General features: G+C 50.1%; 98 protein-coding genes, 2 pseudogenes and 1 CRISPR repeat array. Of the genes and pseudogenes, 37 read left to right on the top strand and 63 right to left on the bottom strand.

Going from position 1 to position 103,792, the window contains the following annotated elements; genetic code table 11:
- Positions 1-736 (bottom strand): annotated as a pseudogene (locus EDC14_RS27815) (IS3 family transposase); the annotation flags it as partial.
- Between the two features lie 143 nt (positions 737-879).
- Between EDC14_RS27815 and EDC14_RS16530 the strand changes: the two are divergent.
- Positions 880-1,275, top strand: a complete 396-nt coding sequence (locus EDC14_RS16530; RefSeq protein WP_132015410.1) for a heavy metal-binding domain-containing protein — start codon at positions 880-882, stop codon at positions 1,273-1,275.
- A 95-nt stretch (positions 1,276-1,370) separates the two neighbouring features.
- Here the strand turns inward: EDC14_RS16530 and EDC14_RS16525 are convergent, their stop codons facing one another.
- Positions 1,371-1,733: an ASCH domain-containing protein gene (locus tag EDC14_RS16525; protein ID WP_132015409.1), complete on the bottom strand. Its 363-nt coding sequence runs from the start codon at positions 1,731-1,733 to the stop codon at positions 1,371-1,373.
- A 224-nt stretch (positions 1,734-1,957) separates the two neighbouring features.
- Entirely contained in the window at positions 1,958-3,085 is a 1,128-nt protein-coding gene (locus EDC14_RS16520; protein WP_165908076.1) for a serine hydrolase, read from the bottom strand.
- A gap of 98 nt (positions 3,086-3,183) precedes the next feature.
- Positions 3,184-3,478: direct repeats of the CRISPR family, unit length 32 nt; unit sequence GTTTCAATCCACGCACCTGCGCGAGGTGCGAC.
- A gap of 1,276 nt (positions 3,479-4,754) precedes the next feature.
- On the opposite strand from EDC14_RS16520, the gene EDC14_RS16515 reads away from it, so the two are divergent.
- The 13 genes from EDC14_RS16515 (at position 4,755) to EDC14_RS16455 (ending at position 19,741) form a co-directional block, all read left to right on the top strand.
- Positions 4,755-6,014: a right-handed parallel beta-helix repeat-containing protein gene (locus EDC14_RS16515; protein WP_341540165.1), complete on the top strand. Its 1,260-nt coding sequence runs from the start codon at positions 4,755-4,757 to the stop codon at positions 6,012-6,014.
- A gap of 342 nt (positions 6,015-6,356) precedes the next feature.
- A complete protein-coding gene (locus EDC14_RS16510; protein WP_132015406.1) occupies positions 6,357-6,830 on the top strand; it encodes an Lrp/AsnC family transcriptional regulator in 474 nt (157 codons plus the stop codon).
- Positions 6,808-7,551, top strand: a complete 744-nt coding sequence (gene azlC / locus EDC14_RS16505; protein WP_207930754.1) for an azaleucine resistance protein AzlC — start codon at positions 6,808-6,810, stop codon at positions 7,549-7,551. Before EDC14_RS16510 ends, azlC begins: the two co-directional genes overlap by 23 nt.
- Entirely contained in the window at positions 7,548-7,883 is a 336-nt protein-coding gene (locus EDC14_RS16500; RefSeq protein ID WP_132015405.1) for a branched-chain amino acid transporter permease, read from the top strand. The genes azlC and EDC14_RS16500 overlap by 4 nt, the downstream gene beginning before the upstream one ends.
- A 240-nt stretch (positions 7,884-8,123) precedes the next feature.
- Positions 8,124-8,858, top strand: coding sequence for a TetR/AcrR family transcriptional regulator (locus EDC14_RS16495; protein WP_243662966.1), 735 nt, complete (start codon positions 8,124-8,126; stop codon positions 8,856-8,858).
- A 205-nt stretch (positions 8,859-9,063) separates the two neighbouring features.
- Positions 9,064-10,179: an MFS transporter gene (locus EDC14_RS16490; protein ID WP_243662965.1), complete on the top strand. Its 1,116-nt coding sequence runs from the start codon at positions 9,064-9,066 to the stop codon at positions 10,177-10,179.
- A gap of 245 nt (positions 10,180-10,424) precedes the next feature.
- Complete coding sequence (locus EDC14_RS16485) at positions 10,425-11,117, top strand: AraC family transcriptional regulator (RefSeq protein WP_165908075.1); 693 nt, start codon at positions 10,425-10,427, stop codon at positions 11,115-11,117.
- 63 nt (positions 11,118-11,180) lie between these two features.
- Positions 11,181-12,113: a hypothetical protein gene (locus EDC14_RS16480; protein ID WP_132015403.1), complete on the top strand. Its 933-nt coding sequence runs from the start codon at positions 11,181-11,183 to the stop codon at positions 12,111-12,113.
- A gap of 503 nt (positions 12,114-12,616) precedes the next feature.
- Positions 12,617-15,595: a LamG-like jellyroll fold domain-containing protein gene (locus tag EDC14_RS16475; protein WP_132015402.1), complete on the top strand. Its 2,979-nt coding sequence runs from the start codon at positions 12,617-12,619 to the stop codon at positions 15,593-15,595.
- Positions 15,592-16,251 carry a phospholipase D-like domain-containing protein gene (locus EDC14_RS16470; protein ID WP_132015401.1) on the top strand — a complete coding sequence of 220 codons (660 nt, stop codon included), beginning with the start codon at positions 15,592-15,594 and terminating at the stop codon, positions 16,249-16,251. The genes EDC14_RS16475 and EDC14_RS16470 overlap by 4 nt, the downstream gene beginning before the upstream one ends.
- Before the next feature lie 77 nt (positions 16,252-16,328).
- Positions 16,329-16,850: a hypothetical protein gene (locus EDC14_RS16465; RefSeq protein WP_132015400.1), complete on the top strand. Its 522-nt coding sequence runs from the start codon at positions 16,329-16,331 to the stop codon at positions 16,848-16,850.
- Between the two features lie 372 nt (positions 16,851-17,222).
- A complete protein-coding gene (locus EDC14_RS16460) occupies positions 17,223-18,041 on the top strand; it encodes a TIM barrel protein (protein WP_132015399.1) in 819 nt (272 codons plus the stop codon).
- Positions 18,042-18,322: 281 nt separating this feature from the next.
- On the top strand, positions 18,323-19,741 hold the full coding sequence (locus EDC14_RS16455; RefSeq protein WP_132015398.1) for a CDP-glycerol glycerophosphotransferase family protein: 1,419 nt from the start codon (positions 18,323-18,325) through the stop codon (positions 19,739-19,741).
- A 16-nt stretch (positions 19,742-19,757) separates the two neighbouring features.
- Here the strand turns inward: EDC14_RS16455 and EDC14_RS16450 are convergent, their stop codons facing one another.
- Complete coding sequence (locus EDC14_RS16450) at positions 19,758-20,663, bottom strand: methyltransferase domain-containing protein (RefSeq protein WP_132015397.1); 906 nt, start codon at positions 20,661-20,663, stop codon at positions 19,758-19,760.
- 576 nt (positions 20,664-21,239) lie between these two features.
- On the opposite strand from EDC14_RS16450, the gene EDC14_RS16445 reads away from it, so the two are divergent.
- From EDC14_RS16445 to EDC14_RS16430, 4 genes are all read left to right on the top strand, one after another.
- Positions 21,240-21,929, top strand: coding sequence for a CPBP family intramembrane glutamic endopeptidase (locus EDC14_RS16445; protein WP_165908074.1), 690 nt, complete (start codon positions 21,240-21,242; stop codon positions 21,927-21,929).
- A 245-nt stretch (positions 21,930-22,174) separates the two neighbouring features.
- Positions 22,175-23,152 carry an ABC transporter ATP-binding protein gene (locus tag EDC14_RS16440; protein ID WP_132015395.1) on the top strand — a complete coding sequence of 326 codons (978 nt, stop codon included), beginning with the start codon at positions 22,175-22,177 and terminating at the stop codon, positions 23,150-23,152.
- Positions 23,149-23,952: an ABC transporter permease gene (locus EDC14_RS16435; RefSeq protein ID WP_132015394.1), complete on the top strand. Its 804-nt coding sequence runs from the start codon at positions 23,149-23,151 to the stop codon at positions 23,950-23,952. Before EDC14_RS16440 ends, EDC14_RS16435 begins: the two co-directional genes overlap by 4 nt.
- A 4-nt stretch (positions 23,953-23,956) precedes the next feature.
- Positions 23,957-24,742: an ABC transporter permease gene (locus EDC14_RS16430; protein WP_207930753.1), complete on the top strand. Its 786-nt coding sequence runs from the start codon at positions 23,957-23,959 to the stop codon at positions 24,740-24,742.
- A gap of 79 nt (positions 24,743-24,821) precedes the next feature.
- Here EDC14_RS16430 and EDC14_RS16425 read toward each other — a convergent pair whose 3' ends face one another.
- From EDC14_RS16425 to EDC14_RS16385, 9 genes are all read right to left on the bottom strand, one after another.
- Positions 24,822-25,730: a sulfite exporter TauE/SafE family protein gene (locus tag EDC14_RS16425; RefSeq protein WP_132015393.1), complete on the bottom strand. Its 909-nt coding sequence runs from the start codon at positions 25,728-25,730 to the stop codon at positions 24,822-24,824.
- 70 nt (positions 25,731-25,800) lie between these two features.
- The gene (locus EDC14_RS16420) at positions 25,801-27,270 is read right to left on the bottom strand and encodes a sulfatase (protein ID WP_132015392.1); all 1,470 of its coding nucleotides are present in this window, start codon (positions 27,268-27,270) and stop codon (positions 25,801-25,803) included.
- Between the two features lie 81 nt (positions 27,271-27,351).
- Complete coding sequence (locus EDC14_RS16415) at positions 27,352-28,062, bottom strand: ABC transporter ATP-binding protein (RefSeq protein ID WP_424337417.1); 711 nt, start codon at positions 28,060-28,062, stop codon at positions 27,352-27,354.
- 60 nt (positions 28,063-28,122) lie between these two features.
- The gene (locus EDC14_RS16410) at positions 28,123-28,923 is read right to left on the bottom strand and encodes an ABC transporter ATP-binding protein (protein WP_132015391.1); all 801 of its coding nucleotides are present in this window, start codon (positions 28,921-28,923) and stop codon (positions 28,123-28,125) included.
- The gene (locus EDC14_RS16405) at positions 28,896-29,696 is read right to left on the bottom strand and encodes an ABC transporter permease (RefSeq protein ID WP_243662964.1); all 801 of its coding nucleotides are present in this window, start codon (positions 29,694-29,696) and stop codon (positions 28,896-28,898) included. Before EDC14_RS16405 ends, EDC14_RS16410 begins: the two co-directional genes overlap by 28 nt.
- Position 29,697: 1 nt before the next feature.
- Positions 29,698-30,471, bottom strand: coding sequence for an ABC transporter permease (locus EDC14_RS16400; protein WP_243662963.1), 774 nt, complete (start codon positions 30,469-30,471; stop codon positions 29,698-29,700).
- An 81-nt stretch (positions 30,472-30,552) separates the two neighbouring features.
- Complete coding sequence (locus EDC14_RS16395; RefSeq protein WP_132015389.1) at positions 30,553-31,584, bottom strand: ABC transporter substrate-binding protein; 1,032 nt, start codon at positions 31,582-31,584, stop codon at positions 30,553-30,555.
- A 371-nt stretch (positions 31,585-31,955) separates the two neighbouring features.
- On the bottom strand, positions 31,956-33,497 hold the full coding sequence (locus EDC14_RS16390; RefSeq protein WP_165908073.1) for a response regulator transcription factor: 1,542 nt from the start codon (positions 33,495-33,497) through the stop codon (positions 31,956-31,958).
- A 39-nt stretch (positions 33,498-33,536) separates the two neighbouring features.
- The gene (locus EDC14_RS16385) at positions 33,537-35,342 is read right to left on the bottom strand and encodes a sensor histidine kinase (RefSeq protein ID WP_132015387.1); all 1,806 of its coding nucleotides are present in this window, start codon (positions 35,340-35,342) and stop codon (positions 33,537-33,539) included.
- A 669-nt stretch (positions 35,343-36,011) separates the two neighbouring features.
- Here EDC14_RS16385 and EDC14_RS16380 point away from each other — a divergent pair.
- The 4 genes from EDC14_RS16380 to EDC14_RS27810 all read left to right on the top strand — a co-directional run bounded on the left by EDC14_RS16380 (position 36,012) and on the right by EDC14_RS27810 (position 38,245).
- Positions 36,012-36,368: a GntR family transcriptional regulator gene (locus EDC14_RS16380; protein ID WP_243662962.1), complete on the top strand. Its 357-nt coding sequence runs from the start codon at positions 36,012-36,014 to the stop codon at positions 36,366-36,368.
- The gene (locus tag EDC14_RS16375; RefSeq protein ID WP_132015386.1) at positions 36,365-37,066 is read left to right on the top strand and encodes an ABC transporter ATP-binding protein; all 702 of its coding nucleotides are present in this window, start codon (positions 36,365-36,367) and stop codon (positions 37,064-37,066) included. The genes EDC14_RS16380 and EDC14_RS16375 overlap by 4 nt, the downstream gene beginning before the upstream one ends.
- Positions 37,059-37,793 carry a hypothetical protein gene (locus EDC14_RS16370; protein ID WP_132015385.1) on the top strand — a complete coding sequence of 245 codons (735 nt, stop codon included), beginning with the start codon at positions 37,059-37,061 and terminating at the stop codon, positions 37,791-37,793. The genes EDC14_RS16375 and EDC14_RS16370 overlap by 8 nt, the downstream gene beginning before the upstream one ends.
- A gap of 356 nt (positions 37,794-38,149) precedes the next feature.
- Positions 38,150-38,245 (top strand): helix-turn-helix domain-containing protein, encoded by a 96-nt coding sequence (locus tag EDC14_RS27810; protein WP_243662968.1) that lies wholly within the window; start codon positions 38,150-38,152, stop codon positions 38,243-38,245.
- A gap of 100 nt (positions 38,246-38,345) precedes the next feature.
- Here the strand turns inward: EDC14_RS27810 and EDC14_RS16360 are convergent, their stop codons facing one another.
- The 3 genes from EDC14_RS16360 to EDC14_RS16350 all read right to left on the bottom strand — a co-directional run bounded on the left by EDC14_RS16360 (position 38,346) and on the right by EDC14_RS16350 (position 39,817).
- Positions 38,346-38,570 carry a DUF5348 domain-containing protein gene (locus EDC14_RS16360; RefSeq protein ID WP_132015384.1) on the bottom strand — a complete coding sequence of 75 codons (225 nt, stop codon included), beginning with the start codon at positions 38,568-38,570 and terminating at the stop codon, positions 38,346-38,348.
- A gap of 313 nt (positions 38,571-38,883) precedes the next feature.
- Complete coding sequence (locus EDC14_RS16355) at positions 38,884-39,363, bottom strand: flavodoxin family protein (RefSeq protein ID WP_341540164.1); 480 nt, start codon at positions 39,361-39,363, stop codon at positions 38,884-38,886.
- Positions 39,364-39,499: 136 nt separating this feature from the next.
- On the bottom strand, positions 39,500-39,817 hold the full coding sequence (locus tag EDC14_RS16350) for a four helix bundle protein (RefSeq protein WP_341540163.1): 318 nt from the start codon (positions 39,815-39,817) through the stop codon (positions 39,500-39,502).
- Positions 39,818-40,076: 259 nt separating this feature from the next.
- Between EDC14_RS16350 and EDC14_RS16345 the strand changes: the two genes are divergently transcribed.
- Entirely contained in the window at positions 40,077-40,910 is an 834-nt protein-coding gene (locus EDC14_RS16345; RefSeq protein WP_132015383.1) for a glucosaminidase domain-containing protein, read from the top strand.
- 15 nt (positions 40,911-40,925) lie between these two features.
- On the opposite strand, the gene EDC14_RS16340 is transcribed toward EDC14_RS16345, so the two are convergent.
- The 6 genes from EDC14_RS16340 to EDC14_RS16320 form a co-directional block, all read right to left on the bottom strand.
- On the bottom strand, positions 40,926-41,492 hold the full coding sequence (locus tag EDC14_RS16340; protein WP_132015382.1) for a hypothetical protein: 567 nt from the start codon (positions 41,490-41,492) through the stop codon (positions 40,926-40,928).
- A 171-nt stretch (positions 41,493-41,663) separates the two neighbouring features.
- Positions 41,664-42,143 (bottom strand): GNAT family N-acetyltransferase, encoded by a 480-nt coding sequence (locus EDC14_RS16335; protein WP_165908072.1) that lies wholly within the window; start codon positions 42,141-42,143, stop codon positions 41,664-41,666.
- A 98-nt stretch (positions 42,144-42,241) separates the two neighbouring features.
- A complete protein-coding gene (locus tag EDC14_RS16330) occupies positions 42,242-43,579 on the bottom strand; it encodes an MATE family efflux transporter (protein ID WP_132015380.1) in 1,338 nt (445 codons plus the stop codon).
- Between the two features lie 647 nt (positions 43,580-44,226).
- Positions 44,227-44,403 carry a hypothetical protein gene (locus EDC14_RS26845; RefSeq protein WP_165908071.1) on the bottom strand — a complete coding sequence of 59 codons (177 nt, stop codon included), beginning with the start codon at positions 44,401-44,403 and terminating at the stop codon, positions 44,227-44,229.
- Positions 44,404-44,425: 22 nt separating this feature from the next.
- Positions 44,426-45,562: a cysteine desulfurase family protein gene (locus tag EDC14_RS16325; protein ID WP_132015379.1), complete on the bottom strand. Its 1,137-nt coding sequence runs from the start codon at positions 45,560-45,562 to the stop codon at positions 44,426-44,428.
- A gap of 191 nt (positions 45,563-45,753) precedes the next feature.
- Positions 45,754-46,305, bottom strand: coding sequence for a TetR/AcrR family transcriptional regulator (locus EDC14_RS16320; protein ID WP_132015378.1), 552 nt, complete (start codon positions 46,303-46,305; stop codon positions 45,754-45,756).
- Positions 46,306-47,009: 704 nt separating this feature from the next.
- Here EDC14_RS16320 and EDC14_RS16315 point away from each other — a divergent pair.
- Complete coding sequence (locus EDC14_RS16315) at positions 47,010-47,342, top strand: CGGC domain-containing protein (RefSeq protein WP_132015377.1); 333 nt, start codon at positions 47,010-47,012, stop codon at positions 47,340-47,342.
- A gap of 505 nt (positions 47,343-47,847) precedes the next feature.
- Here EDC14_RS16315 and EDC14_RS16310 read toward each other — a convergent pair.
- The 10 genes from EDC14_RS16310 to EDC14_RS16265 form a co-directional block, all read right to left on the bottom strand.
- Positions 47,848-48,234, bottom strand: coding sequence for a hypothetical protein (locus EDC14_RS16310; RefSeq protein WP_132015376.1), 387 nt, complete (start codon positions 48,232-48,234; stop codon positions 47,848-47,850).
- A gap of 1,097 nt (positions 48,235-49,331) precedes the next feature.
- Positions 49,332-50,645, bottom strand: a complete 1,314-nt coding sequence (locus tag EDC14_RS16305; RefSeq protein WP_132015375.1) for a nickel-dependent lactate racemase family protein — start codon at positions 50,643-50,645, stop codon at positions 49,332-49,334.
- A 94-nt stretch (positions 50,646-50,739) separates the two neighbouring features.
- Positions 50,740-51,984, bottom strand: coding sequence for an extracellular solute-binding protein (locus tag EDC14_RS16300; protein WP_132015374.1), 1,245 nt, complete (start codon positions 51,982-51,984; stop codon positions 50,740-50,742).
- Positions 51,985-52,030: 46 nt separating this feature from the next.
- Positions 52,031-52,852 carry a carbohydrate ABC transporter permease gene (locus EDC14_RS16295; RefSeq protein ID WP_132015373.1) on the bottom strand — a complete coding sequence of 274 codons (822 nt, stop codon included), beginning with the start codon at positions 52,850-52,852 and terminating at the stop codon, positions 52,031-52,033.
- Positions 52,845-53,723 carry a carbohydrate ABC transporter permease gene (locus tag EDC14_RS16290; RefSeq protein WP_165908070.1) on the bottom strand — a complete coding sequence of 293 codons (879 nt, stop codon included), beginning with the start codon at positions 53,721-53,723 and terminating at the stop codon, positions 52,845-52,847. The genes EDC14_RS16295 and EDC14_RS16290 overlap by 8 nt, the downstream gene beginning before the upstream one ends.
- Positions 53,724-53,763: 40 nt before the next feature.
- Positions 53,764-54,672: a 4-hydroxy-tetrahydrodipicolinate synthase gene (dapA, locus tag EDC14_RS16285; RefSeq protein ID WP_132015371.1), complete on the bottom strand. Its 909-nt coding sequence runs from the start codon at positions 54,670-54,672 to the stop codon at positions 53,764-53,766.
- A 197-nt stretch (positions 54,673-54,869) separates the two neighbouring features.
- Positions 54,870-55,640: an IclR family transcriptional regulator gene (locus tag EDC14_RS16280; RefSeq protein ID WP_132015370.1), complete on the bottom strand. Its 771-nt coding sequence runs from the start codon at positions 55,638-55,640 to the stop codon at positions 54,870-54,872.
- Between the two features lie 224 nt (positions 55,641-55,864).
- Entirely contained in the window at positions 55,865-57,493 is a 1,629-nt protein-coding gene (locus EDC14_RS16275; protein WP_132015369.1) for a ribulokinase, read from the bottom strand.
- A gap of 163 nt (positions 57,494-57,656) precedes the next feature.
- Positions 57,657-58,574 (bottom strand): 4-hydroxy-tetrahydrodipicolinate synthase, encoded by a 918-nt coding sequence (gene dapA, locus EDC14_RS16270; protein WP_165908069.1) that lies wholly within the window; start codon positions 58,572-58,574, stop codon positions 57,657-57,659.
- Between the two features lie 1,468 nt (positions 58,575-60,042).
- The gene (locus EDC14_RS16265) at positions 60,043-60,492 is read right to left on the bottom strand and encodes a SymE family type I addiction module toxin (protein WP_132015367.1); all 450 of its coding nucleotides are present in this window, start codon (positions 60,490-60,492) and stop codon (positions 60,043-60,045) included.
- A 234-nt stretch (positions 60,493-60,726) separates the two neighbouring features.
- On the opposite strand from EDC14_RS16265, the gene EDC14_RS16260 reads away from it, so the two are divergent.
- Together EDC14_RS16260 and EDC14_RS16255 are read left to right on the top strand one after the other, a co-directional pair.
- Positions 60,727-61,068, top strand: a complete 342-nt coding sequence (locus EDC14_RS16260) for a helix-turn-helix domain-containing protein (RefSeq protein WP_132015366.1) — start codon at positions 60,727-60,729, stop codon at positions 61,066-61,068.
- A gap of 126 nt (positions 61,069-61,194) precedes the next feature.
- Positions 61,195-62,277 (top strand): DUF4365 domain-containing protein, encoded by a 1,083-nt coding sequence (locus EDC14_RS16255; protein WP_132015365.1) that lies wholly within the window; start codon positions 61,195-61,197, stop codon positions 62,275-62,277.
- Between the two features lie 131 nt (positions 62,278-62,408).
- Here EDC14_RS16255 and EDC14_RS16250 read toward each other — a convergent pair whose 3' ends face one another.
- The 30 genes and pseudogenes from EDC14_RS16250 to EDC14_RS16105 form a co-directional block, all read right to left on the bottom strand.
- Positions 62,409-63,113: a hypothetical protein gene (locus EDC14_RS16250; RefSeq protein ID WP_132015364.1), complete on the bottom strand. Its 705-nt coding sequence runs from the start codon at positions 63,111-63,113 to the stop codon at positions 62,409-62,411.
- Between the two features lie 487 nt (positions 63,114-63,600).
- The gene (locus tag EDC14_RS16245) at positions 63,601-63,888 is read right to left on the bottom strand and encodes a phage holin family protein (protein ID WP_279388772.1); all 288 of its coding nucleotides are present in this window, start codon (positions 63,886-63,888) and stop codon (positions 63,601-63,603) included.
- 47 nt (positions 63,889-63,935) lie between these two features.
- Positions 63,936-64,991 carry an FAD:protein FMN transferase gene (locus EDC14_RS16240; protein ID WP_132015362.1) on the bottom strand — a complete coding sequence of 352 codons (1,056 nt, stop codon included), beginning with the start codon at positions 64,989-64,991 and terminating at the stop codon, positions 63,936-63,938.
- 385 nt (positions 64,992-65,376) lie between these two features.
- The gene (locus tag EDC14_RS16235) at positions 65,377-66,366 is read right to left on the bottom strand and encodes a hypothetical protein (protein ID WP_132015361.1); all 990 of its coding nucleotides are present in this window, start codon (positions 66,364-66,366) and stop codon (positions 65,377-65,379) included.
- 136 nt (positions 66,367-66,502) lie between these two features.
- The gene (locus tag EDC14_RS16230) at positions 66,503-66,880 is read right to left on the bottom strand and encodes a NusG domain II-containing protein (protein ID WP_243662967.1); all 378 of its coding nucleotides are present in this window, start codon (positions 66,878-66,880) and stop codon (positions 66,503-66,505) included.
- Positions 66,881-66,885: 5 nt separating this feature from the next.
- Complete coding sequence (locus tag EDC14_RS16225; protein WP_243662961.1) at positions 66,886-67,848, bottom strand: UbiA family prenyltransferase; 963 nt, start codon at positions 67,846-67,848, stop codon at positions 66,886-66,888.
- A gap of 34 nt (positions 67,849-67,882) precedes the next feature.
- Positions 67,883-68,878, bottom strand: a complete 996-nt coding sequence (locus EDC14_RS16220; protein WP_132015359.1) for a polyprenyl synthetase family protein — start codon at positions 68,876-68,878, stop codon at positions 67,883-67,885.
- On the bottom strand, positions 68,871-70,856 hold the full coding sequence (locus tag EDC14_RS16215; protein ID WP_132015415.1) for an NAD(P)/FAD-dependent oxidoreductase: 1,986 nt from the start codon (positions 70,854-70,856) through the stop codon (positions 68,871-68,873). The genes EDC14_RS16220 and EDC14_RS16215 overlap by 8 nt, the downstream gene beginning before the upstream one ends.
- Positions 70,857-71,473: 617 nt before the next feature.
- The gene (locus EDC14_RS16210; protein WP_132015358.1) at positions 71,474-72,274 is read right to left on the bottom strand and encodes an energy-coupling factor transporter transmembrane component T family protein; all 801 of its coding nucleotides are present in this window, start codon (positions 72,272-72,274) and stop codon (positions 71,474-71,476) included.
- Positions 72,275-72,277: 3 nt separating this feature from the next.
- Entirely contained in the window at positions 72,278-72,793 is a 516-nt protein-coding gene (locus EDC14_RS16205; protein WP_132015357.1) for a Gx transporter family protein, read from the bottom strand.
- A 10-nt stretch (positions 72,794-72,803) separates the two neighbouring features.
- Positions 72,804-72,986, bottom strand: a complete 183-nt coding sequence (locus tag EDC14_RS27805) for a NusG domain II-containing protein (protein ID WP_132015356.1) — start codon at positions 72,984-72,986, stop codon at positions 72,804-72,806.
- A gap of 759 nt (positions 72,987-73,745) precedes the next feature.
- A complete protein-coding gene (locus tag EDC14_RS16195) occupies positions 73,746-74,111 on the bottom strand; it encodes a phage holin family protein (protein WP_132015355.1) in 366 nt (121 codons plus the stop codon).
- A 593-nt stretch (positions 74,112-74,704) separates the two neighbouring features.
- Entirely contained in the window at positions 74,705-75,124 is a 420-nt protein-coding gene (locus EDC14_RS16190; RefSeq protein WP_132015354.1) for an SHOCT-like domain-containing protein, read from the bottom strand.
- A gap of 149 nt (positions 75,125-75,273) precedes the next feature.
- A complete protein-coding gene (locus EDC14_RS16185) occupies positions 75,274-75,654 on the bottom strand; it encodes a DUF2089 domain-containing protein (protein WP_165908078.1) in 381 nt (126 codons plus the stop codon).
- A gap of 538 nt (positions 75,655-76,192) precedes the next feature.
- Complete coding sequence (locus EDC14_RS16180) at positions 76,193-77,200, bottom strand: class I SAM-dependent methyltransferase (protein WP_243662960.1); 1,008 nt, start codon at positions 77,198-77,200, stop codon at positions 76,193-76,195.
- A gap of 38 nt (positions 77,201-77,238) precedes the next feature.
- Positions 77,239-77,829: a TetR/AcrR family transcriptional regulator gene (locus EDC14_RS16175; RefSeq protein WP_132015352.1), complete on the bottom strand. Its 591-nt coding sequence runs from the start codon at positions 77,827-77,829 to the stop codon at positions 77,239-77,241.
- Positions 77,830-78,347: 518 nt separating this feature from the next.
- A pseudogene (locus tag EDC14_RS16170) lies at positions 78,348-78,904 on the bottom strand (DUF1697 domain-containing protein).
- Between the two features lies 1 nt (position 78,905).
- Positions 78,906-79,178, bottom strand: a complete 273-nt coding sequence (locus EDC14_RS16165) for a DUF1905 domain-containing protein (RefSeq protein ID WP_132015351.1) — start codon at positions 79,176-79,178, stop codon at positions 78,906-78,908.
- A gap of 45 nt (positions 79,179-79,223) precedes the next feature.
- A complete protein-coding gene (locus tag EDC14_RS16160) occupies positions 79,224-79,658 on the bottom strand; it encodes a VOC family protein (protein WP_132015350.1) in 435 nt (144 codons plus the stop codon).
- 334 nt (positions 79,659-79,992) lie between these two features.
- Positions 79,993-81,012, bottom strand: coding sequence for a MupG family TIM beta-alpha barrel fold protein (locus EDC14_RS16155; RefSeq protein ID WP_132015349.1), 1,020 nt, complete (start codon positions 81,010-81,012; stop codon positions 79,993-79,995).
- A complete protein-coding gene (locus tag EDC14_RS16150; protein ID WP_132015348.1) occupies positions 81,009-82,370 on the bottom strand; it encodes a PTS transporter subunit EIIC in 1,362 nt (453 codons plus the stop codon). Before EDC14_RS16150 ends, EDC14_RS16155 begins: the two co-directional genes overlap by 4 nt.
- A gap of 67 nt (positions 82,371-82,437) precedes the next feature.
- Positions 82,438-83,289 (bottom strand): MurR/RpiR family transcriptional regulator, encoded by an 852-nt coding sequence (locus EDC14_RS16145; protein WP_132015347.1) that lies wholly within the window; start codon positions 83,287-83,289, stop codon positions 82,438-82,440.
- A gap of 9 nt (positions 83,290-83,298) precedes the next feature.
- Positions 83,299-84,222, bottom strand: coding sequence for an N-acetylmuramic acid 6-phosphate etherase (gene murQ, locus EDC14_RS16140; RefSeq protein ID WP_132015346.1), 924 nt, complete (start codon positions 84,220-84,222; stop codon positions 83,299-83,301).
- A gap of 111 nt (positions 84,223-84,333) precedes the next feature.
- Entirely contained in the window at positions 84,334-85,200 is an 867-nt protein-coding gene (locus EDC14_RS16135) for a Cof-type HAD-IIB family hydrolase (RefSeq protein ID WP_165908067.1), read from the bottom strand.
- A gap of 869 nt (positions 85,201-86,069) precedes the next feature.
- The gene (gene argH / locus EDC14_RS16130; RefSeq protein ID WP_132015344.1) at positions 86,070-87,578 is read right to left on the bottom strand and encodes an argininosuccinate lyase; all 1,509 of its coding nucleotides are present in this window, start codon (positions 87,576-87,578) and stop codon (positions 86,070-86,072) included.
- A gap of 182 nt (positions 87,579-87,760) precedes the next feature.
- Positions 87,761-88,993 (bottom strand): L-serine ammonia-lyase, iron-sulfur-dependent, subunit alpha, encoded by a 1,233-nt coding sequence (locus tag EDC14_RS16125; protein ID WP_132015343.1) that lies wholly within the window; start codon positions 88,991-88,993, stop codon positions 87,761-87,763.
- 9 nt (positions 88,994-89,002) lie between these two features.
- Positions 89,003-89,935, bottom strand: coding sequence for an amidohydrolase family protein (locus EDC14_RS16120; RefSeq protein WP_132015342.1), 933 nt, complete (start codon positions 89,933-89,935; stop codon positions 89,003-89,005).
- A 12-nt stretch (positions 89,936-89,947) separates the two neighbouring features.
- Positions 89,948-90,760, bottom strand: coding sequence for a carbohydrate ABC transporter permease (locus tag EDC14_RS16115; RefSeq protein WP_132015341.1), 813 nt, complete (start codon positions 90,758-90,760; stop codon positions 89,948-89,950).
- Between the two features lie 13 nt (positions 90,761-90,773).
- Complete coding sequence (locus EDC14_RS16110; protein WP_132015340.1) at positions 90,774-91,673, bottom strand: carbohydrate ABC transporter permease; 900 nt, start codon at positions 91,671-91,673, stop codon at positions 90,774-90,776.
- Between the two features lie 216 nt (positions 91,674-91,889).
- The gene (locus EDC14_RS16105) at positions 91,890-93,173 is read right to left on the bottom strand and encodes an extracellular solute-binding protein (protein ID WP_132015339.1); all 1,284 of its coding nucleotides are present in this window, start codon (positions 93,171-93,173) and stop codon (positions 91,890-91,892) included.
- Positions 93,174-93,827: 654 nt separating this feature from the next.
- Here EDC14_RS16105 and EDC14_RS16100 point away from each other — a divergent pair.
- The 11 genes from EDC14_RS16100 (at position 93,828) to EDC14_RS27800 (ending at position 103,145) form a co-directional block, all read left to right on the top strand.
- Positions 93,828-94,676, top strand: coding sequence for a methyltransferase domain-containing protein (locus tag EDC14_RS16100; RefSeq protein WP_165908066.1), 849 nt, complete (start codon positions 93,828-93,830; stop codon positions 94,674-94,676).
- Between the two features lie 75 nt (positions 94,677-94,751).
- Positions 94,752-96,020, top strand: a complete 1,269-nt coding sequence (leuC, locus tag EDC14_RS16095; protein ID WP_132015337.1) for a 3-isopropylmalate dehydratase large subunit — start codon at positions 94,752-94,754, stop codon at positions 96,018-96,020.
- The gene (gene leuD, locus EDC14_RS16090) at positions 96,017-96,526 is read left to right on the top strand and encodes a 3-isopropylmalate dehydratase small subunit (protein ID WP_132015336.1); all 510 of its coding nucleotides are present in this window, start codon (positions 96,017-96,019) and stop codon (positions 96,524-96,526) included. The genes leuC and leuD overlap by 4 nt, the downstream gene beginning before the upstream one ends.
- A gap of 15 nt (positions 96,527-96,541) precedes the next feature.
- Positions 96,542-97,612: a 3-isopropylmalate dehydrogenase gene (gene leuB / locus EDC14_RS16085; RefSeq protein WP_132015335.1), complete on the top strand. Its 1,071-nt coding sequence runs from the start codon at positions 96,542-96,544 to the stop codon at positions 97,610-97,612.
- Between the two features lie 376 nt (positions 97,613-97,988).
- Positions 97,989-98,975, top strand: a complete 987-nt coding sequence (locus EDC14_RS16080) for a TRAP transporter substrate-binding protein (RefSeq protein ID WP_165908065.1) — start codon at positions 97,989-97,991, stop codon at positions 98,973-98,975.
- A gap of 66 nt (positions 98,976-99,041) precedes the next feature.
- A complete protein-coding gene (locus tag EDC14_RS16075; protein WP_132015333.1) occupies positions 99,042-99,551 on the top strand; it encodes a TRAP transporter small permease in 510 nt (169 codons plus the stop codon).
- Positions 99,538-100,830 carry a TRAP transporter large permease gene (locus tag EDC14_RS16070; protein WP_132015332.1) on the top strand — a complete coding sequence of 431 codons (1,293 nt, stop codon included), beginning with the start codon at positions 99,538-99,540 and terminating at the stop codon, positions 100,828-100,830. Before EDC14_RS16075 ends, EDC14_RS16070 begins: the two co-directional genes overlap by 14 nt.
- 141 nt (positions 100,831-100,971) lie before the next feature.
- Positions 100,972-101,592, top strand: a complete 621-nt coding sequence (locus tag EDC14_RS16065) for a hypothetical protein (RefSeq protein ID WP_132015331.1) — start codon at positions 100,972-100,974, stop codon at positions 101,590-101,592.
- A gap of 412 nt (positions 101,593-102,004) precedes the next feature.
- Positions 102,005-102,256 carry a hypothetical protein gene (locus EDC14_RS16060; RefSeq protein WP_132015330.1) on the top strand — a complete coding sequence of 84 codons (252 nt, stop codon included), beginning with the start codon at positions 102,005-102,007 and terminating at the stop codon, positions 102,254-102,256.
- Positions 102,257-102,514: 258 nt separating this feature from the next.
- The gene (locus EDC14_RS16055; protein WP_132015329.1) at positions 102,515-102,964 is read left to right on the top strand and encodes a hypothetical protein; all 450 of its coding nucleotides are present in this window, start codon (positions 102,515-102,517) and stop codon (positions 102,962-102,964) included.
- A gap of 70 nt (positions 102,965-103,034) precedes the next feature.
- Entirely contained in the window at positions 103,035-103,145 is a 111-nt protein-coding gene (locus tag EDC14_RS27800) for a hypothetical protein (RefSeq protein ID WP_424337416.1), read from the top strand.
- 131 nt (positions 103,146-103,276) lie between these two features.
- On the opposite strand, the gene EDC14_RS16050 is transcribed toward EDC14_RS27800, so the two are convergent.
- Complete coding sequence (locus EDC14_RS16050; protein ID WP_243662959.1) at positions 103,277-103,417, bottom strand: GNAT family N-acetyltransferase; 141 nt, start codon at positions 103,415-103,417, stop codon at positions 103,277-103,279.
- Positions 103,418-103,792 lie beyond the last annotated feature (375 nt).

The raw sequence follows: 103,792 nt of genomic DNA, 5'->3' as shown, positions 1-103,792 counted from the left end.
TCCAATGTGCGAATGTAGGTAATATCAGCAGCCCAGACTTGATTGGGAGCATCCGTTTGAAACTGCCGGTTCAGCGAATTCGGAGCCACCGGATGGTTGTGCCTAGAGTTAGTGGTTTCCTTGAATTTTCGTTTGTGGCGAGCCTTTAATCCCATTTCCCGCATGAGTCGTGCGACACGCTTCCGGCTACATCGAATCCCTTGGTCGCGTAATTCTTCAAAGATGCGGGGGCTGCCATATCGCCCCTTACTTTGCTCAAAAATCATTCGAATCTTTTCAGAAAGCTCCCGGTCTTTCTTTTTGCGAAGGCTTTCGTCCCGTTTGACCCATTCATGATAACCACTCCGCGAGACTTCGAGGAATTGGCACATCTTCGTAATGCTATACTTTCCCTTGTATTCTTTAGCAGTCTCGAGGATAACCCCATATTTCATTTCTGGGGTTGTGAGAAGATGGCCACCGCTTTTTTTAGGATGTCACGCTCCATCTGGACAAGATGTAGCTCCTGTTTTAAGCGACGGATCTCTTCTTCGAGGTCGCTCCCGGCCTGCCGGTTACCGTTACCCGGGAAGCTGTTGGCTCCAGCCAGACGTTTCTCCTTTTTCCAACGCCAAAGCAGATTTTCCCGGATCCCGAGATCTTCGGCTATCTTACTCACTGCTTTTCCGCTTGTCTCACTGAGTATTACTGCTTGTTCCTTGAATTCTTTACTATACACTTTCCGTTCTTTGACCACTACACTCAGCTCCTTAGTTCTTTATTCTACCCTTTAACTGAGTGTCTGGCAATTCGGGTAAAAGTCAGCCGTCTTGTCAGAAAGAGAGGGGGACCGAGGGGGTGAGTTTGGTTTTCAATGAAGGATATAACAGGAGGTTCATTATGACCAGTTTCAATGAGATCATTGTGACAACGGTAGATTTAAAACAGGAATATGAGGTTATTGGGCCGGTATATTTTCAGGTTTCCAATAAAGGATTGTTTTCCAGCGCACTGTCCAAATTGATTAAGGAATATAAAGAAGAGATTGAAATCATGAAATCTACCGGTAGTTTTTCGGTGGAAAAGATGGACTGGGGATTCCTCTATGGTGAATGGTCTGTCGGTCAAAATAACTTTGACAAAGCGTTTTATATAGCGGTGCAGGAATTGAAGAAGCGGGCTGCTTTTTTGGGAGCAGATGCGATTGTGGGTATGCGGCAAGATATCGATTTGGATACGACGGATTTTCAATTCTTTTATCTGCAGATGTATGGAACGGCGGTGAAATTTAGATAAAACAGTTTGAAATCCATCTAAAAATTAACCTATCATATTCAGATTCATCATGTATTCCCCACTCTATTTCCCATACTAATAGTCTATATGGCTGTTCACACATATGCAAAAAACTGCGGAGCCATTTTTAACCCATAGTCTTTCAATTCTCGTTCCTCTTCGTATTTCTTAACATTTTTGATTGCTAATGCGAAAGCTTGCTCGGAGTCTCTAAAATATTCAAAATAGGCCTCTTTACCAATCCCTCCAATACGTGAAGTTCGTTCCCACAACTCTTCCGGATTGGCGGTAAGAATCTCCGCTACTTCAAATTCACCCAAAACCTTACCCACCGGTTTCGTCACATAAACGATTACTTTTTCAACGTTCTTAATCGACTTTCTTCTATACTCAACCAGTTTCTCTCCAGCAAAAATTTTAGCAGCATACTCCGGTTTAATCGATAAAACAACCGTCATCTACACGCGCCTCCCTGAGTATCAATCGATAAGCATCATTAGATATGGGAAGGAAACTCCAATATCCGGTTTCAGGAATGATTTCATTTTCACGTCGAAGGCGAGATAACAGAGATGGATATCAGCCGAACAGAAAAGATAGAATGAACTGTATTAACCCAAAAAAACATAATTTCTATACGATTCTAAAAAAAACTTCATCGTATCCGAATGAATCAAGCTCCCTAATCTTTCCACTCTTTAATCAGATTGATCAACCTTACGGTCAATTCCGTCACTTTCGCTTCATCAATCGGATTCCGGGCATCATTCACCGTGACCGACAGGGCGTATAAATCCTTCGAATCCTTTTTCCGCAACAAATGAGTATATTGCAGCACCCCGGGTTCGGAGCCGCCCTTGTAACCGGCGAGCGACCAATCCGCTTTCGCGGCCAGACCGGAGTTGATGCGGATTTCATCGCTGTTCCTCAGATCATGAATCGTCTGACAAAGTTCCCTGGCGCTGAAAAACCATTCGATTTCGTCGCTGAACACCGGCGCGGGCGGGGTCCGGAGCCCCGCTAAATCCATATGGGCCAGATCTTTGAGGATTTCCCGCTTCCGCGCCGCGCCGGCCGCGATATATTTTTGGGGGAGCGACGGGTCGGCGCCGAATTTCAATTTGAACATTTCGGCCGTCTTCAAAAAAGGCCGGTTGAGCGGAGAAACATACTTTTCAATGGTCTCCCGCCCGAGATAATCGATCAGTAGATCCGCGGCCGTATTGTCGCTGATGGAAATCATCAAATTCGTCAGGGTCTTAAGAGTAACCGGAGTCTTGTCGGGCCATTCCTGCAATATCCCCGAGGGGAGCGATTGGTTTTGGCCGTTCAAGGGGATGACGGTGTCCCAGGCAATTTTACCGGTTTGAACCTGGTCATATACGGCCTTCAAGACATAGAGTTTGAAGGTCGACCCGGCCGCCAGCGGAGTATTCTCGTTCAGCGCCAGCAACACTTGTTCATTGTTCTTCATGACACAGACCGCGACTTTTCCGGGGAGCTTTTGAAACTCGGCCATGATTTTTTCCTTGGAGTCCTCGTTCAAGGCCCAATGGCCGAACCATAGGCCGATTATTTTTTGGTTCCCGTTCAAGGTGATGCTCGCGGGCGCGGTCCCCTTCTCAAATACCAGCGTGTACTGGCCGTCCCTGCCGGTGACATTCACCAACGGGCCCAGCTGCTGCTGATAAAGATTGAGGATTGCGATGACTTTCTCCGGCGGCACTTGGGCCAAAAAAGAGTCGTCGAATAGAGCGAGCGCCGCTTTTTCCTGACCCCGGAACAAATCGAAAAGCGTCTTGACATTCATGTCCTGCTCCCCGAAAGCAACCGCGCCGCATAGTAAAAGGATACAACATGCGAACCGTAGTATCGTTCTCCGCAATTCCGTACTCCTTTTTCCCATTGGTTTCAATCCACGCACCTGCGCGAGGTGCGACATGACCTTTCAACCACCGTTTACATCCCAGTTGAGTTTCAATCCACGCACCTGCGCGAGGTGCGACCAGGCCATCAAACGGTCAAGAGTTTTCGAAACTGTTTCAATCCACGCACCTGCGCGAGGTGCGACGTAACCGCTTTTCCTTGTTGGGTATACTTCAGCGGTTTCAATCCACGCACCTGCGCGAGGTGCGACTATTTGACCTTATGAATATAATATACATCTTCGCGTTTCAATCCACGCACCTGCGCGAGGTGCGACAGCGTATCCTGCGAACCCTTTGTCTTCAAAGGATTCGACGAGCGTTTCCGCGAACCTCTTTTTTTCTTCCAAAAAAAGCCACCCATTTGACGAGCCGTTCGCTAAAACCCGCGCCAAACGGGAACCGCGAATCTCCCGATGGAACCGGGTCCGCTTCCGGTTAGCGGCCGAAACACAGCTTCATCGTTGAAGAATGAATCAGCCATAACGATTTTTACTGTAGGATATGAAGCTCCCCGCCATTCCACGAAGTTCGAAACTCATGGACCATCGCTCCGTCCCCCATCCCGGCCCACCTAATATATCAGTAGATTCCCCCTCATGTAAGGTATGGTCTTTGGTCCAACTAGGATATTCTTCATCCTTGTTAGGATGAAAGCCATCCTTGTAAGGGATGTCTCGATCCTTTCAGAGGATCTTTCGCTCCTTGTAAGGTATGCCTCCATCCGTGTAAGGTATGGTCTTCATCCTTGTAAGGGATGCTATGATCCTTTCAGAGGATCCTGCGATCCTTTCTTCCCGAAGGTTCATCCTAGCATCCCGGAGCCTTCGGGAACCATCCCGGGGAGTCCGGGATCAAGGACCGAAGCTTCGGGATGCTTCCCCAAACCTTCGGGAAAGCGGACGGAGGCTTCGGGAAACATCGACAACTCTTCGGGAAGCATCCCCGGGGTTCCGGGAAGCTTCCCCAAGGGCCATCCTCGCCGCGGCAAGACCGATCCGTTGTCAAGCCCCCAACCGGAAACCGCTGCGAACTCGCGGGCTTCACCGAAAATGCCGGCAAGAGAAATGCCGGCCCGAACATCAAGACGAGGACGTTTGGATTTTTTATATCCGTCTGCCCTATTTGATGAAAGAATTGAGATTCTTCTCCGGAAAAAGGAAAATTTTCCGATACAAGAAAAGAGCAATAAGCCGCCAGGTCCTTTGGCGGCATTTATTTCAACCTAATATCTCAGCATCACGCCAAAAAAACTAGCATATCGGAGGGTGTTTCTTGAAAAGAATGGGGATTTACTTGATGCTTTTTTTAACTTTCATGACGATCCAAGGCTGCGGGGGAGGAAGATCTTCAAGGGATAACACCACGCCAAACAATGGCGTTGTTTTTTATGTTGATCCCGCGGGGAGTAATGAAACCGGAGACGGAAGCCTGTCAAAACCTTGGAAAACTCTGAATTATGCCTGCCAACAGGTTAAGCCGGAGCTCCGCAGTACGATTCATTTAAATGCGGGTAAGTTTATCGAAAATGAAGGATGCCCGCTACCGGCCGGCGTGAATCTGGAAGGAGCGGGGATTGGCAGGACCATCCTTCAGGGTTCCTGCAATGAATTTCTGATTCAACTTGAATCTGATTTCAAAGTCAACGGCGACCAGACAATTAGCGGTTTTACCATCGACGGTCAGGGAAGAAGGCTATACGGCGGGATATCCGTAAACCGGCGCAACAATGTTACGATAAGGGATATTGCTTTCAACGGCACCGACATTACCGGCTTGCAAATCCATGCCGGAGGTACGCCGGACAGCACGATCCCGCCCCGGGAATACCTGACCGGGATCAAAGTCTATCAGTGTCACTTCACCAATTGTTCAAAAGATTTTGCGAATGACGAGAATGATATTGGTTGGGGAAAAGGTTGGAGTAGCGGCGCGCTCCAGATTGGACAGCTTGACGGGGCGGAAATTCATGATATTACAATCAATGAGAATAGGGGCGGCGGGATCAAATTTTGCGGGAATGGCTGGCTTAAAAATTTAGAGTTATATCAATGCAATATCAGAGTTCCGGACCGGGATCCGTTCTGGGGAGCCGATTTTGCCATTGAGCTCTGGAATATCTATGATAATTGCAAGGTTTATCGTAATACCGTCAACAACTGGGTATCCTTCGTCCGCGGGAATAAAGGAAACGGCACCCATAGCCTCCAATTCTTTGAGAATCGAATCGTCTTCCCCGACACCGGGAACCCCCAGGTTGCCATTGAAGCCTCCGCTTCCGATATGGAGATTTACAACAATTACATCGAGAAGGCCGGGCTGGGGGTGAGTTTATGGTATGACAAAAGCCAGGCGAATGTCCTGATTCATCATAATGTTTTTTATGATTTTTACCATCCGTCGGATTATACCGCCGGATTGGAGATTCACTTAAACAAGGGTACGGTTTTATCCAATATTAGGGTTTTTCATAATGTTTTTCATAATATCCGGCCTGATAACCAACATCCCGGCCTGGTAATCGGCGCCAAAGTGTTATTTGAAGGCGTGCTGAACGGGCTGCAGATCAAAAATAATATCTTCATGAATACCGGAACCAAAACCATTAAGCAGGATGTCGTCTATTGGGATGGCAAAGGTGAGATCCGCAATGCGGATATTTCCTACAATTGCTTGGATAACGTACAACTGGGAAATGCCGGTCCTTTTGCTCATAATCTATTTGCCAACCCGGGGATAACCGCATCCGGCAGCCGGCCGTTTCCTTATTATAAATTGAATAGCAATAGCGGGTTGATCGACAAAGGGATCTAGGTCGGGTTTCCATACTCCGGCAATGCGCCCGATATCGGGGCTGATGAGAATTAGCTTCATTTCGGAATGGGTAACTATTGAAGAGCATTTGTGTTCACCCTGGCCGGCCAGGGTGAACACAAATGCTCAGGGAAGCAAGGGATAAAGTCGTTTAAAACACGGTCCTCTACTCTATAGTCCGGCGGTGGCATCCAGGTCCCCAATGGAATCAACTAAATTTCCCTATTCTTTTTAAATTTAAAATTTTATTTCGATATTTTATTGACAACTTGCATTAAATATCGTAATATATATAAAATACAAAATTTAATTCTTTAATAGCATTGAATGGAGGAAGATCAGATGACCGATATCCTTGACAATTATGATAAAGCAATTTTACGGGAATTACAGGAGGATGCTTCCATCTCCAATTTGGACTTATCAAAGAAAATCGGGCTTTCCCCATCGGCTTGCCTTGCAAGAACGAAAAATTTAGTCGAAACGGGTCTGATCAAAAAATTTGCTACGATTGTCGATGAAAAGAAATTGGGAATGGAGGTCCTGGCATTTGCTCTTGTTAACCTAACGCCTTTGAATCGGGACACCATCCATTCATTTTTAGCGGATATCAACCAGCTGCCACAGGTTCAAGAATGCTACACACTCACCGGAAGCCACGACTATCTGCTGAAAATCGTCGCAAAGGACATGGCGAGCTATCGGGATTTTATCATTGACTCATTAATGCAAAATCCGGCAGTCAGCAAAGTTGAAACAAGCATGGTGATGGGAATCGAAAAAAGAACTGTCTATGTACCGGTTGATGAAGTTTAATGAGGTCCTGAAATTGAACGAAAAAACGAAAGCTTTCAAAGCGGCTTTTCCCCATACTGCCCCAATATTGGCAGGATTCGTGTTTTTGGGGATCGCCTATGGAATTTACATGAACACAGCAGGCTTTAGTGCGGCTTACCCTATCGTAATGAGTGCAACCATCTTTGCAGGATCGATGGAATTTGTTGCCGTCAATCTACTGCTTGGCGCATTTGATCCAATGCGTGCGCTTGCTCTTACCCTGATGGTAAACGCACGACATTTATTTTATGGAATTTCCATGCTGGACAAGTACAAGGGAACAGGCAGTAAAAAATATTATCTGATTTTCGGTATGTGTGATGAATCTTTTTCAATTAACTGCACGACAGATATTCCTATGAATGTGGACAAGGGATGGTTTATGTTTTTTGTCACATTGCTCAATCATTCATATTGGGTTTGTGGCGCAACGATTGGCGGTATCTTGGGCTCAGTGGTGCAATTCAATACCAAAGGTCTTGGATTTGTTATGACAGCACTTTTTGTGGTGATTTTTCTGGCGCAATGGATGAAAGAAAATACTCATGATAGCGCTTTACTGGGGTTGGGAGTATCATTGTTGTGCCTGATTCTTTTTGGAGGAAGGAACTTTATTATTCCAGCCATGATCATAATACTTGCTTGTCTTACCCTTCTAAAAAATCCATTGGAGAAAGCGGGGACCTCTGTAGGACCATGACTTTGATAGAACGACTCATCACAATCGGCATGGTGATATTGGGCACTGTTGCAACGCGGCTTCTCCCATTCCTCGTATTTCCGGCGGATAAGCCGACCCCAAAATATATTCAGTATCTTGGGAAGAAGTTGCCGTCCGCAGCATTAGGGCTATTGGTAATCTATTGTTTTAAAGACGTGCGCTTATTTATTGGAACACACGGTATTCCCGAGTTGATTTCCGTCGCAATGATAATAGCTCTCCATATATGGAAGAGACAGATGCTGATTTCCATTGCAGGTGGAACGATCATCTACATGCTTCTGGTGCAGTTTGTTTTTCTCCCGAATTGATAGACACCCGGGAAACATCCACGACTCTTGGGGAAGCTTCCCCAAGGGCCATCCCCGCCGGGGGAAGCCGGATCCGTTCGAAAACCAATGAGAAAGCAATCGCTCCATTGGCAGTACGGAAATTTATTGCAGCTTCCCCAAAATGAATCGTCATGCTCGCAAATTGATGGAAGATACCCTCGACGAAGGTATGGCGGCTACGGATGATGAGGATAAGACAGGGTCGAAAGGGAAAACCTGGTGGAGAAACGTACCTTGACAGATCATCATTGCTTTGATAACATACATACCGATGGTATGTATAATGAAAATGAGGTAAATTGTATGGCTCGAAATAAATACCCTGAAGTCACTATCAATCGCATCCTGGACACGGCGATGAAATTGTTCATGTCGAAAGGATACGAGCACACCACGATCCAGGACATAATTGATGAATTGGGAGATTTGAGCAAAGGCGCTATTTATCATCATTTCAAATCCAAGGAAGAAATTATGGACGCGGTCAATAAACGAATGGCTGAACAAGGGATTGGGGATATCAAAACCATCGTGGATGACAGCAGTCTGACTGGAATCGACAAGCTTCGTAAAATGCTCTTATTCTCGATAGCTTCGGCTCAACATGAAGCGATTGACAAGACAGTCCCACCTTTCTTAAAAAATCCGCAATTATTGGCGCTTCACATGCGCGATACCTTGGGTTCGGCTTCCGCTCTTTTAACCGGTGTCATCGAAGAAGGCATTCAGGATGGTTCAATCCAAACAACCCAGCCCCGCGAGTTATCACAAATGATCTTATTATTTTTCAACGTATGGATCAATCCCTGGATGTATTCGTGGACAGCGGATGAGATGAAAGGCATCGTTCATTTTATGAAGGATCTTTTAGACAAAATGGGAGTTCCGATTTTTTCCAATGAGATACTCCAATCTTTAGAGGTATTATACTCGCTTTCACAACCCGAGAAATAACGGTTCAATCCAAATTTTGAATCGTTATTTTTACGAACTTATACATACCAAACGACGGTATTGTAAAACTTGAAGGAGCAGATTCTTGAAATGAAAACGAAAACCTTGGGAAACAACTGGACTAAAAGTTTTTGGATTATCGCCATCGGGGAGGCTATTTCGGAAATAGGCAGTTACGCGGTGCAGTTTTCGCTCATATGGTGGATTGCAAGCCGGACACGTCCCCTTTAATGCTGGCGTTATCGGGGTTGCTGGCATTTTTGCCCCAATTGTTGCTGGGTCCTTTTGTTGGCGTATGGATCGATCGTTTGAACCGAAAGACCGTTATTATTTTTGCAGATTTATTCATTGGAGGGGTAGCCACAGTTTACGCGGTTTTTTCCTTTTCGGCAATCCTCCGTATTGGTCTGCTTGTATCGTTCTCGGTATTCGCGCCATCGCGAATGTCTTTTATACTCCGGCCATTCAGTCGGTAATCCCCCTGCTTGTTCCCGAGCCAGATCTCATTCGTGCCAATGGCTGGCTTCAGTTCATGCAGTCGGGAACGTTAATGCTGGGGCCGGTTTTGGGAGCGGCATTGTATGCACTCTTGCCTCTACCGGCCATCTTATTATCCGATTTAGCCGGCGCGCTCGCGGCCAGCGTTTCCATGGCGATAATTAAGATTCCCGAGCTGAAGCGCGAAGGACATCGGACTCCGGATTTTATGAAAGAAATGAAAGAAGGCTTCGCGATATTTCTCCGGGATCAAAAACTTTTGATTGTTACGCTTGCGGCCGCGATCGCCATGATTTTCTATATGCCGCTTTCATCCTTTTTTCCCCTGATGACCAGCAGCTATTTTCATGGATCGGCGTGGCAGGCCGGTATCGTCCAATTTGGGTATGCCGGAGGGATGATGATCTGCTCCCTTGTAATGGGAACCTATGCCACCATCAAAAACAAGTTGTCAGCGGTTCATCTGGGCCTGCTGGGATTAGGGCTAACCGCTTTTTTCTGCGGTATTCTTCCGCAAAATAATACCGCTTTTTGGATATATGCGGTATTGTGCATGCTCATGGGCGCCAGTGGTAATTTGTATAATATCCCCTATGTTGCCTATATCCAGGAAACCATCCCGAAAGAAGCGCACGGCCGGGCATTTTCGGTGATGAGCAGCTTGATGTCGGCTACAATGCCGCTGGGACTGGTCATTGCCGGGCCGATGGCCGAGATGAGCGGAGTCGCTTCATGGTTTTTCATTACGGGGGTTGCTTTTTTTATCATTACCATCGCAAGCTTTTTGCTCACGAAATATACGGATAATGTAGCATATAAGTGACGGCGAAAGCAGGAAAAACTTCTCCTCTTATATGTTATAGTAATTGAAGATGGTAAAGTGTTACAATATTCGGCAGGAACGAAGAAAAAAGAGTTAGGAGAAAGCCGATGATCGCGCGGGAAAGCATTCCATGCTATCAAGGAGTCTCGCTACGGCGCGGCAGCAATTTTCTGTACCTTTCTCCCCATATTTTATTGCAACCCTATATCGCAAACTACACCATCTCCTTCCCGACATCGCAAACGATGCCGGATGAATATACGGTTCTGCCGACGGCCAGTTCAACGCTGGTAATATCGGTCAGCGCCGATCGAATCGTCAGTAGTTTGCGGGGAGTAAACACGAAAGCGTGTCATGTAGGGGCTTATGCCAACAAGATGAAGCTTTTGTTATTGATTGAATTCCATCCGGGCAGGCTATACCCTTTCATCGGGATCGATCAGTTTGAATTGGTCGATTCATCATTTATGCTGGACGAATTGGATAAGACGCTTACACAGGCGCTTGAAAATGAGCTCATGCAGTCTGAAGGTATTGAAACCCTGGTTGCAGCGCTTGACAGGATACTCATGGCCCGGCTGAGGGATGGTCATACCGGCAAAGGTATTGCAGCGATCATGCGGGACATCGTCCAGCGGCACGGCAAGATTAGCGCCTGGGAATTAGCTGCTGAATCCCATTATAGTGAAAAGCAGATCCGGCGCTTGTTTTTGCACCATGTCGGTACCAGCCCCAAGCTGTTTTCGCGAATCGTACGCGCCAATTATGCGCTGCGCTTATTGCAAAACAAGCCCGGATGCCTCACCGATATTGCGGCCCAGGCCGGCTTTTTTGATCAGCCTCATTTCATTCATGACTTCAAAATGGTTTGCGGCCTGACTCCGCAGGAATATATCCGGAAGATGTCCGTTTTTTACAATGATCGATTCAAAATGTAGGGTACAATCGGAATAGCATCGCTTGCACGGATCGATATCCGGTAAGATGAAGGAGGAAAGCCCGTGAAAACACTGAATACACAAGCCTTTGAGGAAATACGCCGCTGGATTTTTCGTAACGCCAGGCCGCTTGACTTAGCGTTGTGGCAATATCACTTTGAAACGGGAAGCAGGGAAGCTATCCTTGCCATTCTGTCCCATTATCAAAATCGCGACGGCGGTTTTGGCTACGCCATCGAACCCGATAATTGGAATCCGGCATCGACTCCATACAACGCGCATTTCGTGGTAAGAATCCTGCGGATGATCGATTTCCTGGATACGACCCACCCCATCTATCAAGGAATATTCCGTTATCTGGAGCATACTACGGACCAAGCGGACTACGGCTGGTTTTTTATCATTCCATCCAACAATCATTATCCCCATGCCGTTTGGTGGGATTACAACCCGGAAAAGAATATTTTTCAAAGCATCGGAATCACCGCCATCCTGTCCGGCTTCATCCTCCGCTATGGCGACAAACAATCCAACCTGTACAAAATCGCAACTGAGTATGCCAAAACATTGATTGAAAAACTGCCAACAACGACGAATTTCGGCGATATGGGGCTCAAGGGTTATAGTGAATTGTTGGATGATATCGAAGCCGCCGGACTGAGAGAAGACTTCAACTGCCAATATCTCCGTGAGAAGCTGCAGGATTTGGTTTGGAGCAAAATTCATGATGAAAAGGACAATTTTATGGCCAATCCGCTTGAATTTATCTTTTCACCAAACAGCAGATTCTATGAAAAAAACCAGCTGGAAGTCGAAGCCGCGCTGGATCAGCTGATCGATCAAAGACCCGCCTCGGGCGTTTGGGACATTCCCTGGGAATGGTATAACGGCAATCAATACGCGAAAGCATTTGCCATCAGCGAGAACTGGTGGAAATCGTTTCAGGCCATCGAAAAACTTTTGCAATTAAAGCGATTCGGGAGACTGTCACTCTGAAGAATCGCCCGTTATGCGGACCCTCGTCGCGACGAGGGTCCTGTTATCTTGTTAATGATAAGATGTACAACCGAGGAGTGTGGAAATAGCAACGAATCGTCTTCCCCGCTAATACTAATAGCGTATCATTGTCCAAATGGATAATGATACGCTGTTTTTTTTATCCAGAGAGACAATTTAAGTTTTATGTTTTTTATGGTAAGCTGAAAAAAGATACTGTTAAAATTTAGCAAATTTTAGTTTATGAACGGTAGATGTTTGCTAAGGAGGAAGCCCGGTTATTTTTTCTATGAAAACGCGGAGCCACCGGATCAGTAGTGCCCCGCCACGGACGCACGGCAACATTCCCTGTCACAAGATTGATTCCTTTCTTATTTACCGTAATTTATCGAAGCTTCTCAAAAATTAATAGCGATATATAGAATAAAAAATCAGAGGAAAATTCTAGAAAATATTTAATATTGAGGAAATAGACGCCCTAAAATAAGGAGGATTGATGGAGGATGGAAACAGACTATGGAATGCTGATCCCGAAGGAAAGCTATTTGGAGATCCCCTCCCATGACGCTTATAATTTCGGCACAGGCGATTTTACGATCACCCTTCTTTTCCAAACCGCCCGGCCCGGCACCTTGATATCCCGCAAGTCCAGCGAGGGTGGATCGAGCGAATGCGCCGGCTGGCTCCTGACACTAAAGCCGGACGGGGTCATCAAAATGGCGACCGATAATGGTTTCGGGTTTTATGAAGTCAATTCCGAACCCACCCCGGCCTTGGACGGAACCTGGCATGCGGTCGCCGCCATCCGGAGAAACGGCGCCATCTCCATCTATTTTGACGGCGCGGCAATCGCCGTAACTCCCCGTTTCAGCCTGCCGACGCCCCTCGACATCAGCAACCGCCGCCGGATCGTGATTGGCGATTGCGACCAGGAACAAGAAGAGTACAAACAATTCACCGGCGTTCTCGAAGACATCTCCCTCTGGAACCGCGCCTTGGACCCGGCGGAGATTCAAAGCACCATGTTCAATAACATCAACCCCCTGGATCCGGCGTTGGTGGGGTTGTGGGAGCTGAATCAGGACTTTACCGATTCCTCGCAGACCCGGAATGACGCCGATCCGATCGGCGCGGTCCGCTGGCTGGCGGTGTTTCACTGCGTTTGGGCGGAGTCCGTCAACAAATACGCTTATTGCGCCATTGACTTGAGCGCCGAGGCCGATCCGGTCGACGCCGCCAGCATCGCCGGCGGCGGAATGATTACAGCCCCGTCCAATCCCGCTTACAACTTTGGCACCGGCGATTTTACCGTCACCGCTCTGTTTCAGACCAAGGCTCCGGGGACGCTTGTCTCCAGGAAATCAACGGAGGGCGGTTCCGCCGCTTGCGCCGGGTGGCTGGTGGTCCTCAATCCCGATGGCGTCATCAAGCTGGCGACGGATAACGGGTTTGGCTACTATGAGGTCACCTCCTCCGCGACCCTGGCCCTCAACGGGTTGTGGCACGGGATCGCCGCTGTCCGGAGGGGCGGCGTCTTCTCCATTTATTTGGACGGGGTCAGCCTGCCGGTCACTCCCCATTACAGTCTGCCCTCCCCCCTGAATGTCTCCAATGCCCGGCGGATCGTGATCGGCCATTGCGATCAGGAGCAGGAGCCGTACCGGCAGTTTACCGGGTGTATTCAAGACGTGACGCTGTGGCAGCGCGCCTTGAGCGAAGCGGAGATTCAAGATGCGCGTTTTAACATGATCACGCCGGACGCATCCGGCCTGGCCGGGTTTTGGGAGCTGGACAACAGCTTCGCCGACTCATCGCACGTCCATAATCAGGCCAGCCCCAGCGGCGCGGTGGGTTTCGCCGAAGTCCACAATCAAGCCGGACGCCGACAGACGCTGAAGATCGACCCGGGCACCCCCTATCTCTATGGGGCCTTAATCAATAAAGATGTCAATGATATCTCCTTCCCCAACGGCGCTGTCGTCAAAGTCTATCAGCCGGACGGAAGCCAACTGGACCAGGAGACCAACACCGATGATCGGTATGTTCATGTGGACGGCGAATCGGTTCATGTGTTTATTGTGAAAAATCCGCAACCGGGAGAATGGAAATTTGCGATCCGCACCACGACCGCGCTCCCGGTTCTGTTCAGCGTCCAGACCACGCCCAACCAAGATGTCTCGACGACCATCAACGATACGCTGGAACAGCTCTACGGGGCCCCGCCCGCCACCCGGGCCGCTTTGTCCTGGAGCTGGCGCAGCGTGGCCAAGTGGGCGGGCATCACCCTGGCGGCCGCGGGAGCGGTGGCGATGACCGTGGTGGCAATCGTCGGCGCGCCGGTCACTTTACCGATCCTCGGCGGAGCCGCTTTGGCCGTGGGCGTCACCAGCACACTGCTGGTCAACATCGGCCTGGAGGGAGACATCGCCAAACAGCGCTATCAAGTCGCGGATCAGATCGGCGTCGATCCGTCCCCGATCGGCGGGGGAAACAACGGCGTGGCTTCGCTCATCGTCGACGGCCGGAACTACTTCCCGCTCTTTCGCGATCTCTTGCTGGCGGTCCAAGCGGGCCATTACGACCCGGCCGGCATTACCCCGCCGGCCAAGCCCACCTTTGAAAACTTGATCAAAGGAATCTCCGACGCCGGAAACAAGGCTTACGTCCTGATGTGGGATACCCAACCGATCTACCACATGATGGAGCATAGCGATTTTCTCAAGTATTACCTGCGCAAATGGCTGACCGGCAGAGACGCCCGGCGCAACAGCCGCACCGCCGCGGCCCTCAAGGGCCTGCCCCAGGTGGAGGTGGCCATGGAAAAATATAGTTCGGGCTTTTTGCCGATTAACTCCCAGCATCAGAAGCTGGCCGTCTTCTCGGTGAATAATGTCAAGTGCGCCTTGGTCGGGGGCTTTAATATCATTACCCCGCCTTATTGGGACGATCTCGACCATCCGATGTACGACCATAGCAATTTTCACACCTGGCACGACACGGCGGTACTGCTTCAGGGGCCGGTCGTCGAAATGGTGGAGCAAGAGTTCAACCGGCGCTGGGCCAACACCCGCATCGACACGGAGATCGCCAATTCCGGAACCTATGCCAAGGTGGCTTGCTGGCAGATCAATCACGACAGCTGCTTCGACCAAGCCGACGTCTGCGGCTGCGGAAAACCGACCCAATTTCCGTACCAAAACCCGTTGCTTCCGGATGGACCGCAATACCCCATCGACGTTTTGATCACCGAGTCCCAATTCAGCCAACCGGTGACCAAGATCAAGGATAAACTGGTTGAGAAGATCAAGGCGGCCACCCAATACGTTTATTTCGAGAATTTCGCCTTCCACGATGCCGATTTGGTACGAGCGCTGAGCGACAAGCTGAAGAGCGCCGGCGCCAATTTCCGCCTCATCATCAATCTCCCCCCCATCCCACCAACGGGAATGATCACGAGGATCAGACGGGACAGTTCTATATGAGCCGGATCGCCTTTGGCGCCATCCTGTTGAGCACCAACGAATGGACCCAGGCCTGCTTTGCGGAGGGAACGATCGTCACGCCCGCGCAATGCAGCAGTTACCGCGTGACCATCCCGGACGGAAAGCCGCTGGAGTACGCCATTTTCGAATACACGCTTCCAGCGGACAGCCGGGCTCATCAGTTTTCCATCAAAGATTACCTGGTGAATGTGGTCCAAACCGCCAACAGCCGGATTGTCCTCACCTCCCCGGTACGCTACTTCAATACGCTGGATCCGAATGAAAAAAAGTTTCAATTGCCGGGCCTGTTGGCGAACTTCCGGAGCATTTACATCCATTCCAAGCTGGCGCTGGTGGATGATAGTTACGCCCAAGTCGGAAGCGCCAACTTCACCACCCGCAGTCTATCATGGGACGGCGAATGCAGTGTCGGCATCAACAGCAGCGCCAAGGCCAAAGAGATTCGCGAAACCATCTTCCAGCATTGGGGAGTGGACACCCCGCTCAACTGGCAAGCCAAAATGAATGACTTTGCCCAGCACCCGGTCGAAGGGGTCGGGGTCGTCCCGTTGCCTATCAATGTACTGAGCACCACGCCGCCGTCCTGGGTGATGGATTACATCACCGCGGTGATTGATCCGTCCGACCTGTACTGATTTTTCACCGCGCGGCGGCGGACGGCGGATATCGGGCAGACAATCTCGTAAAATAAAAAAGAAAAGGAGCAATAGCCATGGGCGGTTTAACCAATGTCAAATTCCGAGGCGGAAGCGCGGCGCAGCAAGATGTCATTCTGCAAGCGCATCAAACAGCCATTTCCCTATCGCAAAAAGCTCAGCAAGCCGCTTTAGGGGGCGGCGATAAATTTGCCGAGTGGTTCGGCAACTCATCCAAGACCGATGTGAGCAATAAATATGCCGCCATCGCCAGGCAGCTGAGCTCGGTTCAGTTTCTCTATGACCTGGACAATATGCTCGCCTACCAATTGGTCAATGAACTCATCTTCTGTTTGAGCGACACAACGGCGGATCTGCAAACGCTACTGCCTTGGAAAGGCTTATATCTGCAAGAGACGCTCGATCAAATACAGTTCCAGGCGAGTTTATCCCTGATTTACATCGAAGCCGGCGACGCGACGACCATTGAATTGGCCAATGTCTACGATAAAGATTCGGCGCGTTTTCTAGCGAAGTACAATCCTTCCCAAGCGGTGAAATCGCCCCGGAATTATATGTACTACGCGGGGAACGTTTAAAAAAAGCCATTTCTTTTCCTTACTCCGGACGTTCGAACATAAACCCGCTGTTTTGAAAGCCGCCGGCTTAGCTGGCGGCTTTCGATGGATCGGCTTGCGGGATGATGCGATAACTGTCGCTGTCCATAGGGATAACCGAGCAAGTGGAGCATACTGTAAGCTGAATGAAGCCCGATTGATCGCTGCAAATGCCCATCATGCATCAGAACGATTTCTTTGCCGGGAGGACCGTCTCACCCGCGCGCCACGCCGCTTCCCTTTCAATCCGGGATCGTTTCATTGGCATGGAACGTTTCCTGTCAGATTTGATCTTCGCAACGGATCATGATAAGATGGTGGAAAATCACAAGCTATAATGCGAGGGAGCAAATCATGGAGCGGCTGTTATTTGGGATATCCGGGCTTCCACTGGGCGACGGGTCCGTGAAATATAATTATCCGAGCGGCATTGCCTATTTGAAATCCATCGGCTTGGACGCCATGGAGCTGCCATTTGTCCGGAACGTCAACGTCACCGACAAAAATAAAGACGCCATCCTGCGCGAAAAAAACGAGCAGGATCTGTATCTCTCGGCACACGGTTCCTATTTCATCAATCTCAACGCGGAAGAGCCGGAAAAGCAGGAGCAATCGCTGGAACGGATCATCAAGGGCGCCCGGGCGTTGCATTCGGTCGGCGGGCGGAGCCTGGTCTTTCATCCCGGCTTTTATCTGAATGATTCGGCGGAAGATACCTATGGGACCATCAAGGAGAACCTGTTCAAACTGCCGGATCTGGGCGTACACTACCGACTGGAGACCACCGGCAAGCCCACCCAATTCGGCAGCCTGGACGAGTTGATCGCCCTCTGCCGAGAGGTGCCGACCTGCCGGCTCTGCGTCGACTTCGCGCACCTCCACGCCCGGGGCGGTGGGGCGCTCAAAGCCTACGAGGATTTCACGGCCATTCTGACGAAGATCCGCGACGGCCTGGGGGAAGCGGCGCTGCAGGACATGCACATTCACCTGTCCGGGATCCACTACGGCGCCAAAGGCGAAAAGAACCACCTTGAGTTCAAGGAGAGCGACTTCCCGTATCAACTGTGCCTGCAAGCCCTGAAGGATCTCGACGTCAAAGGCTGCATCATCTGCGAGAGCCCGATCCTGGAGCGCGACGCGCTGTTATTGAAGGAGACCTATGCCCAATTGTGAGGGACTAAGCCTCATGGTCATCCGGGAATGTTCCGGCTGATAAATTAAGAAACCGCCCTATTTTCGGGGCGGTTTTTTCATACTCAAAGCCCGATCAAAGCATTGTTCACTTTCAGATAAAGGTTTGTATAAACAGATAATTCCCAAAATCAGATTTCATCCGTTCCTATCATGCAAATAAAATTTCGACCATATGGAATGTTATGGGACGAAAACCCGATTGAACTGATATATTATACAAGCCCATCGCATACTTTTTTACGTATGGAGGTAAAAAAAGCATGAATGAACAAAACCTTTTTTCCGGTTTTATTATCCACCGTTTTTTGGAACGGTTTCAAAGTGTAACTTACCGCGGTGTTCCGGTTGCGAGATATCTAGACTATCCATTCTATCTTTATTCTCTAAACCACTGGAGTTCAAACAGCGCTAAGGAATATTTCCCCTATATCGAAGAAGAGCTGGATCAGGTGAGCGATGTAACGCTTTATTATTGGCTGGATGAACCATACCCCTATGATCCGCATCCCGGCGGGACTGTACTCATGCGGGGAGGATTTGGAGACATTGCTTCAATCCACTTGCCCCGAGAACGAATTTTCTTGTTAAGCCCCGATCAAGCCGAAGCCGAGCTTATCAAATTTAATCGACCCGATTTAATCCCGCATAATATTCAAAGCTATTATCGGGAAAATCCGCGCGCTGTCAATAAACTCACCCAACAGATTACGAAAATTGTTAAGAGCCGAAAAGGCGATCCCATCTTCGGAAGCGCCGACTTGTTAAATTGGCTCAAGGATAAAATTCCCGAAACGGTTCGAGTCATTGATGCAGTCCAGTTACTGTTTGAAACATTCAACATCGGCGCGGTATTGACGATTTCATCCATCGTGTGGATGGATAATGCCCTCAATCTGGTCGCCAGAGCCAACCGGGTTCCTTCAGCCACTTTACAACACGGCATCGTTTCCGATAGTGGGCTGTTTTGTAATATTCCAATCGTAGCAACCAAAAAACTGGTTTGGGGAAAAGCGTTTCGAGCATGGTATCAGCAGTATGGGTTCCCGAAATCGCGATTTTCCATAATCGGTTCCCCCCGGTTCGATGTTATTTTTAACCGGGAATGGTGGAACCGCGACAAACTCTGCCAAATGGCAGAGATCGATTCCGCTAAAAAGATCATGGTCTATGCGACCGGCACCGAAAGAAACATCATCGTCCCCCTTATTCTCAATGGCCTGGCGCCGATCTCCGATCTATTTTTACTCATTTTGATGCATCCTAGCGAAACTTCTCTTATCGAGCAGTATCAGCAGTTAACTGCCGGCTACTCAAACCGCAAAGTACTTCCCTTTGGAAACATTAGTCTCTATAATGCCCTTAGTGGAGCTGATTTTTTTATTACCCATTGCTCAACGGCGGCATTTGAAGCAATGCTTTTTAGACTTCCGGTGATCACCGTAGAACCCACCACTCCTCTTCATTTTTCTTACGGTGAGTTAGGAGCATCGCTTCGAGTTACCGACTCAGCGGAACTGACTCAAACGGTCAAGCGATTAATGTCCGATGAATCCTTCAGGGAAGCGGCAGTTAACCAATATCATGATTTTCTCGCTGATTATTGTATTCCCGACGGTGATTCATCCAAGCGGCTCTTCGAGGAAATAGAAAAGCTTTGTCAAAACGGCGGCATCGCATAGTATAAGGGACATGAAGCTAGTTAACCAGAAACTTAGTGGCTACAACCGCATTCCGAGGCAGTAAACAAGGGATTCCGCCGACGATGGGATAAGCGAGCATGCTCTCCTGGGAATAATAGACATCGTTTATTTTTGTAAGGTCTGTTTTCGTAATGGGACATCCAAAAGGATTGGTAACTTTATCGTTCGAATCTTTCCGAATAACGATCAAGCCTGTGGGATTTAAAGGGTTACGGCACCTGCTCGCACCGAATAATCGATGCTCCATAATGGGATAACCTAATTCCACAGCTGCGGAATACAGTTTTGTGACATATCCCTGCTCGATCATTCTTTTTTGGGCCTTTTCATCGGCCAATTCATATAATGGCTCCAAAAGAATCAAATATTTCTTCGTAATGCGGTATAGCTCGGCTAATGCTTCTTTTTCCCTACCGCCGTTCGGTTCTAGCGAATGGGAAGTATAGACGATATCCACGGAGCTATCTTTTAACGGGGTATGAAATAAATCTCCCACAAACAATTCCACATTCGTCACTTTTAATGCTTCTAAGAATCGTTTAGCGTATTTGATGCGAGACCATGAAATATCGAAACCATAACAATGCCTTGGCGCCTTTTTTAATAAGTTAAGCAGCGGGCCCAAAACGGTGGCTTCGCCTACCCCGATTTCCATCAGAGTTTCCAATGGTTCCACGTTTAAGTCTTCCATAACCTTTGATAAACACGAACAGTATTTTTGGTGAAATGAGGGGTTCTGCAAGTATTCCTCGATATAAGTTCCTGATTGAAAATCATAGCTGATCATGATGTCTTCGATTGAATTCGTATCCCGTTTCTCTGCATTCTTGAGGTATTGGATAATATTACGGTTTTTGCTATAAATTTCTTTAATCTCGCTTAAGATACCCAATGATTCCATTTTCTTTTCCTCCCGTCAATTTCACGAACCACCACTTTCAGCATATGCCATGATTTTCTTTCCATTCGCTTGGCTTATTCCATTTGATTTTCATAAACTTCGTTTTAGGGTCGAAGCCGTTATTTTCATTGAATCATCCCTAATTTTCATCTATCTTGCCCGTTCTATTATATGATAAATAATATCAACTGGATTTACTCCTGAAGACACAAAAAATCAAGACTGGAACAATAACATGCGATCGGCGTCATCGTCAAAATTAATTTTTTCGGCAAGTTTCGCTAATTAACGAAATTTGTCAAGTTTCATTTAAAATTCAACCTTTGCTTCTGCTATTATCTTGCGAGTCGGTCCACGACTGCCAGGAAGAAGCGGCGCTTCAGGATATGCGCATTTACTTGTCCGGGATCCACTATCGTGCGAAAATGGAAGGATTGGCGGATCGGCCATCTGTGGTGTTTCCGAGAGGTTCAGGAATTCAATATACCCGGTTAAGGGGTCCGCAAGGTTCTGGGGTTCAAGATTTTGCGGTTGAAATTGAATGATGCTAGAATGATAGCTGAGGAGGGATTCGTGATGAAGGAAGAACACATCTCAACGATAACTCAAAAGCAACCCGCCGACAAAAATTGGTCCCATCGCTTCGTTATCGTGGTCGGACTCTCCATTGCCTATCTCCCTGGCTATATCCATAAGATTTTAAACCTGTTCGGAACGCGGTTCGGGCCGGAAGGACCTCCATCGGTCATCTTATGGAATTGGCTGTCCGTTTTGGTCCTGACGCTGTACATTATCGTAATTGAGCGCCGAGGTCTCGCCTCGATTCGGTTGGCGCGTCCCACAAAAAAAGATTTGGAATGGGCCTGTATCTTTTGGGGAATCGGGATGAGCTGGAACTGGATAATGAATATGATTGCACCTCAACCGCACAATGAAGGACTTGATACGTTAATTAACCTCCCGCTCCCAGTGATCATCGCCCTTATTATCACGACAGCGGTTACTGAAGAGATTCTTTTCCGGGGATATTCCATTGAACGGTTGCGCGAATTGACCGGAAAGCTGTGGATTGCCGTATCCCTGAGTTTTATGGTGTTTGTGTTCCCTCATATTCAGTTTTTTGAAACGCAGTGGCTGCTTTATCATGGAATCGGCACTGTTTTCATCTATATCCTTTACGTTTGGCGCCGGAATCTATGGGCGTGCATCTTGACGCATTTTCTCAGCAATGCTCCACTGCTTATCCTCGCCATCGGCCTGGACTAATTCGGTGGATCGAACCGCCGGGTTTATACACGCCGTAAATACGAGACATTGGACGGAAGGTAGTCTTATAGGAGAAATCCAAGCGACAATCCCGCCTCGGATGAGTAATTTATCTGAGGTTCGAAATCCCTGACCATTGTGTTAGGGATTTTTGGTTGAAGCATCCGCCCGTCCCCTTGACAACTTCGCCGTAAAGTAATAAAATAATTGTCCTTTTCCAAGAAATAGCAAGGGAGCCAACAATCTTGATCATCGTCGAGGGATTATCCAAATCATTCAAAGTGGCCAAACGTTCCGCCGGGGTGGGGCAGGCGGTCCGGGCGCTGTTTCATCGCGAGTATGATTGGGTCGAAGCCTTGCATGAGGTGTCATTTACCATTGCCCCCGGGGAGATTGTCGGGTACATCGGGCCCAACGGCGCCGGGAAATCGACCACGATCAAGGTGATGAGCGGAATCCTAGTCCCGGACCGGGGCCGTTGTACGGTGATGGACCGGACTCCCTGGCTGGAACGGATCGCCCATGTCAAAAACATCGGCGTGGTTTTCGGGCAGCGTACCCAGCTGTGGTGGGATGTGCCGGTGATCGACTCCTTGGAGATGCTGCGCGACATCTATGATGTGCCGCCGAAGGAGTACCGCGCCAATCTAAAGCGGTTGACCGAAGCGCTGGAACTGGATGGGATCATCGACACACCGGTGCGCCAACTCAGCCTGGGCCAGCGGATGCGTTGCGAAATCGCGGCCGCGCTCTTGCACGGCCCCAAGTTGTTATTCCTCGATGAACCGACGATTGGACTGGATGCGGTGTCCAAAATCGCGGTGCGCCAGTTCATCAAGACGATCAATGGGGAAAAACAGGTGACGGTGATTTTGACCACCCACGATATGAACGATATCGAGGCGCTGGCGCGGCGGATCCTATTGATCGGCAAGGGCCGGATTTTGTATGACGGCAATCTGGATGAGATCAAGCACCGTTTCACGACCCGCAAAACGGTCACCGTCGCTTTCCGGGAGCATCCGCAGACGGTGCTGATCCCCGGAACCACTCTGCTTTCTTGGACGGCAGAAAGGGCGGCTTACAGCGTGGATACGCTGCAAGCCTCGGTAGCGGAGACGATCGCCGCGCTCTCCCGGCAGCTGGATCTGGTGGATGTGACGGTCGACGCGCCGCCGGTCGAGGAGCTGATGGCCCAGTTGTATCAGGAGTACCGGATATGAAAGCGTATCTGGCAGTATTGAAATTACGGCTCATCAACGGCTTGCAATACCGCACGGCCGCCTTGGCGGGGATTGCCACCCAGTTCTTCTGGGGCTTTCTCTTTATCATGATTTACGAGGCCTTTTACAGCCAGAACCCGGCGGCTCCGGCCATCACCCTCCGGCAGTTGGTGAGTTACATCTGGCTGCAACAGGCGTTCCTGGCTTTCATCATGATCTGGTTCCGCGACCAGGAATTGCTCAATTTAATTACCAGCGGCAACGTCGCTTATGAATTGTGCCGTCCCGCCGGTATTTACGGCCTTTGGTTCTCCAAGCTTTTGGCGCAACGGCTCGCGGCGGCCCTATTGCGCTGTTTTCCCATTCTGATCGCCGCTTCCCTGCTCCCCCAGCCGTACCGCTTGATCCCGCCGCCGGACCCGGCGGCTTTGGGGCTGTTCGTGATCGCGCTCATCCTCGGGCTCCTGGTATTGGTGGCGCTTTCGATGTTCATGTATCTTTCGGTCTTCGTCACCATGTCCCCTGCCGGTTCTTTGATGGTGTTTTCGACGGTCGGCGAATTTTTGGCGGGAATGGTGATTCCGCTGCCGTTGATGCCCGAAAGGTTGCAGCGCCTGGTTTACTTGCTCCCGTTCCGTTTGACGGCCGATTTGCCGTTCAGGATTTACAGCGGGAATATTCCGGTCGGGGAGGCCTGGCGGGGCATTGGGATTCAACTGGTATGGCTGGCGGCGCTGGTGATTTTGGGCCGGTGGGCGCTGGGCAAAGTCCTGCGCAAAGTGGTCATTCAAGGAGGGTGAGGCCGTGAAACTCTACTGCCGTTATATCGCGCTGCTGCTCAAGGCGCAGTTGCAATACCGTTCTTCCTTCTGGTTGCTGGCGCTGGGCCAGTTGTTCATGCCTTTCGCGCTCCTGGCCGGAATGTATTTGCTGTTTCAAAAGTTCGGTTCGATTCGGGGCTGGAGCTTCTTTGAGGTCGCCCTTTGTTTCGCCGTGATCCACATGGCCTTCGCCAACAGCGAATGTTGCGCCCGGGGTTTTGACGGCTTCTCCGCTCTGGTGGCCGGCGGCGACTTTGACCGGATCCTGGTCCGGCCGCGCGGCACCGTCCTGCAGGTACTCGCTTCCCGGTTCGAATTCAGCCGGATCGGGCGTTTGATCCAGGGCGGCGCCGTCCTGATCTGGGCGGTCAGCTGTCTCCCCATCGCTTGGAACGTCCCCAAAGCGCTCACCCTGACCTTGATGGTGGTCAGCGGAGCCTGCATCTTCACCGGCCTGTTCATCCTGGCGGCGACCCTGTGTTTCTGGACCATCCAGGGCCTGGAGATCGTCAATATCTTCACCGACGGCGGCCGCGAGATGGGACAGTATCCGTTGGGAATCTATCAGAAATGGGTGATCCGCTTCTTCACCTTCGTGATCCCGTTCGGATGCGTCAATTACCTTCCATTGCTCTACCTTCTCGGCAAGGCCGAAGGGCAGCGGGCTTGGTTATTCATGCTTTCGCCATTGGCCGGAGTCCTGTTCCTCTTGCCCTGTCTAGGAGTTTGGCGGATCGGGGTCCGCCATTACCGGTCGACCGGATCGTAGGGAAAGGGGCAAGTTTTCCCTCCCGCTTTCATCTTTCGATGAACGCGGCTAGCCCTATTCCCTTGCCTGAGCCGGAATATCATGCCAGCCCGGAGAATAGATCAAAGAGAATAACGGCTATCCCCAATAAAATTACCGCACAGAAACAGCGCCGGATCTTCCGACCGCCCAATAATTTGGAAGCACGCACTCCGAGCTGGACCCCAAGCACCGATCCCACGACCAGCAGAAATACCAGAGTCAATTCGATATGCCCTTGAAAGAAATGCCGGAAGGCTCCGTAGCCGGTCGAGAAGATGATCTGAAAGGCGCTGGTGCCCGCGGCCACCGCGGTCGGGACGCCGAGGCCATAGATGAGCAGGGGGAAATTGATAAAGCCGCCGCCGATGCCGAGCATCCCGGTCAGAATTCCCACCATCAAGCTGAGGAGAATGGGGATCCACGGGCTTAAGCTGAGAATTTGCGAACAGGGAAAAGTGATCAGCGGCGGAATCTTAACGCTTTGGATATGCTGAGCCATGGAGGAGGCCGCTTCCTCATCCGCACCGGATTGAGATGTTTCGCGCCAGATGAAGACCGCCACCAGACTCATCAAAATCAAAAAAATGCTATTGATCAGCAAGTCTCTTACCGGCCAGGCTTTATGATTCAGCATGATGGAACTCCAGTCACCCATGACCTTCAAGAGGCGTACCCCGATCTCGGTCCCGGCCAAAGCGCCGCCGGCCATCATCGCCCCCAATAAGGGGTCGACATTTCTATCTCTCCAATGACGCCAGGCCGAAAAACTTCCGGTTACAAAGAATTGCGCCAGGCTGCTGCCGATAGCTATCGGGTATGGAATTCCAAAACAAACTTTTAAGGCGGGAGTGAGCAGAAATCCCCCGCCCACTCCGAAAAGGCCGGTTAAAGAGCCAATGAAAACCCCCAGTAAAATAACGCCCGGCCACCACACATCCAGGTCTGCGCCGGCTAAATGAATAAACATCGTTCGCTCCTGCGGATATTGTAATGATCTCGCTGTTTATCACGACGGCGATTGGAATTGGGGCAGGCCGCTATTCAAGCGGCAACCCCAACCGTTCAAACTGCTCCGCCGGGGCATCGTTTTCTTTCATTAACCGGATCATCATCCGGATCATTCTCGCTTCAATCTCTGGATCGTGAAGCGGCTGTTCCTGCCGGGGGTCGCTCGCCAAATCAAACAACATCGTCCCGAACTGATGGAAGTTGACCCCTTCCCAAGTATTTGCCTTGATCTTCATGACCCTCAATCCTTTAGTGAAAGCAAAGGGCTCGCTCAGCTCGGTAGTAGACAGCTCGGCAATGCTGAAACGTTTCCGCATATGGGTTGGCATGAAAGTATAATTGTACAGCGGTTCGTTGTCCGGTCTGACCGGCGCTCGCATATAGACATACCGTCCATCGGTGATATTCACGTGTCCGCCGTGGATTCCGAATAAGACGGCCTCATGGGCCTGGTCGTCCCGGGCAATCGTCCCTTGGAGCGATACCCCCTGCATGTCCCGGGGAATGGCCACCCCGAAAAAGTCTAACAACGTCGCCGGCAGATCAATGGTCTGCACCAGACTGCCGCGGCGCTCCCCTTTTTTGCCGCAACGGGGATCCCAGATAAACAGCGGCGCATGGGCGATCTCATTGTAAAAGGGCTGAATGCTTTTGGCCCACCAGTCGTGCTCGCCGAGCAGATAACCATGGTCGGTATTGACGATCAGCATCGTATCCTTCCACAGGTCGAATTCGTCCATATAGTCGAGAACCTTGCCCAAATAGGCATCGCACATGCTGAGCAGCGCGGCATACTGGAAGCGGATATGCTCGACTTGTTCCGGGCTTTCAGTGACCGGTTTGTAGTCGGGCCAATCGAAATGCGGGCCTTGGTACCGGTGAGGATACAAGTCTTGATACTTCTGCTGCGTAAAGAAGGGTTCATGGGGATCGAAGGTCTCAATCTGCAGGAACCAACGGTCGGCGTCCCGGTTGGTCTTGATGAACTCCAGCCCCATCTCGAAGACCTTGGCCTGGGGCTGGTCCTCCTCGCGCCGCAGATATTTCCGGTTCACCCAGTCCTGGCGCCATAGCCGTTCTTGTCCGCCGATCGCTTCGGGGATCTCCGGATCCGCGACTTCGCCTTTCCAGGGATCGCCCTCGTGGCCCCGGGCGATTTCCCAGGAGCTGTAACGGGTGTGGAAAGTGCAGCCGCCGTCTTCCCAATAATGACCGTGATCGCTGACCAGATGGGTATAGACGCCGTTTTGCTTCAAGATTTCGGGCATGGAGTCGTCGAACGGTTCCAGCGGCCCCCAACTGCGATGCAGAAAATTGTAACGTCCGGTATGGAGTTCTCTCCGGGCCGGCATGCACGGCATGCTCCCCACATAACAATTGTCAAAAGTAACTGTTCTTTCCGCTAAACGTCGAAAATTGGGCGCTTTCACCCAATCGCAGCCGTAGGGAGGCAGTAAATGACGGTTTAAGGAATCAAACATTACCATAATCGCTTTCATGTCAAAGCTCCTCTTCATGGATTTCAAATTGCCGAATAGCCATTCTGGCAATTTGCAGCTTTGCCTGCTAAGAGTCCTCTGCTACCACCACTTAATTAAATCGGTTACTTTGTTGCGCAGATCGATAAAGGCCGGATCGACGATATTCCGCGGCCGGGGAAGGTCATTCATGATCTCTTCCTTAATTTTGGTGGGTTTGTTGGTGAGCACCAGAATCCGTTGGCCGAGATATACCGCTTCCTCGATATTATGGGTGATAAAAATGACCGTGGTCTTCGTCTTCTCCCACAAGCGGATCAGTTCATCCTCCAGTTTGAACCGCAAGTCCAGATCCAATTGGCCATAAGGTTCATCCATGAGCAACAGTTCCGGTTGGACGGCAAAAGCCCTGGCGATCACCACCCGTTGCAGCATGCTGGCAGACAGCTGCTTCGGATAGTAACTTCGAAAAGGTTCCAGCCCGACCATTTTGATCACTTCGTCGGCCCTTTTTTTGATTTCCGCTTCGGGCAGGCCTTTAATTTCCAAGCCAAACCGGACATTCTCCTCCACCTTCAGCCAGGGCATGGTGGAGTATTCTTGAAAGATGTACGCCAGATTGTGTTTTTTCAAATCGACCGGTTCGCCGTTGACCAGGATCTCCCCGGAGGTTACATCATAGAGTTTGGTCAAAGTGTTTAAAAAGGTGGTTTTGCCGCAGCCGGTCGGACCCACGATACACAGGAACTCCCCTTCCTGGACATCGAATGAGATATTATCCAGCACACATAGATCTCCGAAATATTTGGTCATGTTACTGACTTTGACCTTGACTTTGTCTTTCGTGATCACTTTTTCATCCTCCAAGCTCCATCAGAGCGATTTATCCATGGCTTCGGTGATAGCTTGTCGTAACCGTAAAAATTCCGGATCGACATAACTGCGCGGTCTCGGGAGATTGATTCGGTATTCCGTTTTGATGCTGGTCGGGCAGTTGTTGAGCAAGACAATCCGGTCCGCCAGAAATAAGGCTTCTTCGATATTGTTGGTTACAAAGACGACGGTACGGCGTTCCCGTTGCCAGATCTTCTCCAGCTCATCCTCCATCATATAGCGGGTTTGAGCGTCCAGGTGACCGAAGGGCTCATCCATCAGCATCACTACCGGATCGTTGCAATAAGCGCGGGCAATCCCGACCCGCTGTTTCATCCCCCCCGAGAGCTTTACGGGGTAATGGTTCTCAAAGCCCTTCAAACCCACTAGATTGATGAAATATTTGGCCCGTTCCCGGCGCTCTTTTTTGTTGATCCCGCGGACACTGGGCCCGAATTCGACATTTCCCAGTACTGTCAGCCAGGGAAACAACGCGGTGGTCTGATAGACCACGCCCCGATCGGCGCCGGGCTCTTCCACCCGTTTGCCATTGACTTCGACCGTTCCGGTGGTAGGCTGCTCCAATCCTGCGATGACATTGAGCAGCGTTGTCTTTCCGCATTGCCCCGGCCCGAATAAAACTACAAATTCATTTTCTACGACTTCCAGGTCGATATTTTGAATCACTTGAAAGCTTTTGCCGTTGGTATTGAATTCTTTGGAAATATTGTCGCAACGGATAATCACCTGTTTCGAATTCGAATCACCCGGCGTCAGGTCCCTCTGATGTTCCAGGAGCATAATCCCCGTTCAACTCCTCTCATAAGCGTGGCCAAACATAAACCGACCAGTCCGATGGCGATGATTCCTACGATAATTTGAGTGGTATTCCCGGTATTCTGCCCCATGATAATGATCCAGCCGGCTCCCTCTGACGAGCGCACCATCTCCGCCGCCAGCACCGACATCCAACTGGTTGAAAATCCGAGCTGCAAACCGGCGAATATTTGGGGGACCGAGGACGGTAATACGACCCGGGTAAAAACCTGATTTTTTTTGGCCCCCAACATCCTGGAAGCCCCAATCAGCACGGGATCCACCTGTCTGGCTCCGGCATAGGCGTTCAAGGTGACATTGGTAAACGTGCCGACGAAAATAATGAAATACTTGGTCGTCTCCCCAATGCCGAACCAGAGAATGGCTAGCGGGATCCAGGCCAGCGCCGGTATGGGCCGCAACCATTCGAAGACCGGGCCGATAATCGCCTTGGCCAGCTTTGACCAGCCCATCGCCAACCCGACAACCACCCCCAGCAGGGATGCAGCCGTGAAGCCTACCAGTACCCGGTACAGGCTCCATCCGATATGCCCTAGCAGCGTGTATTGCCCAATCGGAGTATAAAACGATTTGAAGAATTCGTTTAATACTTTCGAAGGCCCCGGCAATGCCGCTCCCCCCAGGGTGAAGGTGACGGTCGCCTGCCACAAGATTAAAATGCTGCAAAATGCCGCCAAAGCCCAAAAAATATTTTGCCGGTCACTCCTCAGTTTTTCGCGCCATTGAGCTGCCTTCAACTTACCTGCCTCCCTTCACGTACTTACGCTCGAATAATTGCAGAACGAAGGATAATAAGGCTCCGAATCCGCCGATAGTCAGCATCCCGACGACAATGATATCGGATCTCCCCAGCATCCGGTTGATTTGGATCATGTAGCCTAGGCCCTTGGTCGACGCCAGCAATTCCGCAGCCACGAGGGTCATCCAGGCGACTCCCAAGGAAATCCGGAGTCCGGTGAAGATTAACGGCAGTGCCGTTGGCAACGCGACGGTTCGTAAAATTCTGAAATTGGAGGCTCCAAAGGTTCTGGCAACCCAAATATGGACCGGGCTGGTTTGTCTGATGCCGGCCTCCGCATTGATTACGCAAGGAACAAAGGCCGAAATGAAAATGATCGCCGCTTTAGCGGGTAAACCGATTCCGAACCATAGAATCATTATCGGGATCCAGGCAATCGGCGGAACCGGCCGGACCAGATCGAAGATGGGTTTGAAAAACATGTCGAACTTTTTGTTCCAAGCCATAGCAATTCCGACCGGTATCCCGAACAAAGCGCCGAAGAAATACCCAGTCAAGGCAATCTGCAAGCTGGTCAAAATATGTTGAAAAAGCGTGGCCCCATCGGGGTTCGGATCATATAACTTGGTGTAAAAAGCGCTGATTACCGACCAGGGACTGGGCATCGTATAGCTTTGAACGATCTTCAGAATATCAGTCAAGAGTTCCCAGATAAAAATGACTGTCAATAAGGAAATTACGGAGATGATCCGGTATTTTACGGCTGGTTTCAAGTTTCCACCCCGCTTAAGTTGATAAGAAGGGAGGCTCCCAAGAGTCGCAGGAGCCTCCACCCCGGTAAGGGTATGATTGGCTTATTTTCTCAAAGCTGCTTTCAAGACGTCGTTTACAATATTTTTATCGAAGATCGGCAGCTTGTCGGTTTGCAGCTTGCCAATACTGGCCATGAATTCGGCGGTCGTCTTCATGGCGTCACCCAGTGGTTTTTTGCGCGCGTCTTCGGCCGTAAGCAAAGGTCTGGAGGCTACTTCGGCCTTGACTAATTTTTCATCTACATTCTGACCATTCTGCTTATACCAGGCGGAAAGCTCTTTAGCCTCCAGCGCCGGGTTTTTCTTCAGTTCAGCATTGGCGCGGTACATCAGTCTTACGAATTTCACCAGCAAATTCTTTTTCTTCTCATAAGCGTTACTGCTCGCCAAAACATTATCATATTGAGGTATTTTTAAGTCATTCAGATTGCAGACGCTAACCCATCCTTTTTCATGGGCCATGAAGCTGAGCGGAGGATTTAAGGCGACCAGATCCCCCTGCCCTGAATTGAAGGCTTGAAAGGCCGTGGCATACTCCATATTCACCGAATTGACTTCCTTATCTTTGACGCCAATCTTTTCCTCCCATTTTAGCGCCATCAGTTGCACAATGGTGCCGATTGGCATGAGGATGGTTTTGCCGCGAACGGTTTCCGGGTTCCCCATGAGCGTCGGGAAGGTCGGATTAAAGCCTTTCACTTTGGCGATTGGGCTGTCCGGCCGGGCAAATAATTCGATCCCGCCGGCGGCATCGCTGGTTTCGGCGATCAGTTTCGCGTTATAGACCGATATGGTTGTGACTGCCGCCGTACCGATGGTAGCCACGTCCCAAAGGCCCGCGCCGAGAGCTTCGTTCATCGGAGCGCCGGTCGAGAAGAGAATCGTCTCAATCTTGAAACCGTTCTCCTTGTCCCAGCCCCTGTCAACCATGTATTTTACCGGCAGACTCAACAAAAAAGGCATAATGGCGACCTTCAGAACCGGCAGTTTTTTGGGTTTGGATGCCGCGGAGCAATCCGCAAAAGTAGACCCGATAATCGCGATAACCAACAGAAGCAAAACAAATTTCTTCATACGAACACCCCTCTAATTTATTTTTCTCCCTTTTTGATTTTGGGCAAGTCCCTTCATCGCCCTCCTTTCTCCGCCGCGAGCAGGAAAGTTATTTAAAGTTTCCATTGTATTGAAAGTACCTTTATCATACTTCTGCTGGGATGCCGATGATATAAAGTAAACTTAGGGATTATTACTCTTTTTTGACATGTTATCGTGAAGGAGCGCTTTGTTTAAAAAATATGTTACATTATTTTGATATGTTTTTAAAAAACTGACTTTGTTGCTGATTCCCATTCCTTCCTCAAATAAGCCAAGACCGCCGTGGTGGAGTTTCTGCTACGGCGGTCGAAGATTCCCGTGTTGAACCGGTTATGGATTTTGGTAATCCCTCATTTCATATTGCGATTTCTAAAGTCGAAAGGGCTTATTCCATAGTGCTTCTTGAAAAGCGTTGAAAAATAACTCAGGTTGGAATAACCCACTCGTTCGGCAATTTCACAGACTTTGTGATCGGATTTCTTCAAGAGCTCCACTGCCTTCCCGAGCCGCAAACCGGCCAGATAATTGCTGAAATTGCGACCCGTCTCCTCTTTGAAAAGCCGGCAAAAATATTCCGGATTCAAATGGACCAGGCCGGCGACATGGGTCAGGTTGATGGACTCCGTATAGTGCTGATGGATATAATCAACCGCTTTGGCGATGGCCGGGGAATAGTTTTTGTTTGGGTTTCCTTTGCGGGCGCCGTCAAGAACGTCGCTCATTTTGCGCATCACATAGCTTTGCAGGGCTTGAAGATGATTGAGTTTAGCGATCTCTTCATTAATTTTATATGAGGAATACAATTCCGTCCTGCGGTCAATCTCCACAAAATCGTACATAAAATCGATGATCTGGCCGCAGATGTTTTTGACTCCCCCGATGTCGCCGATTTTATGCTCCCGGATAAACGTAAAAAGTTGCTCCAGCGGTGCTGTAACGGCGCTTGCGCCATTGCGCTGAACCGTCTCCGTGATTGAATCGCGAATCGCCTCCAACTTTTTTAAAAGCTCCGCACCATTGTCAACCGGGGCCATTTGATTGATGCTGCCTTCCCCGTTATAAAACTCCAGTTCCAATTGGTGAACCGCGCCATCTACCGCTGCCGCAATCCACTTCAAACCGCTTTGTATGGTACTGACGCCGAGCGTACACCGGTAAAACTCCCGCAACCCGCGAGCAAACTCCGCTACAGTTTTCTGTTGCTCCGCCAAACTATGGAGACCCGTAATATTCGCCAGGATTACAAAGATATTTTTATCGTAAGTAAATCCAAAAATATTCTGAATTGCATCCGGCCTTGCAATGATAGCCTGCCTGTCAAAATGGAACCCCTGGTCGAAAGCGCCGTCTTTTAAAGCCACGGCAAATAAATAGCCGTTCTTCAGGGGGATATTTTGCTCCTGAAGCTCGGTCTCGGAGATATCGACAGTTTTTGCGTTCTGAGCGATTAACCGCCGGAAAAAAGTTTCCCGTTTCCAATAGATCGTATCGAGGTTATAACGGTCATGCTCACCTGAGCTTTTATTCTTTTGACTAGCCTTGTCCAGTATTTCCGCGATCATCCGATCATTGATTTCCGTTTTTAGAATATAATCCAGCGCCCCGTACTTAATTGCCGAACGGGCATATTCAAAATCGCTGTAGGCGGTCAGCACGATGACTTCCGTAGCCGGTTTTAACAACTTGACCTGTTTCATCAATTCCATTCCGTCCATGATCGGCATTTTGATATCGATAAAAACGACGTCAGCCATTGTGGATTGAAAGATCTCCAAGGCTTCCAGACCGTTCGTGGCCAGTCCGACGACTTCGTATGCGGCGCCAAGCTTTCGGATGCAAAACTCAATCCACTCGCGAATTGGGGTCTCATCGTCCACAATCAGGATTTTCAACCTGCGCTCCCTCCCCATTGGCAAAGAATTGAAACGGGATCAGTCGATAACCGGCAGATTTATCTGAATCTTGGTGCCTTTTCCCAATTTACTAAATATTTTCAGTCCGTATTGGATGCCAAAATTCATTTGAATCCTTTGCTGAACATTCATAATGCCCACTCCGTTAAATCGCTTTTCCTGCTTGCCATTCTGATTATTCCAGATGGCTTTCAAGGCCGCATCGTCCATTCCCGCGCCGTCGTCGATCACCCGGATGAAAAGTTCATCTCTTTTGCGTTCGGCGCTAATCACGATCCTGCCCGGCTCTTGTTTGGCCTCGATCCCATGAAATATGGAGTTTTCCACCAACGGCTGAAGAATCAATTTGGGAACCCGGTAGTCCAAAACCGCCGGCGGTAGATCGTAGGAAACTTCGAACTTGTGCGAATACCGGTACTGTTGGATCAAGACGTACTGGCGCAGGCATTCGATCTCCTCCGCAAGCGTGATGAATTCGTCTTTTCGATTGAACACTCTCTCCAGCAACACCATGAATGCGGCAAGCATCTGTTCCGCCTGGAAAGTTTTACCCATCGAAATCAGGCATTTGATCGAAAACAAGGTATTATACAGAAAGTGCGGATTGATCTGCGCCTGTAAAAAATCCAGCTCCGCCTTTCGTTTAAGGCGCTCTTCCAACTTGACGTCGCGGATCAACTCTTTGATCTTTTGCACCATTTGATTAAACCCGTCGCTAAGCTGTTGCAATTCGTCCCAGCCTTTGATGTCGGAGATCACATCCAGATCGCCTTTTTGGACCTTCTCCATGGAGAGACAGAATTGCTTCAATGGTTTCGCCGTTTTATTGGCGAAAGAAAACGACAGTATAAACGATAGCAGCGTGCAAAAACAGAAAATCCCCAAAATGGTATACTTTACTTTATTTAACGGAGCCAGCAACTCTCCGACCGGAATCTCCTCCACAATCGTCCAGCCGGTTTCGGGGTCGACGTAGTTCGATAACAGGATGGGATCGTTGCCTTTTTTGATGATCCGAAAGCTATTGGGCTCGAAGATCTCCCGAAACCTTTTCATATCATAGAAATTGATGCCCAACATGTGCTCATCGCTGTGCGATACAAAACTTCCCCTATCGTCAACAATGGAAATGGAGTTTTTTCCATTTAAGACATTGCCATACGTTTCAAAAAGCTTTCGTTCCTCGATATTAATCAACAGGACTCCCAGCCGCTCCCCGGTTTGCTTATCTTTGATAATCCGGGCCGCTGAAAATACGTATCGGCTTTCCTTGGCGTTGTCGGAGTCGTCGTAACTGCTTACCCAGAAGATTTTCCCGTCGGTTTTAATTACATTGCGGTACCAAAGCATTTTGGGGATTTTGCGGTAATTGTAACCTTCACCGTTGGCGGTGGAGCAGAACCCGAAACCGTTCTCTCCGATCACCACGGCATAGTAGGTTACGTTGATCTGTTCAAAGGCTTTTTGATATTTTGACGCAATTGCTTTTAAACTCTTTACCAGCAGACGCTGGCTGTCTTCATCGATGGCGCGCCGCGAGACAACGTGATAGACTCGCTCATCGCCGTAATATAGATTGGAAACTGTGGTAATACTGCTTTTGATGACGCGGGTTCGTTCCCCGATCTGCCTCAGTACGTCCACCCGCGAACGGCCGATCTCCCGGCTGATCAATCCTTTAAAGACATAATAGGAAGCCGTGCTGATCAAAAAGGCCATCAAAACCATCACGGCGAAAAAAAAGATAAAAAGCTTGGTTTGTAAGCTTCCGGTATCTTTGATGGGCAACCGTTTCAAAATTGCCTGAATATATTTCAGGAACAACCCCTCCCCAGGCAAAAGCGAATATCTCGTTTTAAAAGGGCCATCATTCCAAGCGTGTTGGAATTTTTCCGGACCGGTTAAATTTTGCCCTAAGCCTGATGTTTATGACAAAATCTTTAAAAACATTTTACCACAGGTTAACCCGGAACCCGTAAACCAAAAGCCGAGCAAATATTGGCAAACGATGCGCTTTTCAACTTGAAATGTTTGGCGGAATCGGCCGAAACCCGTCGCAAGCGCCCGGACTCCTCCGGCGAACTGATGATAACCGGAGAACGGGTAAGTTCGTTTCCAATAAAAAAAGGAGCTCCAAACTCCCTAATTATATCCGCCAGCTACGTTCTTAGCTAAATCCGCAGCCGGAAGTCCCTTCCCCCATCTCCACTGCTTCCGTCACAACTGGACCCGGTCAGGCTGATTGTAACATGCCGGTTACAATACCATATATAAATCTTTATATTGGAAAAGTACATCTCTTAAACTTACTACTATTTTATTATTTTTGACTTTTTCCCCAGTCGTCTACTCTTGCTCACCTCGCCAATCTTCAAAAACCCGTCTTCATCCGCCCCCTACACTTCTCCAACCCTCACTTCTATGATTTTGATTGACATTTTTGGGTATCGGTGTATTATATGTATAGAACACAGGAACACTGTGAGGTGCAATTTGAAATTCGATCATACCACCCCCATCTATCTCCAAATCATGGACGAAATTAAAAAAGAGATCGTGACCGGGGCGCTCACTCCCGGCGGCCGGCTGGATTCGGTACGCGCGTTGTCGGAAAAATTCGAAGTCAACTTAAATACCATGCAACGCGCCTGCTCGGAACTGGAACGGCAAGGCATCATCTTTACCCAACGCGGCATCGGAAGCTTCGTGTCGGAAGACGCCGCGGTTATCGCCGGACTCAAAGAGGCAATGTCCGCGAAGTTCATTACCGGCTTTATCGGCGGTATGGAGAGTCTTGGCTATTCAAAAACTGAAATCTGCGAAATGCTCAGAAAGGCGCTGGAATCATGAACAATCTAGTCTCAGTCGTCGGTTTATCCAAAAAGATCGCCAAAAAGCAAGTGCTGCTCGGGGTTAGCTTTCAACTCGAGGCCGGCCGGGTGGTGGGCCTTTTGGGGCCGAACGGTTCCGGAAAGACGACGCTCTTAAAAACGCTGATGCATATCTACCAAGCGGATGCGGGCGAGATTGCCATCGCCGATGAGCCGCTCAGTTTCGCAAGCAAACGATTCATTTCGTATATGCCCGATCATAACGCGCTCTTTGAATGGATGTCGGTCCAGGATGCGATCCATTACTACCGGGATCTCTTCAGTGACTTCGACTCCGAACGCGCCAGCGAGCTTTGCTCCTTTTTAGAGATTGACCCCCAGGAAAAATTGGGCCGTTTGTCCAAAGGGATGAAGGAACGGGTGCTGATCATGTTGACTTTCTCCCGAAAAGCGCGTCTTTACCTGCTGGATGAACCGCTGGGCGGCATTGATCCGTTGACGCGCAATAAAATTATCAAAACGATCCTGACCGGGTTAACCGAGGAGTGCACGATCATCATTGCCACGCATCTCGTCAAGGATGTCGAGGCTTTCCTGGACGAAGTACTATTCCTCCATCACGGGAAGCTAATCTTTTCCGGCAGCGCCGACAACATCCGGTCGGAACACGGCAAGTCGATCGAAGAATGGTATCTGGAGGTTTATCAAAATGCTTAAGTTAATCAAATGGGACCTGTTCAATTTTGTCCAGCGGTATAGTTGGCTTTATCTGAGTTATGGCGCAGTTTTGCTTGCAACGGCAATTTTCCCGCGGCATATCGAGCCTTTCTCCAGCGGTGTCGATGGAATCGCCGCGCTGTATAGCATGTATTTTTATGTTTATACCTGGCTGCTTTCGGTCACGGCCACCGTCAGCTGGCTGCGGAAAGGCACGGCGCAATTGGAGCTGTCGCTGCCGCTGCAACCGGAGAAGTTGCTCCTGAGTAAGTTCCTTTTGGCAATCAGCATCAACCTTTCCGGGATGCTTTTATCCAAGATTCTTTGGACGGTGATTAACCAATTCGGAATGTCACGCATGGTATTGTTCACTCACTTTAGCGGCTTGATTGAATACATAACCGTGATGGCCATCATCGCCATTGTGATCATGTTCTCTTATATTACGGCGAAAAGCTTCAGTTTCATCCGTAATCGAGCGCGCCTGGCCACAATCGTAATTGCCTTCGGCATCATTACGGTCTTAGTCGGGTTGGCCTTTCTACTTTTCAATGTGGCGGGAACCCATGAGATCGTCGTCAAAAACCATGGCAACATCTATGTCTTACCCACGTCCCGGCGCCAATGGTTGGTCCAGCTCTGCGGGGCGCTCGGTTCGCTGGCGGTAATCCTGGCCGGATTTTGGGGGAGCTGTTCGTTATTGCGGCATAAATTCGAACGGTATTAATCTCGGGGTGGGAGTCCGATATGCGGACGGATGAGTTATCCGAAATTCCATTTAAGAATAACCGGTTCCTTCCATCGGAAAACCAAGGTCAGCAGAAGTTGCTGACCTTGGTTTTTGCGCTTCATGGTATTGCTTCGGCAAGGGGCTAAGCCCGGTTTTGCCGGGATGGGCGAATGATTACTTCGAAGCTTTGGGATGGTCCATCCCATCTCCGTCGCAAGGCCTCATCATTACCCATAGGTATCCGAAAGACAGAAACGGCAAGCGTTTTCAGAGACAAAATTCATCAAGGTAATCCTTTAATCAAGTGAATCAAGGTTCAAGACAAGAGGAACTTCAGTAACAAGTAATAGACGATAAGCCGCTATGAAAGTAATCAGAGGGAGCCGGAGTATGCGACTTTGATTAGGATTGCGGAATTTTTTGGGGTGTCGAATCGATTATTTGCTTGAGGGAAAACTTTTAAAAATAAAGGCAAATACAATTTAAGGACGATACAAAAAAGAGGGGTCACATTCCACCCTCTCGTCCTATTTTGATTCCCCGGCTATCTCAGCTGCGGCTGCTTTCGTATCGGACGAACATTCTCTTCGGGTAAAAAGATACCTCACCGTTTGTAAGGTAATAGGTTTCCCCGTCATGTTCCATTCGCATCGGCAACCATTGGTCATCACTCATTTTGATACGAATCGACTCCCCCGAGGTCAATTCGTGCTCCCCGCCCACTAAATACTTGCCATTAGGCTGCATTTCCAGGAATCCCTCTATTTTGAGCATACTGTTCAATCCCCTTTCCGATTTATTATGGCCAAATTAATCTTGAAATAGAGAAAAAAAGAATCCGCTATCTTCTATTTTATAATAAAAAGCAGCCGATTCGCCCGGGTCGACTGCCTGTTAATTTTTTGCTTTTGTCGCGCGGTGAATCGCTTAGTCAAAGCCATAGTTATTCCCCGTAGCGAGACGCTTGCCCATTTCATAAGCCTTCCTGCATTCCTCGGGAAACACTTCTTCGTGGCGGCGTTTTTTCGCCTCGACATCAAACATATCGGCGGCGTATTTGGAATAGTCGTCAAACTGCCAAGTGTCTTCAGCGGTGACGTACTCCGTATCGCCCTGAGGAAGTTTTCATGAGGCCATCATAGTAGTTTACGTAATACTCCGCGGGAGCGTTGGTTGTGAAAATCATGCCGACCTTAATGCGTTTGGGGTAAAGGAGTTTTCTCTCCTTGGTGTATGTCAGCGTGGGAAACCAGAAACGCTCCAAAAATGCGCGGAGCATCCCGGTAATATCGTGCCAATAGATGGGGGAGCCAATGAGCAAAACATCCGCCGCAATGGCCTCCACCAGAACCGGAGTCAGATCGTCCCTCAAAGCACAGCGCCCAAAGCTCTTGCCGCCAAGCAGCTTACAGGCCTCGCAGCCCGTGCAACCCTTGTAATTCAGGTCGTAGAGGTTGATCAGTTTTGTCTCCGCGCCCGCCGCTTTTGCGCCCTCCATTGCGTTTTTGAGCATCGTGGCGGAGTTGCCGTTCTTTCGCGCGCTGCCGTTTAGTGCCAATACCTTCATATTACCGCCTCCAACCCTTCTTGCCGCCTCCAACCCTTCACTCTTCAAAAAAAGTTTGAGGAGTGAAATGTAAAGTTTGAAATACGGATGTCGGATTATTAAGCTTTTTTTGCTTTCAGCTTCTTAATAATTGCCGTCAAAATCGCCAATAACTGGTTGGATTCGGCAAGTAGCTTCTTAACCCGGTCTCCGAAATTAAATTTGTTGCAACGAGTAACCTTAACCAATAATGTGTTTCTCTTGCCTCTTTACAAGCTATACTGTATTTTGTCAGAAAATCAGCCGTACTCTGGCTCGATTGCCCCTCCTGAACATTGGCGCCCACTGAAATTCCAGAGCGCAGAAGCTGAGTCAACAACGTTCGAGTAATTCCTCGCTTCCCATTTAACTCCTTACAAAGTTCAACTATCTCAACCGCAAATGCAAATGTCCGTTCCGGCAAATCCGATTTCATCTTTTAGTCTTTCCCATTTTTTTACTTTTGAGTATTCTTCAACGATCATAGACTCTCCTGCAAATGTTTAATTTCAAACTTCACCCTCCACTCTTCAAACTTCCAAAACAAAACAAAAAACTTCCTGACCAATCAGCGAGTTTTTTTGTTTGATGGACCTGGGAAACATCTCCTAGAATCAATTTCCAGAGGAAATACAGGGAGAAAAATTCAAAACTTACAGTATTTAATTTTGCTTGAAACTCCCCAGGAGGCATCCATGAAACAAAAAAAATCCTTCCAATTGGTCATTTTCTCCATGACGCTCATCGTATTGGCGGGAACGGGAATCGTTCACGCCGCGCTTTTTCAGCCGCTCCCCTATGAAGACCGGGTCAGGGGGCGGAACAGTTATGCCTATAATCCGGCCATCGGGCATCCGACCTACAACGAACAGGTCAGTTTCATCAACAGCATCAAAAATACGGCCATCTCGGCCAGTTCAGTTTATGGGATTCCAGCCAGCGCCATCATCGGTATGGCCTGCGTCGAAGGAGGTTACGGCTTTACCCGTTCCGCCTACTACGCCAATAATATTTTCGGGATCAAAGTCTGGGCCCAAAATCCGGAGGGCGGCTGGCAGCTGAAAGGGCAGCCGGATGAGGACGGAGGCCGGGTTCCCGTTATCGCCAGTCACGGCGGGGACCGTCTTATTTTTCGAGAGGATGCCCGGTATGACAATTGGTATCGGCGCTTCGCTTCCCGGACGGATGCGATCCATTATTTAGGCGGCCTAATCACTCGAAAATACCAGCCGGCCCGGGCCAACTACCAGAGACGAATCGCGGCCGGCTGGTCCTACGCCAAAGCCTCCAAACAGTTTTGCCGGGAAATTGCCGATCTGGGCTACAATCATTTAGGCGGAAATTATTATGAAGGCAAGATCGGGGCGGTCATGGATCGCTGGAATCTGTACCAATATGACAGGCGAGCTGTTAAGGACGATCCCGGGTCCCGGCGCGAGGATCGCCAACCGCAACACCGCCGCTTCGGCCGGATCAATATTTCAGCCGACAGCGGCAAGCTTAAAATTTCCATAAAAGCTGGTGACTGAGACACATCCTATTGTTCATATGAACGAAGTGAAATCCCCGCCGAACCTTTGAAGATAGCCCCGCTCCCCCTGGGGGATGAGTTCGATGGAATCGAAAACCGCCGGGCCGCCGCGCGGCCCTTCCTCCTTTTGATTTTCAAGGTAGGGTTTTAAGACTTTAACGCTCTGGCCGGATTGCAAAAATTTCAGAACGCGCGCCTTTGGGCTGGGCCGTTCCAGCAGTTTCCCCTCCGCCCTTACCAGTACTCCATAAACTTCACTTTGTTTGGCCCGCCGCAATCGGAATCCTTGGATTGCCAGCCGGGCCACTGCTTGATCAAAATTTTTCGTCCTCCCCCCGGAAAATTTCATCAGGATTTTCAGCGACCGATCGGAATCAATATGAGCCAGCGCCCAAATCACGTTAAACGGGTAGGCGCTGGTGGCCGCGCAGGGTTCCTTTTGATATTTTTTGGGGGTTGACAGCATCTGCTCCAAGATTGGAATCATTGCTTCACCCTGCCCGGCAGCCCAATATGCCGCGTAAAGCGTATCGAGATAGCCCCCTTTAACCATTCTCCCCTCGACTTCTGGCAGGCTCAAGTCAAAACCCCTAGCTGAAAAAGAGATTGCGAAAATCAATAGCAGACTCACGAAAAATTTCAAGTACAAATCCCTCCTAACACCGGTTCTCCATTCTAGAATATTAGGGGAATTTGTGAAAGATGCTGGTTTTGAAATTGATACAAAAGAAAAGGCAGCTACTTTTATTCATTATTTAGACATAATGCCAAAGGGATAATACGCCATCGCAGTATTCGAGTTTTTAAAACCATATTTCTCATAAAGAGGCCTGCCCATACAGGTTGCATCCAGCAAGATTCTTTCACAAGAATTTTCTTTCGCTTCATCCATAAGCAAAGAAAAAAGCTTTGTTGCAATACCGTTTCTGCGATGGGCAGGTTTTGTATACATATTGCCTATATATGCTGTTTTACCTCCCGGACACCAGTCATTGGGAGGCAAGAGATAATAAGTCAGTCCGCCCATTGCGATGATTTCTTGGTTTTGAGTAGCAACCCAGGTGATAAAAGTCTTACCTTCGAAACCACCGCTAATGAATGATTTTGTGTTGTTGTACAATTTGCAGCGAAATTCATCGTTATAATCCGTACCCTCACAAAGCATTGATACACGCATTTGAGCTAAAACATCAATCTCATCCATCGTTGCTTTTCGATACTCAAATAACATCAGCCAATACTCTCCGTTAATTTTGGATTCATTCCATAAAACATTCGGTAAAGCTCGAATATTTGCTACTATTTTACCCTTTTCCTTTACTCTTCCAATTACGCTTCTACCCTTACCGCCTTTGGCGGAATATGGGTAACCCATTGGGTTCGCAAAATCAGAATCGTGGTGATTAGCGCCGCGGCGTAATTTGAAAAGAGATTGCCCCAAAATACCGAATAAGGGCCTAAAACGTGTTCGGTAAGCAATATAAAGATATATCGTAAAAGCCAGATTCTCAAAATGCTGGCGAACAAAGGAATTCCGGTACGCCCCAGCCCGATAAAAGCGCCCTGCTGCACCATACAGATACCGAAACCAACCACGGAATAGGTATAGATATGGAGAGCCTTGTTGGCCACCTCCAACACCTCCCTTTCGCGCGTGAACAACACCGTCATGTGGGAGGATAAGGGCACGACAATCGCTATCAATACTGCGGCAGTAATCGCGCTAATGATACAGCCCACGATACAAGACTCTTTCGCCTTTTGGCTTTGTCCGGCCCCGATGTTCATACTGACCATGGTGGTAACGGAGGAACCGAATGAAGAAGGCAAGATGAAACAGACGGAAGTGATATTATTGGCAATGGCTTGCCCGTTCATCACAATGGTGCCGTATTTGGCGACTTCATTATTGATCAAGAAAAAGCCCAGATTCAGAATGAGGCTTGAAAGCATGGACGGGATGCCGATCCTGAAAAGCTCCCGGATAATATGAAAATCAAATTGGAAGCCCTTGATTTCCAGCCGGTCATGGCTGTCCTTCATGAAGAGCTCGTAATACATCCAAATACAGATTAAAATATTGGACAAAAGTGAAGCCATCACCGCGCCGACGATATTCCACCGGAATATGGCAATGAACAGAGTATTGGAAAGTATTTTCAAGACCAGCATTAAAAGCATTCTCACAAATGCCGCTTCCGGCTTGCCCGCGGCACTTTTAATGGCATTATAAATCGATTCCAGGAATGAAAAAGGAATGACCAGTGCATTGAGGGCCGTATACACGAAAACACCATGGGAGATATCCGCATTGATATGCCAGGAGATGGGGAATGCGAGTAATACCAGAATGGGAGCGGTGATAATTCCCAACAGAAAAGCCAGGATCACTATCTGTGCCGATACTCTTTTCCCTTCCTCAAAATCGCCTCTGCCGTTTGTCTGTCCGATGATGGCCATTGCGGCTGCGCTTAAGCCTTGCGCCAGGGCGCCCATCATGTTGATGATCGGTCCGGAATAGGCAATGGCGCTGGCCGCGACCGTTCCGGCGATGTTATTGATGAATAAGCCGTCTACCACCGGTATGATGGATTGGACAATCCCCATCATCAAGGTGGGGATGGATAAAAAAAGAATGGTTTTCCAACTTGAGCCGTTCAGTATCATATCCCGTCTTTTTTCAGTATCTTGATGCAAAAAATCGAAGTGCAACGTTATCTGCCAGCTTTCCTTGGGTAAAGTAATCCGTTACAGGAATCATCCGAATATCATCCCATAATAGTTTATCACAAAAGTCAAGCATGCTTTGGATATCCAAGGCCGTTTACAAATTCTTAATGTTCCCATCATGGTTTCATAAGAATTGGCATATACCGAACGAAAACATCAGTACTGGCGGGCTCTCCGCTCATTTCGCGACGAATACGGCAATTTGCCTTTGTTTACAGCCTCCATAGCTACAAATCATTTAAAGCTGATATTTCCCCGACTTATCCCACAGCCAAAATTCGTTAACCTCATTCGATGATTCTAATTATCCGCAGGCGCTCATACTTTAAAAGCCAGTGATAAAGTCCTCAAATTCGGAAATCATCCTTTCAATGGACTAAAAAACGACTTTATCACTTGCTTTTCTGAGCTTTTATGTTCACCCTGGCCTTCGGACAGGGTTTATCACAACGCTTTTAAAAAGGCACCATCAAATATAAGAAAATAAGGTAAATTTTTTGGGGGTCGAGTTTTTATTTTCAGGATAGAAAAGAGAGCCCATCATTTGAGCTCTCTGCAATAACGTGCTATTATAGCATTGAAACTTATGAAAACAACTCTAACGCTTTTTGGGCAGATTTCCCGGCAAATACATTTGCCTTGTTCATTTGAATCTCATCTCCGCCTTTGATAAGCGCTGACCAAAATGGGTAGGCGCTTGCTTTATCAAAATAAAAATTTACACCGGATTCCCCTTTGAACCTTATTTTGATAATGGCCAACCATCCCCAAGTCTTAATTCCATTAGATTAATATCGCTTCCAGTTTTTCAAGCACCGTATCCATCTCAGTTCGGGTTGTATATCTTCCCAGACTAAACCGGATGGCGCTTCGGCCAATTGCTTCGGAAACCCCCATAGCCTTTAATACCGGTGAAATAGACGTTAATCCGGAATGGCAGGCGGAACCGGTTGACACAGCCACATCTCCGAATTTATTGATTATCTCGCCGGCGTTATAGCCGACAAAACTGATATTTAAGGTATTCGGCAGCCTTTTTTGGGGATGCCCGTTTAATTTTATTTTATCCCCATAAGTTTGCACAAGTTGAAGGTAAAAATATCTGGTTAATTCTTCAAGCTGTCGGATGCTATGGTTATCATTTATCGAGCCGGTAAGCGCATCCTTGGCGACTTCACACGCTTTGCCGAGAGCCGCCGCAAAGATTACATTTTCAGTTCCCGCCCGTCTCCCGTTTTCTTGACCCGCACCGTGAATGAACGGTTCAATATGGACGCCTTTTTTGATAAATAGAGCACCGACGCCTTTCGGAGCATAGAGCTTATGGCCGGCGACGGTTAAAAAGTCTACTCCAAGTTCAACTACGTTTGCGGAAATCTTACCCACCGATTGGGCGGCATCGGTATGCAAAAGAACGTTATGTTTATGGCAAATCGCACTGATTTCAGCAATCGGCTGAAGCGTACCCGTCTCATTATTGGCGTGCATAATCGTTACCAAAATGGTTTTCGGGGTAATCGCCTCTTTCAGGTCTGATACGTTAATTAGACCGTATTCGTCCACCGGCAAATAAGTAATTTCATAGCCCAGCTTCTCCAGGTACTTACATGGATTCAATACCGCCGGGTGTTCAATCCGGGAGGTGATAATGTGGTTCCCTTTATCTTTCAAAGAGAACGCGACTCCTTTAATGACGGAGTTGTTGGACTCGCTGCCGCCGCTGGTGAAAACGATCTCCTCCGGTAAGCAATTTAAAAGCCCGGCGACTTTTGCCCGCGCATCGGCAACGGCTTTTTTTGCCGCAACCCCTAAATCGTAATTGCTGGAAGGGTTTCCAAAGCGTTCACCAATGTAGGGCTGCATTTCTTGAGCTACTTCATTGGCGATTGGAGTTGTCGCGTTATAGTCAAGATAGATCATGATAGATATTTACCCCTTTCAACATGTGTAATCAAGTATTTTGACTGATCCCCAAGTTTTTTCGCTACACGGTCTTTCATCGTTCGGGCGTACGGGTAAGCAAAAACAATAGGATTCCAGGATGCTATGTGCAACGACATTCATCCTTCATGTCGTTGCACTGAAAACATTTGTGTCCGCGGGATTTCCTTTTACGATTTTGAATTGGTAATGTGGCACACCAGAAGTGCTAAATCATCTGCATCCATAACAGGAGACTGATCCTCTCTAATCCATTGCTCCAGCATCCCGACCATGCCACTGATGACAAAAGTCGCGGCGAAGGCTTTTTCCTGCTCGTTGCTTACGCCTTGTAGTTCATAGTGGATATACCGATCCTTTTGCAAAAATTCCCGGCACTTACGCTGAACGACACAACTTTTTCCGTTTTGTATGAACAGTTGCAGTGTTGCCTTATACTGATCAAAAAATGAAAAGAACAGCTTGGCGGCATCGCATAAATTGGTGATGGTGTACTGCTTTGCCCCGGTAATAAATCTCCCAAATACATCATCCAGATAATATTCCAGTATTTCCTCCTTGGAATCGAAAATCTGATAGAAAGTCTGTCTGGACAGATCGGTAGCATCCATAATCTGCTTGATGGAGATTTTCTCCAATGAAGTATGCTCCAATAACCGCAAAAATGCCTGTACGATTTCCTCACGCGAACGCAACGCAGAAGGGTTATTTCCAATGTACACCGACAAAATCTCCTTTTCGTCAAACTTTTGGCAATATCATTGACAGCTGTTTTTTCTATGCCTATACTATACAAGAAAAACATTACACTTGTCAAACTTACGACATGTGTAACATTTCCAAAAAAACTGCCCATTATCAAATTGGCGCTGTTTTTTTGATAATCTGAGTATCAAGTTAGCTCCGCAAGAAAATACGAAGGCATGATAAGGGTTTGGACCTAACCCTCGCACTTCCCTAGAGAAGTTGTTCAGGGAAGCCGATTCGACGGGAAGGGTAACCCATAGCCGCTGATCTCTAAATGCCTATGCGAAAGCATCGGTTGCTGCTTGAAAAAAGCCATAAGGCGTTGAAGGCTTCAGCTCTTCGAGTTCGAAGCCCAAGGTTACCCTTCCCCTTGAATTATCTTCTTTCATAGGCTGCTCCGGGGAAGGGCGAGGGTTAGGTCCATCGGCGTCATGACTTATCCTTCAATTCCTTTATTCAAAGTGACAGATAGGGTTCTCCCTCCTTGGTGGTACAGAACAATCGGGTGTTTGCCGAGTAAACTTGATACTCAAATTTGATAATTATTATACCACTGGGCTGAAGCGGCCACTGTATCAGGCAATTTTGAATTGACATGCGAGTGTAGATATTGCTCAGACGTCAAAGGAGTGTATCCGTAATATGGACCGCGTTGGCAACTAAAATAGGAGGTAATATCATGAAAGTTGGAATCATCAGATGTATGCAGACCGAGGATTTTTGCCCCGGCTCCACCGATTTTAAGATGATCCAGATGCGGAAAGGCGCCTTTGAAGGCGTGACCGAGGACATTGAGATCATAGGCTTCATCAACTGCGGCGGCTGCCCCGGTAAAAAGTCGGTACTTCGCGCCGAAGAGCTGGTAAAACGGGGTGCGGACACCATCGCGTTGGCATCCTGCATTCAAAAGGGGACCCCCATCGGCTATCCCTGCCCCTTTGCCAAGCGGATGAAGGAAATCGTAAAAGCTGCCGTAGGGGAAGAAATCACGATTCTAGACTATACCCATTAAATCATAGCGCAGCAGGGGAGCTTGAGAAGCATACGCTTCAGGTGCTCGAAAAAGAGGAACTTGCATAAGAGAATCGGTGCGCATGTTCGGCTGGGCTTTGCTACCGCTGAGAGGATGGTAAAATGCTCAGCGTAATCCCGGACGCGCTTACTCCGCTCGCTATTCCGAACGACCGAAATAATGAGGTACCGGGACAGGGTAAGCATAAAAGCTCGGAGAAGCAAGTGATAAAGTCGGTTTTAACATCCTTTTGCAGGTCAAATCGAAGTGAAAGAGACTTTTATCCCCATAGCTTCTAAAAATACAAAGAAGCCCGGTGCCAAAAGATCACCGGGCTTTTTTGGCCGTTGCCCCACTGGCCCAACCGGGTTTGGATGCGACGTTTACTTTCTGTGGCGCTTTATTACCTAAAATGAATACAAAGGGTAAAAAATAAACGCCTCCATTTTTCTTTTCAGGTAATCCATCAAAGCGCATCCGTCGCGGGTCTCTAAGTGATCGGTTTTTATAATCTTTGGTCGGTGATGCCGAATTCGCGCCAGGTGGATTTGGGAAAGAGCCGTTTCACTTGGGCGCGGACGTCCGAGTAAGTCCGTTGAATTTGGCTGAGTTTGGCCCGGATCTCCTCGGTCTTCTCCATCATCCGGGCTTTGCAGGCCAACTGGGCGTTGTGGGCGTCGACCAGCGCCTGATAATCGGCGCTGAATTGGGTGATGAACGCCGCATCAAGGCCCCGTTTCTCCAACGGCTCGGCATGGGCCTGAATTCCGACGATCAATTCGACAATCCGGGCCAGTTTGGCGTCGAGCGAACGGGACGGACCGAATTTTCTCGTTGGATCCTCGGTTGAATCCATGGTTGGATGGGTCAGTTCGTTTACCTCTTGTGACACGATCATTTCCTCCTGTAAATAGAATGGGCAGCATGAACCCTTCCGGAAGGTTGCATCATGGCTATATTATACCGCGAACGTTATTCTTAGTCAATGAATTTTGTTGATTTTGTGGAATAATTCTTCGAGTGTAGGAGCTGGCAATTTGCGGCGTGGTGGGATTATTCCCTCCTCTTTTTACGCATTGCGCAGTTTTAGCTACACTTCCACACAATTTATTTTACAGGCTCCCGACTTATGCACAGCCAAAACCATTAACCACGTTGAACGGATCCGTTTATCCACAAAAATAGGTCGCTTATCCACAAAAAGAGCTTGCTGAGCGACTGAGCGAGCTCTCTCAGTCACAAAACAAGCTCGCTTATCCACAAAAAGAGCTTGCTGAACGACTGAGCAAGCTCTCTCAGTCACAAAACAAGCTCGCTTATCCACAAAAAGAGCTTGCTGAACGACTGAGCGAGCTCTCTCAGTCACAAAACAAGCTCGCTTATCCACAAAAAGAGCTTGCTGAGCGACTGAGCGAGCTCTCCCAGTCACAAAACAAGTGACTTTTGCGCCGGGGTGAGAGCTGCTTCGAACCGGAGATTTGAAGGCGGTCAGTTATTTCTTAAGACGACTATGGGTCCCCGCGAATGGCTTTTGGCATAAAGGCAATTTGGGAGATCCTTGTTTCACTCGGAAAGCTTTTTCGCAAGCCAACTCGACGCAGCCCCTCATCCCCAGCCCTTCTCCCGGCCGCCGGGAGAAGGGAGTTTGAGCTTGTTATTATTGCCGTTCTCAAACCCTCTACCGGCCCTTGACGGGCAATGTCATCAAGCGATAATTCCATATTATGGAATGAAACATTGTCCGCCCAGTATACGAGGATGAATACGAAAAAAGTCTGAGATGCCTAAAAACAACCTCACCCCGTCCCTCTCCGGCGATGGGATTCAAAGAAGCGGATTCAGCGGAGGGATGACGGAGCTTGAAACTTGAGGAGAACATTTATCCCAAAAATGACGAAATGATCCAAGAGAGCCCCCATTGGGAGCTCTCTGAAACGGTGCCGGGAAAGCAATTTGAAACGAACAAAGCCGTGACAAGATATAGTGCATTCAAAACGCCGGCTCATTTACGCCCAAATAAGTGATATTCGCGTACGGCGCCAAATAGATATGCGATTCCCCTGATTCTGCGAGGGCTTTATTTAACTGTTGTTCCAGTGTTTCTTGCCCGATGGTCGTCAGCCCCAGGGACTGCAATTGTGCAAAATTCGCCGGATGCGTAACCACAAACAATTTGAAATTGCGCTGCGCATCTTTAGTCCAGTAAGCGATCTGGCCGACCACATCGAACTGGTGATAGAGCTCCTGGATAATCTCGCTCTGATTTTTCGAAAACCAGAACTTGAACTTTTCCTCCGTATCGCCCAAGCCGTCCCGGCATTCGGCCAACAGGAACAGATAACCGCCCGGGGCCGTAATCTTACTGCCGGAATAGAGCGATTTAAACGACTGATAAAAGTTGATATCGTAAGGGAACCCTCCGGCGCTGCAAAGAACGATATTTCCCCGGGCGGGAACTTCGATCTTATATTTGGATTCCGCAAAAGCGACTCCCGCTTCAAAAACGGGGGCCAGCCGGCCGCAAAAAGCAGTCAAGATCTGCCCGAACATATTGGTGACCACATTCAGGCAGTAAAGCTTGTCTTGCCGGGGATCCAGCAGTCCAACCGCATGGAGCATATCCTCGTGGATCGGATTTCCGGCCAGGATCCCAATCTGACATTTCTCATGCATCCGATCGCCCTTCAACATCAGACGGTGGTTATTCAAAATCGTCTCGCTGCCGGAGACGCCTGGCAGAATCGATTTACGGCCGCCGCTGAAGCCTGCAAAATTATGATAGGTGATATTTCCGGTGACCAGCACCTTATCGGCGCGGACAATATCCCGGTTCATGAGAATCCGGTTGCCGCTTGGGGTCGTTCCGAGATCCACCAGGTTCTCCCGGGAAAGATGATTAACCACCGCATACCGGGCATAGATATCCTCCCCGACCAGCCTTTCTAGTTCGGCCTCGGTACAGTGCCGGTGGTTGCCGACGGCTACCACAATCGTCGTGTCTTGGGCCTTAGCTCCCAAGTTCTCAAGTTCTTTGAGCAGAACCCTGAGATAAATGGGGGTCGAGCAATTGCGGGTCACATCAGGAATGATAATCGCCAAGCGAAGGTTTTTCCCATTCCGGAACCATTCAGACAAAGAATATCCGGCGATGGGACGAGTCAGGCTCTGCTTCACAGCGGCCGTCTGCTCGAGTTCGGACTGGTGGCGCAAGGCCGCTTCATCAGGAGCTAAGACCCGAACCCGGGCGGTTTCCGATTTCAGGGCGGCCAGATCAATCATTTCGTTTCCAAAAGCCAGCTTCATTTTGGTTTCCTCATTGACGTAAAATTTTTGGAACGGCTGAAACGTTGTCTGTTTCAGCCGTTCCAGCTTGAACTGGGTAATTCGGCCGCGCGCCTTACTTCTTTAGGACCATTTTCACCTGTTTATTCATTTCCGCGACAGCCTTCTTGACGTTGGAATTCTTATCCCTGTAGACTGCCTCCATCGTAGGCACTAAATATTTATAAACGACTGTAGCATTTTGTTTGATATACGGACTCATATACAATTGCTTCTTGTTCAGTTCCGCGGTCTTGGCGATCGGTTGGAAGATGGGATCACGCGCGTATTCGGCCCGGGCTTCCAAATTGGCGGGAACATTTCCGGAGCCTCTTCCCCACTCATAAGCGTTATTCTTGGTTTCCATCCATTTCACGAAGTCCAGGGCGGCTTGGGTCCGCTTTTCATTAATCCGGGTAAAGCCGAACATGTGCATATTCGCAAAGGAGGCATATTTGTCGAAAACCTTGGGCAGCATCATGACTCCGTAGGGTATATTGGCCTTATTCAGCCCGGGAATCAACCATGAACCATGCTGAATCATGGCGGCATAGCCGGTGACAAACATCGAATATGCGGTCTGCCAGTCCGTCAATTGATCGGTGGCCACATTTCCCTGGAGAGACTTTAGAAAGCCGATTGCCTCGGTCATTGCCTTGCTGTCCAGCCTGGGATTATTACCGTTTTTATCCCACAACTTGCCGCCCGCTTGCAGGAAAAACGGCCAGGTATCCCACCAAGCATGGACCCCTAAGCTTTTAAAAGCGAACCCATAGATTCCGGCTTTCTTATCCGTCAGCTTCTGGGCGATGTTCAGAAATTCTTCTTTGCTCAACGGAGTATCGTTAGGGACTGTAATGCCGTTTTTGGCAAAAATATCTTTGCGGTAATAGATTACATACGGATGAGTGTCCAACGGAATACCATACTGTTTCTTCTCGAAAAAGGTCAAGTCCCATAATGACTTATCGAATGTTGCCTCTTTAAAGTTTTTTTTGGCCAGATCGTTGATGGGTTTAATGACTTTCCCTGCATTCTCGACCATCCGGTCAGCCGGCAAGGTCAGCAAGTCAGGACCGCTTCCCTGTGAGATCGCCAGTTCCGCTTTGGTAAACAATTGATCCCAGGCCATCGAGATCGTATGAATCTTCACGTTAGGGTGCGACTCTTCATAAAGTTTCGCCAGTTTACTCATTACCTCGCCATCCGGTCCGGTATGACCGTTCCAAAATTCTACCGTCACCGGTTCGTTGGCTCCATAACACACCGACATGCCCATCACCATCAGGAAAACAAACCAAATCCATAGCTTTTTTCTCATTTTTCTTCACTCCTCCTTTTTATGATAAGCCCCGCAATGGGCTTATTCACTTGCTACCGCTCAATACGTTGCTTCCCGAGATGTATCTCTGAAACATAATAAACATGATTACAATTGGCATGATGGTAAAGATCGCCCCGGCCATCAAGGAGTTCATCCAGGAGATATCATTTCCGACCGCGGTGGCGATGCCCAAAGTCAAAGGAAACTTATTGGCGTCATTTAAAACCATCAACGGCCATAAGAAACTGTTCCACTTCCAAATGAAAGTGAAGATGGCAATGGTAATCAAGGAATTTTTGACGATTGGCAGAAAGATCCGCAGAAATCCCTGGATCTGAGTGCAACCGTCGACGATTGCCGCTTCTTCATAATAGGCCGGCACATTTTTAAAGGATTGGGTCAGAAAGAAGATCCCGAAAACGCTCTCCGAGATCGGCAGCGCTACCGACAAATACGTGTTCAACAAACCCAGCTTGGCCACGACCGTATAGAGAGGCACCAGATACGCGGCGAGTGGCAGCATGACGGTAGCAACTACCAGATTGAAGAAAAATTTAACAAATTTGCTGGTGGATCTGGCGAAAACATAGGCGGCCGGTACACAGACGACCACATTCAGCACCATTCCCAGCACCGAAATCAAGAGGCCATTCCCCAGCCAACGAAAGGCTGGTGTCGCCGCAAATAGGCCCTTCCAGGCGTCGAGCGTAAACTGACCGGGTAGCAAAGCCACCGGTTTTCCCAAGAGATCGGATAACGATTTGAAGCTGCTGAAAAAGGCCAGAACCGTCGGATAGATTAACAGCATGCTCAGAATGACCAGAATGAAATTGGTCAGAAAGCCAGCGAACTTCCTGTTATACATAGTTTACCTCCTTCACCAATTTCATCGGGATCAGTGAGATCAAGTAGGTCACCGCCAGCATGATCACTCCCATGGCGCTAGCCGAATAGAGGTTATGATCGCGAAACGCGGTCTGGTAGATATAGAGATCCAGCGACATGGTGGAGTTATCGGGACCGCCGGCTCCCAGCCCAAATCCCGAACCCGTTAAGATCCAAATCAGCGGGAAGATCTGAAATGACAGGATAATTCCAGATACGATGGTATAAACAAAAATATTGCTCAATAAAGGAATGGTTATTTGAAACATTCTTTGAAACCAATTCGAACCGTCGATACTGGCCGCTTCATAATAAGAAGCGGGGATCTCGCGCAAGGACGAATAATAGATATTCACCATATAACCGGTATAAACAAAAATCCAGACGAGGGTAATCACCACTTTGGCATAAAAAGGATCCGACAATAAGGCGACATTGGAAAACTGAGCCAGGCCCAAAAGTCTTAATAACCCGCTAAACAAACCGATCTGCGGTTGAAAAATGTATTTGAAGACGATCCCGGTGACCACCATCGGAATCACATACGGAAAAATCATGAGCGTTTCATATTTTTTGGCTAGTTTTTCCGAGTTCAGCTCCTTGATAAGAATGGCGATCAATAAGGAGAGTATCGCTAAGAAAATATTGCCGGTGATATAAAACAAGGTGTTTAACAGAGCTTTACCAAAGATCTCATCATGCAGCACATTCAAATAGTTGAGCACCGAAAATCGGCTGGCCTGGTCGGATAGGCTCAAAACCACTCCGTACACCAGTGGAAACAACAAGAAAATTGCAAATATCACGCTGAAAGGCGCTAGCAATAAGAACATGGACAACTTACTCTTCAAACTACTCACCACCCTGGTATTTAACATTTGAAAGGCTTGTTTATATATATTCCTCCGCTTTCAAGAAGCAGATTAAGGCTTGCCGCTCTTCCTTATTGGGGCCATTCAGCGGACCTCTGGCATTCCCAATCCTGATTCCGGTAACGATCTCTACTGCAGCCCGCAGGCCCGGGATGGGATTGAGGCGGCCATCGAGTCCAAACGCTTTAAAAAGCTTAAATAACCGGCGATAAATCGCCAATGATTCGTCAACTTTACCCGCATGATAGGCCTCAAATACCTTTCTCACTTGATCGCCGACCAGCAACGAGCCTCCGCTGACGATTCCCGCCGCACCTTGCGCTAATGTCGGCATTAACATTAAATCGTCCCCATTGTACAAAATAAAATCAGGATCCACCGTTTCAGTCTGCAAATAAAAATCCGTGATCTGTACCGGGTTTAGACCAGCCTCATCTTTAATACCGATGATCCGCTCATGGGCCGCAAGCCTTTTGACCAATTCCGGCTCCATATTGATTCCAGTAAAGATCGGGATGTTATATAACAAAATATCCACACCGCCGGCTTCGGCGACCCGATAGTAATGTTCATAGACGGCTTCCTGAGTGGGCCGGCAATAATAAGGAGCGACCACCAGGCATGTCTCAATCCCAATTTGGGCGGCGGCTTGGGTCAGCGCGATGGTTTCCTTGGTGGAAGCACATCCGGTCCCGGCAATAATCGGCTTCCGGTTGTTCACCACTCGCACCGCGGTTTCGAACAATTTGACTCGTTCGTCAAAACTCAAGGTGTTGAACTCGCCGGTAGTTCCGGAAACGATTACAGTATCCACGTAATTTTGGGCGATGGTATAATCGATTAGTTCCGCGAAGGCTTGATAATTAACTGCTTCATTTTCATCAAACGGGGTCAAATAAGGGATCAATACTCGTCCAAACTTGTTCATTGGTTCACTCCTTTGACATGTTTGAGTAGCGATTGAATTCCGGAATCAATCTCAGGCCGCTTAAATTGTCAGTGATCGCTCCACTCCTCCTCTAGCTTTTTCATTTTTAGGATCCGGCGACATTTGTGCGTTTCGTTGTGCGCAACAACGTTCCAATAATTAACTAAAAAAATAAGCAGCCGAAACTGCGGGCAGTCCTACGAAATAACCCTGCGGGCGCCTAATTCCCGAGATATCTCTTGGGTCGCCTTTAAAACCAATTGGGAAAGTTCCGGGATTCTGTCCTCGGTGATTCGTACGCTTGGCCCGGAGATACTCAATGAAGCCAGCACTCGCCCGGTATGATCCCAAATCGGAGCAGCCACACACCGCACTCCCAATTCATGTTCACTATTATCGAGTGCATAGCCCCGCTCCCGGGTAACATTCAGCTCCTCAATCAATGCATTCGCGTCGGTAATCGTATTGTCCGTAAACTTGTGAAAAGTGATTTTATGAATGATAGCATTGCGTTCATCTTCCGGCAAAAACGCGAGGATCGCTTTACCCACGCTCGTGCAGTACAACGGAGTCCGTTTGCCTACCACAATCGTCGACTTTAAAGTATTTTGCGCTTCGACAGTTTCAATGGACATCGCCTCACAGTCGTCCAGGATCCCCAAATGAACCGTTTCGCCGCACTGCTCAGATACCCTGCGCAAATAAATTCCCGTCACATCGCGAAAGTTGAACGTATTCGCAACAATACTGCCCAACTCCAGGACGCGCAATCCCAATCGATACGTGTTATTGTCACCTTTCCGGACAAAACCGTAATCCTGCATTGTTGCTAGCAGCCTGAAGACTGTACTTTTCTGCATGTCGAGTTCCCGGGCGATCTCGGAGACTCCCCATTCATCCTTGTTCATTTTGAACAACATCAGGATTGTTAAAGCTTTCGCAACTGATTCTATCTTCTGTGCCGCCATCGTTCGCCGTTTCCCCACTCTAAGATTTGTTTTTACAATTAAAATAACGTTTTACTACCGATGTTGCAATCAATCGTGCCTTATAAAGGAACGTTGTTCCTTTTTATATGAATAATTTCTCGGCCAAGTTACATTTTTCCTGCTGAGAAATGAAATTTTTTTTAACTTTTCAAAACAAACTTGAATTTCGTATTTCCGCCCGACGTTCTCTCCACCCTGAGGATTTACAAAACCCCAAAGTAATCATGCAGCTTAAGATAGTGTTGATAAACATTCTGGTAGATATGGTGATTCCTCTCGTTCGGCGTAAAGATCCGGGCCGCAGGTTGAATCATTTTTTGTACTGCTTCCATTGAATTATCATAACCGCCGGCAGCGTTCCCGGCTGCTAAAGCGCCAAAAATAGCTGCTCCTAACGCAACCGGCTGCGCCGAAGACGCGATCTTGACCGGCCTGCCCAAAACATCGGCATAAATCTGCATTAACATATGGTTTTTCGTTAAACCGCCACAGGCAAAAAACTCGTCAATGGGCTCCGCCCCGTTTTCATGGGTCTCCACAATCTTCCGGGTACCAAAAGCGGTGGCCTCAATCAAAGCCCGGTAAATCGCTTCCGGCTTTGTCCGCAAGGAATACCCGATTACAACCCCTCGCAAATTCGCATTCATCAATATACTTCGATTGCCGTTTTGCCAATCCAGCGCAACTAAATCATTCTCTCCCGGCATCAACCCGGCGGCCTTTTCTTCAAGCAAAGCATATAACCCCAAACCCCGGGACTCCGCTTCCCGATAATATTGATAGGGTACGGCATTCTCGATAAACCAGGCAAAAATATCCCCGACCGCCGATTGACCGTATTCATAACCATAATAACCCGGCAGAATCCCATCTTTAACTATACCGGCAAAGCCGTTAAAAAAATGGGCTCGCTTCGTCATCACCATCTGGCAAGAGGAAGTCCCCATGATCATTACCATCTTGCCCGGGCTCCCGACCCCGCAGCCGGGGACGCCGGCATGCGCGTCAATCGTGGCCGCCGATACGGCGACTTCAGTGGTTAAGCCCAACTCTTTGGCCACTTTTCGCGTTAAGGTCCCAACCTTGCGCCCCGGCGCAATGATCGGACCCTGCATCGTATCGGTAATCGCAGCCTTAAAACCCGGTTTCAAGGCTGCGAGAAACTCCGACCCCGGATAGCCATTCTCGTGAGTCCATAACCCTTTATAACCGGCAGCACAGGCATTACGGCTTTCTTGTCCTGTCATTTGCCAAACGATCCAATCGCCGGCCTCAATAAACCTGGCAGTAGCTTTGTAAATCTCGGGAGCTTCGTTGAAGATCTGGAGCAGTTTCGGTAACGCCCATTCCGAAGAGATCTTTCCGCCATAGTAAGCTAAAAATGGCTCATGCCGCTCCATCGCCAACTGGTTGATTTGATCGGCTTCCGGTTGGGCCGCGTGGTGCTTCCACAGCTTAACCCAGGCATGAGGATTCTTCCGGTAACGTTCCAAAAAACAAAGCGGCGTTCCGTCCGCCAAAGTCGGCAGCACAGTGCAGGCTGTGAAATCAATTCCAATTCCGATGACGCTTTCGCCAGAAATCTCCGCCTTTTGAAGCAGCTGTGGAATTACGGTTTTAAACCCCTCCAAATAATCGGCGGGATCCTGCAAAGCCCAATCTTTCTTAAGCTCAACTTCAGTCTCGGGAAGCACCCCGGTAATTACCCCGTGGCGATATGGATAAACCGCTGCCGCTATTTCCGCTCCATTTGTTACGTCAACCAACAAGGCCCGGCAAGACTCCGTTCCGTAATCGAGCCCAATCACATACTTGGTATTCGGTACACTCATTGCACTCCTCCTTACGCTTATGGCATATTTCAACCCTAGACGGCTCGATCAAAAGTTTTAAATTTCCTTCGTTGTAGTAGAAGTCATTGAATATTCTATTTTCAAGCCGGTTCGGCAAGCACCGAACCGGCTTGACCTATCATCACCAAAAATCGTTCCCGAATTATAGAACTTGCAGTTCTTTCATCACTTCTTTAATTTTCGCAATTTCTTGCGGGGTACCCGGGGTCAACGGCAATCTTGGATAACCGGCGTTATAACCGACCAACCGCATCGCATCCTTGATCAGGCTCACGGGATTGGTGCGCCCATTCTGCCCCATAATCCGGTAAAACTTCATTAATTTGCGCTGTGTATCGGCAACTTCCTGAACCTTTCCGGCAAGGAAAGCATCAATCATGGCGCGAATCTGATGACCCATGATATGGGAAGCGCCACTGATCACGCCGCCAATCCGCCCCGCGCCGCCTTGAGCATAAGCTTCAATCACCATCGTGTCATCACCGTTATAAATAATGAAATCTTCGGGAGTGGCATTCAGAAAAGCCGTAATTTGTTTGGCATTCAGTTCAGCCTCTTCTTTGACACCAACGATATTTTTGATCTTCGCCAATTCGGCCAGCGTCTCCGGATTCACATTGACTCCGGTAAAAATAGGAATGTTATAGACCAGCATGTCAACTTTGATCGATTCCGCTACTTTTTTATAATGGTTGTACAATTGTTCCTGATTGGGCTTGGTATAGTAAGGAGAAACCACCATGACAAGTTCATATCCAAGTTCTTCCGCCTTCTTGCTTAAGGCGATGGTCTCAATCGTAGAGGCGCAACCGGTGCCCGCGATCAAAGGAATCTCGTTTCCGACTGCCGCTTTGATGGTCCGGAACAGCTTGACCCGTTCATCAAAACTCATGGTAAAAAATTCGCCGGTGGTTCCGGAGAGAACAATGGAATCCGCCAATTTATCATCGACCAATTTCCGGGCAATACTCGCCGCTGCTTCGTAATCAACGCTTTGGTCTTCTTTAAACGGGGTTACCATGGGGACTAAGATTTTGCCGTACTTGTCTTTATTAAACATTTGGAATTCTCCTCGTTTTATGTATTTTGTCCTGCTCAAAGGCACCAGAATTGGCTGTTTCTCTGTTGGCAATGCCATTCGGTTTCCTTCCTCCGGGGCTAATACCGTGAATACCGGTGTTTAAATACTTCGCCTCCCTTCGACATGGTTTTCTGCCATCTTTCTTCCCGGATAAAAGACGCGGGGATCGGGAAACACCGTAATCCTTCGGGCCAGTAAATTGAGTTAAAAAAGCACCTTGGTCAGGACACTGTTCCGGTTCCCGATAAACCGCCCGAAGGAAAGAGCTTTACCGGAAAGCCAAGGCAATAGCCGGGTCAGTGATTGCGCTTTTTGTTCCGGAACTCTTCTTCGAAGATTCCGTTCCTTACACAGGAACACCGTTCCTTTGTTTTTGCAAAAAAAAACGGTTTCCGAAGCGTATCAAATCGCCATCATGTCGCTTTAAATCCATTGACCCGCCAATGCGTTGCTTATCATGCAACGCCGTTCTGTATTGTAATAAACCTTATTCGCGATTGGTTACGATAATCCTTTTTTTTTGTAATTTTTCTGCAATCGAATTGAAATATTCAGGATTATGGAGTTTAATCCTATCACTTGCCACTACCGTCCGACGGACCGGCCCTTGCGATTCACGCTTTCCCTTTCTCCATTGCTCTCCTAAAAATAAAAAACCCGTCCGTTTGAGACGAGTCATTTTGTTTTTGGGCGGACCGGCCGGGAACCGGACCCCTGACTGCTTGAACGCCAAAATGAATATCAACCGCATGGCCCTTTCCGCCGCTGCCGGATGCGGCGATTCTCCTTTGTTTACAGGCGCTCCTTGCCCGAGCCTCAAAAACTTCCCGACTTATCCACAGCCAAAATTCATTAACCCCATTCAACGATCCCGTTTATCCACAGAAATAGCTCACTTATTCACAAAAAGAGCTTGCTTATCCACAAAATGAGCTTGCTGAACGATTGAGCAAGCTCATTCTTCCGAAAAAGAGCTCGCTCAGTCACAAAATGAGCTCGCTTATCCACAGAAAGAGCTCGCTGAACGACTGAGCGAGCTCGCTTATCCACAAAAAGAGCTTGTTTATTCACAAAAAGAGCTTGTTCAACGACTGAAAGAACTCTTTTTCCACAAAAAGAGCTTACCCGGCGACTGAATGAGCTCTTTCAGCCGCCCAAAGAGAGCCCTGATTCGCAAAATGGGCTCACTGAACGACTCGAAGCGATCGCTTATCCCCAAAACAACCGGATTATGAAAGAAAGCCCTTGTTGGGAGCTCTCTGAAACGGTATTGGAGGAACCGACTTTGAAACGAACAAAGCCGTGACCAAGCTTCGACCTTCCCGATTCACCCTGCGAATTTCTATGGCTGATACTTCGCTTTCGTAGTGGGGAGAGGTCGCTTTCAGACCCGCTTGATCGTATTATTGGGCTTCACGTTTTTGTTTTGCCGGGATAGATTGAATGATTACTGCGAGGCTCTGGGATCGTCCCTCCCCGCTCCGTCCTCTTCCGCCGGAACCAACCGCCCGTAGACCATCTTGGGATAAAACGATATCTCTTTGCTCTTCAAATAATACCCTTCCATGTCCCGCATGACCGTCATCGTCACCCAAGCGTCCTTCTCTAGCTCGACTGCCACGCAATCATTCTGGCACAATTCATAAAACAGCTCCCGGTTGCAAATGGCGTAATGGCCTTGATGATGCATGACGAGGAATCCTTCGATGGGTTGCGGCGGTTCTTCCGCCGGCGCATCGAGATCCAAGCTGATACCGCCCGGTCTGACCCGGACCAAAATCGAACGGCCAATCTGAAAACCGTTACGGGCTAACCAATGACCGGTCAGCCGGATGTAGGGGACTTTTTGATGATTTTTGCGGATGGAACCCACGGTGAGGCGGCGGCGGGTTTTCATTGCTTCTCTCCTCTCAAACTTTGGCCATGGAAAGAGGAAAGCCTTGGGAATTTGTAGAATTACTTATGAATTTATCCGAGGAATACACGGCCTTTCCGAATCATGGCGATAACAATCATTGAGTATTAATAAATAGTTTTTCATTAGTTATTTATACTTAATTTTATACTCTAAATATACTCTTATTGTAATAATCTGTCAAGTAAATCTTCCACTTTTTAGGAGGAACTCATTTTGTCTGAAATAGGAGCGAAAATAAAAAAACTCCGTATGGAACGGAAGTGGAGCCAAGAGTTTCTGGCTCATAAAATCGGTGTTGGACAACAGTATATCAGCAAATACGAAGCGGGTCGAATGGTTCCTTCCTCAAAAACAGTGGATAAACTGGCGGAAGCTTTTGAGGTCTCGACGGACTTTTTAATATCCAAGGAGAAGATTGATTTATCTAGCGTAAATCTGCGGGATAAAAAATTTCGGGAATTATTAAACGAATTGAATGATTTGAATGAGGAAGATTTATTGACGGTTAAAAATGTGATTGAGGCGTTGGTGTTTCGGAGGAAATTTAAGAAGTGATGGGAAAATAAATTTGAATTGAGTCCAAAAGCTCTACTACCAAGTTTATTCTTATATAATTAAAGGTATTTTATTGAAATATGGCCATTGGTGGCATTCAAGTAAGTATACTGGAGGAGAGAAGGCGTGACAACAAAGAGACCAGTTACTAAATCAACAGCTAGGAAAGGGGTTAATTATGTAAGGAGTATTGTTGACTCATACAACTGTATTTTTCAAGAAATAGATCTTGAGAATGATGTTGGCAATGATGCAATTATCGAGTTCATTAAAAATGAAGAAACTACAAGCTTATGTATTGGAGTCCAAATAAAAGCAGGAAATTCTAATATTCATAATGATTACTATAGTTTAAAGGCGGATAAAGAGCATTTTGAATATTGGAAAAATCACATATTACCTATAATCGGAATTGTTTACAATCCACAAGATAATAATGCAGTGTGGGTGGATATTAGCGAATATTTAAAATCTAATTCAGCATTAATAAATAAGGGCCCGTATGTTATAAAAATTTCAAAAAGCAATCTATTTTCACAAGAAACCTTTTCAGAAATTATGGACTATTACTTAAAATACCAACGCCAATATAAAGATGAAGATAATTTTGGTAAATCTCTTGAACTTTTTGCAGATATCAAAAATATAAATCAGTGTCAAGATGGTATTATATCTCTGTTTTATAATCATAGAAATCGCAAAGCTGCCTGGTTTTATCTAATCAATTGTTTTAAATGTATTAAAGATGAAAGTGTATTAAATAGGTTAATATTTGCATTATGTCATATTCCGGGGCATGGGGACATTTTTTGGTATAAAAACAATATTATCGATGAAAACACTCGGACTTATGCGCAAGAAGTAATGGCTGATTCATTTGGGGAAGCTGAGATAACTAAACTATTAAGCGCTATAGATGAAAACGGAATTCAAAGAGGCACACTTGGTCAATGTGTTCACTCAATCATTGATATATGCCCTAACAAAACCACTTTTCTTGAAAAAATTTCTTTTAATAAAACTATTAGTGAAGAAATAAGAATACATGCATTTTATCTTTGTATCTATTATATACAATTTAAAGATCTTGAAAGAGCTAAAGTTATTGCAAAAGAATATTTGGCTCAGAATAACCATTCAGATTATTATGATATTATAAAGGAAATTATTGAAACACTTAAAAAATCTGCATTTGTTGGCCTTTATTAAGTTATCATACTGACTGAGTGTATATCTTATAACAAGATTGCACCTTATGTCTCAAATAGACTATAATACTTAGTTACTTAATCAACATTTCGCATTCTATTGACTACTGTTTTGTTTCATTCTTAATACACTTATTTTACTATTGGAACAGATATTACATTAAACTTCAATATCTTTACTAAATCTGTGATTAGATCCCGCTGTACTTTTTCATGATCTAAGGTGCCAATAACTTTTAATGCATTAGTTTTTACCCAATCAGGCATAGCAATTGATTCAGATATAGCTTTTTTACTCAATTCTATAGTTTTTTCTTGAGGAATATACTTTTTTAAAAGTTCAAACTCAGTAAAATGGGTCAAAAAAATATCTCCAATTACTTTTTCACATTTTTGAATTATTTCTATTAAGTAAAATCCGAAAGGTTTATATAATGTTTTACCACTTCGACTTTTCACCGGTGAAGGAGAAATTAACAGTGGGAAATTATCTTTAATATGTACAGCAGAACTAATATTTAGTCCTCTATGAATTATGCTGTTCCGAAGTTCACGAAGATATGAATAATTATATTCTCCATCAGGAAAGCCCTCAAAAGACAGCTTCTGTTTTAAAGTAATATTAAATGGCAAATTATACGGATAATCTTGTTCTCGAAATAATTCTGTTGCAGAAAGAAGCCCAGCAAAATATTGAGAATAATATTGCCTTAAATCCGATTGATTTTCGACAGAAAGAGGGCATCGTAAAGCTAGAGCATTCTTAAGTGAAAGATTCTTTAACTCAAAATACCATTTAACTGCCGACAACATTTCAAAAATTTCTACTTCATTCATATAAGTTCTCCTTCACTCCTTATATTTAAACTTTTTATTTTAGTGCAGCGCCAATGATCTTCCCGACTAAGTCTGGAATACACGTTTATCGTTCATCGATTCTTCTCAAAACATAAAGTTGTCTTTCGGAGTGTTACCGAGCAGTCTGATACATCTATCCCACTTATTTTAAATTGGCATCATTTCAAAAACAAAGAACGTGGTTAATCATTGTCAACCCTCGGGTCCACCATGCTAGCCACGTCCCTGATGAAGATCATTTTTATTACATATACAGATTTACTCGCATGATTATTTAAACCTTTCGGACCATCTTCGCCACACATTCCACATGGTAAGTCTGCGGAGATATACCAATTATATCAGCTGCATTACCCCGCAGATGTCAATAAACACTTGAGTAATCAGAGTAATAAAAACGTCTTATACTATAACCGAGCTTCTCTTTAAATTTTTGATACCTTTAAAGATGAGGTCCTAGGTCTTTTTAAAGATTCCGCAAAATGATGTTTATGATGGAAATAATCAGCGAAACGAGTAGCGTCAGCCAAAATCCGGGAATCTTCAATCCTTTCAGCATCGAGTCAGTAAGCATGATCATCCAGGTATTCATGACGAACGTCAGCAATCCCATGGTGATTAAGTTGAACGGTAGCATCACGAGCAGCAGGAGCGGCCGAATGAACAGATTCACAACTCCCAAGATAATCCCGCTTTTTGGCAAAGGTACTATCTTTTGATACAAATGCATACCCCTCGAAAAAAGCCGTTTAATGATTGGCGATATGCATCATTCCCGTCAGGACTCCTTTTCCGCCGAAGTTATTTTTCATTGTCAACTTTCAGAAAACTCTTGAACCCTTTGGAATAAACGAGCTCGCCGGTGCCCGTCACCCACAAGGCTTCGACGCCGTCAATACCTTCGATGAACTTCTTGCCCATTTCAAGGGGCATAATGAAGACGGCCGTGGACAGCGCGTCGGCAATGCCGGAGTCGCGGCATATGATTGTAACGTCCTTAAAATGTGACGCGGGCATAAGGGTACTTGGGTCTATGATATGGTTGTACCTTGTTCCGTCCACGGTATAATAGCGCTCATATGAGCCGCTGGACACTACGGAATATCCCGATATCAGTACGCTGCAAAGCTCGGTATCCTTGCTCTCCTTATCCGGGTTTTTTATGCCAATATTCCAGGGCTCCATCCCGTTTTTGCCCGGCTTGCCGCCTATGGCGCGGACATTGCCGCCTACGCTGAGCAAAAGGGAAGAGACGCCTTCGTCCTCAAAATAACGGGCTGTCCGCTCGGCGGCATAGCCTTTGGCTACCGCCCCTACGTCAAGGCGCATCCCGGGGTCTGAAAGGTATACCGTCGAGGCTTTCGTGTCGATAATAATGCCTCCGATGTCAGTATGCCCGGCGGCTTGCTCAAGCAGCTCCCGCGGGGGTATTTCGGCGCCGAGCGGGTCGGATATGCCCTTTTCCCTGTACTCATGCCATATCGCGAGCACCGGGCCTAAAGCTATATTCGTCTTGCCGTCAGTCGCGTAATACTGTTTTTTGGCAAAAAGCAGCATGGAGATAAGCTCCCTACCGACCTTTACCGGAGCCTTGCCGGCGTTGTCGTTGATGGTTTTGATGTTGTTGACGCCCTCGTAGCTGTGATAGATATCGAACAGCCTGTGATATTCCGTGAGCTTGTCCTTTATCCGTCCGGCGAGGGCGGTAAACTCCTCCTTGCTTTCCGAATAGCCCACGACAGTAGTCACGGTATCGAACAACGATAAAAACTCCGCCTGATATCTTGTTGTCTTCTTCGCGCATCCGGACGCGACCAGCAGTAAAACAGCGAGCAAAAAGATGATAAGTCGTTTCATATTTCATGTTCCTTTTGTGCACTGAATTATAAGGTACAGGCATTCAACAATCTGCCGCGAATCTTGCTTTTATATATGTTGAAAAAAGTTTTTAGTAAAACATTCACATCCCAACTACCGGATGTGAATGTCAATATTATTGGGCTTTTTTCAAATATGAATCAAGGAATCAAAGAAATATGTCGCAATAATCCACACTTATCCATGAAACTTATTGCGACATGTTTATTAGAAGCGTTGTGATAAACCCTGTCCGAAGGCCAGGATGAACACAAAAGCTCAGAAAAGCAAGTGATAAAGTCGTTTTTTAGTCCATTGAAAGGATGATTTCTGAACTTGAGGACTTTATCACATGGCTTTTAGAAGGCTGAGGCAGCTCGAATTGTTATCGTTTCGCCGCGGCTTTAGCGATGGCGGCTTGGAAGTCATTGATGCCGATGGTCACTGACGCCAGAATGTCGCTCCCGGTCGCGTGTCCTTCCTTGTTCACGGCAATATCAGCCACCTCGGAGGGTGTCTTGCCGGTTACATATTTGGCGAATGCCGCCGCCTGCTGGTTCCATTCCTTTCCGATTTTGGAGGCTTTTTTCATTCCGTATCCTTCGCCCAGCTCGTTCTTGGACTTTACCCCGGCTTTAATATCGGTGGTAATCTTGCCGGACGTGTTGAAATTGACTTTGCCCTGACTGGCGTCAATGAGGCAGCTGGTTATCTTGCCTTTGGAATCTTTGGTAATGGCTATATAGGTGGAATATCCCTCGGCAAGGCCCGGCTTTTCACCGGCGTTGACAGAGTGCGACATATTGGTGACTACGCCGAGACCCAGTACGTCGGAAGACGACGCTCCAAGCGCCTGCGCCTGCGCGACGGCTTTTTCGATCGCTTCGATATATCCGCCGATCGATATGGTCACCGAGGTTTTGAGGTCGGAGCCCGTAGGATGCTTGCCTTGGTCCACGGCGATGGCCTTGATCTCTTTGACCGTCTTTCCTACCACATATTTGGCAAGCGCCGCCGCCTGCTCGTTCCATTCCTTTCCGATTTTGGAGGCTTTTTTCATTCCGTATCCTTTGCCCAGCTCGTTCTTAGTCGGGAACATGGTATCCTTCGGAGTGATAAGCTTACCGGACGCATCGAAGTTAATCTTGCTCTGGACCGCATCGATAACGCACTTGACTATCTTGCCGTTGCCGCCGACCGTCACCGCGACGACCGTCGAATCGATTTCAGCCAGTCCTGGCTTGGCGCCGGCATCGGTGGACTTATTCAGCTCCGTTATCACCGCCAGGCCGGTCTTCACCTTTCCAGGATTAGCCGCGCCGCAGATCGCGGAGACGAGTAAAACCGCCAGTATTACTGCAATTAACTTTTTCATTGAGATTTTACCTCCTTTAAATTTAAATTCGTCTCATTCGGATCAATCCTCATTAGCGCGGGACACCGCCGCCAATGCGGAAGACGCCCTTTCGTACAGGTCACGTTGTTTCCGTCTGTCCCCATATCACCGGCTCTCATTCAATGATTAAGTCCGGAGCTTCGCGATCTTTCTCCTCCGAAACGATCTTCAGCATTACTTTGTTGGGAAGGCATGCGGCAAACTGGCCGGCATTCTTTAACCTGCCCGAACGGATACAAATCTTGTCGGGACAGTCGGACTTGATAAAAGCGATGCTTCCGTCGGCGTATTGATGAAAAACCACGTCGGGCTCTCCGGGTATGGAAAACGAACCTTCTTTGGCGGTTGAAAGCTTTATCCTGTAAACCAGCACGGAATCATGGTATATCTCGGCATATACCCCCTTTTCCGCCGCAAAATGCCTGTTCAGAAACCAAAATACCGGAGCCGAAACCACAAGGGCCGCGATTAATACGATATCCGCTTTTCTCATATATTTCATCGGGGGCCCCAGCCCGGCAGAAAGCTTCCCAGAAAAATCAGCAGGATGTGCGGTATGATCACGATCAGAAAGTTTTTGATCGAGACGATGAAAGTCTCTTCCTTGATCTGTTTTTCAAAAAACCGATTGATATTTTTCTGTACCGGGATCAGCGTGATTGGCAGTAAAAGACTGAGGGGCGAAAGGAAGCCCGCCGCCACCATCGCGATCACCGACAGATATGCCGCATAATACAGTGCGGCGAAAAGCCACAGGCCTTTTTTCCCTAGATAATAAGCAAGCGTGTACCTGTTTACCGCCACATCGTGCTCAACGTCGCATAGATTGTTGGCAAGCATGATATTGGCGGTAAGGCAGGCCGGGACAATGGACAACATCAGGAGCCCGGCGATGGACCTGATATTCAGAATCACGGACAGCTTCCAGTCATCAAGAAAATACGAAAAGAGCCCGCCGTCGGGAACATTTATATATATCAGGATAGCCGGGATTAACAGTCCGTGAAAGCAACCGGAGACTATTTCGCCGTATGGCCCGTGGGAGATGGGGACGGGGCCGTAGGAATAGATGATACCGACAAAGAAGCACAGGACGCCCAGGAGCAAAACCACCGGATCGGTCAGGTAAACGAGAAACAGCCCGAAAAAGACGCTTACCGTAAACAAGGTAAGCAGTATCGCCATGGCCGTGGGCCTGGCAAACTGGAGCGTCTGATGGTTTTTTTTCGTATCGTAATAATTGTTTATCGTAGTCGCGGTAAGGTCGAAGCAAAACATGCCGAGGAAAAACACCACTGTTTTGAGGGGGTCTATCCCGTAACCGGACGAATGGAGATAGGCAAGCCCCATCAGAAACGGGAATACGCTTGCTATTTTGGTTTTTATCTCGACATAGCTCAGAGTCCTCTTTACGATACCCATCGGAGAGACTACGCTTGTTATTTTGGTTTCGATACCCATCAGCACCGTTTCCTTTCACAGGCGTTAGCGTTATCTAAAGAGCGGCAGCCTTGTCAAGCAGCAGCTCCAACCTGGTCTTTTTGCTTTCGGAGCCCAGCGAGGATATGAGTTTTTTCGCCTTCGTCCGGCGTTCCCTGATCTTGGACTGCGTGTATTCAAGCCCGCCCGCAGCTATAACGGCAGCCTTCAGCTCCTGCTCCGATAAGCCGTTTTCTATTTTTAGTCGAAGCGTTTTATCGGCTCTCAGCGCGTAAATAAGCGGCAGTGTCACGACCCCGCGGCGGCAATCGGTAAGTACGGGCTTCTTTGCCTTCTTTTTCGAAGATACGAAGTCCAGGCAGTCGTCGACAAGCTGGAAAAGTATTCCCATCTGTTTGCCTGTCTCTATATATAAATCCTTGGCTTCCCGCGGCTCGTCGGATAGAAAGAAGCCCGCGTGGAAAGACGCCTGAAACAGCGCCGCCGTTTTCCCGGATATTATCCTGAAATACTCACGCTCAGTAAGGTCAAGATTCCCGGTGTTGCCCAATTCCCTGATCTCGCCGAGGCAGATCTCCGTAAGATATGAGGGTAGGACGCCGTCTATTTTATCCTTGTCTGATTCCCGGGGTGATATCGACGAAGCAATGTCAAAGGCAAGGCAGAACAGATAGTCCCCACAGAGGACAGCTGTCTTTTCGCCGAATTTCACATGCAAGGCGTCTATGCCCCGGCGCATATCGGCGTCGTCGATGATGTCGTCATGAATAAGCGTGGCAAGATGCAGCAACTCAACGGCAGCGGCGGCATTGACCGCGCCGCGCCTGACAAGGCCGTCACCGCCTATGGAGCAGGCAAGCAAAGCCCGCGCGCGCATGCCTTTCCCGGCTACCCGGGCAAGATGCGAAGTCTGGACCCTTATCAACGGCGGAGCGTTCTTCAGAAGTTTTCTGACCTCCAGCTCCGTCAGACGCAGGGCTTCGTCGTATTCAAGCCCGTCCGTGGCAGGACCGGGTTCGCTTATATATGCCAAATTCGATTTGTTAGTCATGATAGATATAGAACCGCCTTACCCAACCCAACCGCTTCCAACCTTTTTTCAGGAGCGGGGTAGTGTAATAGTCCAGGCCGAATATGCTGCCCGCGCCCCAGAGCATAACGATTCCCGCCATTAGCATCCAGAAGCTTGACAGGTATTGGCCCGTGGAGGTAATGAACATGCATAGCAGTGCTATCGATAGCGCGCCAACCAGTGGGGTGAATAACCCCCCCATAAGCGCAAGCCCGATGAGTATCTCGGCGGCGACAATGAGTATCTGCATTGCGATCTGGAGCCAGTCAAAAGGCATGATGCATGTGTTTATAAACCAGTTCATAACGGGAATGTCCACCTTGAAAGCGTAATCAGCGAGGGTCGACTTGGAGATAGACTTGCCGCTGACGAATATTAGCTTGAAAATGCCGAAGATATCCCAGTTCAAAATAACTGTCCCGGCGGCGTGAGCCGAGGGTGCTGCTCCGGTCGCGGTGCTTACTGCGTCGGATGCCGAGGCGGCGGCATTGGTTGCATTGGAAACGGCGTCGGAGGTGCTGCCCAGCAGAGAATTATACCAGGAATTTGCCCCTCCGAAAAAGTCTTTAAGCTTAGGGGATACGAACCAGCCATCCACTATTTTCATAATGCCTTCGAATAGCCATACGGCGCCCAGCCAAAGGCGGAGCGGAACCAGAAGGAAGCTGGGCGTCCGGTTGCTCAGATGTCCTCCGACAAAGCTTCGTTTATTGCGTATGGTGAAAAATTCGTGCCCCAGATAGCCGGATACCTTGTTCCAGCCGAGCACCTGGACAAAATATATGATATTTATAAAGTGCTTGGTAAACATCGCCAGGAAAGGCGGAAGGTTTATCATTAACCCGGGCAAGCCTACCCTGGCGACCCCGTATCTCCCGCCGAGGCTTACCATGACCCCGTGGAACTTAGGCCTATACTCTTCGAGTTTACCTTTACCCGTTATGGATACATATATATTATGCGCCACGGTATGGGCGCTTAGCTCGCAGTTTTCCACCATTTGCGGCACAGGCTCGGACTGGCCCTCGGGAATGCAATTTAGGTTGTCTCCGGCAACATAAAAGCTTTCGTTGCCGATACCCCTGAGGTATTTGTCCGTATTCAACCTGCCACGGCGGTCGCAGGACGCAGTCTCCCCGGCCTTGACGGCCACACAAGCGCATTCTATTCCGCCCACCCAGATCACGGTACCGGTAGCATGCCGGCTTACATTTTCTTTGATGCTCAGGTCGATGTAATCCGCGCCGATCTCAGCGACCCGGGTGCCCAGCAGCATGCCCACGCCCATCTTCTCAAGGCGGCGCTGTATTTTTGCAGAAAGCTTTTCCGGAAGGGAGGGTACGACGCGGGGAAGTAAGTCTACATTGAATAGAGATACCTCTTTCCTGTCTATCTCGAACCTGTCGCATAATATCGGTACATATTCGGCTAGTTCGCCCGCCATTTCGACTCCTGTCAAACCTGCGCCGACGACATGGAAGGTAAGCAGCCTGCGTTTTTCAAGCTCGTCGGTTTCCGAAGCAGCCTGCCTGAAGCGGTCAAGTATGCGCTCCCTGAGCCTGACGGCGTCTTCGTAAGACCATAAGGATAGGGAATGCTCCTCCGCTCCCGGGATGCCGAAATAAGTCGGGCGCGAACCTGCCGCCATCACCAGATAGTCGTATTCATAAGACCCGTTTCTTCCGAGGACGGTTTTTTTGCCGAAATCGACGGACTCGATAAAATCCTGGACGAATTGTACCTTTCGGCCCGCAAAGACCTTTCTGAAGCTTATCCTGATGCTGTCCTCTTCGACCCTTCCCGCGGCGACCTCATGCAGCTCCGTAAGCATCGTATGAAACGGGTTTTTATCGATAATGGTGACCGATGTACCGGCGTCCTTTTTAAATTTCTTTGCAAGCTTCTTTGCCGTAAGTACGCCTGCGTAGCCCCCTCCGATTATAACTATTCTAATCATTTTTCTTATCATTCCTTTCAAAACTTGAGTAATACGAAAAACCGCTGTTTTGCCGCGGAGAGCAGCACATTTCTTCGTGAAAAACATCACAATGTTATTATAGTATGGATAAAATTATTATAATATGGAAAAATATATAAGTCAATGCAATGCAGACTGATACATAAAAGGTCCGTGAGTCCTGGATGATATTCCCAAGGTTATTTTTTATTGATATAATATATCTAAAATGTAAAAAGTAGAATTCATGGATGAAATTTTTAGAATTTGATAGGGACTTTGGCAGATACATTTTGGCAATTAGGCGCTCTTATCCTGATAATTGTTAATTGAAATCAGTCTCGAGTCCATCCGGATTATCTTTCAAAGAATGCACCGACCCCGATTTGAAAGCCATGTGATAAAGTCCTCTAATTCGGAAATCATCCTTTCAATGGACTAAAAAACGACTTTATCACTTGCTTTTCTGAGCTTTTGTGTTCACCCTGGCCTTCGGGTAGGGTTTATCACAACGCTTTTAAAAGATACCAAGAAAAGTTGGTATAACTAAATCAAATAATGTCCGCGCTAAAAGAGGAAAACGGGGAGTTGTTCATTAGTCAGTTCTCCAGTTTCTTTCATTGTTCCATCCATAACACCGCCCCACCAAGCAGAATCAAACTAATTATCGCCATGATATCGAATTTGGAGACTTTAAACCGAAAAGCATCCAAATCCGCGCAATCCGTTTCATCAATCAATCTTTGAATCCGTTCAATCTCTTGAAATGATTGCAGAATTTGCGAGACAATAACATTTGCCATCCCTTCAATTTTACTCTTCAAGCTCCGGCGTTTTATCGTTCCGACCGGGTCGCGCCACCGGGCAACCGTGTCTCGGCCGCGCTTGATGGCATTGGGAAGTTCCGTCCGGATGCAGATCAAAATCCTCAAGTAGGCTCCCACCGGCACCCCGCACCTTTTTACCGGTGTAAGCAGCCTGTTTAACATCCCGACGATCCGTCCAAAAGGTGTGGTATACATATATATACTACCGATATGCCCCAGTAAAATCAAGCGTCCAAATTTTAAGGCAATCGCCGGAAAATTAATGTTCCGGGCGGAAAAGCCTCCCGGATCAAACAGAACGCCGCAAATAGAAAAGATTAATCCGAACAGATAGGGAACAATCAAGGCAACTGTTAAATAAAGCAGATTGCGAAGGAGAATCCGGAAAGAAAGGCTTGAAAGAACGGTTACCAGGAGGATATATAGCAAAATAACCGCAAAACTGAGCGGCATTTTACTCCATAAAAGGATTGCGGCTAATATTATGACCAAGCCTGCTTTGACTCCTGGGTCCATTGCGGTTAAGATCTGATTTTTTGGGGGCTTAATGTTTCCGATAGCAGACACACCTCTCTTTTTATGCCCACTCAAAGTTTATAACTCTTCTAAAAACCCTCTCTTTTTAAGCTCACCGATGACCAGTTCGCTGATACTGCCGGTGAAAAAACCGGTGATCACCGCTGCAATCGCCAGAACAGGAAGATAGTAAAGGATTAAGGGTTCCCGGAGCAGCCAGGAGGCAACTGCCATCTGCCCGGTGTTATGAATAATGGCGCCAGCAATGCTGAGCCCCTTGATGCTAAAAACATCCGGCAGCTTTTTGTAGAGAACCCACATCAAAACAGCGCTTAACAACCCGCCGGTCAGCCCGAATACCAACGCAAACAAACCTTTGCTCAAGAATGTGACTGCAATGGATCGCAATACCACAATAATTAAGGCGCTTTTCAGATCCAGAAAAACAATGGCGAGGGTGGTCAATATATTGGCCAGGCCCAGTTTCACTCCAGGGACTGGAACCGGTAGCGGCAGCAATGCTTCCAAAAAGGAAATGACAATCGCATTGCAGACTAAAATGATCAGAACAGCCTGCCGTTTGGTATTGTTCATCGGTTTCACCTCAATAAGAAATGCTATCGACTGGCCGGGCAGAGTCCCGGATCAGGATGACTGTTTTGGACGGCAGGCATACGGCCCGATCCCCCTGGGATGTGAGCCAGCCCTGTTTGACACAGAGTCTATCGGGGCAACCGGCATCTGAAAACCGGATTCTTCCTTTTTCAATCGATATTGTAATTTTCATTCCATTTTAAAAGCCATGTGATAAAGTCTCTTTCAAATGAATCTGTTTGCCAAAGGATTTGAAACGACTTTATCCCTTGAGAGATTGCATAATTTATAAAATAATCTTTTGTCCACAATATATCGATAGATATATCCGGGCTTTGCACTATATATTGTGACCACAGGGCTTGTTAAGGTAATTATGCAATTCTCTGACTTGCTTCTCTGAGCTTTTGTGTTCACCCCGACCTTCGGACGGGGTTTATCACAACGCTTTTAAATACCTGTTTTTAAAGTTATTTTCGGCTAGTTATCCGGAAATCCTTTCTTAAAAAATATTAGTTGTTTTTACTAAAAGGAAAAAAGCCTGAAATATAATTGGTTATAATTCCCGGCAAAGGTTTGGCCTCTGTTTTAACAAAGCCACTTCTTTTTCAGCATCAGTCACTGCTGAAATGACCTCCTTTTCATATCAAAATCACCAATTGGTTCCAGCCTGATTTTAACTCCGAAAATGACATGACTGTTCTAGATGCAGCAAAGATAACAAATCTTTTATTCCACTTTATTTCAATCGGGAGATTTTTGGGAAGGTTGTATGGATGATGTTGATAAAACAGAAGCAATGATTAAGCTTTATAATGTAATCGAAGAACCATTAGAAAAAGGATTTACTGAGGACGATATTCGTAAAATGGTTGAATCAGTACAGCGTTAATCTTGCTTTATAGAAAATAAAAGCGCCTTATACTATGACCGAGCTTATCTCTTTAAATTTTTAACCCTTTAAAGATGAGGTTCTAGGTCTTTTCAAAAGATTCTGCAAAATGAGGTTGATGATGGAAATAATCAGCGAAACGATTAGCGTCAGCCAAAATCCGGGAATCTTCAATCCTTCCAGCATCGAGTCCGTAAGCATGATCATCCAGGTATTCATGACGAACGTCAGCAATCCCATGGTGATTAAGTTGAACGGTAGCATCACGAGCAACAGGAGCGGCCGAATGAACAGATTCACAACTCCCAGGATCATCCCGGCCCAAAGCGCGGTCTGCAAATCAGCAAGGCGAATCGCCGGAAATAACCGGGCCGCTAAATAAATGCCGGTAAAATTGGCCAGAATCTTAATGAGAATACGAAGCATCCCTCTTCAACTTCCCTTTCCATATGTTTGATTTTAGAAGCCATGTGATAAAATCTCTTTCAAAACAATTCGACTGGCAAGAGGATTTCAAAACGACTTTATCCCTTGAGAGATTGCATAATTTATAAAATAATTTTTTGTCCACAATATATCTTGTGGCCACAGGGCTTGTTAAGGTAATTATGCAATTCTCTGACTTGCTTCTCTGAGCTTTTGTGTTCACCCTGGCCTTCGGACAGGGTTTATCACAACGCTTTTAGACAAAATCAACGTAAACGGAGACTTTCTCCCGCTTTTCCGGTTGAATCGACTCAATTTCGACCATTCGCAGGCGACCCACGCTCCGGATTTCGTCGAACAATGCCCGAAGCATCTCTAAAAGATCATAAGGAGAAACCTGCTTCAAAAAGGGCGACCCGCTTTGGAAACGTTCCGGCCATACTCGAATCCGGACGGGAGCAATGAATTCAACCAAAGCGGCCAAGTCCGCTAAAGCTTCGCACAATTGTGTGAACAAAAATAACGGAACCGGAACCGCGATCCAAAAACTACCTTTTCGCATCCGGATGATTAGAAAGTGGCTCCGATACGGTTTAATCCACATAGACTTCCACCTTAACGGGGCCTTTCTCCGGATCATTCACATCGATATCCACCAGTTTGCAATCGATCAACCCTTCTTCGATCATCCGCACCAACTCTTCCACATCAATCTGGGAAAGGTCAATCCCTTTTCGATTCAACTCTTCTTTCGCCTCCGGAGGGATGAATCCCATTCCGAAGTTGGCGAATTTCGAGACCGCCTTTAAAAGTTTCAACGGTACATTGACGTTGACCTTAGTATTTCCTTCCGCGCTAATCCGGACCCGGAAAAACCGGCCGTTTAAATTTGCTAGACCGCTCGTTTCCCCTGGTTCCGCTTCATCCAAGGCTTTTAACAGTTCCATCCCTTCCGTGGCGCTGATTTTTCCATCTTGTATCATTTGGAGAATTTTCAGTTTTTCTTCGCTCATCGCCATTTCAACCTCCTGATTTAAGTGTTGTGATAAACCGGTCCGAGATCGGAACGGGTATCACAAAAGCATCTTAGGTGGTTGATAAAGTCGATCATAAAGAGAGAATTTCAGGTTTGGAGACTTTATCACACCACTATTAGTCGCTGTCATTTCACTGTTTTTAATTGCCTGGCCGCCTCATCGGGAGTAATCTCTCCCCGCTCCAAAGCTGCCAAAATCTCCTGACGCCGTATTTTCTCGTCCGCCGCGGCGCTTTTATCAATTTGATAACCCAAGGACTCAATTACCCCATCCAACCGGTTGCGAACTGTCGGATAGGAGATCCGTAACTCCTTTTCTACATCTTTAATGTTGCCGCGACATTTTACAAAGACTTCGATGAATTCCTGCTGCTCCGGCGGTAACTGGCAGAATTTGCAGGAACTGAACCGCCCCTCCAATACGGTTTGGCACTGATCGCAACTCAGCTTGACGATATGCAAGCGTTTGCCGCATACCGGACAGATTCCCGGTGCTTGATAATTGATAATCATCAGCTCCTCTCCTTAAGATAGTATTAATATATCATGACTATTTTATTTAATCAATATCAAGTTTAACTTTATTAATATTAATATTAATTTTATTAATAATCCAATTGATGTCTGGCAAATGATTAATAATCCAATCGTTATTTTCTTTTCTTCCCCAGTGCTTAGAATGATATAACTTGTTGGTGGATTCCATATAAAAATACCGGGGTTATTTAAACCCGGTACCCATTTAGTACTTATTGAAATTCCAGCTGGTTCGATCGGTACGCTCCTTATATACCTTCCTTCACCGGCTGATTATTAATACTTCAAACCCTTATCGTCGTTGAATTCCCACCACATTTTCAACAAGCATAGAGTTAACATAACTAGTTAAAAGAAAGCACCGGCTAAAGCATAGCCGGATTGACCTGCCGCACCTGTCACGGGGTGAGTTAATCAGCAATACTGAGGTAGGTTAGTTCTTACCCTATTCTGCGAAAACACATACGCCTCGCGTAGCCATTAAAATACTTCTTCATTCAAATCAGCTTCACTTCACGACTGCGACTGCGAAGCCGCCCCAGGCGCGCTTGCCTTCAGTTTCCTGCCCAAGGGTACGTTGCTCGACGAGCGATAGTCCGCAAGATGCGAGCATCTCGGCGAGGCGCTCGCGCGACGGCGGCGTACTATCGATGCCGAATTTCAGCGGCTCACCGGCGGCGTTGGTCGTCGCTCTCGCGTAACGCCAGTAAAGCGACCGCGAGTCAAGCGGCTCGGTCGTGAAGTAGTCGAAAGCGACGGCACTGCCCTTGACGGTGCTCGCAATTTTAAGCAGGGTGGCCAGGACAGCTTCCCTGTCCAGGTACATTATCACACCCTCCCACAGGAAGAAGGTCGGTTTGCCAGGGTCGAAACCGGCGTCCACGAGCCGCGCGAGCCAGTCATCCTTCTCGAAGTCGGCGGCTACGAACGTGACCCCAGTCAAGTCAATCCCGGCCTTCGCTAGCATCTCGCGCTTGGTCGCCTGCGTCTTCGGCATATCGACCTCAAAAATTTTAACCCGCATGTCCTTGGGCAGTCTGAACGCGCGGGTATCGAAGCCTGCGCCGAGAATGACGAACTGGTCGATGTCGGCGTAGTGCCGGTCAACGGCGATATCAAAGAACGCTATGCGGGCGGAGGCCTCATACTGCGGAGGGACGTCCCCCTCGAAGGGGTATCTGAATGCTTTTGGCACATAGCCGGTCAAACGTTGGGCCAGCAGCATTGGCCCGGCCGCCAGACGCACGCCCAAAGGGGAGACACCCGACAGCGCCATCATCAGCCGATTCGCCGGCTCGTCTTCCCTAGTACCCAGATTGTGCTCGAACCAGCGCGCGGAAAGCGGCCCTTGCGCTGTCATCGACGCGCCCGACTTGCCCCCGGCGAGGAGGATTTTACCGACCCAGATCACGTAACCGAGCAGCGTGATGGGGAACAGCAGGATGTTGGTGATATAGAAGGCGGCAGCCGCGATGGGATTGCGCGCCACAACCGCCTTTTGATCATATTCGTTCATGGCCGACCTCCTATAAGGTATTCGTAATCACTCAATCTTTAAACAGCAGCGGTTCCTTTCTTGATTATGGCGAAGCCATCGCTGACTTTTTTGAAAAACATGTCCCCGTCCAATCCGACCAGGGAATACTGCTTCCAAATCAGGGCATAAATCATATCCGCGACCAGGTCGGAATCGATTTCCGGTTTTATGCGACCGCGTTCTTTATCACGCTCGATCATTTTTCGCAAACCTTCGAACGACGCGGCCCGGAGCTTGGTAATGAATTCGCTGTTGTCTATCTCCATCAGTATGCCTATCTGGCTGTATTTCGGATTTAAACGACCCCATTCAAAGGAAGCTCTGGTTGCTTGCATACAGTTTTCGAAAACATCGTCATCCGAGTCTATGGTTTCCACCTGGCAAATAACATCCCGTTTTTCTTTTAGAATTTCTTCGAACATATAACAAAAGATGTCCTCTTTACCGCTAAAATACTGATAGAAGCTTCCCCTGGGTATTTCCGCGGCTTTCACAATCTGGTTGATGGATGCCTCGCTGAACCGCCGGGTTGAAAATTCCTGTACGGCGGCGTCAAAAATTTTCCGTTTCTTATCATCACTTAAATTATGGAAAGTATCTTTCGGCACACCATCACCTCCTTTTAAAGACATAATAACACAACTCGCTTAACGTGACAACCATGTCATATGACAATATTGTCATATTTATCTTATACGAATTACCCAAATATATACTATCCGAAAACTCCGTTCGAAAGCTTCAGAAACGGCGGCTCGTCCGCCTTCCAAACGCAAATGAAACCTTGTTGCACATGGCCTTAAGGCAGGTAGGTTGAGGTGATGAACTCAGGACGTTGCAGTGGAGTCGGCACGAGTCCTACTGGCGCGTTCGGCGAAGCCTCGTAGCCGGAGTTTGGCGGTCCCCGCGAAGAAAACCGAGCCAATTTATGGTATTATTATGAATAGGCATTTGTCTCACGGGGGATAATCTCAATGAAAAAAGCTCGCGCCCATTTTCAGTCTCGGAGTACTGTTCACACTTGCTTCGCCCCTGCCCTGTCTTGCCGGGGAAGACCTGGTGTATAGCCTCAGTTCCTTTAGTCAGCTTCTTTAGCAAATCCACCAACCATATTGTTCTCCTCCGATCAAATCCCCTGATTTTGTGTGGACGCGGTAAGCTGCGCCAGTTTGATCGCCGTAGTTGAGTTCCTGACGGTTATACTTTGGTATGTCTTTGTGCCGGAAACCTTCGACCATCTTGTTCGTGAAAAGGTCTCCATAGGCGCAGACTAAAGATGACCTTACCATAATAGGCAACCTTTTCATATTCCGGCTTGATTTCGTCAACCTCGGCGCAAACATTCTCCGCAGTGGCGGGCTGTATCACAAAGATGGCATTGTGCTTTGCGCCGTTCGGTATATTCCACCATTCCGGTGCGTGATCAAGTGCATCTGAGAGTTCTTCAGCAGAGATAATCGCAACGGATATGCTTAATCCGAATTGTTCCGAGATCAGCGCCTCACATACCGCTTGAAGTGCCTCTTCGCTGTCATTGCTCGAAAAAATGACATTCCCACTGTTAATATACGTCTGCGCGTCGGTGAAACCAGCTTGTCGAAACGCCTCCTTCAACTGTCACATAATTATTTTATTATTGCCACTTACGTTGATTCCTCGCAGGAGAGCAATATAGTTTTTCATGCTACTTTGCCCTTTCTCTGATAGTGACTTTTATCGTGTCTCCGGGCTGCTTCCCGATCTTTGCCCTGATATCTTTACGAATGCCGATGATGTGGCAAGGTGTTCCCATTCGCACCACACTACCATTATAATGTTCTCCGTCAAAGGTGGCGTGTACGGGAACGCGCCCTTTGCCAAATTCCGCTTTCACGTCAAATGGGATTTCAATATATGCGCCATCAATATCGGGTACTTTTTTGATTTCCGCTTCAAATTCATAGATTTTTGGATTCATAATGCTTTTCCTTTCAAATTTGCTATGCTCATAATGCACCAATTGTTAATTATCCCTTTTTTCCTCCCAAAGTCGTGTACGTTCTTCAAAACTCACTTCCTTATACATTTGATGCAGCATCCATTGATAGCCAAAAGCGTCTCTGAATATGGCATTTGACACTCCATAATCGGGCAGTTCGGTTACAGGTTGGATTTCGATACAGCCCGCGCTGATCGCCTTTGAAAATGTTTCCCTGATGTCGGGAACAAGGATGTTAAACCAAATCGATTGGGGTTCATCCAGGATTGGCGCTTTTAAGCCGAATTTCGGGTTTTCATCCAACATATGAAAGCGTACTCCATATAGGGTAAAAATGACTTCATTTTCACCTCTAGGAAAATTTGTAACCTCAACACGTTGGAGATCAAATACCTTTTCGTATAATTCCAATGCTTTCAAGCTGTCTGTAATAACCATGTCAATTTCTACTCCGACCATTTTGAATACTCCACCTTTTATAGATTAACAATGTCCCGCTTTCCCCGTCGCCTTGAGTTGTCAATGAGTACCCGGTCAGGACTGTTAGGCTACTCTCACTGAACTTGACAGTGAAGCGTGGCTTTGTAGCAATATTATGCGTCTATTCATTTAAATATAGACCATGCCTATCCTTTGCAATCTTTTATTGTCACCAAAAAGGGGCTGTTGCAAAATGAACATACAAGTTCATTTCCAACAGCCCCTTTAACTTCATGTTTGGTGGACCTAAAGGGAATCGAACCCCTGACCAGAAAAAGTCTCAAGAGTGAAATATGAAGTAATCCCGCCGCGGCTACTCCTCCGTCTTCTCCAGCAGCAATCGCTGACCGGGACGGATCCGGGCGAGCAGCGGCAGATCCGCTTCGATGATCCGGCCGATCACGTTGACCCGCCGGTCGGCCGCCAGGTCGCGCAGGGTGATCTGCACCTCGCCGCGGTAGCGGCCGTAGTTGTCATTGTCCATGGTGAGGGTCCCCCGGGGCCGGGCCACGGTGTTTTGCGGCGGGACGCTCCCGGAGGTGCGGGTATTCATCAGCCGCAGCACGTCGCGGGCCCAGTCGGGCCGGAGCGGATACTCCCCCGGCGGCCAGACGGCGGACTCCACGCGCAGCCGGGCGATGCCCAGCTGATGCCATTGAACCAGCCGTTCGAGGAGGCCCGGGCCGGGATCGGGATCGCCGATGTAAACATCGTCCGCCCCGGCGGCCAGGAGCTCCAGCGCGGCCGGGAACGGCTCCCCCTCCCGGTGCTTCTCCAGCGTCGGCAATCCTTCAAAAAGCGGGCCGCGCTTCGCGCCGCCGCCCGGCACGTAGGCGCTGACCGGGATCCCGCGCCTGTGGAAAAGCTCGTTCTGGCTCCGGAAGAAGCCCTCATCCAGCCCGGTCTCGCGGCGCGGGTAAAAGTTGTGCCAGGCGATGAGCTGGCCGGCGGGCAGCCCCGCCGCCAGCAGCTCATCCAATTCCCGTTCCAGCAGGATGCTGGCGTTGAGGGCGATCTTGAATTGCCGCGCCAGCCCGATGATGTCCGACCGTTCGAAGAAATCGTCCAGCCGCAGCCCGGCCACGCCCAGCGCCGCCAGATCCCCGAAACCGTCGATCCCCAGATGGGCCGGGGTTCGGTAGGAGACGTCGGCGTAGACATCGATCCACAGCTCCCGGGCAAGTTGCAGCAGGTGCCGGGCGCGGCCCGCCAAGTCGCCCGATTCCTCCGGGATGTGCAGCGAGGTGAAGGCCCGCCGCACCCCCAGCGCCCCGGCCGCGGCCAGCCGCTGCTCGGCCAGGGGGTCATTCAGGTAAAAGGAGACGCCGATCAATCGAACTCACCCGCCAGCTCATCGTTGAACCCGAAAAAGTAGGTGAAGATGAACCCGGCGAGATAGGCCAGGAACAGTCCGGCCAGATACAGGAAGACCTGGCCGGCGCTGACCAGGAAGGACAGCGGCAGGCCGGAGATGCCGATGGCGATGGTCGAAACTTTGAAATAAGCCTGAAAGGCGGCGCCCACTCCAGCGCCCAGACAGGCCGTGAGGAATGGCCGGCCCAGCGGCAGGGTGACGCCGAAGATCAGCGGCTCGCCGATGCCCAGCATCCCCGAGGGCAGCGCGCCGCCGATGGCCCGTTTCAGCCGCGGCTTCCGGGTCTTGAAGTAGATGGCGAAGGCCGCGCCCACCTGTCCCGCGCCGCCCATCGCCAGGATCGGCAGCAGCGGGTCGTTGCCCAGCGAATTGATGAGTTCCAGATGGACCGGGGTCAGGCCCTGATGCAGCCCGGTCACGACCAGCGGCAGGAAGGTGGCGCCGAGGATGAAGCCCGCGGCCACGCCGCCCAGATGGAGGATTCCCACCAGTCCCTTGGTGATGCCGTCGGAGATCAGGCCGCCCAGGGGCATAAAGACGATATAGGTTACGATTCCGGTAATCAGTAGCGAGACCGTGGGCGTGACGATGATGTCCAGCGCCTGCGGCACGAAGCGGCGCACCCGTTTTTCGACCAGGGCGATGAAGATGGCCGCGAAAAGCACGCCGATCAGGCCGCCCCGTCCCGGCACCAGGTTCGCGCCGAACAGGCTGATCCCGGCGATCTGCGGATTGATGAGCAGGATCCCGGCCAGGCCGCCCAGGGCCGGCGAACCGCCGAACTCCTTGGCCGCGTTGATCCCGACCAGAATGCCGAGATAGGCGAAGAGCCCGCCGCCGATGGCCGAGAGGACCAGCGCCAGCTGGGAATCGGCCTTCAACCATCCGGCCTGGACGACGAATTTGGTGATGCCCATGATCAGGCCCGAACCGACCAGCGCCGGAATGAGCGGAATGAAGATGCTGGCGATCCGCCGCAAGAAGAGCTTGAAGGGCGTGGCGTTCTTCTGCTTCAGCTCCGTCCGTTTGAGGGCGGCCCGTTCCTCCAGGCTGATCTCGCCCGCTCCGGCCAGCAGCTTTCCGAACTCGTCCGCCACCTTATTCACCTTTCCGGGCCCCAGGATAATCTGCAGGGTCTCCTCCTCCACCAGGCCCATCACGCCGTCCAGCTTTTTCAGGCCCGCCCGGTCCACCCGGGACTCGTCGCGCGGCGTGACGCGCAGCCGGGTCATGCATTGGGCGTACGACTCGACATTGGCGGCCCCTCCCAATAGCTCCAAGATCTCTTGGGCAAGCACTCGATCTTCTCCAGCCATTTCAATCTGCTCCTCCTTCATAATATGGATAATGCCGGTGAACCCGGTAATTCCGCTTGATTTGGGACTATCGCTTTAAAAATTGAATGGCTTCGCGGGTTTTATCGATATAGCCGACGGTCTTCTCATACTGCGCCGTGGCCATGCTCAGAAACAGGATGTCGATCATGAACAGCTGGGCCAGGCGGGAGGATGTCGCGGCGCTGCGGAAGGGCGCTTCCGTCGAATAGGACGAGGTATAGAGCCGGATATCCGCCAACGCGGCCACGCTGGACTGGCCGTACCGGGTCAGGCTGATGGTCTTGACCCCGCTCTCCCTGGCCAGGGAGAGCGCTTTGATGACCTCCGGGGTCTCGCCGGAGTTGGAGATGCAAAAGAACAGATCGTCGGGCTTGGCGTTGACGATCAGCGACGCCACCAGATGGGCGTCGGTGAAGGCCGTGGCCCCCTTGTTGATCCGGAGCAGTTTCTGCTGGGCGTCCATGGCGATGATGTGGGAAGCGCCGATCCCGAAGAAATGAACGTTGTCGGCGCGCAGCATGGCGTCGACCGCCTGCCGCAGCGTCTCGTAGTTGATGATCTCCGCCGAATCGCGCAGGCTCTGAATGCTGTTGCTGGTGGTCTTCTGGACGATGGCCTCGAAGGACTCGCCGGGCTCGATGTCGCGGTAGCCCGGTTCGGCCGGTTTGGCCAGATCGGCCGCGATGCGGACCTTCAGATCCTGATAGCCCTGGAGCCCCAGGGATTTGCAGAGCCGGATCACTGCCGCGCCGCTGGTGCCGGCCCGGCTCCCCAGCTCGCTCACGGTTCCGTTGACCACATCCCTGGGATGTTCCAGGATATATTCGGCGATCTTGCGTTCCGAGGCCGGAAGCTGCGCCAACATGTTTTCGATCATTCTCATTCCGCCGCTGGCCATGCTCTTCCCCTACCCTTCGTTCGATCCGGCGCCGGCCGGCGCGATCGCTTCGCGCACCCGGCCGCCCGCCCGCCGCAAGCGTTCATCGGCTTCATCCGCCGCAACCCCGGCCTCCAGCATGACGATGGCCGTCTTGACCTGATTTCCGGCCGCCGCCAGCGCCTCCCGGGCCGCTTCGTCAGTCCGGCCCGTCACTTGGCGGATGATCCGGATGGCCCGCTCCCTGAGCTTATAGTTGCTGACATGGACGTCCACCATCAGGTTCTCATAGGCCTTGCCCAGCCGGATCATGGCCCCGGTGGAGAGCATGTTCAGGATCATCTTGTGGGCGGTGGCCGCCTTCAGCCGGGTCGATCCGGTCAGCACCTCCGGCCCCACGATCACTTCGATGGCGCAATCGGCCTCCCGGCTGATCAGGGCGTCCGCATTGCAGGAGAGCGCGACGGTCTTGGCCCCGATCCGGCGTGCGTATTGTAGCGCTCCGATGACATAGGGCGTCCGGCCGCTGGCGGCGATGCCGACCACCGTGTCCCGGGCGCCGAGCCCGATGGCTTTCAGATCCTCCTCGCCCCGCTCCGGCTGGTCCTCGGCGCCTTCGACCGCCTTGACGAAGGCATTGGCGCCGCCGGCCATCAGGCCGATCACTTGGCCGGGGTCGGTACTGAAGGTCGGCGGGCATTCCACCGCGTCCAGGACTCCCAGCCGGCCGCTGGTCCCGGCTCCAATATAAATGAGACGGCCGCCGTCCCGCAACGAGGCATAGGCGAATTCCAGCGCCGTTTCCACGGCGGGGAGGGCCTGCTGCACCGCCAGGGCCACTTTTTGGTCCTCTTCGTTCATGATCCGCAGAATATCGCGGGAACTGGCCGCGTCGATATGCCGGGAACGTTCATTGCGTGATTCGGTCGTCAAAGATGTCAGATAATGTTCCATTTCCTGTCCTATCTTTCGCTTATTATCAGTAAAGCTACCATCATTATGACTCTATTATAGGATGTTTAAAATAATAATTCAATATATTTTAATTATAATTAAAATATTATTTCAATCTTCCATCAATAAGGTACGGATCGCCAGGGCCAAGCCGTCGTCATCGTTGGTCGCGGTGACCGCGCCCGCCGCCGCCCGCACCGGCTCCGGCGCGTTGCCCATGGCGATCCCCAGTCCGGCCGCTCCCAGCATCCCCAGATCATTATAATTGTCGCCGATGGCCGCCACTTGCCCGACCGGAATCCCCAGCCGCCCGGCCAGCCGCAGCAGCGACGTGGCCTTGCTGATCCCGGCCGGCGCGATCTCCAGATTCCGAAAGTTCAGGCTGCTGCTGATCTCAAACTGGGCGCTTTGGGGCTCCAACTCCCGGGCGAAAGCCTCCAGCGAACCGCCGCCGCGCTCGAAGATGGCGACCTTGGCGATCTTCGGCCGCCGGGTCCGGACATACTCCGCCAGATCGCCCACCAGTTGCACGCTGCAACTGCGGCGGTAGGCCTCGCGCAGTCCGGGATCGGCGCCGGACTCCGCCAGGGCGGGAATGTTGTTCTCGACCCAGCGCGCGTTGGCCTGGTTCCGCTCTGGAATCAGCAGCGCGTCTCCCTCGTACAGCTGGATGTAAAGGTCGCGCGACCGGCATTGCTCCAGCAGCAACAGGATGGTGTCAGTCGCGAGCGCGGTCCGTTCGAGGACCCGGCCATCCGCTTCCAGGATGATGGCGCCATTGTAGGCGATGATCGGTTCCGTCAGGCCGACGGTGGCCGCGATCCAACGGGTCGACAAGGGCGAACGCCCGCTGCAGATGACCGCCTTCCCGCCGCGCCGCCGGAACTCCTGGATCGCCGCGATGTTGGCGGCGGAGATCTCGTTCCGGGTATTCAGCAAAGTCCCATCCAAATCCATGGCCAGTAATGAGTATTTCATTCTCTCCTCCTCAAAGATGTGATAAACCCGGCCGATAAGCCGGCGTTTTTGATGCGCTATATAAGCCATCTAACGAATGAAATTGCGTTCAATTTGCGAAGAATATTTTAAAGTGATCTTGCAAACTCATGCGTAATAAGGTTATACAGAGACGTTTTTAGAATCAAACTGATCCTTGCCGCGCTGATTGTCTAAAAACTGACCTCTCCCCCGATCCCCTCCCCGGCGAAGCTATTTCTGATGGTAGACTCGACGGGGAGGGGTGGATTGCCACAAATTATTGCCGATTTGGGGGTTTTCTCTCCGGCCAAATTTTCCGTAGTTGATTCGCGTAAAGACTTACTTTTTTGCATAAACATTGGCCCTGGTTTCAAGCGATTGACCCCTCCCCGTCGAATGAGCCCTCAAATTTACTGCGCCGGGGAGGGGAGCGGGGAGAGGTCATTTTTGGGCTTACTTCATCGCTACATTGAACTCCCCATTCTTTTTGGTTCCGGCTTCGCCGGGATAGGTTGAATTAAATATTTGAGTAAGCTTTTCCATCCGTGAAGCATGGCTGGGAAAGGGAATTTTACGGTATTTATTTCAACTTATGAATCAAGGAAATATGTTGCAATGATTTTGGATGTACAAAAACTTATTGCAACATATATATTTCACTCCAATTATATTTTCGCTGAAAAATATTTTCAAATTGAATTTTGTTGAACACTGTAGGCCGCCCCTCATCGCATAGCGCGGCCTTCGCAAACATGGTGCGCCCTTCCGGCCCGGATTATGAAAAAAACACCTCTTCGACAGGGAAAAGGTGTTTCGCGATCATCCATCCATACATCCCGGGTGGAAAACGGGATTCGCCGGGGCGCCGCTTATTTCAGCAGCGCGGCGATGGCGTCCGCCAGGGCGGCGTCGGCCGTCCGCAGCCGGGCGCGGCAGTCTTCGCATGCCGCCCGTTCCGTTTCCAGCGCCGCGTTCCGCTTGGCGAGCATCCGCCGGACCTCGCCCGGCGCCGGGCCGCCGGTGACGGTGCGGATCGCCACGAAATGCACGGGATCCAGGGCGGCCCGGATGATCTGGTCGGAGATCCCGAGCCGCTGGCCGATGGTATCGGCGGCGATCGCATCGATCAGCTCGGTGGTGATGTCGGCGATGGCCATCCGGCGGTCGATCAACTGCCGGACCAGGGCGCTGGTCACCTTGTGGCTCAGCCGGAACGACAAGCCCTTCTCCCGCACCAGCGTATCACAGAGCTCGGTGGCGGTGATGAACCCCTCGTGGGCGCGGTCGAAAAGGACTTTCTTATTCACCTTCAGGGTCACCAGCACCGCGCAGACGACCTTCAACACCCGGGCGGTATACTCGATCGAGTCGTAGAGATGGGGCTGAAGCTGCTCCTCGGTGTCGACGATGTCGCCGAACGGGGTATTATGCAGGACCGTGAATACCGCATTGGCCTCGGCGATGGCCTTGCTGATCATCGGCCGGGTATGCTCCAGCGACGAGGGATTCCGTTTCTGCGGCATAATGCTGCTGATCTGGACATACGGCGCGCTCAGGTAAAAGGCGTTGAACTCCCGGGTGCAGAAATCCAGCACATCCTTCATGAACTTGGAAAGATTAGTGTTGCAGATCATCAGGGCCGAGGCGCATTCGGTCAGGTAGTCGCAGCCGGCGATGCAGTCGTAGGAGTTCTCCACCAGGCCGTCAAATCCCAGCAGTTCCCCCATTCTCTCGCGATTGATCGGAAAACCGGTGGTGGTAATGGCGGCCGCGCCGATCGGGCTGTGGTTGATGGTATGGTAGGCGTTCATCAACCGCCCGCAGTCCCTGGCGATGGAGTCGTGAAAGGCCAGCAGGTAGTGGGCCAGGGTGCTGGGCTGGGCGGGCTGGGTGTGGGTATAGGCCGGCATCACCGTATCGATGTTTTCGGCCGCCAGATTCAACAGCACTTCCCGGAAGGTATTCAAAAGGCCGATGATCTCCAAAACCTTCTCCCGCAGCACCATGCGGAATTCGCAGATGTCCAGGTCATTCCGGCTGCGGGCGATATGCATCCTGCCGGCCAGATCGATGCCGACTTTATCGGCCAAGGCGTTCTCCACCATAAAGAACATGTCTTCATAGGAAGGGTCGTACCTACGGCTTTCGAAGTCGATTGTCTCCACCTCGAGCAGCCCCTGCATGATCGCCCGGGCCTCGTCGGGGGTGATGATCTGCTGCTCCTGGAGCATGACCAGGTGCGCCTTGCTGATCTTGATGAACGGCCGGTACAGGTATTGCTTCTGCACATCGAAGACGGGCTCCAGGATCGCGTCTTGAAATGACTTTCCCGGAAACCGGACGCCGTCGGTCGCTTCCACATATTCTTTGGTATACATCGTATCATCCCTCTTTTGTAAGCTGCCGTGAAGCAGGACTGCTTGACGGTTGTTCAAAGCGTTGTGATAAACCCCGTCCGAAGGTCGGGTTGAATACAAAAGCTCAGAGAAGCACGGGATAAAGTCGTCTTAAAATCCTTTGGCAAAAGGAATTATTTGAAAGAGACTTTATCACCTGGCTTCTAATAGCGGTTCTGAATGATCTTGAGAATCGAGTGGTTGACTTCCTTCATGCATTCATTGTTGATCCGGCCGATATTCCGGATGGTCCGGTCGATATCCGCCGTAATCATGCCGCTGGCGCCGCGGATGTATCTCTCCCGCACGGCCATGTATCCGTCCACCACGCCATTGGCCGCCGCCATGCTGACTTTGAAGGCGCAGCTCTCCTTGGCTCCGTCGCAGAGGATCCCGGTCAAAGTCCCCAGCGCAGTATCGATGGCTCGCTCGACGGCGCTGCGGTCGCCGCCGAAGAGATAGGCAGCCGCGGCGCCCGCTCCGGCCGCGCCGGCCATGGCGGTGCCGCACATCACCGTGGTGCGGTCCATGAAGCTCTTGATATAGATGGCCGTCAGCACCGAGAGCGCCAGCGCCCGGAGCCGCCGCTCCGGCGCCGCGTCCAGGCAATCGCAGAGCCCCGCCACCGAAAGCATGCTGGCGATCCCCAGGTTACCGCTGCCCGCGACGCTGGCGATCTGAAAGGGCTCGCCGCTCATCCTCATTCGGCTGGCGCGGAAGACATACTCCCGGCAGACCCCGGCCATTGCGTGGATATCCCGGTCCGCCGCGGGGCAGAGCTCCGCCCCGGCCGCGCCGTGAAAGGCGGCCCGCCGGTTGATGGCTTCGTACTCGCCCAGTTCCTTCAGTTCCTCCAGCCCGCCATGCAAGGCGCTATGATAAAGTTCCCCCCAGCTGACGCCGGCCGGAGCGTCCTGAGGCAGAGCCGCCGCAGCGGCTGTATGGAGCAGCTCCTGATCGCAAACGATCTGCGTGATGCGGTCGTAGTCGCCCTGGATGACCACTTTCACGCAATGCCCGGCGCTCCGGCATTCCACTTCCAGATAGAGCGGATCGGCGAACTCCTGGTAATCCACTGAAATTTCCAGCCGTTCCTTGGCGAGCGCGAATTGCCGCAGAACCGTCTCGTCGATCAGGCTCAGGACTTCCAGCTTCTTTTCCGGCCGCTTGATCAACGCCCCCAGGAGCGCGGCATGTTCGATGCCGCGTTGTTTCAGGATGGGGATGCCGACATAGAGGGCATTCTTATACAGGTTGGGACTCAACCGGACCCGGATGGCCGCGAGCTCGCCAGGCAGGAGCGAGGCGGCTTGCGCCGCGGCGTAAGCCACCGTGCCCGGGTCGGTGCAACCCATGGTCAGTTTGATCTCCCGGTCCAAGAGCGGTTTGATATCCATGGCTTCCGATCACTCCATTTGCAACAGCCGGGCGATATTGTCCCGGAAGATCGCCTTGATTTCATTCTCTTTCATCCCCAGCTCGACGCAGTCGCGCAGCTGTTCGTCCAGGTACCGTTGGACAAAACCCCTGGGGAACCATTCGGAGTCGGTGCCGAAGAGGATCCGCTCCGGGCCCACCGTTTCATAGTATTTCTTGAATAAATCCCGCACCGTCAAAGGATAGGGCATCCAGCGCGTCCACTGGTTGCTCCCCGAAGTGTCCACATACACGTTCGGACAGACCCAGGCCAGTTGCAACAGGTCCTCAGGATGGCCGCAGCCGAAATGGGGGACGATGAAGGGAATATCCGGATAGGCCCTGGCCACGTCGTGCAGGATCATCGGATTGATGTTGCAATGATTGGCGATGCCGCCCGCCGCGCCGAGGATCCCGAAATGAATCAGCACCGGGATCCGGTGCCGCTCCGCCACCTCCCAGACGGGATATAGGGCTTCGTCATCGATGCGGCCCGGAAGGTCCGGGGCCAGAATCTTATAGCCTTTCAACCCCAGGTCGGTGACGGCCTCCGCCAGCTTGGCGGCGGCGTCCGGCGCAAACGGATGATGGTGCGCATAGCCGATCATCCGCTCCGGATGCAATTGAACGATCCGGCTCAGGATTTCATTGCCCCCGCCGGTTACAAAGACCATCCGCTCGATGCCGCGGCGATCCATCTCCGCGACCCAGCGTTTCGCCGTTTCCCGGTAATCTTCCGACGGCGGCTCGGGGTCGGGGAATTGCCACGCCTGCTTCCAGCGGCGTTTCTGATACTCGTTCATTTGTTGAAGCTTTTGCCACTTTTCAATGCCGTACCGCCGGACATAATTCTCCTTGGTACCGACAATCTCATATTCCGCCACTTGAAAATGAGCATGGGAATCGATGATTTTGAAATTCATGCCCCTCACTCCTCACTCTTTGATGCCGGTCAGATGAATCCCTTCGATAATCTGGCGCTGGAAGATGAAAAAGATGATTAACACCGGGATCGTGGCGATACTGGCCCCGGTCATCACCAGGTCCCATTGGTTATAGGATTCGCCGGAGAATTGCGCCAAGCCCACCGGCAGGGTATACAGTTCCGGTTGGTCGACCACGATCACCGGCCACAAAAAAGCATTCCAGTTGCCCAGGAACGTGAAAATCCCCAGCGCCGCCAGGGCCGGCTTGATCAGCGGCACCGCCGCCCGGAGGAAGATGCCGAATTCATTGAGCCCGTCGATGCGGCCCGCTTCCAGCAGATCGTTGGGCACCGCTTCGAAGAACTGTTTCATGAGGAAGATTCCGAAAGCCGACGTTAAGCCGGGAAAGAGCAGCGACCAATAACTGTTGGCCCAGCCGAAGGTATTGGTCATGACATACCACGGAATCACCAGCATCTCGGTGGGGATCATCAGGGTCGAAAGCACCAGGACAAACAGGAAGTTTTTCCCCTTGAAATCCAATTTGGCGAAGGTATAGCCCACCAGCGTGTCAAAGAACAGCACCGAAGCCGTGGTAATGGCCGCAACCACCAGGCTGTTTTTGAACCAGATCAAAAAGTTGGTGGATTGCAGCACCTGGAGATAGCTTTTGATGGTCGGATTCTTCGGGATGAGCGATAAGTTATAGATATCGATCCCGGTCTTTAACGAGGTCGCGATCATCCATAGGAACGGAAATATGATCAGCAATCCACCGATGGTCAACACCGTATGGAGTATGCACGTTTTAAGTTTTGACATTTCCATCCACCCTTTACGAGTCGTATTTCTTGGTCAGGAACTTCAGCTGCAACAAGGTAATCAACAGGATAATCACAAACAGGACCACCGTCACCGCGCTGGCATAACCCATATTGTAGCTTTTGAATCCCAGCTGGTAGACGTATAACACGATGCTCAGCGTGGAATTCAAGGGTCCGCCGGGGTTGCCTTGGCCGCCGGCCGTAATGTTATATACCTGTGTAAAAACTTGCAAGGTCTGAATCGTCGCCATCACAATCAGATACACCAGGGTGGAATTGAGCAGGGGAATGGTGATTTTCTTAAATTGTTGCCACGGCGAAGCGCCATCGATGGAGGCCGCTTCGTAATAGGTCTTGGAAATCTGCTTGAGACCGGCTAAAAAAATGACCGTGTAAAACCCCAGGTTCTGCCAGACGATATTGGATATCACCACGAAAATGGCCTGGGTGGTGCTGTCCAAAAAAGGTTGCTGGGGGATGCCGAATAAGCCGAGCACATGATTGACAATTCCGCCTTGTTTCATGAACATCCAGCGCCACACCCAGGCGATGGCCACGATCGGCGTGACGTACGGCACGAATACCAACATCCGGTAGAAAGACTCGCCCTTCTTGATGCTGTTCAACATCAGGGCGATGATCAGGCTGATCAGAAGGCCCACCGGAACGCTTCCGATCACATAAACTGCGGTATTGCGGGCCACCGTCCAGAATACATCGTCTTGGAAAAGGTCCGTAAAGTTCTGCAAAAAGACGAACGGTTTATCCGGGGACAAAACATTCCACTGATGCAGACTCAGGTTGAATGTATAGAGCGTTGGCGCAATTCGGATGCAAAGAAAAAACAGCAACGGAGCGGCAATAAAAATATAAGCCCACATCGCCTGTTTGCCTTTGATCGAAAGCTTCATTCCGTTTCCTCCTTCTTAAACGAGCTGTGATTAACCCGCTAAAAAAGCCGGGGGTCACAGCAATTGCGTGAAAGCCAGTGATAAAGTCGTTTTTAATCTTTTTGCATGGCAATTTCCGCTTCGAAAGAATTTATCACTTGGCTTCTAAAACAAGGAGAATGAATTCTCATTCTCCTTGTTCGTTTCATCCCTGCGCGCTTCCTAAAATAATGAGGATTAGTTGGTTTTCCAGTAATCGTCCAACAGCTTTTGCACCTTTTTGGTGGCCTCGTCCAATGCCTTTTTCGGTTCGACGTTGTTCAAGAGCACTTGGTCGATGGCATCGCAGATCGCTTTGCGGTCGGCCGCTTCGTCGACATAGAAATAAGAGGTCGCGGTCGGCAGCTGTTGAATAAAGGGAGCCAATTTCTTGTCCTTCAGCAAGTCCGGATCGTTGGCGATTTCCATCCTGGCGCCAATCTCGCCAATCTGCTGGGTCCACTCTTTCATCACCGGCGCCGAGGTCAGGTACTGCAAGAACCGCGCCGAAGCTTCCAAACGCTTACCCGTGGCGTTCCGGGTAATACCATTGGTCCAGAAAGAGCCGAAGGATTTCTGGATTTTGTTATAGGACGGCAGCGGAGCGACTCCATAATTGAGGTCCGGCGCCTGTTTGGCAATGGCGCTCAAGCGGTAGGAACCGTCGATATGTAACGCGGCTTTGCCGTTGATAAAAGCGGTGGAGTCGTCGGTAAAGAAGTTATTTTCCCCGACTTTGTATTTCCGGGCCAAGTCGACCAGGAATTCAAAGGCTTTGTATCCCTTGGACGAAGCATTCCAGAGCACTTTCTTGTTATCTTTGCTCAAAGGTTTCTGGCCAAACTGCTCCAGCAGCACCGGCCGGAACCAGCAGTGAAGCTGGCCGGTGGGTTGAAAGGTCAAGCCCTCGATCTCCAGTTTCCCGTTGGTCCGCTTGGTGCATTTTTGAGCCATCGCCAACAGCTCATCCAGGTCTTTGGGGGGCTTTTCGGGATCGAGCCCGTTGGCTTTAAAAATATCCTTGTTCCAGAAGAGTCCCAGCGTTCTGACAGCGGTGGGAATGGAATAATACTTGCCCTTGAATTTATTGACCTTAATCATCGGGGCAAACTCTTTTTCCACTTTCCCGACGGGGAAATATTTCGCGGGAAGCGGCTGCAACACTTTTGCCTTTACGTATTTCGGCACCCAGCCATAATAGATATTAATAATGTCCGGGCCAGTTCCCGTCGCCATGGAAGTCAACAATTTTTGCTCGTACGAGTCGTACGGGAAGTGTTGCTGAACGACTTTGATATCGGGGTTCTTCGCCTCGAAGTCTTTAATCAGTTTATCCATGAGGTTTACCTTGGTCTCGAAGAAATACTGCCAATACTTGATGGTCACCACGTTTTCCCCGCTGGCCGGGGCGCCAAGCATTGTAAACACCACTGAAAACATTAAAATTGCAATGAAGATTCTCGAAGCCGATTTTTTCAACATGCCAATCCTCCTTAAAAGAATACTGCCATTCTCAAACCGCCCAATTCAATCGCCTAAGAGCAGGCACCCCACCACCTTTCGCGCTTTCTTGCCGGTTCTTTACTACTATAAATAGGTCGTACCAAATATTTTAGACAAACAGTTTCGCGACATATTTCCTCGCGGGATGAGAGAACTGCCTAATTAATAAAATAATCCTTTGTTTACAACCGTTGAAACCGCCCTGATTTAGAAGTCCATCCGCATTACTTAATTCATAAAATTAAGAAAGTTTCCACAAAAATACTTCAAGCTGGTCTTTAAATTCGTTTGCTCCTGGACCAAAAATTTCTTTTCGTTAAGTCTTCTAATTAAGATCCAGTTTTTATTATTTCAGTGTAATATCTGTGTAATATACAATACTAATGTAACATTCCTGAGCTCATTTTTCAAGTATATCCGCCAGAAAATTAATCTTCCGCCCATAAAAAACACCGCCGCCAGTATCGTAACAGTTTTCGAACGCGCCTCGTGATTTATCAGGGGTCTTCCTCTCCAGTCCATGCTACGGATTCGATTCGGAATTTAATAGAAGATAAAAGAATGTAAGGGAAAATATCGCTTGAATATCGGTAAATAATGTCTTATAATGAGGGTGAACAGGAGGGTTTCCCGATGACCGGAACCGAGACTCCGGAACCAATGAAAGATGTTCTTACCTTGGAAGAAGCAAGCCAGCTTTTTCAAGTCAGCACCAAAACATTCCTCAAGATGTTGCGGGAGGAGAATGTCCCGGCTCGCAAGGTCGGACGGGAATGGCGTTTCTCCAGAACCGCCCTGCTGAACTGGGTCGCTCAGGGAAACTCACGGGATTACGCTGCGGTCGAAGATGAAGGAAAGGCTTATTTCAGCAAAGTGGCGCCGGTCTATGACGAGATGCGCAAGGGCAGCTACGACGGAGCGTTGCGGGAGATGGTCGTCGACGCTTTTCCGCCGGCTCCCGGTTCCCAGGTCGCCGATCTCGGCACCGGCACCGGCTACCTCGCCAAGCACCTGGCCCGGTTCGCCGAAAAAGTCACCGCGGTCGACCTCTCCACCGCCATGCTGGAAGTGGCCGGATATGAGCTGAATCAGGCGGGGCTCGACAACGTAGCGTTGCTGGAGGGAGACGCCCACGATCTGCCGCTGGCCGACGCCAGCCAGGACCAGGTATTCGCCAACCTTCTCCTGCATCACCTGCTTGAGCCGTCGCTCGCCATCAAGGAGATGTTCCGGGTCCTGAAACCCGGCGGCCGGGTGGTGATCAGCGATGCCCAAGCCCATCATCATCAATGGCTAAAGCAGGAGAAGTTCGACGTCTGGCTGGGGTTCGACGCAGCCGAGATCCGGCAGTGGCTGGAAGCCGCCGGGTTTGGCGAAGTTCAGGTGAGCGCGCTGAACTGCCACTGCCGGACCGCCAATAAAGCCGGCCAAACCGTGGAGATCCCGATGTTTCTGGCGACCGGGATCAAACCGGCGCCATGAGGCCGGCAATACTTGCTCCAATATACCGCAGGAAATGGACTGCGGCATAATCGAAAATAAAACGAGGTGATTCCGATGGGAATGACAATTAGCGAAAAGATCCTGGCCGCCCACGCCGGCAAGGAAGCCGTGGTTCCCGGGGAACTGATCCAGGCTGAGGTCGATCTGGTCCTCGGCAACGATATCACATCCCCCATGGCGATCCGCGAGTTTGAAAAGATCGGCGTCGACCGGGTTTTCGACCGGAATAAAGTAGCGCTGGTGCCCGACCATTTCACTCCCAACAAGGATATCAAATCGGCCGAGCAGGCCAAACAGGTGCGGGATTTCGCCCACCGGCACGGGATCGTCAATTATTTCGAGGTCGGCCAGATGGGCATCGAGCACTGTCTCCTCCCCGAGCAAGGCTTGACACTGCCCGGCGATCTGATCATCGGGGCCGATTCCCACACCTGTACCTATGGCGCGGTCGGCGCCTTCTCTACCGGCGTCGGCAGCACCGATATGGCGGCGGCAATGGCGCTGGGCGAGGTCTGGTTCAAAGTCCCCGAGAGCATCAAATTCATTTACCATGGCAAGCTGCCCCGCTGGGTCGGGGGCAAGGACCTCATTCTCTTCACCATCGGCAAGATCGGCGTCGACGGCGCGCTGTACCAGTCGATGGAGTTCACCGGCGACACCATCGACGCGCTGTCCATGGAAGGCCGGCTGACCATGGCCAACATGGCCATCGAGGCCGGCGGCAAAAACGGCATCTTCGCGGTGGACCAAGCCACGCTCGACTACATCAAGCCGCGCGCCAAACGGCCCTATACCATCTACGCCAGCGACCCTGACGCGCATTACAGCAAAGTCTACGAATGGGACGTCTCCCGGCTGGAACCGCAAGTCTCCTTCCCCCACCTGCCGGAGAACGCCCGGCCGCTCTCGCAATGCGGCAGCGTCGCCATTGACCAGTCCATCATCGGTTCCTGCACCAACGGCCGGATCGAGGACCTGCGCGAGGCGGCCGAGGTCCTCAAGGGCCGTAAGGTCAATTCCAATGTCCGCCTGATCGTCATCCCCGGCACCCAGGCCATCTGGCGCCAGGCGATGCACGAAGGGCTTTTCGATATCTTTGTGGAAGCCGGCGCGGTAGTCTCCACTCCCACCTGCGGTCCCTGCCTCGGCGGCCATATGGGGATCCTGGCCAAGGGTGAACGGGCCGTCGCCACCACCAACCGCAATTTCGTCGGCCGGATGGGCCATCCCGAAAGCGAAGTTTATCTAGCCGGACCGGCGGTAGCCGCCGCGTCGGCCATTGCCGGCCGGATCGCCGGACCCGAGGAGGTTGGAGTAAAATGAACGCATTCTTGCAAGGCAAGGCCTGGAAATTCGGGAATGACGTCGATACGGACCTGATCATCCCGGCCCGTTATCTCAACACCAGCGACCCGCAGGAGCTGGCCGCCCACTGCATGGAGGACGCCGATCCCGGCTTCGCCAAAAAAGTCCGGGCCGGCGAACTGATCGTCGGCGGCAAGAACTTCGGTTGCGGCAGCTCGCGCGAGCACGCGCCGCTGGCCATCAAGGCCGCCGGGGTCTCGTGCGTCATCGCTGCTTCCTTCGCCCGGATCTTTTACCGGAACGCCATCAACATCGGCCTGCCGATCCTGGAGTCGCCCGAGGCCAGCGCGGCCATTGCCGAGGGCCATACGATCGAGGTCGACCTGGCGACCGGCCGGATTACCGATCAGACCAGCGGCCAGAGTTTTCAGGCCGCTCCGTTCCCATCCTTCATGCAGGAACTGATCCGCGCCGGCGGCCTCATCGAGTACGTCCGGGAGCGCCTGACCAGCCGTCAAGGCTAAGAAAGGAGAAGCGCGATGCATCAGATCGCTGTTTTAGCCGGCGACGGCATCGGCCGGGAGATCGTTCCCGAAGCCGTCGCCGTATTGGAGACCGTCGCCGCCAAATATCATTATTCACTGGAATTCCGGACCGGACTGGTGAGCGAGGATGCCTACGAGAAGTACGGCCATCCCCTTCCCCCAGCCACTCTGGAATTGTGCCGGAACTCCGAGGCGGTCCTCCTAGGCGCGGTGGGCAGTCCCAAGATGGATCAACTGCCGCCGGAGCTCCGGCCGGAACGGGCCGCGCTCTTGCCGCTCCGCAAGGAGCTCGGGCTCTTTGCCAACCTCCGGCCGGTCAAGGTCTATGATCCCTTAATCGGCGCTTCCACGCTCAAGCCGGAGGCGGTCCAAGGCATCAATATCTTGATCCTGCGCGAGTTGACCGGCGGCCTTTATTTCGGCCCCAAAAAGCGCGAACGTTTGGCCGACGGCTCCGAGCAGGCCCTGGATACCCTGGTCTATAGCACTCCGGAGATCGAACGCATCGGCCGGCTGGCTTTTAGCGCCGCCCGGGCGCGCCGGGGCAAGCTGGTCTCGGTGGACAAAGCCAATGTGCTGGAGAGTTCGCGGCTCTGGCGCGAGACCATGGTCCGGCTGGCGCCCGAATATCCGGAAGTGGACCTCTCCCACATGTACGTGGACAACTGCGCCATGCAGCTGGTGCGCTGGCCCGGCCAGTTCGACGTGATCGTCACCGAGAACACCTTCGGCGACATCCTGTCCGACCAGGCTTCGATGCTCGCCGGATCCCTGGGGATGCTCCCCTCGGCCAGTCTTGGCGGCAAGGTGGCGCTCTATGAGCCGTCTCATGGCTCCGCTCCGGATATCGCCGGCAAGGATCTGGCCAATCCGCTCGCCACTATCCTCAGCGCAGCCATGATGCTCCGCCACAGCTTCGGCCTGGAGGAAGGCGCCCGCGCCATCGAGGCCGCGGTAGCCCAGGTGCTGGATGACGGATTCCGGACCCCTGACCTGATGACCGAGGGAATGACCCGGGTGGGCACGCAAGCGATGGGGCGCGAGGTTCGGATCCGCATCGCCTGACGCCTCGCTTTGGCAACCGCCGCCTCCCCTGCCGCGGACTCGCGGAACCCGTTGAATCATCGTTTCTGAAACTTGACTCGCAATCTCAATCAAACCCCGCTTCGCTCGGATGATGTTGCAATCATCCACGAAGCGGGGTTTTCTATTGATGCCGGAAATGAGACGTTTTGACCTCCGGCATATTTTTTCATGGCCGTGGCTCCAACGTACAGCCGTTGCGACTAGCGATACGGGGCCGGCGGGAGCCGGTTCAAAAATTGCTGCAATTCTTGGTAAGAATGAGTCTGAAATCGATACATCGCTGAATATTGTTGAATGGGTAAGTTTTATCCCGGCACCGTCTTCTCTATCCAAAAAAACAAAGGGGGAACAAGCTGTGAAGAGAGTATTCACCGTAACGTGCCTGGTTTTGATCGTCGCGCTCCTTGCCGTCGCGTCCGTCCCGGGGTTTGCCGCTCCGAAATACGCCTGGAAGCTGGCATCGGTACTCCCCGATACGCACCCGGTCCATCAATCGCTGGTTTTCTTCGCCGGCAAAGTGGCGGAGAAGTCCAAAGGGGCGGTGAAGATCACCCTGTATCCCGCCGGACAGCTGGGCGGAGAGAATGATTATCTGCAAGCCGTGAAATTGGGGAGCATCGAATTGGCCAAAGTCTCCTCGGGTCCGTTGGGACAATTCTCCCCCAGCATGCAGGCAGTCAGTCTGCCGTTCATCTGGCGGGATCTGGAGCACCAGCACAAGGTATTGAACGGCAAGATTGGCGCCCGCTTAATGGCCGATCTCGAAAAGAACGGTTTTAAAGGCTTGGCGTTTCTAGACGCCGGTTTCCGGAACATCACCGCCCAGAAACCCATCAAAACCCCGGCCGACCTCAAGGGCCTGAAGATCCGGGTCATGCAGAGCAAACCGCTGATGGACTCCATCAACGCCCTCGGCGCCGCCGCGGTTCCGATGAGCCAGAACGAAGTGTACGTGGCGCTGCAACAGAAGGTCATCGACGGCTGGGAGAATAACGAGCCGACCGTGCTCAGCTTCAATATGCAGGAAGTATGCAAATACTTCTCCTATACCCGCCATACCTCGATCCCGGACTTCATGGTCATGAGCAAAAAGGTTTACGACTCGGTCCCGGCCAACATCAAGAAGGCCCTGCGGGACGCGGCCCGAGAGATGGTTCCGTACCACAACAAACTGTGGGCCGACATGATCGACGACACCGTGAAACAGCTGAAAGCCAAAGGGATGATCTTCAATGAAGTGAACGACATCCGCGAATTCCAGGCTTTAGCCAAGCCGGTGTACCAAGAGTATGAGTCCGTGGTCGGCCGGGATTTGATCGAGGCCATTGCCAATGCCAAATGAACCTGCTCAATCCGAGAGTCCCGGTACTGCGGTCGCGATTTTAACGGCGGAAGGGAGTCTTCCAACATGCAAAAGGAAGCCTGGCTGCTTTGGCTGGGACGGCTGGAGCGGTTGATCACAGCGGCAACGGCCTTCATCATGCTGGTGCTGTCGGTGCTCGTCTGTTATCAGGTATTTTCGCGCTATGTCCTGCGGTCCAGCCCCTTCTGGATCGAGGAGCTGTCGGTGGTGGCGATGATGTGGATCGGCTTGCTCGGAGCGGCCGGCTGTGTCTGGACCGACTCCAATATGACGCTGGAACTGATCGTCTCCCGGGTTCCAGAAAAGCTTCGAGTATGGATGAAGTTCCTGTCCGACCTGATTGTCGCCGGCTTTGCCTGGCTGCTGTTCCAGCAAGGAATCATTCTGGTCCGGAATACCATGACCGCCACCATGGCCACACTTTCGCTCCCGATGGGATACACCTACCTGATTCTCCCCCTCTCCGGCGGATTCATGGTCCTATTCTCATTGATCAAAGCGCTCCGCCGGCTGATCCGGTTTTACGGGGCGAAAGGGGCGAATGACAGTGCTTGAATCGGCCATTTTAATCGGTTCGTTCCTGATGCTGATCCTTTTGGGAGTCCCGATCGCCATCAGCCTTGGCGTCGCGGCGCTGCTGACCGCTTTGCACACCGGAATGGACCCGGTGATGATCGCCCAGCGCGTCGCGGCCAGCCTTCAATCGTTTCCGCTGATCGCCATTCCCCTTTTCATCCTGGCCGGGGCCATCATGGCCCGGGGCGGCGTCGCCCGGCGGATCGTCGACTTCGCCTATATTCTGGTCGGCCCTTTTCCCGGAGGCCTCGCCATGGTGAACTGCATCGATTCCATGTTCTTCGGCGGGGTTTCCGGTTCGGCGGTGGCCGATATCTCCTCGACCGGGCCCATCATGATCCCGATGATGGTCGAAAAAGGCTACGACCGGGCGTTCGCGACCGCCTTGACCGTGGCCTCGTCGACCCAGGGAATCATCATTCCGCCCAGCCATAACATGGTCATTTATGCGATGGTGGCCGGCGGCGTCTCTGTGGGCCAGCTGTTCCTCGCCGGTTATCTGCCCGGGATCATGCTCGGTGTCTTCCTGGCCGTCACCTGCTACCTGTTGGCATTAAAATATAACTATCCCCGGGAAAAGATGCCGCCATTCCGAAAAGCGTTGCGGATATCGATCGACGGCATGCTGAGTTTGCTGGCGGCGGTGATCATTGTCGGCGGAATCGCCTTTGGCATCTTCACGGCCACCGAGGCGTCGGCGGTGGCGGTCTTTTACGCCGCGTTCCTTGGACTCTGCGTGTACCGGGAATTGAAACTCAAGGATATTTGGCCGATCTTCCTCGATTCGGTCAAGACCACGGCTTCGGTCCTGCTGCTCATCGGTTGCGCGTCGGCTTTCGGGTGGATGATGACGCTGCTCCAGGTCCCTACCCATGTCACCGGTTTATTCCTGTCGGTCACCGATAACCCATTGCTCCTGCTGTTGCTGATCAATATCCTGTTATTGCTGCTGGGGATGATCATGGATGTCGCGCCGCTGATCCTGATCATCACTCCGGTCCTGCTCCCGGTGGTTCAAGCCGCGGGCATGAGTCCGATCACCTTCGGAGTTCTTTTAATGCTCAACTTGGGCATCGGATTGACCACCCCGCCAGTGGGAGCGGGTTTGTTCGTCGGCTGTTCGGTCGGAAAGGTTTCCATGGAGCAGTGCTCCAAAATGATGCTCTATCTCTGGCCGGCGATGCTGCTGGTCCTGTTGCTGGTGACCTATTTTCCCTGGTTTACCACTTTTATCCCCAGTTTGTTCCCGGTCAAGTAAGGCCGGCGCATGAAAGCGCGCCGGCCTCCCGATAAAGATGCAGCTTAACACGATACCCATGGCATCTCCTCACGGCGGGCCGTCACCTCCGGCGCCTTCCCCCCATACAATAGGGAAGACACGAAGGAGGTGTTTGCCATCGTGAAAAAACACCAACCCGCCGGAGTGTTATACTATCGAGCCCTGACCGGAAATGACCAAGCCGTTTGGCAGGTAGGGGTGCTGAACGGTTTCCTGCTCACTCAACTTCACCCCCGCGTCAAACTGGCCAAACTCCGTCACGCAACGTCCTATACTCCGGATTTGAACGATTCCGAGCGTGGGACGTTCTGTTTTAATACCCTCTATTTGTATCGAGACTTTGCCGATTTTGAAGCGGACAAGAGCCACCCCCATTCCAAATACGTCCGGATCGGTGGCGCCGCCACCACCGGGGGCGCCGGACCGGGGATCGCCTGTGCCGACCGGAAGAATACCTACAATGGCCGGTTCGATGGTTACGAGACCCGGGACGGCCGGAGGCTCGATACCCTAAACGATGTTATCGCCTGCCGCCACGATTGCGGCCAAGAACAATTCGAGCAGGGCGTCCTCTATTTTTACCACTGGCACTTACAGTCGGAAAAGAGCGGTGGCTACCAGTTGCGGCAGTCGCCGGGCAAGATCCATCCCATTGCGGTGATCGAGGTGACGCCGCCCGCGCCGTCGCGGGGCGCGGGCTGCATCGAGAACGGCGGTGATTCCCGGCATGAGCGGCCATAGGGGCGAACGCCCCTTTTTTATTGGCCGGGTCGGCGGGAGCCCGCTCCGGGACGGGCGGGAAGCTTTTGGCCGCGTAACAATGGCCGCGGCCGCCCAAGGAACAACACCCTTTGCGAAAGGTTGCATAGGATGAAACATCTTGGGTGAGAGACAACTTTTTCTCCGTCCGGCCCAGCGACGCCAGGCGAACCCCCGGTTCATTCGGTCCGAAAAAGACTGGTTGGTTGGTTACTATCCTTTATGCAAAATACCGGAAGCAGCTTCCGGTATTTTGCATTGGTCCCCGGGGACAGGAGCGGTACTAAAAAATTTTCATTTCAGCCGTTTCGGCCCCGGTTGGCAGCAGGATTATGCTCCTATCTCATGGAATGTAATGTCGGCAATTATTTTAGGCTGCTCAAAGGATTTCATCATGAAAAAATTCGCGGTTCCCCTGCTGATTCTGTTGCCGGTCGCCTTGACCCTCGGAGTCGTGCATCAATTCCGGGCGTTTCAGCAAAAATACGCCGCCCAATCCCGGCAGATTCAACAACTCCGCCGGGAACTGGCGGGGCTCAAGAAAGAACTTTTTTATCTGCAATCCCTCAATTATAGCCAATACATACGGGCCAAGCAGACCTGGAAAGTAATTGAGAAGGACTTGCCGCCGAAAGAGGCGCCCTGAGCGCCACCCGTCCGCCGGTCCCAACCGCCCCACCCTCTGCTCCGCCGCTCCCGGAGAGCCGTCCCCGTTTCCGGCCGGCCGGTCCGGCATCCCCGCTGCCGTTGTTTCATCCCTCCGTTCCATTTCGTTTCGGATCCCCGCCTCATGTCAGACCGTCTTTGGCATGGAAGCCTGCAAGCAGTTCTAAACTGTCCACTATGGAAAGTTATTCGTTGACGACCGCTCAGCCTGGAAGCCCGGTCCCTGAGTTTATGCGGTTTGGCCGGCACTTCCCTAACTTATCCACAGCCGGGATTGTTAACCGCGTTCAACGATTCCGTTTATCCACAAAAACAGCTCGCTTATCCACAAAAAGAGCTTGCTGAACGACTGAGCGAGCTCTCTCATTCACAAAACCAGCTCGCTCATCCACAAAAAGAGCTTGCTGAACGACTGAGCAAGCTCTCTCATTCACAAAACCAGCTCGCTCATCCACAAAAAGAGCTTGCTGAGCGACTGAGCAAGCTCTCTCATTCACAAAACCAGCTCGCTCATCCACAAAAAGAGCTTGCTGAGCGACTGAGCGAGCTTACTCATTCAGAAAAAGTGCTCGTTGAACAACTCAAAGCGATCGCTCGTCCACCAAGCGGCTCACTGATACAAGAGAGCCCATATTGTGAGTTCTCTGAAACAGTGTCGGGGCTATTGCCTGCTGCCAGAGAGCGGTAGCGATCGGCCCGACCTATTCCAATGCATGATACAACCTGGCGTGCTGCTGGTCGCTGCAGAATGACAAAGCCTGGCGACTGCCATCGGCCTGGAAGTCGCTCATCGGCCGATGGCTCAAGCCGACGCTGATTTCTGGAACCTACGAGACGATCCAGCTTTCAAAAAGCTGATGGATGGATAAAACTCTGAAAAAACTCCCATTCAGGACAATGGGCCATTCCGCGCCGAGCCAAAGTCCGCTGTATGTCACCCTTCCCATTCATCCCTGAGAATTGAATACAGGATGAAATCGTCGAATTCATTGTTATGGATTCAATACTGCCGCAGGGTTCCCTCGCAGCGCCTCCCGGCTTTTTGCAATACTCTGCCCGATGACGGGTTCTTGCTGCGATGAAACGCTTGAATCCGGTTGAAACCGGCCCGGCGAAAACCGTAACCGCATACAGCTTCCAACGCTTTACGGATGGAGCAGCTCGTTCGGATTACTTAGTTCATCTTATATCGAATAAAAGGCAATCCGGCCAATGTTTCGCTGAGATTTTTTCTCAATCACCGCTACCGGTAAAACGTATCCTGAGCCAGATTTTTCACAGTTTTTTTAAAAGCGTTGTGATAAACCCCGTCCGAAGGTCGGGGTGTTCACAAAAGCTCAGAAAAGCAAGTGATAAAGTCGTTTTTTAGTCCATTGAAAGGATGATTTCCGAATTAGAGGAATTTATCACATGGCTATTAGAAGCGTTGTGAAAAACCTCATGAACCAGCAGGAAATAAGGGTTCTAAGAACAAAGTAATAGCTATCAGAAAACGTTGGAGAGATAGCAATGATAG

This window comes from Hydrogenispora ethanolica (assembly GCF_004340685.1).
Lineage (GTDB): Bacteria > Bacillota > UBA4882 > UBA8346 > UBA8346 > Hydrogenispora > Hydrogenispora ethanolica.
Note: the sequence above shows the minus strand (reverse complement) of the source record. Positions and strands in the feature narration are given on the sequence as shown.

Bases quoted from the DNA above. Each gene is read 5' to 3' on its own strand.
- EDC14_RS16110 (WP_132015340.1), bottom strand. From the start codon at position 91,673: ATGAAGCTTTCGATCAAAGGCAAACAGGCGATGTGGGCTTATATTTTT.
- EDC14_RS16145 (WP_132015347.1), bottom strand. From the start codon at position 83,289: ATGGCCAGCGGCGGAATGAGAATGATCGAAAACATGTTGGCGCAGCTT.
- leuD (WP_132015336.1), top strand. From the start codon at position 96,017: ATGAACGCATTCTTGCAAGGCAAGGCCTGGAAATTCGGGAATGACGTC.
- EDC14_RS16070 (WP_132015332.1), top strand. From the start codon at position 99,538: ATGACAGTGCTTGAATCGGCCATTTTAATCGGTTCGTTCCTGATGCTG.
- EDC14_RS16250 (WP_132015364.1), bottom strand. From the start codon at position 63,113: ATGAATGAAGTAGAAATTTTTGAAATGTTGTCGGCAGTTAAATGGTAT.
- EDC14_RS16160 (WP_132015350.1), bottom strand. From the start codon at position 79,658: ATGGTCGGAGTAGAAATTGACATGGTTATTACAGACAGCTTGAAAGCA.
- EDC14_RS16235 (WP_132015361.1), bottom strand. From the start codon at position 66,366: ATGAAAAAGTTAATTGCAGTAATACTGGCGGTTTTACTCGTCTCCGCG.
- EDC14_RS16375 (WP_132015386.1), top strand. From the start codon at position 36,365: ATGAACAATCTAGTCTCAGTCGTCGGTTTATCCAAAAAGATCGCCAAA.
- EDC14_RS16230 (WP_243662967.1), bottom strand. From the start codon at position 66,880: ATGAGAAAAGCGGATATCGTATTAATCGCGGCCCTTGTGGTTTCGGCT.
- EDC14_RS16450 (WP_132015397.1), bottom strand. From the start codon at position 20,663: ATGGAATCATTGGGTATCTTAAGCGAGATTAAAGAAATTTATAGCAAA.
- EDC14_RS16360 (WP_132015384.1), bottom strand. From the start codon at position 38,570: ATGCTCAAAATAGAGGGATTCCTGGAAATGCAGCCTAATGGCAAGTAT.
- azlC (WP_207930754.1), top strand. From the start codon at position 6,808: ATGTACCGGTTGATGAAGTTTAATGAGGTCCTGAAATTGAACGAAAAA.
- EDC14_RS16445 (WP_165908074.1), top strand. From the start codon at position 21,240: ATGAAGGAAGAACACATCTCAACGATAACTCAAAAGCAACCCGCCGAC.
- EDC14_RS16180 (WP_243662960.1), bottom strand. From the start codon at position 77,200: ATGAACGAATATGATCAAAAGGCGGTTGTGGCGCGCAATCCCATCGCG.
- EDC14_RS16485 (WP_165908075.1), top strand. From the start codon at position 10,425: ATGCCGGATGAATATACGGTTCTGCCGACGGCCAGTTCAACGCTGGTA.
- EDC14_RS16475 (WP_132015402.1), top strand. From the start codon at position 12,617: ATGGAAACAGACTATGGAATGCTGATCCCGAAGGAAAGCTATTTGGAG.
- EDC14_RS16525 (WP_132015409.1), bottom strand. From the start codon at position 1,733: ATGACGGTTGTTTTATCGATTAAACCGGAGTATGCTGCTAAAATTTTT.
- EDC14_RS16530 (WP_132015410.1), top strand. From the start codon at position 880: ATGACCAGTTTCAATGAGATCATTGTGACAACGGTAGATTTAAAACAG.
- EDC14_RS16115 (WP_132015341.1), bottom strand. From the start codon at position 90,760: ATGTCAAAACTTAAAACGTGCATACTCCATACGGTGTTGACCATCGGT.
- EDC14_RS16420 (WP_132015392.1), bottom strand. From the start codon at position 27,270: ATGAAAGCGATTATGGTAATGTTTGATTCCTTAAACCGTCATTTACTG.
- EDC14_RS16350 (WP_341540163.1), bottom strand. From the start codon at position 39,817: ATGAAATCGGATTTGCCGGAACGGACATTTGCATTTGCGGTTGAGATA.
- EDC14_RS16425 (WP_132015393.1), bottom strand. From the start codon at position 25,730: ATGTTTATTCATTTAGCCGGCGCAGACCTGGATGTGTGGTGGCCGGGC.
- EDC14_RS16300 (WP_132015374.1), bottom strand. From the start codon at position 51,984: ATGAGAAAAAAGCTATGGATTTGGTTTGTTTTCCTGATGGTGATGGGC.
- dapA (WP_132015371.1), bottom strand. From the start codon at position 54,672: ATGAACAAGTTTGGACGAGTATTGATCCCTTATTTGACCCCGTTTGAT.
- EDC14_RS16195 (WP_132015355.1), bottom strand. From the start codon at position 74,111: ATGCTTCGTATTCTCATTAAGATTCTGGCCAATTTTACCGGCATTTAT.
- EDC14_RS16100 (WP_165908066.1), top strand. From the start codon at position 93,828: ATGACCGGAACCGAGACTCCGGAACCAATGAAAGATGTTCTTACCTTG.
- EDC14_RS16280 (WP_132015370.1), bottom strand. From the start codon at position 55,640: ATGGCGGCACAGAAGATAGAATCAGTTGCGAAAGCTTTAACAATCCTG.
- EDC14_RS16465 (WP_132015400.1), top strand. From the start codon at position 16,329: ATGGGCGGTTTAACCAATGTCAAATTCCGAGGCGGAAGCGCGGCGCAG.
- EDC14_RS16470 (WP_132015401.1), top strand. From the start codon at position 15,592: ATGAGCCGGATCGCCTTTGGCGCCATCCTGTTGAGCACCAACGAATGG.
- EDC14_RS16355 (WP_341540164.1), bottom strand. From the start codon at position 39,363: ATGAAGGTATTGGCACTAAACGGCAGCGCGCGAAAGAACGGCAACTCC.
- EDC14_RS16460 (WP_132015399.1), top strand. From the start codon at position 17,223: ATGGAGCGGCTGTTATTTGGGATATCCGGGCTTCCACTGGGCGACGGG.
- EDC14_RS16060 (WP_132015330.1), top strand. From the start codon at position 102,005: ATGAAAAAATTCGCGGTTCCCCTGCTGATTCTGTTGCCGGTCGCCTTG.
- EDC14_RS16510 (WP_132015406.1), top strand. From the start codon at position 6,357: ATGACCGATATCCTTGACAATTATGATAAAGCAATTTTACGGGAATTA.
- EDC14_RS16220 (WP_132015359.1), bottom strand. From the start codon at position 68,878: ATGACTAACAAATCGAATTTGGCATATATAAGCGAACCCGGTCCTGCC.
- murQ (WP_132015346.1), bottom strand. From the start codon at position 84,222: ATGGAACATTATCTGACATCTTTGACGACCGAATCACGCAATGAACGT.
- EDC14_RS16135 (WP_165908067.1), bottom strand. From the start codon at position 85,200: ATGAAATACTCATTACTGGCCATGGATTTGGATGGGACTTTGCTGAAT.
- EDC14_RS16335 (WP_165908072.1), bottom strand. From the start codon at position 42,143: ATGTTATTTGAGTATCGAAAAGCAACGATGGATGAGATTGATGTTTTA.
- EDC14_RS16345 (WP_132015383.1), top strand. From the start codon at position 40,077: ATGAAACAAAAAAAATCCTTCCAATTGGTCATTTTCTCCATGACGCTC.
- EDC14_RS16500 (WP_132015405.1), top strand. From the start codon at position 7,548: ATGACTTTGATAGAACGACTCATCACAATCGGCATGGTGATATTGGGC.
- EDC14_RS16105 (WP_132015339.1), bottom strand. From the start codon at position 93,173: ATGTTGAAAAAATCGGCTTCGAGAATCTTCATTGCAATTTTAATGTTT.
- dapA (WP_165908069.1), bottom strand. From the start codon at position 58,574: ATGTTTAATAAAGACAAGTACGGCAAAATCTTAGTCCCCATGGTAACC.
- leuC (WP_132015337.1), top strand. From the start codon at position 94,752: ATGGGAATGACAATTAGCGAAAAGATCCTGGCCGCCCACGCCGGCAAG.
- EDC14_RS16190 (WP_132015354.1), bottom strand. From the start codon at position 75,124: ATGAGCGAAGAAAAACTGAAAATTCTCCAAATGATACAAGATGGAAAA.
- EDC14_RS16275 (WP_132015369.1), bottom strand. From the start codon at position 57,493: ATGAGTGTACCGAATACCAAGTATGTGATTGGGCTCGATTACGGAACG.
- leuB (WP_132015335.1), top strand. From the start codon at position 96,542: ATGCATCAGATCGCTGTTTTAGCCGGCGACGGCATCGGCCGGGAGATC.
- EDC14_RS16415 (WP_424337417.1), bottom strand. From the start codon at position 28,062: ATGACCAAATATTTCGGAGATCTATGTGTGCTGGATAATATCTCATTC.
- EDC14_RS16215 (WP_132015415.1), bottom strand. From the start codon at position 70,856: ATGATTAGAATAGTTATAATCGGAGGGGGCTACGCAGGCGTACTTACG.
- EDC14_RS16075 (WP_132015333.1), top strand. From the start codon at position 99,042: ATGCAAAAGGAAGCCTGGCTGCTTTGGCTGGGACGGCTGGAGCGGTTG.
- EDC14_RS16205 (WP_132015357.1), bottom strand. From the start codon at position 72,793: ATGAACAATACCAAACGGCAGGCTGTTCTGATCATTTTAGTCTGCAAT.
- EDC14_RS16330 (WP_132015380.1), bottom strand. From the start codon at position 43,579: ATGATACTGAACGGCTCAAGTTGGAAAACCATTCTTTTTTTATCCATC.
- EDC14_RS16305 (WP_132015375.1), bottom strand. From the start codon at position 50,645: ATGAAGCTGGCTTTTGGAAACGAAATGATTGATCTGGCCGCCCTGAAA.
- EDC14_RS16325 (WP_132015379.1), bottom strand. From the start codon at position 45,562: ATGATCTATCTTGACTATAACGCGACAACTCCAATCGCCAATGAAGTA.
- EDC14_RS16455 (WP_132015398.1), top strand. From the start codon at position 18,323: ATGAATGAACAAAACCTTTTTTCCGGTTTTATTATCCACCGTTTTTTG.
- EDC14_RS16150 (WP_132015348.1), bottom strand. From the start codon at position 82,370: ATGGCTGGAGAAGATCGAGTGCTTGCCCAAGAGATCTTGGAGCTATTG.
- EDC14_RS16120 (WP_132015342.1), bottom strand. From the start codon at position 89,935: ATGAATTTCAAAATCATCGATTCCCATGCTCATTTTCAAGTGGCGGAA.
- EDC14_RS16410 (WP_132015391.1), bottom strand. From the start codon at position 28,923: ATGCTCCTGGAACATCAGAGGGACCTGACGCCGGGTGATTCGAATTCG.
- EDC14_RS16225 (WP_243662961.1), bottom strand. From the start codon at position 67,848: ATGGGTATCGAAACCAAAATAACAAGCGTAGTCTCTCCGATGGGTATC.
- EDC14_RS16520 (WP_165908076.1), bottom strand. From the start codon at position 3,085: ATGAATGTCAAGACGCTTTTCGATTTGTTCCGGGGTCAGGAAAAAGCG.
- argH (WP_132015344.1), bottom strand. From the start codon at position 87,578: ATGTATACCAAAGAATATGTGGAAGCGACCGACGGCGTCCGGTTTCCG.
- EDC14_RS16395 (WP_132015389.1), bottom strand. From the start codon at position 31,584: ATGAAGAAATTTGTTTTGCTTCTGTTGGTTATCGCGATTATCGGGTCT.
- EDC14_RS16295 (WP_132015373.1), bottom strand. From the start codon at position 52,852: ATGTATAACAGGAAGTTCGCTGGCTTTCTGACCAATTTCATTCTGGTC.
- EDC14_RS16125 (WP_132015343.1), bottom strand. From the start codon at position 88,993: ATGGATATCAAACCGCTCTTGGACCGGGAGATCAAACTGACCATGGGT.
- EDC14_RS16265 (WP_132015367.1), bottom strand. From the start codon at position 60,492: ATGAAAACCCGCCGCCGCCTCACCGTGGGTTCCATCCGCAAAAATCAT.
- EDC14_RS16370 (WP_132015385.1), top strand. From the start codon at position 37,059: ATGCTTAAGTTAATCAAATGGGACCTGTTCAATTTTGTCCAGCGGTAT.
- EDC14_RS16315 (WP_132015377.1), top strand. From the start codon at position 47,010: ATGAAAGTTGGAATCATCAGATGTATGCAGACCGAGGATTTTTGCCCC.
- EDC14_RS16435 (WP_132015394.1), top strand. From the start codon at position 23,149: ATGAAAGCGTATCTGGCAGTATTGAAATTACGGCTCATCAACGGCTTG.
- EDC14_RS16240 (WP_132015362.1), bottom strand. From the start codon at position 64,991: ATGAAACGACTTATCATCTTTTTGCTCGCTGTTTTACTGCTGGTCGCG.
- EDC14_RS27805 (WP_132015356.1), bottom strand. From the start codon at position 72,986: ATGAAAATTACAATATCGATTGAAAAAGGAAGAATCCGGTTTTCAGAT.
- EDC14_RS16165 (WP_132015351.1), bottom strand. From the start codon at position 79,178: ATGAATCCAAAAATCTATGAATTTGAAGCGGAAATCAAAAAAGTACCC.